General features: G+C 31.8%; 87 protein-coding genes (2 of these 87 only partly in view). 44 read left to right on the top strand and 43 right to left on the bottom strand.

From position 1 onward, the window contains the following. The 11 genes in view from D6T69_RS10985 to D6T69_RS10935 are tightly spaced (at most 19 nt apart) and all read left to right on the top strand, a layout consistent with a single transcriptional unit that may run on beyond the window. Positions 1–896 carry the 3' end of a fibronectin type III domain-containing protein gene (locus D6T69_RS10985; RefSeq protein WP_125067775.1) on the top strand. 1201 nt of this gene lie to the left of the window's left edge, so 896 of the gene's 2097 nt are visible here — the last part of the coding sequence; the start codon falls outside the window, past its left edge; it ends in the stop codon at positions 894–896. Between the two features lie 8 nt (positions 897–904). After that, positions 905–2257, top strand: a complete 1353-nt coding sequence (locus D6T69_RS10980) for a hypothetical protein (RefSeq protein ID WP_125067774.1) — start codon at positions 905–907, stop codon at positions 2255–2257. Then, positions 2239–3585: a hypothetical protein gene (locus tag D6T69_RS10975; RefSeq protein WP_125067773.1), complete on the top strand. Its 1347-nt coding sequence runs from the start codon at positions 2239–2241 to the stop codon at positions 3583–3585. Before D6T69_RS10980 ends, D6T69_RS10975 begins: the two co-directional genes overlap by 19 nt. 6 nt (positions 3586–3591) lie before the next feature. Further along, entirely contained in the window at positions 3592–8562 is a 4971-nt protein-coding gene (locus D6T69_RS10970) for a SprB repeat-containing protein (RefSeq protein WP_125067772.1), read from the top strand. Beyond that, positions 8562–9914, top strand: coding sequence for a PKD domain-containing protein (locus D6T69_RS10965; protein ID WP_125067771.1), 1353 nt, complete (start codon positions 8562–8564; stop codon positions 9912–9914). Before D6T69_RS10970 ends, D6T69_RS10965 begins: the two co-directional genes overlap by 1 nt. A gap of 10 nt (positions 9915–9924) precedes the next feature. Then, positions 9925–13122, top strand: coding sequence for a fibronectin type III domain-containing protein (locus D6T69_RS10960; protein WP_125067770.1), 3198 nt, complete (start codon positions 9925–9927; stop codon positions 13120–13122). A 1-nt stretch (position 13123) separates the two neighbouring features. Beyond that, complete coding sequence (locus D6T69_RS10955; RefSeq protein WP_125067769.1) at positions 13124–13573, top strand: hypothetical protein; 450 nt, start codon at positions 13124–13126, stop codon at positions 13571–13573. A gap of 11 nt (positions 13574–13584) precedes the next feature. Next, on the top strand, positions 13585–14799 hold the full coding sequence (locus tag D6T69_RS10950) for a hypothetical protein (protein WP_125067768.1): 1215 nt from the start codon (positions 13585–13587) through the stop codon (positions 14797–14799). Positions 14800–14813: 14 nt separating this feature from the next. Beyond that, the gene (locus D6T69_RS10945; RefSeq protein ID WP_125067767.1) at positions 14814–16193 is read left to right on the top strand and encodes a hypothetical protein; all 1380 of its coding nucleotides are present in this window, start codon (positions 14814–14816) and stop codon (positions 16191–16193) included. Between the two features lie 12 nt (positions 16194–16205). After that, positions 16206–17654, top strand: coding sequence for a hypothetical protein (locus D6T69_RS10940; protein ID WP_125067766.1), 1449 nt, complete (start codon positions 16206–16208; stop codon positions 17652–17654). A 19-nt stretch (positions 17655–17673) separates the two neighbouring features. Next, positions 17674–20052, top strand: a complete 2379-nt coding sequence (locus D6T69_RS10935) for an outer membrane beta-barrel family protein (RefSeq protein WP_240628303.1) — start codon at positions 17674–17676, stop codon at positions 20050–20052. Positions 20053–20273: 221 nt separating this feature from the next. Here D6T69_RS10935 and D6T69_RS10930 read toward each other — a convergent pair whose 3' ends face one another. From D6T69_RS10930 to D6T69_RS16005, 6 genes are all read right to left on the bottom strand, one after another. Next, complete coding sequence (locus D6T69_RS10930; RefSeq protein WP_125067765.1) at positions 20274–21170, bottom strand: leucine-rich repeat domain-containing protein; 897 nt, start codon at positions 21168–21170, stop codon at positions 20274–20276. 143 nt (positions 21171–21313) lie between these two features. Continuing rightward, a complete protein-coding gene (locus tag D6T69_RS10925) occupies positions 21314–21745 on the bottom strand; it encodes a hypothetical protein (protein ID WP_206197809.1) in 432 nt (143 codons plus the stop codon). Continuing rightward, positions 21745–22098: a hypothetical protein gene (locus D6T69_RS10920; RefSeq protein WP_125067764.1), complete on the bottom strand. Its 354-nt coding sequence runs from the start codon at positions 22096–22098 to the stop codon at positions 21745–21747. The genes D6T69_RS10925 and D6T69_RS10920 overlap by 1 nt, the downstream gene beginning before the upstream one ends. Before the next feature lie 260 nt (positions 22099–22358). After that, positions 22359–23354 carry a metal-dependent hydrolase gene (locus tag D6T69_RS10915; protein ID WP_125067763.1) on the bottom strand — a complete coding sequence of 332 codons (996 nt, stop codon included), beginning with the start codon at positions 23352–23354 and terminating at the stop codon, positions 22359–22361. Between the two features lie 24 nt (positions 23355–23378). Beyond that, the gene (locus D6T69_RS10910) at positions 23379–24176 is read right to left on the bottom strand and encodes a hypothetical protein (protein ID WP_125067762.1); all 798 of its coding nucleotides are present in this window, start codon (positions 24174–24176) and stop codon (positions 23379–23381) included. Between the two features lie 33 nt (positions 24177–24209). Continuing rightward, positions 24210–24359 (bottom strand): hypothetical protein, encoded by a 150-nt coding sequence (locus D6T69_RS16005; protein WP_164506719.1) that lies wholly within the window; start codon positions 24357–24359, stop codon positions 24210–24212. A 355-nt stretch (positions 24360–24714) separates the two neighbouring features. Between D6T69_RS16005 and D6T69_RS10905 the strand changes: the two genes are divergently transcribed. The 6 genes from D6T69_RS10905 (at position 24715) to D6T69_RS10880 (ending at position 29829) form a co-directional block, all read left to right on the top strand. Continuing rightward, a complete protein-coding gene (locus D6T69_RS10905) occupies positions 24715–26463 on the top strand; it encodes a helix-turn-helix domain-containing protein (RefSeq protein WP_125067761.1) in 1749 nt (582 codons plus the stop codon). A gap of 107 nt (positions 26464–26570) precedes the next feature. Further along, positions 26571–27353: a class I SAM-dependent methyltransferase gene (locus D6T69_RS10900; protein ID WP_125067760.1), complete on the top strand. Its 783-nt coding sequence runs from the start codon at positions 26571–26573 to the stop codon at positions 27351–27353. Positions 27354–27485: 132 nt separating this feature from the next. Next, entirely contained in the window at positions 27486–27860 is a 375-nt protein-coding gene (locus D6T69_RS10895; RefSeq protein ID WP_125067759.1) for a hypothetical protein, read from the top strand. 85 nt (positions 27861–27945) lie between these two features. After that, positions 27946–28419 carry a nuclear transport factor 2 family protein gene (locus tag D6T69_RS10890; RefSeq protein ID WP_125067758.1) on the top strand — a complete coding sequence of 158 codons (474 nt, stop codon included), beginning with the start codon at positions 27946–27948 and terminating at the stop codon, positions 28417–28419. A 42-nt stretch (positions 28420–28461) separates the two neighbouring features. Further along, positions 28462–29085 (top strand): CatB-related O-acetyltransferase, encoded by a 624-nt coding sequence (locus tag D6T69_RS10885; RefSeq protein WP_125067757.1) that lies wholly within the window; start codon positions 28462–28464, stop codon positions 29083–29085. A gap of 15 nt (positions 29086–29100) precedes the next feature. Next, the gene (locus tag D6T69_RS10880; protein WP_125067756.1) at positions 29101–29829 is read left to right on the top strand and encodes an NAD(P)-dependent oxidoreductase; all 729 of its coding nucleotides are present in this window, start codon (positions 29101–29103) and stop codon (positions 29827–29829) included. A 67-nt stretch (positions 29830–29896) separates the two neighbouring features. Here D6T69_RS10880 and mnmE read toward each other — a convergent pair whose 3' ends face one another. Further along, complete coding sequence (gene mnmE, locus D6T69_RS10875; protein ID WP_125067755.1) at positions 29897–31291, bottom strand: tRNA uridine-5-carboxymethylaminomethyl(34) synthesis GTPase MnmE; 1395 nt, start codon at positions 31289–31291, stop codon at positions 29897–29899. 386 nt (positions 31292–31677) lie between these two features. On the opposite strand from mnmE, the gene D6T69_RS10870 reads away from it, so the two are divergent. Genes D6T69_RS10870 through D6T69_RS10855 form a run of 4 tightly spaced genes read left to right on the top strand, consistent with a single transcriptional unit; the run spans position 31678 to position 43751 of the window. After that, on the top strand, positions 31678–32154 hold the full coding sequence (locus D6T69_RS10870) for a hypothetical protein (protein WP_125067754.1): 477 nt from the start codon (positions 31678–31680) through the stop codon (positions 32152–32154). Between the two features lie 41 nt (positions 32155–32195). After that, positions 32196–40913 (top strand): gliding motility-associated C-terminal domain-containing protein, encoded by an 8718-nt coding sequence (locus D6T69_RS10865; RefSeq protein ID WP_125067753.1) that lies wholly within the window; start codon positions 32196–32198, stop codon positions 40911–40913. Between the two features lie 10 nt (positions 40914–40923). Then, positions 40924–41862 (top strand): PorP/SprF family type IX secretion system membrane protein, encoded by a 939-nt coding sequence (locus tag D6T69_RS10860; RefSeq protein ID WP_125067752.1) that lies wholly within the window; start codon positions 40924–40926, stop codon positions 41860–41862. An 11-nt stretch (positions 41863–41873) separates the two neighbouring features. Next, a complete protein-coding gene (locus D6T69_RS10855) occupies positions 41874–43751 on the top strand; it encodes an OmpA family protein (RefSeq protein ID WP_125067751.1) in 1878 nt (625 codons plus the stop codon). An 84-nt stretch (positions 43752–43835) separates the two neighbouring features. Here D6T69_RS10855 and D6T69_RS10850 read toward each other — a convergent pair whose 3' ends face one another. The 3 genes from D6T69_RS10850 to miaE all read right to left on the bottom strand — a co-directional run bounded on the left by D6T69_RS10850 (position 43836) and on the right by miaE (position 45457). Beyond that, positions 43836–44327 (bottom strand): CAP domain-containing protein, encoded by a 492-nt coding sequence (locus D6T69_RS10850; RefSeq protein WP_164506718.1) that lies wholly within the window; start codon positions 44325–44327, stop codon positions 43836–43838. Positions 44328–44438: 111 nt separating this feature from the next. Next, on the bottom strand, positions 44439–44876 hold the full coding sequence (locus D6T69_RS10845) for a DUF4268 domain-containing protein (protein WP_125067750.1): 438 nt from the start codon (positions 44874–44876) through the stop codon (positions 44439–44441). Continuing rightward, positions 44876–45457 carry a tRNA-(ms[2]io[6]A)-hydroxylase gene (gene miaE / locus D6T69_RS10840; protein ID WP_125067749.1) on the bottom strand — a complete coding sequence of 194 codons (582 nt, stop codon included), beginning with the start codon at positions 45455–45457 and terminating at the stop codon, positions 44876–44878. The genes D6T69_RS10845 and miaE overlap by 1 nt, the downstream gene beginning before the upstream one ends. A 254-nt stretch (positions 45458–45711) precedes the next feature. Here miaE and D6T69_RS10835 point away from each other — a divergent pair, with 254 nt between their 5' ends. From D6T69_RS10835 to D6T69_RS10825, 4 genes are all read left to right on the top strand, one after another. Then, positions 45712–51207: an alpha-2-macroglobulin family protein gene (locus tag D6T69_RS10835; RefSeq protein ID WP_240628302.1), complete on the top strand. Its 5496-nt coding sequence runs from the start codon at positions 45712–45714 to the stop codon at positions 51205–51207. A 100-nt stretch (positions 51208–51307) separates the two neighbouring features. Further along, on the top strand, positions 51308–51484 hold the full coding sequence (locus D6T69_RS16000; RefSeq protein WP_164506717.1) for a hypothetical protein: 177 nt from the start codon (positions 51308–51310) through the stop codon (positions 51482–51484). A 6-nt stretch (positions 51485–51490) separates the two neighbouring features. Then, complete coding sequence (pbpC, locus tag D6T69_RS10830; protein WP_125067747.1) at positions 51491–53836, top strand: penicillin-binding protein 1C; 2346 nt, start codon at positions 51491–51493, stop codon at positions 53834–53836. A gap of 58 nt (positions 53837–53894) precedes the next feature. Then, positions 53895–55718: a cation:proton antiporter gene (locus D6T69_RS10825; protein ID WP_125067746.1), complete on the top strand. Its 1824-nt coding sequence runs from the start codon at positions 53895–53897 to the stop codon at positions 55716–55718. On the opposite strand, the gene dnaX is transcribed toward D6T69_RS10825, so the two are convergent. Next, entirely contained in the window at positions 55707–57410 is a 1704-nt protein-coding gene (gene dnaX / locus D6T69_RS10820) for a DNA polymerase III subunit gamma/tau (RefSeq protein WP_125067745.1), read from the bottom strand. The two genes, D6T69_RS10825 and dnaX, sit on opposite strands and share 12 nt — an antisense overlap. A 144-nt stretch (positions 57411–57554) precedes the next feature. Between dnaX and msrA the strand changes: the two genes are divergently transcribed. Then, complete coding sequence (msrA, locus tag D6T69_RS10815; RefSeq protein ID WP_125067744.1) at positions 57555–58211, top strand: peptide-methionine (S)-S-oxide reductase MsrA; 657 nt, start codon at positions 57555–57557, stop codon at positions 58209–58211. An 83-nt stretch (positions 58212–58294) separates the two neighbouring features. On the opposite strand, the gene D6T69_RS10810 is transcribed toward msrA, so the two are convergent. The 14 genes from D6T69_RS10810 to D6T69_RS10750 all read right to left on the bottom strand — a co-directional run bounded on the left by D6T69_RS10810 (position 58295) and on the right by D6T69_RS10750 (position 72935). Continuing rightward, positions 58295–58855, bottom strand: a complete 561-nt coding sequence (locus D6T69_RS10810; RefSeq protein WP_125067743.1) for a type 1 periplasmic binding fold superfamily protein — start codon at positions 58853–58855, stop codon at positions 58295–58297. A 10-nt stretch (positions 58856–58865) separates the two neighbouring features. After that, the gene (locus D6T69_RS10805) at positions 58866–61274 is read right to left on the bottom strand and encodes a TonB-dependent receptor (RefSeq protein WP_125067742.1); all 2409 of its coding nucleotides are present in this window, start codon (positions 61272–61274) and stop codon (positions 58866–58868) included. Positions 61275–61714: 440 nt separating this feature from the next. Beyond that, a complete protein-coding gene (locus tag D6T69_RS10800) occupies positions 61715–62494 on the bottom strand; it encodes a TerC family protein (RefSeq protein WP_125067741.1) in 780 nt (259 codons plus the stop codon). A 3-nt stretch (positions 62495–62497) separates the two neighbouring features. Then, positions 62498–62914 (bottom strand): hypothetical protein, encoded by a 417-nt coding sequence (locus tag D6T69_RS10795; protein ID WP_125067740.1) that lies wholly within the window; start codon positions 62912–62914, stop codon positions 62498–62500. After that, positions 62914–64257 (bottom strand): adenylosuccinate lyase, encoded by a 1344-nt coding sequence (gene purB / locus D6T69_RS10790; protein ID WP_125067739.1) that lies wholly within the window; start codon positions 64255–64257, stop codon positions 62914–62916. The genes D6T69_RS10795 and purB overlap by 1 nt, the downstream gene beginning before the upstream one ends. 288 nt (positions 64258–64545) lie before the next feature. After that, positions 64546–64926 carry an Imm8 family immunity protein gene (locus D6T69_RS10785; RefSeq protein WP_125067738.1) on the bottom strand — a complete coding sequence of 127 codons (381 nt, stop codon included), beginning with the start codon at positions 64924–64926 and terminating at the stop codon, positions 64546–64548. A gap of 11 nt (positions 64927–64937) precedes the next feature. Beyond that, positions 64938–65348, bottom strand: a complete 411-nt coding sequence (locus tag D6T69_RS10780; RefSeq protein ID WP_125067737.1) for a hypothetical protein — start codon at positions 65346–65348, stop codon at positions 64938–64940. Between the two features lie 2 nt (positions 65349–65350). Then, complete coding sequence (locus tag D6T69_RS10775; protein WP_125067736.1) at positions 65351–65785, bottom strand: hypothetical protein; 435 nt, start codon at positions 65783–65785, stop codon at positions 65351–65353. Between the two features lie 12 nt (positions 65786–65797). Beyond that, entirely contained in the window at positions 65798–67915 is a 2118-nt protein-coding gene (locus D6T69_RS10770; protein WP_125067735.1) for a hypothetical protein, read from the bottom strand. A 19-nt stretch (positions 67916–67934) separates the two neighbouring features. Then, on the bottom strand, positions 67935–69362 hold the full coding sequence (locus tag D6T69_RS10765; RefSeq protein ID WP_125067734.1) for a T9SS type A sorting domain-containing protein: 1428 nt from the start codon (positions 69360–69362) through the stop codon (positions 67935–67937). A gap of 67 nt (positions 69363–69429) precedes the next feature. Continuing rightward, a complete protein-coding gene (locus D6T69_RS15995) occupies positions 69430–69582 on the bottom strand; it encodes a hypothetical protein (RefSeq protein WP_164506716.1) in 153 nt (50 codons plus the stop codon). 825 nt (positions 69583–70407) lie between these two features. Further along, positions 70408–71151, bottom strand: a complete 744-nt coding sequence (locus tag D6T69_RS10760; protein ID WP_125067733.1) for a hypothetical protein — start codon at positions 71149–71151, stop codon at positions 70408–70410. Between the two features lie 37 nt (positions 71152–71188). Beyond that, positions 71189–72016 (bottom strand): restriction endonuclease, encoded by an 828-nt coding sequence (locus D6T69_RS10755; RefSeq protein WP_125067732.1) that lies wholly within the window; start codon positions 72014–72016, stop codon positions 71189–71191. Positions 72017–72338: 322 nt separating this feature from the next. Then, positions 72339–72935, bottom strand: a complete 597-nt coding sequence (locus tag D6T69_RS10750) for a Crp/Fnr family transcriptional regulator (protein WP_125067731.1) — start codon at positions 72933–72935, stop codon at positions 72339–72341. 71 nt (positions 72936–73006) lie between these two features. On the opposite strand from D6T69_RS10750, the gene D6T69_RS10745 reads away from it, so the two are divergent. Further along, on the top strand, positions 73007–73420 hold the full coding sequence (locus D6T69_RS10745) for a group III truncated hemoglobin (RefSeq protein ID WP_125067730.1): 414 nt from the start codon (positions 73007–73009) through the stop codon (positions 73418–73420). Here D6T69_RS10745 and D6T69_RS10740 read toward each other — a convergent pair. Then, positions 73410–73748: a hypothetical protein gene (locus tag D6T69_RS10740; protein ID WP_125067729.1), complete on the bottom strand. Its 339-nt coding sequence runs from the start codon at positions 73746–73748 to the stop codon at positions 73410–73412. The two genes, D6T69_RS10745 and D6T69_RS10740, sit on opposite strands and share 11 nt — an antisense overlap. A 129-nt stretch (positions 73749–73877) precedes the next feature. On the opposite strand from D6T69_RS10740, the gene D6T69_RS10735 reads away from it, so the two are divergent. From D6T69_RS10735 to D6T69_RS10700, 8 genes are all read left to right on the top strand, one after another. Further along, on the top strand, positions 73878–75896 hold the full coding sequence (locus D6T69_RS10735; protein ID WP_240628301.1) for a VWA domain-containing protein: 2019 nt from the start codon (positions 73878–73880) through the stop codon (positions 75894–75896). Further along, the gene (locus D6T69_RS10730) at positions 75896–76075 is read left to right on the top strand and encodes a CPXCG motif-containing cysteine-rich protein (protein WP_047790511.1); all 180 of its coding nucleotides are present in this window, start codon (positions 75896–75898) and stop codon (positions 76073–76075) included. The genes D6T69_RS10735 and D6T69_RS10730 overlap by 1 nt, the downstream gene beginning before the upstream one ends. Positions 76076–76080: 5 nt before the next feature. Next, positions 76081–76479: an acyl-CoA thioesterase gene (locus D6T69_RS10725; protein WP_099214563.1), complete on the top strand. Its 399-nt coding sequence runs from the start codon at positions 76081–76083 to the stop codon at positions 76477–76479. Positions 76480–76512: 33 nt separating this feature from the next. Beyond that, on the top strand, positions 76513–76851 hold the full coding sequence (locus D6T69_RS10720) for a hypothetical protein (protein WP_125067728.1): 339 nt from the start codon (positions 76513–76515) through the stop codon (positions 76849–76851). Positions 76852–76972: 121 nt separating this feature from the next. Then, positions 76973–81283 carry a CusA/CzcA family heavy metal efflux RND transporter gene (locus tag D6T69_RS10715; RefSeq protein ID WP_125067727.1) on the top strand — a complete coding sequence of 1437 codons (4311 nt, stop codon included), beginning with the start codon at positions 76973–76975 and terminating at the stop codon, positions 81281–81283. A 10-nt stretch (positions 81284–81293) separates the two neighbouring features. Beyond that, a complete protein-coding gene (locus D6T69_RS10710) occupies positions 81294–82487 on the top strand; it encodes an efflux RND transporter periplasmic adaptor subunit (RefSeq protein ID WP_125067726.1) in 1194 nt (397 codons plus the stop codon). 87 nt (positions 82488–82574) lie between these two features. Beyond that, positions 82575–83474: a cation diffusion facilitator family transporter gene (locus D6T69_RS10705; RefSeq protein ID WP_125067725.1), complete on the top strand. Its 900-nt coding sequence runs from the start codon at positions 82575–82577 to the stop codon at positions 83472–83474. Positions 83475–83510: 36 nt separating this feature from the next. Next, on the top strand, positions 83511–84341 hold the full coding sequence (locus D6T69_RS10700; protein WP_125067724.1) for a prohibitin family protein: 831 nt from the start codon (positions 83511–83513) through the stop codon (positions 84339–84341). Positions 84342–84405: 64 nt separating this feature from the next. Here the strand turns inward: D6T69_RS10700 and D6T69_RS10695 are convergent, their stop codons facing one another. Both D6T69_RS10695 and D6T69_RS10690 read right to left on the bottom strand, forming a co-directional pair. Continuing rightward, positions 84406–86196, bottom strand: a complete 1791-nt coding sequence (locus D6T69_RS10695) for a DEAD/DEAH box helicase (protein WP_125067723.1) — start codon at positions 86194–86196, stop codon at positions 84406–84408. A 125-nt stretch (positions 86197–86321) separates the two neighbouring features. Beyond that, the gene (locus D6T69_RS10690; RefSeq protein ID WP_125067722.1) at positions 86322–87680 is read right to left on the bottom strand and encodes a TlpA family protein disulfide reductase; all 1359 of its coding nucleotides are present in this window, start codon (positions 87678–87680) and stop codon (positions 86322–86324) included. A gap of 177 nt (positions 87681–87857) precedes the next feature. Here D6T69_RS10690 and D6T69_RS10685 point away from each other — a divergent pair, with 177 nt between their 5' ends. Next, positions 87858–89480, top strand: a complete 1623-nt coding sequence (locus D6T69_RS10685; RefSeq protein WP_125067721.1) for an ABC-F family ATP-binding cassette domain-containing protein — start codon at positions 87858–87860, stop codon at positions 89478–89480. Between the two features lie 59 nt (positions 89481–89539). Here the strand turns inward: D6T69_RS10685 and D6T69_RS10680 are convergent, their stop codons facing one another. The 4 genes from D6T69_RS10680 to D6T69_RS10665 all read right to left on the bottom strand — a co-directional run bounded on the left by D6T69_RS10680 (position 89540) and on the right by D6T69_RS10665 (position 92046). Beyond that, positions 89540–89818, bottom strand: a complete 279-nt coding sequence (locus D6T69_RS10680) for an STAS domain-containing protein (RefSeq protein ID WP_125067720.1) — start codon at positions 89816–89818, stop codon at positions 89540–89542. 134 nt (positions 89819–89952) lie between these two features. Next, positions 89953–90507 (bottom strand): RsmD family RNA methyltransferase, encoded by a 555-nt coding sequence (locus tag D6T69_RS10675; RefSeq protein ID WP_125067719.1) that lies wholly within the window; start codon positions 90505–90507, stop codon positions 89953–89955. Next, positions 90507–91337 carry a DUF3822 family protein gene (locus tag D6T69_RS10670; protein ID WP_240628300.1) on the bottom strand — a complete coding sequence of 277 codons (831 nt, stop codon included), beginning with the start codon at positions 91335–91337 and terminating at the stop codon, positions 90507–90509. The genes D6T69_RS10675 and D6T69_RS10670 overlap by 1 nt, the downstream gene beginning before the upstream one ends. Further along, positions 91312–92046 carry a hypothetical protein gene (locus D6T69_RS10665; protein WP_125067718.1) on the bottom strand — a complete coding sequence of 245 codons (735 nt, stop codon included), beginning with the start codon at positions 92044–92046 and terminating at the stop codon, positions 91312–91314. Before D6T69_RS10665 ends, D6T69_RS10670 begins: the two co-directional genes overlap by 26 nt. A 102-nt stretch (positions 92047–92148) precedes the next feature. On the opposite strand from D6T69_RS10665, the gene D6T69_RS10660 reads away from it, so the two are divergent. Next, complete coding sequence (locus tag D6T69_RS10660) at positions 92149–93576, top strand: ATP-dependent DNA helicase (protein ID WP_125067717.1); 1428 nt, start codon at positions 92149–92151, stop codon at positions 93574–93576. 127 nt (positions 93577–93703) lie between these two features. Beyond that, complete coding sequence (locus D6T69_RS10655; protein ID WP_125067716.1) at positions 93704–96202, top strand: PIG-L family deacetylase; 2499 nt, start codon at positions 93704–93706, stop codon at positions 96200–96202. Between the two features lie 55 nt (positions 96203–96257). Here the strand turns inward: D6T69_RS10655 and D6T69_RS10650 are convergent, their stop codons facing one another. From D6T69_RS10650 to D6T69_RS10625, 6 genes are all read right to left on the bottom strand, one after another. Beyond that, positions 96258–97868, bottom strand: a complete 1611-nt coding sequence (locus D6T69_RS10650) for a class I SAM-dependent methyltransferase (protein ID WP_125067715.1) — start codon at positions 97866–97868, stop codon at positions 96258–96260. Positions 97869–97947: 79 nt separating this feature from the next. Further along, a complete protein-coding gene (locus tag D6T69_RS10645) occupies positions 97948–98565 on the bottom strand; it encodes a hypothetical protein (RefSeq protein ID WP_125067714.1) in 618 nt (205 codons plus the stop codon). A gap of 18 nt (positions 98566–98583) precedes the next feature. Continuing rightward, positions 98584–99132 (bottom strand): NUDIX hydrolase, encoded by a 549-nt coding sequence (locus D6T69_RS10640; RefSeq protein WP_125067713.1) that lies wholly within the window; start codon positions 99130–99132, stop codon positions 98584–98586. Between the two features lie 57 nt (positions 99133–99189). Beyond that, positions 99190–100278, bottom strand: a complete 1089-nt coding sequence (locus D6T69_RS10635; RefSeq protein WP_125067712.1) for a M42 family metallopeptidase — start codon at positions 100276–100278, stop codon at positions 99190–99192. Between the two features lie 25 nt (positions 100279–100303). Further along, positions 100304–101140 carry a lysophospholipid acyltransferase family protein gene (locus tag D6T69_RS10630; RefSeq protein WP_047789545.1) on the bottom strand — a complete coding sequence of 279 codons (837 nt, stop codon included), beginning with the start codon at positions 101138–101140 and terminating at the stop codon, positions 100304–100306. A gap of 60 nt (positions 101141–101200) precedes the next feature. Next, a complete protein-coding gene (locus tag D6T69_RS10625; protein WP_073182874.1) occupies positions 101201–101827 on the bottom strand; it encodes an NUDIX hydrolase in 627 nt (208 codons plus the stop codon). A 103-nt stretch (positions 101828–101930) separates the two neighbouring features. Between D6T69_RS10625 and D6T69_RS10620 the strand changes: the two genes are divergently transcribed. Next, entirely contained in the window at positions 101931–102224 is a 294-nt protein-coding gene (locus D6T69_RS10620) for a hypothetical protein (protein WP_125067711.1), read from the top strand. 71 nt (positions 102225–102295) lie between these two features. On the opposite strand, the gene D6T69_RS16100 is transcribed toward D6T69_RS10620, so the two are convergent. Continuing rightward, positions 102296–104866, bottom strand: coding sequence for an endonuclease (locus D6T69_RS16100; protein WP_240628299.1), 2571 nt, complete (start codon positions 104864–104866; stop codon positions 102296–102298). 172 nt (positions 104867–105038) lie between these two features. Between D6T69_RS16100 and pheT the strand changes: the two genes are divergently transcribed. The 3 genes from pheT to D6T69_RS10590 all read left to right on the top strand — a co-directional run bounded on the left by pheT (position 105039) and on the right by D6T69_RS10590 (position 109541). After that, positions 105039–107465, top strand: a complete 2427-nt coding sequence (gene pheT, locus D6T69_RS10600) for a phenylalanine--tRNA ligase subunit beta (protein ID WP_125067710.1) — start codon at positions 105039–105041, stop codon at positions 107463–107465. A 64-nt stretch (positions 107466–107529) separates the two neighbouring features. Next, positions 107530–108582, top strand: coding sequence for a quinone-dependent dihydroorotate dehydrogenase (locus D6T69_RS10595; RefSeq protein WP_125067709.1), 1053 nt, complete (start codon positions 107530–107532; stop codon positions 108580–108582). 344 nt (positions 108583–108926) lie between these two features. Further along, positions 108927–109541: a LysE family translocator gene (locus D6T69_RS10590; RefSeq protein WP_125067708.1), complete on the top strand. Its 615-nt coding sequence runs from the start codon at positions 108927–108929 to the stop codon at positions 109539–109541. 12 nt (positions 109542–109553) lie between these two features. Here the strand turns inward: D6T69_RS10590 and D6T69_RS10585 are convergent, their stop codons facing one another. Then, positions 109554–110084 carry a YfiT family bacillithiol transferase gene (locus tag D6T69_RS10585; RefSeq protein WP_125067707.1) on the bottom strand — a complete coding sequence of 177 codons (531 nt, stop codon included), beginning with the start codon at positions 110082–110084 and terminating at the stop codon, positions 109554–109556. Continuing rightward, a complete protein-coding gene (locus D6T69_RS10580) occupies positions 110084–110770 on the bottom strand; it encodes a tetratricopeptide repeat protein (RefSeq protein ID WP_125067706.1) in 687 nt (228 codons plus the stop codon). Before D6T69_RS10580 ends, D6T69_RS10585 begins: the two co-directional genes overlap by 1 nt. Positions 110771–111000: 230 nt before the next feature. On the opposite strand from D6T69_RS10580, the gene lon reads away from it, so the two are divergent. After that, positions 111001–113457, top strand: a complete 2457-nt coding sequence (lon, locus tag D6T69_RS10575) for an endopeptidase La (RefSeq protein ID WP_125067705.1) — start codon at positions 111001–111003, stop codon at positions 113455–113457. 71 nt (positions 113458–113528) lie between these two features. On the opposite strand, the gene D6T69_RS10570 is transcribed toward lon, so the two are convergent. Continuing rightward, positions 113529–113744: a hypothetical protein gene (locus D6T69_RS10570; RefSeq protein WP_125067704.1), complete on the bottom strand. Its 216-nt coding sequence runs from the start codon at positions 113742–113744 to the stop codon at positions 113529–113531. A 480-nt stretch (positions 113745–114224) separates the two neighbouring features. On the opposite strand from D6T69_RS10570, the gene D6T69_RS10565 reads away from it, so the two are divergent. Beyond that, the gene (locus D6T69_RS10565) at positions 114225–114434 is read left to right on the top strand and encodes a hypothetical protein (protein ID WP_125067703.1); all 210 of its coding nucleotides are present in this window, start codon (positions 114225–114227) and stop codon (positions 114432–114434) included. Positions 114435–114452: 18 nt separating this feature from the next. On the opposite strand, the gene D6T69_RS10560 is transcribed toward D6T69_RS10565, so the two are convergent. Then, positions 114453–115343, bottom strand: the 3' portion of a protein-coding gene (locus D6T69_RS10560) for a helix-turn-helix domain-containing protein (RefSeq protein ID WP_164506715.1). The gene runs 696 nt beyond the window's last position; the window shows 891 of its 1587 coding nt (coding positions 697–1587); its start codon lies off the right edge, out of view — the gene reads right to left on this strand; the stop codon is at positions 114453–114455.

The following is a 115343-nucleotide window of genomic DNA, read 5'->3' as shown; positions in this document are numbered from 1 at the left end:
AACCAGTGGATTCTATTCCTCCAGTAAAACCAATAGGTTTAGAGGGAGAGGTAGATAGTTTAGGGGTGGTTACCTTAAAATGGAAAAAAAATATTGAGCCAGATATGTTGGGGTATCGAGTTTTTAAAGGAAATAATGAAAAAGAAGAATTCTCGCAAGTTACAGTTAGCCCGCATCATGCAACAACTTTTTATGATAGTGTTTCAGTAAAAAATTTGAACAATAAAGTATATTATAAAATTGTAGCAGTAGATAAGAGATATAATATGTCTAAATATTCAGATGTTTTAGTTCTGAAAAAGCCAGACTTTATTCCACCAGCACCACCAGTAATAACGTCATACAATGTTGAAAAAGAGACGGTAAATTTAACATGGGCTAATAGTCAAAGTAATGATATAGCAAAACATGAGGTATATAGACGAGTTAGAGATAGTATAAAATGGAATTTAATAGCTACACTACCTAAGGATACATTGCATATTGAATATACAAATTGGCAGGATGCTAATGTAGAAGGAAATACAACTTACCAGTATTTAATTAAAGCTGTTGATGAAAGTGATTTACAGTCTATAAACACAAAGTATATCACTATTGAAGTACCAAGGTTTACTTTATTAAAAGGATTGAAAAACTTAGGAAGTTATGTAGATAGGGATAACACTTTTATAGAATTGTTTTGGAAAACTGTAAATAAAGAAGCTATTGTAGAGGTAATGATTTACAAAGGAAAAAAAGATGAAAAAGTATCCTTGTTAAAAAATGTATTACCAAGTACGAATAGAATAGTAGATGAAAATGTAAAACCAAATAATATATACACTTATATATTACGTCCAGTATTTGTAGATGGTAGCTTAGGACAGATAAGAGAAATAGAAGTAAAATATTAAAATAGCCTATGAAAAGAAAATTACTATTACTTACTTTTTTATTTGCTTCTTGTTTTGGTTTTTCTCAATCTGAATTGTATGTGTTATTAAAAGAACCTCAAAATTTATCATCTGAGGATGGTCATTGTCCTGTAGGAGGAGGTGACTACGGCTTTACTAATATAAGCCATACTCAAAATAAGTATGATATTTCCAATAATGAGGTGAACATTATTTTAAATTATAAAGAGGCTTATAATGATGATCCAAGTGATGGTTGTGGGGGACCTTGTGGACAATATCAAGATTATTGTTCAGGAACAGAAGTAAACACAAAAATAGCTATTTATGAAAGTTTCATAAAAACTTATGAAGGTCCAGATCCTATACTATGTGGATCAGAAAATTGTTTACCTATAAGTTATCATGCCGTTTTGCTGCCTAAAATAACAGTACCTGAAGATAGAAGATGTGAACGAGATGAGTTATTTAAACAATACTCTGACGGACAAGATCATAATGTAACAGGCTTAGTATGGGAGTATTATAGTACTACAGGATGGAAAGAAATACCTAATTATAAAAATAGATTTCCATTAAATGTGAGTTTATTGGATATTTTTGGAACAGGCTGGGGAAGTAAGTTCAATGGTAATTTACAGTTACGATTTAAGTTTACAGCTCCATTTACAAATGAAGTAATTTATTCTTTTAGTACTTATACCATACAATTAACTGAATGCTCTCCAGATTTTGAATCATATTATAACTTAAGTAACACATCATGTTCTTATAAATCAGACGGTAAGATAGACGTAAAGCTAAGTAATAATATAAACTCTACAGAACAATTAGTTGCAACTTTATTTAAAGAAGATAGCAACGGAGATATATTAATAAATCAATACAGTACCAAACAATTAGATTCTACAGACCCAACAGTTTTGGTATTAGAAGATTTAGGAGGAGGTTTTTTTGGTTTTAACTGGCCGAAAGATATTGATGCAGGTAGTTATTATTTTAGGTATCAAGTATTGAATAAAGCAACTACACCGTCTAAGCCAAAAGCAACAGATCCATTTTGGTATACGTTAGTAAAAACGGAACCTTCCTTTACTATTAAAAAAGCAACAAATATCACATTTGAAGCCGAAAGTTTTAGTGATGAAAACTGTGTAAATTCAAAAGATGGGAAGATAAGAGTTTTCAATGTTAATGGAGGAACAGGGCAAGGGTATGAATATGAATTGAATGAAAATAATAATTGGATTCCTTTTAATCTTTCTAACAAAAACATAAAAGAAGTAGTTATAGGAGGATTAGGGAAAGGGACTTATAAAGTAAAAGTAAGAGACAGTAAAAAATGTTTGGCAAAAGAGTAATATTACAACTTATAATTATAGTTTTTTACACTATTACTGCTTTTGGGCAGACACCAGAGTATGCTTATTTAGTTACTACAGAAGTTATTAATAGTTATAATAATTATCCTATCACTGGAGAATTAAACATGAATTCTGATGTTGGTAGAATAGAACAAGTTAAATATCCAGCAACCTCCTCAACTATAGGTAATACTTATTTTGATTTTATAACGATACCACAGGGCTTTTCCGAAGTTTATATTGATGTTAACCAAAATAATTATATGGAATGCGATTACTCACAGCCAAGTGAAACAATACTAAAGAGCGATTTTAATTATGGGATAATTGCAGCAGGTCTTTATATGTCTAATTGTAATTATGTATATAATTTATACCCTCTTCATATCATAGGAACAAACAATGTAGATCCAATATGCCTACTAACAAAAGTAGAATTAACGGGAGGGTATGATTGGGAGTATCTTATAGGAAATAAAGATGATACTGCATTAGAATGGAAAGTTTTATCGAGTGCTACCCCTACAATAAATATTAACATAGGAGATATTTACGATAAAGAGAGCATTATTATAAATGAATTGCCTGTCGATTCGGAAAAAAGAAAAATTCACTTTAGAACAGGGCATAGAGCTAGCGGTAAATATGTAACTCCAATAACTTATACGGTTATAGGTTGTTCACCACCATTTAAAGGGTATTATAACCAAACCAAAACATCATGTTCTTATTTTAAAGATGGTAATATATCTTTAAAAATAGGTAGAGGTATAGATCCCTCAGAGCAGTTAGCAGTCACTTTATTTAAGAAAGATAGCAACAGTGATATACTAGTAAGCCAATACAGTACAAAACAACTTAGTACTACAGATTCAAAAATTATAGTATTGGAAGATTTTGGAGGAGGTGTTTTTGGATTTAAATGGCCAGTAGATATTGATGCAGGTATCTATTATTTTAGATATCAAACTTTGAATGAGGCAGATACTCCACAAAAACCAGATGCTTCAGATTCAGTTTTTTGGGATAAGCTTGTCAAGACCCCTAATTTTACTATCGAGAAAGCAACAAATGTTGATTTTACTGCTAAATGGGTAAATGATGAAAGTTGTTTTGAGGCAGGTGATGGTAAAATTCAAATAGAAGTTACTAGTGGAGAAACAGGAAGGTCATATTTTTACATAGTATATAAAGTGGAAGGAACTACTGAGACTCTAGAAAGAGACTGGACAAGTTTTTCAGGAACCACTACAGTAATAAGTGGGTTGGGAAAAGGTGAGTATAAAATAAAAGTAAAAGACAACGAAGGTTGTTTAGCAAAATAAAGTTGTATGAAAAAAAATAGTTTATTAAATATTGTGAAGGTAAAAAAGCTATTAGTACTAGCTGTGTTTTTATTGTTAGGAATAAATTCTTGGGCACAGGAACCAGATGATAAATTTTTGGAGGTTACTATCGGTGGTCCAACAGCAGAGTTTAAACTTACATTTACTAAAACAGGTGAAATAGAACATAATAACGCTACTACAGGAGTGTTAAACATTAAAGCTGAGGGAGGTACATCTCCATATAAATATTTTTTGTATAAAACAGGAAGTTTAACACCCGTAAGAACAGGAACTATAACTTCTTCAGGAGATAGTGCTGAGGAATCAAACTTGTCTTATGGAACTTATTATGTAGATGTATATGATGCTAAATATTCAGGAACTCCACCTGCATCTACATTTGATAGTGGTAATTGTAATAGTAAAAGAAGTGGAAATGAAATATTGGAAAATCCACCAGTATTAGAGGTAGATGCTTCGGTTAATTCAATAATTAATTGTAAAGGGGAAACAGGTTCTATAAAAGTAAATGTAAAAGGAGGTAAAGAACCGAGTAGTGGAAATTATACTATAGAATTGTTCAAAGATGGTAGTGCAACAGCTTTACAATCAACATTTTTAGTGTATAATGCTAATACGTTTCAAGAGTTGGTTTTTAAGGATTTATATGTAGGTGATTATACAGTTAAAGTTACAGATAAATATATAGATATATCAGAAAGCGAATTCTTATTTGAACCCTCATTAGCTTTACAATTACCTGAAGCAAATATTTCATCTACACCAGTAAAGTGTTTTGGTGGAAATGATGGTACTATTACGGTAACACCAGTTGGGGGGACACCACCATATAAGGTACGCTTAGATGGTAATTTATTAACTAGTGAATTTAATACAAGTAAAAAAATAAACAACTTATCAGCAAAAGCGTATACAATTCAAATAGAAGATAAAAATGGATGTAAAACGCTAGTAACTACCCAAAAAGTAATACAACCAGCAACAGGAATCAGCATACAAAAAGATAATGATGGTAATCCAACTTCTAATGGAGCAAGTAATGGTTTTATCAATATTTCAGTGTCAGGAGGTACTGCCCCGTATTCATATAGATGGTTTAAAGATGGAAGCACAACCGAATTTGCTACTACAAAAGATGTGTCTAATATAGGTGCTGGAACTTATAGTGTAATTGTAACCGATACCAATGGATGTGATAATCAAACACCCTTTTCGGTGATATTAACGGAACCAGCTGAACTAAAAATAGATACTGAGATAACAAACGTTCTGTGTTTTGGAGATTTAACAGGAAGCATTGACGCTAATGTTTCCGGAGGAGCTAGTTCAACATATATATACAAATGGTATAAAAAAAATGGAGCTTCATGGGTTCCAATATCAGGAACAGCTTCTATAATAAATAATTTACCAGCAGGAGAATACAGAGTATATGTAACAGTAGTTTATAGTGGTAATGTTGTGGAAGATGGGTATTCAAAAAGCATAATCATTTCACAGCCTATGGCAGCTTTATCAGTTACAGAAACAATACAAGACGTATCTTGTAAAGGAGGGAATGACGGGGCAATAACTCTAATAATTGAAGGAGGAACGCCAGGAACACAAGGTTACCAATATCACTGGTCAAACGGAGCAATTACAAGAGATTTGTCAGGATTATCAATTGGTTCATATACGGTAACTGTAACGGATGCAAATGACTGTACTTTAGAAAAAACATATGCTATAACTGAACCTTCAGAAAGTTTGAGTGTTTCTTATGTAAGTCATCAAGAGCCATTAGCTTTTGGAAGTGAGGATGGAAGTATCAATATTTCTACATCAGGAGGAACTTTACCGTACTCTTATCAATGGTTTAATGAAGCAGGAAGTGTTGTAGGAACTTTACAAAACATTTCAAATATTGGAGATGGTAATTATAGAGTAGTAGTAACAGATGCTAAAGGATGTACTGATGAGCTATATCAAACACTTACACAGCCTGATAAGCTTATAGGAACTATAAACATTCCAGATGATGGAGAGTTGTATTGTAATGGAGATACTGATGGTAAATTGGAAGTTGCTGTTACGGGAGGAATTTCTCCTTATACATATCATTGGTATGAAGTAGGTAGTAGTGGAGGAAAAGTATTTATTTCCGGCGCTACTAATAATACTATTGGAAGTTTGCCTGCAGGAGATTATGGTGTAGAAATAACAGATAGTAATGGTATAAAGTCGTATAGTGAAGGAACGGTAGTAAATCCAACTAAAGTTGAAATTAGTAATGTTATTGTAAATCACGTTGCTTGTTATGGAGATTCAACAGGAAATATAGATGTTGATGTAATTGGAGGTACAGATACTTATATTTATAAATGGTATAAAGTTGGAAATAGTACTGTAATAGGAACAGAAAAAGGCATATTAAATCTTAGTGCTGGAGAGTATAAAGTAGTAATTACAGATACCAATAACTGTCCAAATCCGCCAATTGAAAGAATAATTATAATAAATCAACCAACTGCACCTTTAACGATAGTTACAGATTCTCAAAAAAACTTAACTGGTTTTGAAACGGCAAACGGAGAAATTAATATTGAAGAAGCATCAGGAGGAACTGCACCTTATGCCTATGAATTAAGAGTAAAAGGAAATACAACAGTTATCAGTAATCTAAGCAATCCAACAGGGCTGGACGCAGCTACTTATGTCATGGCCATTCTTGATGCTAATAACTGTTCAGTAGAAAAAGAATTTACACTTATTCAACCTAACAAATTAGAGCTAAACTTAGCAATTACAAAGCCAATAGCTTGTCACGGAGGAACAGGAACGATTGGTTCAACAGTAATTGGAGGATATGTATTATCAGGTGAAGACTATAATTATCAATGGTATAATAGTAGTGATTTAACAAAAGTTATAGGTACAGAAGCTTCTTTAACAGCTTTAGCAGGAACGTATAGATTGGTAGTCACCGACTCTAACGGAAATACAACTTACAAAGAACAAGAGTTAACAGAAAATCCACCCCTTGTAATCACTTTTACAAAAACAGAAGTAACCTGTTACAATGGTAATGATGGAAGCATTGATATTTCTGTTACAGGAGGTACAGGAGTATATACTTACGAATGGAGCAATGGAGATAAAACAGAAGATGTAAATACATTAACAGAAGGAGTGTATACAGTAGCTGTAAAAGATGAAAATGGATGTGAGTTAAAAGAAACAATAAGCATAACGCAACCAGATGTATATAGGGTATTAGTAACAACTTTTGAAGAACCTTCAGGAGCAGGTTTATCAGATGGAAGTATATCAGTTCAGATTGAAGGAGGCGTAACACCGTTTACATATGAATGGAAAGATCAAGCAACTAATAGTATAAGTAATACTACATCAATAAATAATGTACCTACAGGAAAGTATTATTTAACAGTAGTAGATGCCAAGGGCTGTGAGTTAAATGAAGTTTATAATTTAGATGAACCAGATCCATTAATAGTTGCAATTGAACAAGTAGAAACGATAAAATGTAATGGAGACATATCGGCAGTATTAAAAGCGGTAGCAACAGGTGGTGTTGGAGGAAATAGTTATGTATGGTTTAATGCTGTAACAGGAAATAGTGTCGGAAACTCTCAAGTTATTTATAATTTACCTACAGGAAGATATTTTGTAAAAGTAACCGATTTAAAAGGAATTGAAGATACTAGTGAAGTTTTCACAGTAGTACAGCCTGAGGTACTAGAAGTTGCAGGTGATGTGTCAAACGTAACTTGTTCTGGTAATAATGACGGAGTAATAAGTTTAAATGTTGAAGGAGGAACATCACCATATTCTTATTCATGGAGTTCTGGACAAACAACAGCAGAAATTACTGATGTAGCAGCAGGAAGTTATTTCGTTTTAGTTACAGATGCAAATGATTGTCAAACTACAGGCAGTTTTACAGTAGAAAAAGCAAGCTCATTAACAATTACAGAAACTGTAAAAGATGTTATTTGTTATAACAGTTGTACAGGAGAAATAGACTTAAATATTGAAGGAGGTATTGCTCCATATAGTGTGACATGGAATACTGGACAAAAAGGAAGTAATGTAACTGGATTATGCGCAGGAACGTACATAGTTACAGTTACTGACCAAAAGGGTTGTCAAGCAACAAAAGAAATTTTAGTTAAAAATGCAGAAGAGTTAATATTTGATGTTGTTCCAAGTGAAGTAACCCTTTGTTATGGTGAAACTATAGAGTATGATGTAACTATGGTTGGAACATCTGAATATGAATGGACTTCAACAAATGGTTTTACAAGCAATGAAAGTGTAGTGTTATTGTCAGAAGAAGGGATTTATACATTAACAATTACTACTAAAGATGGTTGTAAAGTCTCAAAAGAAATTATAATACATAAGTCAAATGTAGAGATAGATGCACAATTAATTTTAACCTCTCAAGCATTTGTAGGAGAAGATATAGTACTAATTAACGTGTCTAATCCAATAAGTGAAAAGGTAGAGTGGAATATACCTTCAAATGTAACAATAGTCCAAAAAACGGATGAAGGTCTAGTTTTACGTTTTCCTGCTCCAGGAAATTACGATATATCTCTAATTTCAAATGAAGGAAATTGTAAAAAAGTAGCAACCAAAACAGTGAATGTTTTAAAGGCAAGAGATCTTACAGATATTGGAGAAACGAAGAATCCATTTGTAAAAGAGTTTGTAGTCTATTCAAACCCTAATAAAGGAAAGTTTACTGTTGATGTAGAACTAGAAAAGGAATCAGAAATTTCTTTACGTCTTTTTAGTTTAGGAGCAAACTCTGTAGTAGCCGACAAATTGCTAAAAGGACAAAAAAAATATGAAGTATTGTATGATATGAATGTATCAGCAGGGGTATATGTATTACTATTAGAAACTCCAAAAGCAAAAAGAATACAAAAAGTAATTGTTGAGTAATGAGAAAGAGTTTATTTTTTATAATAACGCTATTAGGTATATGTGCTTGTGTAAATGAAGTAGCCTTACCTGTAATTGTTGACTTTAATACAGAAATAGTTAATCAAGATTATACTGTGCCTGTAAAAGTAAAAATCCTCAATGATACAGAAGGAGCTGATACCTATAAATGGACATTTAAAGGAGGTGAGCCTAGTAGTTCGTCAAGTAAAAATCCTGGTATTATAACCTATAATACAGAAGGAGAATATCTTATCACCTTAGAAGCCTCTAATAGAGATGGTAGTGTAGACGTAAAAACTCAAAAAATTACAGTAAAGCCAACTGTTCTTATTGATTTTGATGTAGAGGTATTAGAAAATAATTACTCACCAGTTGAAGTAAAAATAACTAATAAAACAAAAGGGGCTACAACCTTTGAGTGGTTTTTTCAAGGGGGAATACCAGAGACATCATCAAAAGAATACCCAGAAAACATAACTTTTACAACTCCGGGAGAGCATACGATAAGATTAAAAGTAAGTAATGGAGAGGAAAGTTATACTCAAGAAAAAATAATAGAAGTTGCACCTTATCTAACAGCCGATTTTGAATATTCAGTTGCTTTTAAAGACGATGATTATCAAGTTCCAGTAAAAGTTACATTAACTAATAAAAGTATCAGTGCAACTAATTACAATTGGACGTTTGAAGGCGCTAATATAACAAGTAGCTTAGAAGAAAATCCAGAAATAGAAATTCAAACACCAGGAACTCATACATTACAGCTAAAAGCAAGTAATGGAAAACAAGAGAAAGTATTTTCAAAAACAATAACTGTATATGAAAATACCAACTTAAGAAGTTTAGAAAATGTAAAATTAGGAATTAACACAGCTCATAAAGAGAATGCTATTGGAGCTTTTTTTTCAACCAAAACAAGAAAAGTATATACGAAGAGTGAAGTTACTAATGAGACAGGAAAGGATATAGATCTTGTTTTCTTTGGTTTAAGCGAAACCTTTTCATATAACAAATTTGTGAGCCCAAATCAAGCATCAACAGTTGCTTTTTCATCGATTCCTAATGCTCAAAAGACTCAATTAATAAACAAGCAAGAATCGTGTAATTGTAGTACTCATTTGTCTGTTTCAGAGTTTGATGCAATGGTAAACGATCAGTTATTAGCAGCCTTGGCGGTAGATGAAATCAATGAAGGGTTAAAAGAATTTGATAATACAGTAACGCCAAGAATCATTCCTTTTAAAACTTCAGATAGTCGAAAAGGAGTTATAAAAATAAAGCAGTTTGTGAAAGACGGTACAAACTCATACATAGTAGTTGATATAAAAGTTCAAAAAGAAGCTAAATAAGAAAAAGTATATGAAAATCAATTCAAACGATAGTAATATATTCAAAAAGGTAATGTTGTTGTTTACTGTATTTATAAGTACAGTACTATACTCACAAACGTATCCAGTTCAAGTAACTCCACAATTAATACCACCGTATAGTTTAAAAATATCAGACTATGCTACAACGTCGAGTGAAAAACTGTATATCAATATTTTATTAACCGATGTAAATGAAGTTGGTCGTAGAATACGGTTAAAAATGTATATAGAAGGACAAGGGCTTTCTATAACCTCGCGTGATGTAATTATTGGAGAAACTCCTATATATGTTGATGGAGGGATAAACCTAAGACTGTCTAATTTAGACTTACAACCATACTTTCAGTTAGATAATTTGGTTGGAATTACACCACAACAGTACAATGCACCTTTACCAAATGGAGGATATGATTTTTGTTTTGAAGTGTACGACTATTTTACCAACAGAAAACTATCATCTAAAAGTTGTACTACCGTATACTTATTACAAAATGATCCACCAATTTTAAATTTACCATTTAAAGATAATATTGTAAATGCTACCAATCCACAAAACATATTATTTACTTGGACACCTCGCCATAGTAATGTAAGTAACGTACAATATGAATTTACATTAAAAGAATTGTGGGATCTACAAAATCCGCAAGCTAACTTTTTAGCATCAGTTCCTTTTTATCAAACAAACACCTATACTACAACACTATTAGTAGGACCAGAAGCACCACAGTTACTTTCAGGTAAAATATACGGTTGGCAGGTACGTGCTTTTGTAAGTGATGGAGTAAATGAAACCTCTGTGTTTAAAAATGACGGAAAAAGTGAGATTTTTTGGTTTAAATATTTAGAAGATTGTAAACCACCAAGCTTTGTTATTTCGCAAGCGTTAACAGCAGAATCAGTTCAAGTAAATTGGCAAAGTTCAGAACATTTACGCTATAGAATTCAGTATCGTAAAAAAGGATTTGGAGATGATGATTGGTTTGAAGTAAATAGTTATACCAATGAGAGTAAAATTCGAAATTTAGAAGCAGCTACCATATATGAATTTCGTGTAGGAGGTGAGTGTACTCAGTTATCAGGGTTTGCGTATTCAAATATTCAAGAGTTTACCACGCCAAGTAACGATGAAGCTGCGTATTACAACTGTGGATTAACTCCGCAAATAAACATTACAAACAAAGAACCACTACCAAAATTAGGAATAAACGAAACTTTTACAGCAGGTGATTTCCCAGTAACTACACGTGAGGTAAGTGGAAGTAATGGAACGTTTAGTGGTTGGGGATATATTACCCTACCATTTTTAGAAAACCTGAAAGAAATTATTGATGCAGCCAATATAGCATCTGGTGGAGATATTAATATAGGGAAATACACACGTATTAAAGTAGTATTTGACAATGTTCAAGTAAATAGTAGTTATGAGCTTATTGATGGAGTAGTAGAGACTGATTACGATCCTGAATGGGGAGGAATTATAGATGCTGATGAAGTTATTGAGGATATAAGTGATCTTGTAGATGACATTTTTGCAGAAGACGAACCAGTAGAAGATAATTCAGATACAGCTAGTGATACTACTACAGGAGAAAGCTCAACAACAGGAAATTCAGGTACTGATAATAATTCAACATCAGACACAAATAATTCTGATACGACGGATACTACTAATACTGATACAACGAATCAAGGAGACAATACAAGTACAGGAACAAGTAGTGGTACAGATACAACTAACAATACAGAAAGTGATGCAAATACTACTAATAATTCTTCAAATAATGAAAGTGAAAATGTAGTAATAGAGCATAACGGGAAAAGTTATAAGAATGGAGATACAATAGAGGTTCCTTATTCAAGAGAGCAAACAAATTTTGCTTTTTTACTAAAAAATTACCCTAAAGAAGCAAAAATTAATTGGCAAGTATTAAAGTTAGGGACTGATAACACTTCTGATTTTGCAACAAATGAAACTACCCACGATAATTTGGGTATTAACATGAAAGATATTCATGTGTTAGACATAGTTTCTAACTATAATGAAGAAAAAATAAAGGTAACAATTAAAAGAATAGTTAAAGAATTTGAGTTTTTGGAATTGGTTGCTAAAGAAGATGAAAATAAAAAAAGAGCTGCAAAATCAGGACAAATTCTTTATTTGATTAACGAACCTTCCATCACAAAAGATTCTAAAATAATAGACTATGGAATAAAAATATCACCAAATTTAAATGAAGATATTATTTCTAAAAGTGATATTAAATGGTATTTCAATGATAATTTAGAGACTGAACATCAAGGAAAGAAAACCACATTTAAATGGTTGTATGAAGATACAGAAACTACTACAACAACTGTGAACGGAGGAGTTTCAAATAAAATAGATAAAAGTGTAACCGTTAAATGGGTAAATAAAGATTTTCAAAAATGGAAGTTTAGTTTAGGGAATGAAAACTTTGGTTCAAAAACAATAAAAAAAGCTTTTGAAGCTACAAAATTGATTGAAAAGTATGGAAAAAAATTAGAAAGTCTTTCTTTTATTAAAACTACACCAACATCAAGTCCAGTAGGTATTAATTGGTTTTATGAAATTGTTCCTTTTGAAAGTATTGCTGAGAATAAAGAAGATATTGAGTCTCGTTTATATTATAGAGAAAAGAAAACCAAAGGAGGATTTAAAGTAGGTTTAAAAGGTAAGGTTACTGTATGGAAATGGGGATTACCCATAGATGAGTTGCCTATACCTGATTGGGCAATAAAAAAGGCGAAAGAATATATTACTGCTGAAGTAAAAATTGAGGCTAGTGCCGATGCTTTTGGTGAGGTGAAAGTAGTTAGTGAAGAGAGAAAGTATGTAGAGAGTGATAAGTGGATTGAGTATAAAAAATCAATAGATCCCGCAATAATAGGTTTAAACGTTGCTTTTGGAGCAAAAGGAGAGTTTAGTTTATTAAAAAATAATGATTGGTTTGCTATTAGTGGTTATGCAAGCGGTATAGCAGGAGCTGAACTTTTAAGTATAGGTTATACTAATGGAAATTTTGGAGTCTTTCCACTAAGAAAGGGAGTATATTTAGATTTAAATGCAGGTGCTTATCTAGTTTTTTTAGGTAAAAAATTAGAAACTTCACCTTATTATGAAAGAATTCAGTTAATTGATCCAATAGATTTATATAAAGAATAAGATGAAAGGTCTAAGTTTATTTTTAAGCATACTAGGTTTTTTTGCTGTATTGTCTGCCATTGTTAATGATTTTTATCAAATAAAATTATTTTATGTTGTAAATTTTGAACAATCTTGTTTTATAAAAGATGTATTGATTGTTGAAAAATATTTTAATGTAGATGGAGAACCTACAGACTTGTATCATATTGAAGGATATTTAAAAAGAAACAAAATAAAGAAAACAATAACAGGTTATATGCCTTCTTTAGATAAAGATAAAAATGGTAATTATTTGGTTTGGTATTGTAATCAAGAAGGTAGAAACTTTATATTAAAAAGAAAAAAGAATGAGAAATCTCCATCTATAGTTCTTGGAGGAGTATGGTTTAATCTTACATTAATTATATTGTTTATACCATCACTTCTTTATTATATAGGATTGAAAATATTAGAAAAAAATAAAAAATAAAAAATAAAATAATGAGAAAATTAATAACATCTTTATTATTAACTATAGTAACAATTAGTTATTCGCAATTTAAAAAAGGAGAAGGTATAGCTATTCGTTTTTCAAAAGAAGTAATAGCTACTTATAAAATATACGAAACACCTTTGCGTATAAACCAAGTAGCTTCTCAAAAAGAAATTGATTATTCTACTTATGAAGGTTTAATACAGTCTTTTTTTTCGGCTTCTAATAGAAAATGGGCATTAAGTGAATATTTAGATGGAAGAACTAAAATAGTTAGAGATAAAGAACACTTTGAAGCGGTTAAAAAAAATGATACATCCAAAAATTATATACAAATAGAAACAGTATATGAGTATAATTATAATGGAAGGAATATGGCTTTTCTAAAATACTCATTTATTATGGAGAAGATACCATTTCCTATTATAGGGGTAATTTCCATAGAAAAAGTTAAAGATAGATGGTACATAAGTGATTTATTGAATCAAGAATACATGATAAGTATTTTTTCCAATTTTGAGCCTGCTATTTTGCTAGAGTTATTAAAAGGAAAGTCCGAAGATGACTTCATAAAAGGTTTAATAAAAAAAACAAGAGGGAAAAATAAAGGATTAGATTTTGAAAAGCTAGCGAATATTTATAGAGGATGGTATAAAGTTAAGAAGACAGAAAGTTTATATAAAGTAAAAGATAAGCGACTTATTGTTGAGGGATATAATTATCCAAAAGCGAAACTGAGGCAAACACCAGAAGTTTTTAAAATTAAAACAGAACAAGATTTTATATTAGAGAAATCTTTTTTTTCAGAATATTTACTAAATGATAATAAATTGGTTTCTAATGAGAAAACAAAGAAAAAGTATGAAAGAAAACCAGAGTTTAATTTGATAGACAAAGAAATTACAACATTAATTTCAAAATTTACATTTGAAGATAATAACAATACATACAGTATAATTAAGTATAGTAGAAATAATATTAATAAAGCCATTCTATATAAGAAAGATAGTAATGGTTATGTTGAGATTAATGATAGGTTTACTAACTGGGTAAGTTTATTTGAAAATATTAAGCCACAATTACTTTATGACTTATATGAAAACAACAAACTTATTGAATTAAAAAGAGAGGTTTTAGATAAGAATAAAGTATTGAATTTAGATAAACTGGCACTAGTTATAAAGGAGAATAGATCTTCATTAGCTAAATACTTAGATGAGTAACTACTATAAGTAAAATGAAAAAGAAATTATTGTTAGTACTTCTATTAATAGTAAGTTTGAGTGTAAAAGCTCAAAAAAAATATACATTTCAATTTGTAAGGCCTGGTTCAGGGTTTACAGGGGGATTATTTTTTAATGGAAAAACTGAAACATATCGTTATAGAGTGTACAATGGTAATACCTTATTAAAAGATAGTGGTATTTTAACTAGAGTTATTCCTACTACAGGTTTAGAAGTGTTCGATGGAAATATTGCATATGAAGTATTTGATCAAAGACCAACGCGAGTTATAACTTCATGGAGTGTTTCTGGAAGTAGTACACGTTGTGATAATGACATAACTATTGGAAGTGGAGATTGTGAGGTTAATAAAACAGGAGGACTTTTTGGCCAACCATCAGTAACATGCACAACGGTTAGGGTTTCAAACAATAATGTATTGAAAGTTTCTACGAATAATACTTTTTGTAGAAAAGAGAGTATAACTTTAACTTCTAATAGCTGTATACCACAACAGACGATTTCTTGGTATTATAGTTTGGATAATATTAACTATAAACCAACTTTTTTATCAACATCTACAACTAGTGGTAATAGCGTTATATTAGATTTAAAAGATATAAATATACCTCAATCATATGAAGGTCCTTTATATTTTAAAGGTATTGTTAGTATCACTACAGGGTTATTTGAATGGATAGAATCGGATTCAAACATTATAATTTATAATATTATTCCTTGCTCACCCGAGCTAGTACAACAACCTACTTCAATTACAACAAGCTGTAATTATAGTGAAGATGGTAGTTTTGCGTTTAGTGTTGATAGAGATTTGGTAGCTAATGAGAAGTTAATTGCTACTTTATATTACGAGTATACTACAGGGTATGATTTGGCTACGAACCCACAAAGAGAAATTACGAATTTGCAAGCCATGTCAGATGGTAGTTTTGGTTATTTGTGGAGTAAAGATTTGGCACCAGGTAAATATCAGTTAAAATACCAAACCTTAAAAGGTAGTGGAGGAATTAACCCAACGGATGGATCCTGGGCAAGTATAGTTCCTTCAGATGAATTCATAATAGGTAAACCTTCGAAAGTTGGTTTTCAAGTAACAGGTTCTGCAGACCAAAACTGCTTTAAGGTGAATGATGGCTATATAGATATTAGCGCCACTGGAGAAGATGGTAGAACTTTTTTATATCAATTAACAAAGGATGGAGTCATACAGTTTTTTAATGGTACTAGTTGGGTAAAATATGAAGGGAGTGATATTGATAATGAAACATGGTTTACGTTTACCAATGCAAAGAAAACAAGAATAAGTAATTTAAATAAAGGAGCATACAGCGTAAAAGTTAGAGACTCACAAAAATGTTTAGCTAAACAGTAAGGAAGAGAAAAAATGAAAAAGAGATTATTTATACTACTATTTTTGTGTAGTTTTTTAGGGTTTGGGCAAGAGTATGAACTTTGGGTATCTGGTGATGGGAGCTTTACTAATGTATATGATTATAGCTTTTGCGTAACAAGACAGCATTTTTTTATTCATTATAATGATGTAAATAGTGTTTTATATCCCAATAAAAAAATATTTGATACAGGTATTTATACTTTATCCTCTAATAAAAGTAATATTTCAGGAAATTATAAATTATCTAAAGATGGGGTTCCAGGTTGTGGAGCTGCATGTTCAGAAGAAGGAAGTTTTATCTTCCAAAAAATGCAAATGATATTTATAGGTAGAGTAGGTAATGTTGTAACTCTTGATTATTGTTATCCACTTAAGACAACCAATATACATAATGAAGATAGATTGTTACATCAATCAGCTGTTATCTTACCTAAATATGTACAACCAGAAGGTTTAGATAGAGAAAGAGTATTGAGTGATAAAATATTTACATCTTCGGTAAATAATTTTAATATTCCTGAAGCTAAAATTCCATATGTAAAATGGCAATATCAAACAGATAAAGACTTCGGGTTTAAAGATTTTCCAGAAGAAATTAAAAATATTTTTCCTATGAAAGCTACTATAGATGAAGTTTTAAAAGATGAAGTTTGGATTGATATTAACACAATAAAAAATATTAAAATAAAAAGGGTTTTTATACCTCCTGTAGTTACTCTCACTTCTACCATTTGGCCCACTCCATATACTCATACAACTCCTACGGTGGAATCGTCGATTATAATATTAGATATATTGAGACCGTCTCCAACATTAGATAGTGTTAAAACTCAAAGCTCAAGTTGTAATTATAAGGCAGATGGAGGTTTTACTTTAAATTTTAATAGAAATTTAAACTCAGAAGAATTGGTAATGACTTTGTACGATGGAACTGATGATAGTTTAATCTATGATCAAGAATATACATCAACTTTAACCAATAATTCGGGAGTCTATAGCTATACATGGAATAAGCCTTTAGATGCTGGAAGCTATAGAGTAAAATATCAAACACATACAGGTACCGGAGGAATAGATGAGGCAGATGATACTTGGAAAAGCCTTGAGTTTTCTGATTCATTCACGATTACTCCTGCAAGGCCCGTTGATTTCCAAGTAACAGGATCAGCAGATCAAAATTGTTTCAAGGTAAATGATGGCTATATAGATATTAGTGCTACAGGAGAAAGTAGTAGAACTTTTTTATATCAATTAACAAAGGATGGGGTCATACAGTTTTTTAATGGTACCAGTTGGGTAGACTATACCGGTAGTAATGTGGAGGACGAAACTTGGTTTCCGTTTACCAATGCACAGACAACAAGAATAAATAAGTTAAATAAAGGGGCATACAGCGTAAAAGTTAGAGACTCAAAAAAGTGTTTAGCAAAACAGTTATAAAAAAGAAAAGAATATTTTAATGATTACAATGAGGGGGCAAACACTAAAAGTAGTAGTGTTTATTTTAAGCATATTTTTTGCTGAAAGTATAGTAGGACAACAATTAGATTTTGAGAATATAGGAAGAGGAAAACCATTTAAAGTTAGCGGAAATATCGCTGCTAACTCTGTGTTTTATTCATCCAATCAAAATAGTGCAAGAGCACCATTTACCTATTTTTTACAAGGAAGCTTAAATTTTAATATTTATGAATTTTCAATTCCTGTAAGCTATAGCTTTTCTAATCAAGGAGGCGATTTAGAATATCAATTACCATTTAGTTTTAATCGTTTGAGTCTGCACCCTAAATATAGATGGATACAAGCCCATATTGGAGATGTAAGTATGAGTTTTTCTCCATATACGTTGGCAGGACACCAATTTACTGGAGGTGGAGTTGATTTAACTCCTAAAGGAAGTTTTACTTTTTCAGCAATGTATGGTCGATTATTAAAAGCTACTGAAGATTCAGATGACAACAGAACACAACCTGCTTTTAAACGAATGGGATATGGAGCTAAAGTAGGGTTTAAAAAAGAAAAATATAGCTTAGAATTAATTGGTTTTTATGCAAAAGACAAGATAAACTCAATAAGTGCAGTACCAGAAGAAAAAAAGGTGTTACCAAAAGAAAACCTGGTGCTAAGCATGTCAGGAACTGTAACTGTAATAGATGGACTTCGTTTTAAAGGAGAGTACGCTTCAACGGCTATTACACAAGATCTTAGAGCAGAAAAAGTAAGTCATAGTAACGGAGTAGCAGGTTTATTATTCAACAATAGAGCTTCAACAGAACATTACAAAGCATTTAAAACAGAAATGGAATATAGCTTTGATAAATATAGATTTGGAGTAGGCTATGAGCGTATAGACCCAGGATATCAAACATTAGGAGCTTATTATTTTAATAATGATTTTGAAAATATTACACTGAATGGTAATACCACTTTATTTAATAATAAAATAAGTTTAGGGTTTAATATAGGATACCAACGAGATGATTTAGCCAATCAAAAAGAGACCAATACTAGTAGAACAGTTGGAAGTGTTAATGCAACATTTACTATGAGTAAAAAAGTAAATATAACAGGAAGCTATTCTAACTTTTCTACCTATACAAATAATAAGCTAGATCAGTTTGAGATTATAAATGATGATAATTTGTTAGATAATCAAGAAGAACGATTTAATTATAAGCAGTTATCTCAAAATGCCAACGTTAATGTAAGTTATATTTTAGAAAACAGTAAAACAAGAAGACAAAACCTAAATACAAATTATTCATTAGCGACAGTAGCTAATGCTGAAAATGGAATTGTACGTATAGGTAATGGTTCAACATTTCATAATTTTAATACTTCCTATACATTAGGATTACCACAAAGAAAAATTAATATAACATCTGCTTTAAATACTACTTATAATACTATTGGAAGAGATGAATCCTATACATGGGGACCAACAGTAGCAGTTAACAAAAAATTTCTAAAAGATAAATTAAACACAACACTGAGTACTTCTTATAATCAAAATAATAACAAAACAAATAAGGCAAGTGCAACAAACTTTAGATTGAATGCAAATTATGTATATAGAGAAAAGCATAATTTTAATTTAAGTGCTATTCAATTATTTAGAAATACTTCTTTAAAGAATACCCAAGACTTAACAGTTACTTTCGGTTACAATTATGCTTTTGACTTATCTGCAAAAAAGAAAGCAAAAGTAGAGAGAGTTCGAGGGGAGTTTAGTTTTTCTTATAAGGAACATACATTTACAGGAGAGCCTAATGAAATAACTCCAGAGGTATTAATTATAGGAAAGGCAAAAAGGTTTGAGGAGATAAAAAAAGTAAATAAAATAGCAGATAAACTTTTAGTTTTAGAACAAGAGTTAAAAGATGCTGAGCTAAAATCTAAAAATAAGTATAAGAAAAAGGCAATTGAGTATTTAAATCATTTACATAATAATCAAGACTATATAAATACATATTATGAATTAGCTTTTAAAGGACTTGAGAAGTTGTACCGTGATGCTAAAAGGGTAGAATGGTCGGTAGAGCAGAAATATAAAACAGCTTTATCCATGTATAATAAATCAAGCAGAAAAGATAGTAAAAAGATGCAATTGTTTTTAGAAAAAAGAAAGTCAGCATACAAAGCAAATAAGTATATGCTAGAGCAGTTAGAAAATTTAAAGAAGGAAGATTTGTACAAAGAAGATGGAGACTTTTATAAATTCAAGGATACACACATAAATACTATTTTAACAATGCTAGAAGAGGGTAGAACAAAAATGGAAGTTTCTATTTTTCTTGAAATAGCTTTTGCCAAAATGTTTCATACACTAAGTGAATAAAGTGTAAAATGAAAGCAATTTAGATTAAAAGTATTGATTTGAGAATATACTTTTGATCACCAATAAAAAAAGATAATGATAGAAGGCTAATTAATAGGTGTTCTAATTTTTTTAAAGGAGAAATAGTAGTTTTTTATGACTATTAGACCTCTATCATTATATCTTTAAGGCAAAAATTAAAAAAAGGGAAAAGGTTATGACATTATTATCATAAAATTTTATTAATCACAGCTAGTGTTAAATTCTTGGTAGTCAGATTTAGAAAACATAGGGATATTTTGACCATTATGAATCTTAATGCAGAATAAGTTAGGATTAGCATTAACAGTTAAGCGATCCAAATTCAACAACCCGCTTATATCGAGTGATGTAAGTAAATTACTAGAACAATACAATACTTCAATATTATTGTTAGATTTTAAGTCGATATTTTGAAGCTTGTTATCAGATAAAGCTAAAACTTCTAAAGCTTTATTAGTGGTAAAATCTACTTCTAAAATCTTATTATTTTGCGCCAAAATGGTTTTTAAGTTTACTGCTTTTTTTACATCTAAAGACACTAGGGAGTTATCTCTAACATTTAAAGTTTCTAAATTGGGATTATCAATACTTAACGTTTCTAATAAATTATAGTATAGACTTAACGATTTTAGATTCGTGGCATTTTTTAATCCAGTAATACTACCCAATTCATTTACATCTAGGTCCAACTTGATTAACTCTGTATTGTTACTCAAGTCAATATTTTTAAGCAAATTCCCAGCAAGTACCAATGTATCTAACCGTTTATTAAACCTCAAGTCTACAGTGGTTAAATTGTTTCCTGTGGCATATAATCTTTTCAGATTAGTAAATCCTTCAATACCTGTTAGGTTTGTAATTATACCATCATTAGATGAGTTTAAATCAAGGCTGATAATTCCTAATGCGTCACTTTTTAATAGTTGTTGATTGACAATACCATCTGAATCTATCCCCAGATTGATTAGTTTGGTCTCAAATTGTGCATCGGGAATGTTTAAATATTTTTGCTCTTCAATATTATCATCACTAGAACATGAAATAAAAAGGCAATATGATATAAGAATAAAACTTAAAGGTTTTAAATAACGTTTCATAGATAAGATTTTAATTTTTTTGAGATAACAAAATTCGGGAATAAACTGTTTACAAAACTTAATTTAACTTAATTTTTTGAGCTTTATTAATTATAAAATCAAATACAAGTGTAAGTGTTTGTTTTTTAGTAGTAAAGCTGTGTTTAAGAAGAAGTTTTAGATATTTTTTGAAGTAAAATCTTTTTCTTTTTTGAAATTTTTGAATGTCTAATAAGGTTATTTAGTCCAATAATAACTAAAATAGATATACAAGCAGCCGTTCCTAATGCGCCTCCATAACCATTGAAAAAAGTAGGGCTAACTGTATAAATAAAACCAAAAATAATTCCAGCGAAAACAATTGAAGTATAGTTACGAGTAAGTTTGCTAGATGTCATACCAACAAAAGAGGCACCAAAAAACACCCAAGGAATTTGATTGGCTATATCTTCAGAAAAAAGAGAACATGTACTTGCAACAAAAAGAGTGAGTAGGGCAGAAGCTCTAACAGGGCCTTGTTTATATTTAGTACTGACTAAAAAAGTTAGAAAAGCCCCAAGAACACTTGTTAAGTAGATTGGTAAAATAGTAAGCATTATGAGATAATTAAAAGTAATAAAGAGGAAATAACAACACTACCAAAAGCAAGAGTACCTAGTTTACCACCGACCCCATGAAACAGATTTTTTGAAAACATATAAAAAATACCAGCTATTATACCTGCAATAATTATAAAGCTATAATCAATAGCAACGTGTTTTTGCGACATTCCTACAAAACAACTACAATACATAGCATTGGGAATATTTTGTAAAACCTGTGACTTTTTGTTTACATTAGGTAAAAAAGAAGCAATTGTTCCAATAAGTGCTGCCGCCAAAACAGAATTCAAGCTAGTAAATAGGTGCAGGTAATTTGTAAGCAGAGCACCAGCTATAACAAAAATCATTACATAGAAAGGTTCAAAATCTACTTCTTTAATTCTAAAGAATTTTATGTAGGTGTAAATTATGAGAGTAGTAATAAGTGTTGTTAAAAATATTACCGTAAAAATATTTTTGTGCTCTAGCAATAACGCAGTAATAAATGCGAATTGAGTAAGAACTAAAAAAATGATTGAAAAAAAATGAAAATATTTATGTCTCAAACCTGAGTAGCGCTACTTTATAATAGAACTACAAATTTACTACATATATAGTGATTTTTCAATTAATTTCCCTGAATTCTTACCCAAAGATCTTTTAATAATTGCTTAGCTTTTTCACGATTCCTAGGAACTTCATTTATAATAGTTTTATCATGTTTTTTAACTATTTCAAAGCTAAATGCAAACTGTTGAAAGTTAGGTGCTACACTTAGTAGTCCGAAACGCAAATCATTTAAGTAAAGAGCATTGTTTTTTTCTGAAATAGTATACCAACCTTTGGTAATTTTAATAAGCCGTTTTACTGTGATATCGTCTTTGTAAGCTTCTAATAAATGATGGTTTTTAGGGTAGGAATAAAACTCGATAGGTTTGGTATCAAAAAAAGAATAGTATCCAATTAGGTAAGCATTATCTGTTTCAACATTAGCAGACCATAAAATGGTGTTAAAAGGTGTAGGTTTGGTTTCTATTTCTTTATAAGCTATTCCTTGTTCTTTTAAAGCATGTGTAAATTTAGCATAAGTAACCCCCTTGATAATAATGGTAATTACCATATAAGAACTACTTACTATAAGTCCGAGGTTGTTATACTTTCTTCTTTTTTTAGACTCTTTAGGTTGAAACATTGTCATTAATAAAAACACTAAAAAAGGTATTGTATATAGTGGATCGATAACAAAAATATTTTTGAAGGCTAACCGTATGTCCAAAGGCCAAAAAAGTTGGGTACCCCAAGTAGTATGAGCATCGAGAATAGGATGTGTTAAGAATCCCCAAAACATAAGCTTTGCCCATTCTTTAGTGGAGGCATTTTTTTCATACAACGAAATTAGCCACCCAAAAATCCATCCAAAAACAATTGCAAAAAAAACAGAGTGTGTAAAACCTCTGTGTATTTCAAGCGCTGTAACAGTGTCGAAAAACTTACCAATATACACATCCAAATCAGGTATAGTACCAGCGATAGCACCATAAAGCATTACTTTATTACCAACTTTTTTCCCTAATACAGCCTCTCCAACTGCAGCACCAAGAACAATTTGTGTAAGTGAATCCATAAAACAAAAATACTTATAAAACTATTAGAAAATAGAATTGTAATATTCATCAACCCATTCTAATGGGTATTTATCATATAAGTCGTTAAGAAGTAACTTGTTTGCTTTTGATGTTTTAAAATCTTTATAAAAACTGCCAAGAATCCAAACTGTTTCTCTAGGCAAGTTTGTGTTATGAAATCCTAAAAGAACTTGTTTAGAGGTTTCAGAAGAGTCAACCAATAGTAGAACCAACGCTCCAGCTGTTTCAAAATTGAATTGATTAAAGAAAGGAGTCATTTTTTGAGCTCTTCTTAAGAGTATAGGATTCTCCAAGAAAAGCGAAGCTTTTAATTTTCTTCGTAAACTAGGATAACTGGTATAAGAGTTAATTTTGGTAACAAATTTTAAAGTTTCTAAAAACTCATTATATTTTGTGTTATAGAGATTTTCTATGTTATTAGGAGAATTAACGCCAAAAAGAAAAAATACTTTACTAGGTTTTAAAACATTAATATTATGTCCTTTTCCAATTGAAGATAGTGCTTTCTCAACTCCCTTTAAGAAGAGAGGGTAGTTGTTTTCTTTTACTTTTATAATAGTACCTAACCTAGCTGAGTGAAAATAGGCATCAACTATTTTTTGTTTATCAATTCCTTTCAAAGCTTTTGTTAAAGTAGCATTAATATCATAATGACGATAGGGATAGAATTTACCTTGAAATTCATATTGTAAAGCTTCATTTTCACTTTCTATAAATAGATCAATAATTTTACTAGTTGTAAGTTTTCCTGTAGTTTGATATTTTTTTTCTTGTGACTGTATTATTGTATCTTTTTCCATCTATGAGCTGTTTTTTATTAATTGTTGAAGTTTTTAATGAAAAATAATAGCGGCTTTATTACTAATAAGATGCTTAGTAACTTTAAATAATTCGCCCCAAACTAACTTTTCTCTCCAGAAGCTGTTTTCTTCATTCATTTTCTTAAAGCTAGCAAGAACTCCGCTAGTAATGTATACTCCCATCTTCAGTTACAGTTTATAATTAATTGTAAAATTATAAATTTAAGTAAGTGGATAGAAATCTGTTTTATAAGCGTAGGGAATCGTTATAAATTTGAAAAATTAAGTTTACTTCCCCGGTGCAAAAAGTAATTTGTTTGAAAAAATCAATATGTTCAGGTGATTTAGATGGAGCAATGGTATAAGATTTTGCTTTCTTTTGTTTGTTTATTTCTATTGAAATAGTTAGCTATTAATCTTAAGAAGTTTATATTACACCATGGATGATTGGGGTACAAAGTACCAAAACAAATAATATTAAGAGTTGAAGTATACAGGTATAAATAATAAAAGTATTGCAGTTCTTCCATTTGAGAATATGAGCTCAAGTATAGAGAACGAATATTTTTGTGATGGTTTAACAGAAGAAATAATTAATGCTCTTGCCAAAATAAAAGAGTTATCTGTAATCAGTAGGGCATCTTCGTTCTATTTTAAGAATAAGAAAACAACTACAAAAGAAATTATAGAAAAGTTAGGGGTTGCAACATTTATTGGAGGAAGTGTAAGATTGTCTAAAAAGAAAATGAGGATTACCGTTCATATGATCGACACGGTTAATGATTTTCTTTTTTGGTCTGAAACTTTTGATAGAGATTTAGAGGATATTTTTAAAGTACAAGATGAAATAAGTTTATTTATTGCAGAGAAATTACGAGAGTATATTGGACATATTGAAATTGAAGACAAACTAGTTGAACCATTAAATCTTTCTATAAATACGTATAGAGAATATTTAAAAGGACGTTATTATTTGATGAAGTTTGATTATGAGAGCACTTTGAAATCAATCAAGATATTTGAAGAAATCATTAATGAAAAACCAAATTTTCCTAATCCTTATTTGGATATAAATCAAGGATATGCTTATCTAGGGACTATGGGGTTGTTACCGGCTGACGAAGCATTTCAAATAGCGCAGCCTTATTTGAAGAGAGCTTTAGAATTAGATTTAAGTTCACCAAGATCTCAATTAAATTTATCATGGATAGAATGCTGGCAAAATTGGGATTTGCAAAAAGCATATGAACATGCTAATAATGCTTTAGAAATACAATCTACAGATGAAGTTTATCTAACTATCTCTAGCTATTTAACAGTTGAAGGAAAATTAGGTCCTGCACAAAACTATATCAATAAAGCGTTAGAGCTAGACCCTTTTTCTGCAATAAATCATCATTATAAAGGATATATATATTATTTACAGCAAGATTATAAAAAAGCAATACAATTTTTGCAAAAATCTTTAACCTTTAATTCAGTTTTACCTTTTCCTCCTATTTATATTGGTCAAAGCCTATTGTTATCTGGTAAATTTAATGAGGCTTTAGAGTATTTTGACGGTCTTAAGGGAGTGTCTTTAAAAGATCTTACTAAATTGGGAGGAAAGACAATGTCTTATGCTTTTTTAGGTGATGTCTCAAAATGTCACATTGGCATAAGAGAGTTGGAAACTTATTTAAACACTGAATTAATGGGGAAAGCATTGACATTTTTGGTGTTGACAAATGTGTTGTTAGGTAATTATGAAGAAGCTATTGATTATGTAGAATTAGCTTATAAGAATAAATTGCCTATAATTTTATTATTTAACACAGAACCTATATTAAAACCGATAAAAAATCATAAAAGGTTTAAAAAGATAATGATTCAAGCAATTAGCGATAATAGTAATTATACCCCGATAAAACGTTATAGGCACTCTTTGCTTCATACTGAAGACATCTCTAAATATGTAAAGGAAATGGAACAGGTAATGATGGAAAATAAGTTATATTTAAATCCGAATTTATCATTAAAGGATCTGGCTTCATACATTGAACTTCCTACTAACTATGTTTCTCAATTATTAAACCAAGGGGTTAATAAAAATTTTTCTGAATATGTGAATACCTTTAGGTTAAATGAGTTTAAAGAACGAGTAATTTTTGACGAGAATAAAAATGTAACTATTATGAGTATAGCTTATGATAGTGGGTTTAACTCTAAAACTGTTTTTAACACATTCTTCAAGAAAAAAGAAGGAATTACACCAAATACTTATTTAAAGATTAAAAGAAGAAATTAGTTCTGATTTTAAAATCAGAACTTTTATCATATATCCTTAAAGTAATTTTGATTAACGAAAAAAGCTTATTTATTCAAAAATCAATAAAGACTTTATAAATCGATAGTATGATTAAATACGATAAAATAGGAAACAATTATAACAGCACAAGAAAAGCGGATAAGAAGCTAACAGAAAACCTAATTCGTCTTTTAAGTCCTTCCAGAGAAGGTGTTTATCTAGATATAGGTTGCGGTACAGGTAATTATACCCATGAAATCCAAAAAAGAGGGTTTCAATTCATAGGAATGGATCCTTCTGAAACGATGCTTAAAGAAGCAAAAGAGAAAAATAAAAATATAACTTGGAAAATAGGTACAGCAGAAAAAACAAGTTTGCTTAAGAACTCTGTCAATGGAATTATTGGTACACTAACTATTCACCATTGGAACAATTTAAATCTAGGGTTTCAAGAGTTGTATTCAGTTTTAAGAAACAAAGGTAAAGTTGTTATTTTTACCTCTACACCTATACAAATGAAAGGTTATTGGTTGAATCATTATTTCCCAAAAATGTTAGCCGATTCAATAACGCAAATGCCATCACTAGAAAGTATAAAGCGTGCAATGAGTAATGCAGGTTTTACTAATATTAAGACTGAAAATTATTTTATTGAACCGAATATTGAAGATAAGTTTCTTTATTGTGGAAAGCATAATCCAGAACTTTACTTTGACGAACAAATAAGGCATGGTATTTCTTCTTTTTCTTCTCTAGCTAATAAAGAAGAGGTTGTCATGGGTTTATCTAAACTAAGAGAGGATATTGATTCGGGTAAGATAAAAGATGTAATGAAATCTTATGAGAATAATCTGGGAGATTATCTGTATGTAGTTGCTGAAAAACAATAAGCTTAGCTAAAAATGAAAGTAACCAATGTTCATCACAGAACTTATAGCATTCCTATTGAAAAAATAACCGAATTATTTGACACTCTTTCAGGTAAAAATGATAAAGTTTGGCCTGTAGAAAAATAGCCTCGAATGATTTTTAAAGAAGGAATTAAGGGAGGAGCTTCAGGAGATCATGGCCCTATTCGTTACACAGTTGAGAAATACAACCCAAAAGAACTCATTCAATTTCGTTTTACGAAGCCTTCTGGTTTTATAGGAACTCACAGATTCGAAATCAAAGAAATTCAAAATAATCAAACCCAAGTCACTCATATAATTGAAATGAATACTAAGGGTACTGGTACTATAATTTGGTTATTTGCTATTCGTTCTTTACATAATGCATTATTAGAAGATTGTTTAGATAAAATTGAAAATAATTTCAATAAAATTAAAGTACATACGAAATGGAACTGGTATGTGAAATTTATAAGAAATACCTTTAAATTAAGTTCTAGAAAATGAAAGACATAAAAGTTATTAGAGATTCTAGTAGTTTCGACAGATCTGAATAAACTTGGTTTACCGATAACAAAAAATCAATGTAAAAATGAAAAAAAGTATATTCCTTTTTTTAAGCTTACTAATTTTAAATCAATCATGTAAAGTGGAAACATTAAATCCCGTAAAAAAAGAAGAAATTATAAATTCTTCTTATAAAGTCATAGAACAAGTGTTTGAATACTCTAACAACTTAGATTTCAAATCTGGGTTAAATCATTACTCAGATGATCCTAATGCCTTTTACATTAACGATGGAATAAAAAGTTCTTTAAATGATTTAAAAAAATCATATAGCGAAATAGGTCCTTATGTGGAAGAGTTACAAAACACCATTGAAAGTTGGAATGCTTATGTTTTATCTCAAGATGTAGTGGTGTTTACACTTCAAGTTAAACTAAAATTTAAACTAAAGGAAAAGCCCGAAATGAAAAAACGCTTCTTTTGGACGGCAACCGTGCAAAAACAAAATGAAAGTTGGGTAATCGTGCAAAGCCATGATTCTAACATGAGTTCTGAATAAAAGTCGCTTACCTTTTTAATTATTTCAAAATAAAAGCTAAGTATGAAAGTACCTGATAAGAATAATAAATTCCCTTTAAAGAACTATAATAAACTCTGTTTCTTAAAGAATGTTATTAAGAATCCCAATATTATTGTTGGTGATTATACATATTATGATGACTTTGAAACCGTTGAGAATTTTGAAAAGAACGTTAAATATCTTTTTGACTTTACAGGAGACAAGTTAATCATAGGTAAATTTTGTATGATAGCGTCAGATGTTACATTTATTATGAATGGAGCTAATCACCTTAGTAAGTCTATATCAAGTTATCCTTTCGCTATTTTTGGTGAAGATTGGTCTTCAGCTATGGAGGGTAAAGAATATCCTTACAAAGGAAATACTGTTGTTGGTAATGATGTTTGGGTAGGATATGGAGCAACCATAATGCCTGGAGTTACTATTGGAGATGGAGCGATTATTGCAAGTAGAGCAGTGGTTACAAAAAATATTGAGCCTTATACCATTGTAGGCGGGAATCCTGCTAAAACAATTAGAAAAAGATTTTCAGAAGAGGAAATAAAAAAGTTATTAAAGTTAGAATGGTGGAATTGGGAAGTTGAAAAAATAACCCAGAATATTCAACATTTAACTGATAATAAAATAGACAATCTACAATTATAACCATACCAATAAAGCATGACTACTTTAGTATTGGGTGCTAGCGGCGCTACAGGAAAACAACTGGTTGAACAACTTCTAATAAAAAAATCTAATATTAAAATTATTGTAAGAGATATCAATAAAATCCCTAACTCATGGAAAAGCAATAACAATATAGTAGTCATAGAAGCAAGTGTTTTACAGTTAAACAATGAAGAAATAAATAAAATTGTTTCAGGTTGTAATGCTGTTGCCTCTTGCATAGGTCACAATTTAAGCTGGAAAGGCGTATATGGTCAACCAAGAAAACTGGTAACAGATGCTGTGCGTTTAATTTGCAATGCTATTAAGGAAAACGCTCCCAATAACTCCATTAAGTTTGTACTTATGAACACAGCAGGTAATCGTAATAGAGACCTGAAAGAACCTCTTTCGTTTAAACATAGACTAGTTGTTTCTCTACTTCGCTTGTTATTGCCTCCTCATGTCGATAATGAAGCTGCGGCTGATTATTTAAGAACAGAAATTGGTCAAAACAATAGTTTTATTGAATGGGTGGCAGTTAGACCTGATAACTTAACCAATAGTGATAATGTTTCTAAATATGAAATCTATCCTTCACCTATTAGAGATGCCATTTTTGATGCAGGTAAAACAAGTCGGATTAATGTAGCTCATTTTATGGCAAATCTAATTACAGATGATAAAGCTTGGGCTAAATGGAAAGGACAAATGCCAGTGATTTATAATTCTTTATCAGAGTAGTATAAAATAATAATATTTAGATTGTTATACTACTTTTAGATAAAATAAAATCCTACTAAAGGAAAATCTATTTCCCGATACAGAAGTTCCCGAAAATGTGACCTAAAATATCCTTATCTACATCATATTCACCAGTAATATTTCCTAAATGACGTAAGCACTCACGAATATCTATGGCAAATAAATCAGAAGAAATATCTAACTCAATACCATTTTTAACAGAATTGATACTTTCCAAAGCTAAAGTCAACGCTTCAAAATGACGAGAGTTGGTAACAATGGTTTCATTATTACTCAAAGCTCCAGTATTGACTAATGAAATAAGTTCTTGTTTTAACTCGTCAACTCCAATATTTTGTTTTGCAGAAAGTAAAATTAAATTTTCAATTTCTGATTGTAAAATAGATGAATCGTGACATGACAAGGTGTCTATTTTATTGGCGATTACCAATAAACGTTTGTTTGGAAAACGTTGGTGTATAGTCTCAATTTCCTCTAAAAATAAGTCTTTAGAATGTATATACTTATTGGAGTCAATTAAAAATATAATTAATTGTGCGTTTTCTGCTTTTTCATATGCTTTTTTGATACCGATGTTTTCAACAACATCTTCAGTTTCTCTAATTCCTGCAGTATCTATAAAACGGAAAACAACACCATCAATAATTAATTCGTCTTCAATCGCATCACGAGTAGTACCAGCAATATCAGATACAATAGCTTTTTCTTCGTTTAGTAAGGCGTTTAATAAAGTAGATTTACCAACGTTTGGTTCTCCTATAATAGCTACAGGAATACCATTTTTCATAGCATTTCCAAAAGCAAAAGAATCAATCAATCGTTTTAGAACAGCAGAAATTTTAGCTACTAATTCTTTAAACTTGGTTCTATCAGCAAACTCTACATCTTCACCAGAAAAATCGAGTTCTAACTCAATTAAAGCTGCAAAATCTAGTAGTTGAGCTCTTAATTCTTTTAGTTCATTGGTAATACCCCCACGCATTTGTTGAATAGCCATTTGATGAGAAGCAGCAGAGTTAGAAGCAATCACATCAGCCACAGCTTCCGCTTGCGATAAATCCATTTTACCATTTAAAAAGGCACGCATGGTAAATTCACCATTATCGGCCATTCTACAACCATTTTGTAAAAAAAGCTGAATAATTTCTTGTTGAATGAAACTAGAACCATGACATGATATTTCTACGACGTCTTCACCTGTATAAGAATGTGGGTTTTTAAAAATAGACACTAGAACTTGATCAATAACCACTCCATTATTTACAATATGCCCTAAATGTAGGGTATGGGATTTCTGATTTAATAATGACTTATTTTTCTTTACAGAAGTGAAAAATGAATCTACAATTTTTATTGATTTTTCTCCTGAAAGTCTAATAACGGCGATAGCACCAACCCCTGCTGGTGTTGCTAAAGCAATAATTGTATCGTTTTGTATCATACTGCAAAATTACCTAATTAAAAAGGAAGTATAATGAAATACAATGAACATATTTTTTTACCTGTAAGAGTATAAGGGAAAAACCCCTTTTTTAACATTTCATTTTTTTTACCTAAAAATAAGTACTACTTTTGATATAACAGTTTTTAGAACTTAAAAAACGTTAATCCCTATAGAATAATACTACTATACCCATTCAGTATTATTTTAGTTTCCTCAAAAAATTTTTATTGTAGATTCTTGTGTGTTTATAGTATTACATTCTAGTAATGCTCAAAATGCATAACCCTTAATTACCCTACCCCATTTTATACCACCCCACCTAAGGTTAGATATACAATCTTTGATTGTTTGTATTAGTAGTATAATAATTAAAAACAAGTGATATGAAAAAAAATACTATTCAAAAATTATTGTATTTATTCTTTTTATTCAGTGGTTTAACTCTATGGTCACAAGGTTTAACTGAACTTTCAGTAATTTCTCATAGTGAAAAACCAGACTATGAAAGAGTACACATACATAAATTAAAAATTAAGAATAATAGCTCAGTAGAAAAAAGGTATCGTTTTTCTATAAATAACATACCTTGTAATAATCAAAAGAATATAGAAACTGTATTAGAGTACTCATTACTGGATGAAAAAAAGAAACCTATTACAGGAGCATTTAAAGTACTACCTAAAAGAAGTAAAGCACTTTATTTAAAAATTACTAAACCTTACAATATCAACTTAGGAAGTTGGAATTGTGTAGAGTTTCTAGTAAATGACCTTCAAGAGCAAATGTCAATGCAAAAAGCAGCAGTCTCTAGTAAGATTACTATAAAAACATACATACCCAATCAAAGTAATGACAATTAGACTATTTAGATAAGATTGTTATTATTAAAAACTTAGAGAACATGAAAAAAATTACTAGTTTTATTTTACTTTTTATAGTGGTTTTTCTCGTTGCTGGAGGAAGATTAGAAGCTCAAATAAAAAAAGGGTTTCAACCAAGATTTTCAGAAGCAGTTAAAGGAAATGTAACATTAATAGCGAATAACGTTTTATCAAGAAATAAAACAACAAGCTATACAGGAAATGATGGAAACCATGACTTTAGTAATAACGTTTTTGTTGATATAGATAACGATGCAAGTACATTCAATTCAAGTAGTGCAAATTTATCTAATCCAGAGCCAACAGTTAGTTGTTTAAGTATAAAAAAAGCATATTTATACTGGGCAGCAGCTGATAAAGAAGAGGACGACCCTTCTGATGAACCAAACTGGGATTACAATAAAATAAAATTGCAATTACCAGGAAGTTTAGGTTATACAACTATAACAGCCGATGATGTTATTTATAGAGGAAGAGACGAGGTAGGTCACTTTGTTAATGACCCATATATTTGTTTTAAAGACATCACAAATGAAGTAAAAGCTTTGGCAACACCCTATGGGACTTATCAAGTAGCTAATGTTAGGGCAAAGGAAGGAAGTTTGACTTCACATGGTGGAGGAAATACAGGAACTTCTGGAGGTTGGCAAATAGTATTTGTATATGAAAGCCCCACTTTACCAGCAAAAAATATATCGCTTTTTGATGGTTACGCCCATGTTACAAGTAGTGTTAATAATTTTGAAATTGGATTTAGTGGCTTTCAAACAGTACCAACAGGAGATGTAGATGTAGATGTAGTAATAGGTGCTTTAGAAGGAGATAGAGATTTATCAGGAGACAGGTTACAAATAAAAAATACCAGTAACAATTGGGTAGATTTATCATATAGTTTAAGGAGTGCAAGCAATTTTTTTAATAGTAGAATAGCTAAAAATGGAAGTAACTTTATAGATAGAAATCCAGCTAGTACTAATACTTTGGGATTTGATGCAGATGTATTTGCTCTTAGTAATCCAGGAAACAGTATAATAGCTAACAATCAAACTTCTGCGACAATAAGATTAACATCAAACCAAGAAACATACGGACTCTTTTTAATAGGTTTATCTGTTGATGTTTGGAAACCAGATTTAGCACCATTAATATTATCAAGCTCAACAAATACTAGTAGTGTAGAAGACACTGTTAGTTTTTCAGTCAATATAGAAAACAATGGTAATGACAATGTAAAAGACTTAAAAATAGAAACAACAATACCTCAAGAAGTAGATTTAATAGAACCAATAACAGGGTTACCTTTTGGAGTTACTTATAGCTATAATACGACAACTAGATTATTAACCTTTAATGCTATTGATGGAATTACAGATGTAGGAGATACACCATATAGTTTAAGTTTTCAGGTGAAAGTAAAAGAACAATGTTATTTTCTAGAAGAAATGTGTTCCGATAAATTTCAAATGCAATTAGTAGCAACTTATGCAGGAGAAGAAAATAATAGTACACAAACTACTTTAAGTTCTAAATCAGTTGATTCTTGTGGTATAGGAGATAATTTACCTAATGAGATAAGTATTAACCAACCTGACGAGGCTAATTGGACAACTACAGTCGGTTCATTAGATAGAACAGTGTTTTGTGACGATGGTGCTGCCCTAGCTGCAGCACAATTACTTAAGCCAGAGGCTAGTTGTGATTTAACAATAACCAAAATACCTGGAAGTTTTGAGGCTTCAACAACTAATTGTCCTGTTATAGGAACATATACTAATACTTGGACATTTACAGATAGTTGTGGAAGAACAAGTGGACAATTTACCCAAACCATTACAGTAACCGATACCACTGCACCCGTATTATCAGCAACACCAGCCGATGTAAGTGTCGACTGTGAAGCCATCCCATCAGTACCAACCATTACCGCAACCGATAACTGTGATAGCGTAGTAGATGTAGTATTCACTGAAGTAAGCAATACAGTAGTAGACGGCTGTGGAGAAATCGTACGCCAATGGGAATCAACCGATAACTGTGGTAACACGGTAAGTCATACCCAAACCATCACAGTAACCGATACTACAGCACCCGTATTATCAGCAGAACCAGCCGATGTAAGTGTCGACTGTGAAGCCATACCAGCAGTACCAACCATCACCGCAACCGATAACTGTGATAGCGTAGTAGATGTAGTATTCACTGAAGTAAGCAATACGGTAGTAGACGGTTGTGGAGAGATTGTACGCCAATGGGAATCAACCGATAACTGTGGTAACACGGTAAGTCATACCCAAACCATCACAGTAACCGATACCACTGCACCCGTATTATCAGCAGAACCAGCCGATGTAAGTGTCGACTGTGAAGCCATACCAGCAGTACCAACCATCACCGCAACCGATAACTGTGATAGCGTAGTAGATGTAGTATTCACTGAAGTAAGCAATACGGTAGTAGACGGTTGTGGAGAGATTGTACGTCAATGGGAATCAACCGACAACTGTGGTAACACGGTAAGTCATTCCCAAACCATCACAGTAACCGATACCACTGCACCCGTATTATCAGCAACACCAGCCGATGTAAGTGTCGACTGTGAAGCCATACCAGCAGTACCAACCATCACAGCAGCCGATAACTGTGATAGCGTAGTAGATGTAGTATTCACTGAAGTAAGCAATACAGTAGTAGACGGCTGTGGAGAAATTGTACGTCAATGGGAATCAACCGATAATTGTGGTAACACGGTAAGTCATACCCAAACCATTACAGTAACCGATACCACTGCACCCGTACTATCAGCAACACCAGCCGATGTAAGTGTCGACTGTGAAGCCATACCAGCAGTACCAACCATCACCGCAACCGATAACTGTGATAGCGCAGTAGATGTAGTCTTTACCGAAGTAAACAATACGGTAGTAGACGGCTGTGGAGAGATTGTACGTCAATGGGAATCAACCGACAACTGTGGTAACACGGTAAGTCATACCCAAACCATCACAGTAACCGATACTACAGCACCCGTATTATCAGCAGAACCAGCCGATGTAAGTGTCGACTGTGAAGCCATACCAGCAGTACCAACCATCACCGCAACCGATAACTGTGATAGCGTAGTAGATGTAGTATTCACTGAAGTAAGCAATACGGTAGTAGACGGTTGTGGAGAGATTGTACGCCAATGGGAATCAACCGATAACTGTGGTAACACGGTAAGTCATACCCAAACCATCACAGTAACCGATACCACTGCACCCGTATTATCAGCAGAACCAGCCGATGTAAGTGTCGACTGTGAAGCCATACCAGCAGTACCAACCATCACCGCAACCGATAACTGTGATAGCGTAGTAGATGTAGTATTCACTGAAGTAAGCAATACGGTAGTAGACGGTTGTGGAGAGATTGTACGTCAATGGGAATCAACCGACAACTGTGGTAACACGGTAAGTCATTCCCAAACCATCACAGTAACCGATACCACTGCACCCGTATTATCAGCAACACCAGCCGATGTAAGTGTCGACTGTGAAGCCATACCAGCAGTACCAACCATCACAGCAGCCGATAACTGTGATAGCGTAGTAGATGTAGTATTCACTGAAGTAAGCAATACAGTAGTAGACGGCTGTGGAGAAATTGTACGTCAATGGGAATCAACCGATAATTGTGGTAACACGGTAAGTCATACCCAAACCATTACAGTAACCGATACCACTGCACCCGTACTATCAGCAACACCAGCCGATGTAAGTGTCGACTGTGAAGCCATACCAGCAGTACCAACCATCACCGCAACCGATAACTGTGATAGCGCAGTAGATGTAGTCTTTACCGAAGTAAACAATACGGTAGTAGACGGCTGTGGAGAGATTGTACGTCAATGGGAATCAACCGACAACTGTGGTAACACCGTAAGTCATACCCAAACCATTACAGTAACCGATACCACTGCACCTGTATTATCAGCAACACCAGCCGATGTAAGTGTCGACTGTGAAGCCATCCCATCAGTACAAACCATTACCGCAACCGATAACTGTGATAGCGTAGTAGATGTAGTCTTTACTGAAGTAAGCAATACGGTAGTAGACGGCTGTGGAGAGATTGTACGTCAATGGGAATCAACCGACAACTGTGGTAACACGGTAAGTCATACCCAAACCATTACAGTAACTGATACCACTGCACCCGTACTATCAGCAGAACCAGCCGATGTAAGTGTTGACTGTGAAGCCATACCAGCAGTACCAACCATCACAGCAACCGATAACTGTGATAGCGCAGTAGATGTAGTCTTTACCGAAGTAAGCAATACGGTAGTAGACGGCTGTGGAGAGATTGTACGTCAATGGGAATCAACCGACAACTGTGGTAACACGGTAAGTCATACCCAAACCATTACAGTAACCGATACTACTAACCCAGATTTTACAGTACCAGTAGATATTACAATTTATAAAGATGATAATTGTACTTATGATGCTAGTATTGGAATCACTGGCGATGTTACCAATGAATCTGATAATTGTGATACAACTTTAGATGCTAGTTATAGTGATGTAGAATCGGCAGGAACCTGTGAAGGAGAAGTAATAATTACTCGTACATGGAGTCTTACTGATAACTGCGGGAATACAACTGAAAAAGTTCAAACAATAACAGTTAAAGACAATACAGCACCAATTATAGACGAAACAAACAAAAATAATATAGATATAGAATGTGGAGTAGGAGATACAGAAACTACGTTACAAGATTGGTTAAATAGCAATGCAGGAGCTACAGCAACCGATAACTGTAGTACTGTAACATGGACCAATAATTATGGAGATGATACCTCTGTAAAATGTGATGGAAGTTATATCACAGTAACTTTTACTGCAACAGATGCTTGTGGAAACTTTAGTACTACAATAGCAGGATATTTAATTAAAGATGAGACAGCACCCACAATAACTCAGCAACCATCAGATAAAACTGTAGAGTGTGATGGAGCAGGAAACATAGCAGAGTTAAATAATTGGTTAGCAACTAATGGAGGAGCGACAGCGACAGATGATTGTAGTATTGTAACATGGAGTAATAATTATACAGCTTTAACATACACCTGTAGTTTTACAGGAGAAGTAGAGGTAGTTTTTACAGCAAAAGATGCTTGTGGAAACACTGTAAATACAACTAGTGCTAAGTTCACCATAGAAGACACAGTAGCACCAGAGTTTGTAGAGACTTTACCAGCGGCAGAAATTACTGTAAGTTGTGATAACATTCCAGTAATGGAAACTTTAACAGCGACAGATAATTGTGATGCATCAGTAACGGTAATTCCAAGCGAAGTAACCAGTGGAGATGACGATGCTTGTGGATCAGAATATTTGATTACAAGAAAATGGACCGTATCAGATTGTTCAGGAAACACAACAACACATATTCAGGTAATTACAGTAGAAGATACTACAGCGCCAGAGTTTGTAGAGATTTTACCAGCGGCAGAAATCACCGTAAGTTGTGATAACATTCCAGCAATGGAAACCTTAACAGCGACCGATAATTGTGATGCTTCTGTAACAGTAATTTCAAGTGAAGTAACCAGTGGAGATGACGATGCTTGTGGATCAGAATATTTGATTACAAGAAAATGGACAGTATCAGATTGTTCAGGAAACACAACAACACATATCCAAGTAATCACAGTAGAAGATACAGTAGCGCCAGAATTTGTAGAGACTTTACCAGCGGCAGAAATTACTGTAAGTTGTGATAACATTCCAGTGATGGAAACCTTAACAGCGACAGATAATTGTGATGCTTCAGTAACGGTAATTCTAAGTGAAGTAACCAGTGGTGATGACGATGCTTGTGGATCAGAATACTTGATAACAAGAAAGTGGACCGTATCAGATTGTTCAGGAAACACGACTACCCACATTCAGGTAATTACTGTAGAAGATACAGTAGCACCAGAATTTGTAGAGACTTTACCAGCGGCAGAAATTACGGTAAGTTGTGATAACATTCCAGTGATGGAAACCTTAACAGCGACAGATAATTGTGATGCTTCAGTAACGGTAATTCCAAGTGAAGTAACCAGTGGAGATGACGATGCTTGTGGATCAGAATACTTGATAACAAGAAAGTGGACCGTATCAGATTGTTCAGGAAACACGACTACCCACATTCAGGTAATTACTGTAGAAGATACAGTAGCACCAGAATTTGTAGAGACTTTACCAGCGGCAGAAATTACGGTAAGTTGTGATAACATTCCAGTGATGGAAACTTTAACAGCAACCGATAATTGTGATGCTTCAGTAACGGTAATTCCAAGTGAAGTAACCAGTGGAGATGACGATGCTTGTGGATCAGAATATTTGATTACAAGAAAATGGACAGTATCAGATTGTTCAGGAAACACGACTACCCACATTCAGGTAATTACTATAGAAGATACTACAGCGCCAGAGTTTGTAGAGACTTTACCAGCGGAAGAAATTACGGTAAGCTGTGATAACATTCCAGTAATGGAAACCTTAACAGCAACCGATAATTGTGATGCTTCTGTGACAGTAATTCCAAGTGAAGTAACCAGTGGAGATGACGATGCTTGTGGATCAGAATATTTGATTACAAGAAAATGGACAGTATCAGATTGTTCAGGAAACACGACTACTCATATCCAAGTAATCACAGTAGAAGACACAGTAGCACCAGAATTTGTAGAAGAATTACCAGCAGATACAACGGTAAGTTGTGATGCAGTTCCAGCAGCGGTAATTTTAACAGCAACCGATAACTGTGATGCATCCGTAACTGTAAATTACTCAGAAGAGTTTACAGGACAAGATGATGAATGTGCATCAGTATATACAATTACAAGAACTTGGGCAGTTCAAGATTGTGCAGGTAATAGTACATTACATACTCAAGTAGTAACAGTTGAAGACACAGTAGCACCAGAATTTGTAGAGGAATTACCAGCAGATACAACAGTAAGTTGTGACGCAATTCCAGTAGCAGTAATTTTAATCGCAACCGATAACTGTGATGCATCCGTAACTGTAAATTATTCAGAAGAGTTAGCAGGACAAGACGATGAATGTGCATCAGAGTATACAATTACAAGAACTTGGGCAGTTCAAGATTGTGCAGGTAACAGTACATCACATACTCAAGTAGTAACAGTTGAAGATACTACCGCACCAGAGTTTGTAGAGACTTTGCCAACAGATACAACAGTAAGTTGTGACTCAATTCCAGCGGCAGTAGTTTTAACAGCAACCGATAATTGTGATACTTCTGTAACTGTAAATTACTCAGAAGAATTTTCAGGACAAGACGATGAATGTACATCAGAGTATACGATTACAAGAACATGGGAAGTACAAGATTGTGCAGGTAATACCACATCACATACTCAAGTAGTAACGGTTGAAGATATTACGGCACCAGAATTTGTAGAGACTTTGCCAACAGATACAACAGTAAGTTGTGACGCAATTCCAGCAGCAGTAGTTTTAACCGCAACCGACAATTGTGATGCCTCTGTAACTGTAAACTATACAGAAGAGTTTTCAGGACAAGATGATGCCTGTGCATCAGAGTATACGATTACAAGAACTTGGACAGTACAAGATTGTGCAGGTAATACCACATCACACACTCAAGTAGTAACAGTTGAAGATACTACCGCACCAGAATTTGTAGAGACTTTACCAACGAATGTAACAGTAAGTTGTGATGCAATTCCAGAAGCTGTAACATTAACAGGTACAGATAATTGTGATTCTGAAGTAACAGTTGTATATTTAGAAGAGCTTTCTGGACAAGAAGAAGGATGTGCATCAAAATATACAATTACAAGAACTTGGACAGTAGAAGATTGTGCAGGAAATAGCACATCACATACTCAAGTTATAACAATAGAAGATAATGAAGCGCCGACCTTGGTGTCAACATTAGAAGATATAACTATAGAGTGTGATAATGTACCTGAAGTTCCAACTTTAGAGTTCACAGACAATTGTTCTTCAAATGTAACACAAACAAACTTTGAAGAGACAAGCACATTTGATGGAAGTGATAGTGATTATACAATCACAAGAACATGGACAGTAGCAGATGATTGTGGTAATACAGCTGAATTTGTACAAAATATTACTGTAACGGTAAAGACCTCGGTAACTGAAGTTGCAGATTCTAAATGTACCGAAGATGGAATAATTGACTTGAATGACTATTTAGCAAATCAAAGCGAAGATGGAACTTGGGAAGTAACTCAAGGAAGTGTAACAGTATCTGATGATGGAAGTTTTGATCCGTCAGGATTAAACTTAGGAGATTACATATTTACATATACATCACCAAATAATGGATGTTTAATAGCAACAAAAGTTACCATTAATATAAACGACGATTGTATAGTATTACCATGTGGACAAGAAGATGTGGTAATCTCAAAAGCAGTAACCCCTAATGGAGATTCATGGAATGAATTTTTTGAAGTTACAGGAGTAGAATCCTGTGGATTCATAGCCAATGTACAAATATTTAACCGTTGGGGAGCCAAAGTATTTGAATCTAGCAATTATGCAAATAATTGGAACGGAACTTCAGACGGATCTACGTTTGGAGGAGCTGAAAGACTACCAGCCGGTACATATTACTACATTGTAATATTAGAAAATAGTGGGTTAAAACCATTTACAGGAGCAATTTACTTAGGAACCAAATAATATTATAGCTATGAACCATAATTACAAACTATTACAAGCAGTTATTGTACTGTTTTTCACAACAGTTTTAACAGTTCAATCACAACAGCTACCACAATTCACACAGTATATGTACAATACAATTTCTATTAATCCAGCCTATGCAGGAAGTAGACAAGTGTTGAGTATTGTTGGATTGCATAGAAGTCAGTGGGCGGGATTAGATAGAGCACCAGAAACACAAACACTATCTATTCACACACCACTTAGAAATGATAAAATAGGATTAGGATTATCATTTATAAATGATCAATTAGGATATGAAAACTTTACCTATTTATATGGAGACTTTTCATATACCATTCAACTTAATGACGACGTTAAATTAGCCTTTGGACTTAAAGCAGGGTTTACTCAATACAATATTGATGATGCTTTGATAGCAGCCGAAGGATCAGATCCAGGAATTTCAGGAATTCAAAATAGATGGGAACCAAACATAGGTAGTGGATTGCTACTACATACCAACAAATGGTATGTAGGGCTTTCTGCCCCAAGGTTATTAAATATAGACCATAATGATTTAGAAATTAATGGAATTAATTACGGAGTTGTAGACAGAGTAAGTTATTACTTAACAGGAGGATATGTTTTTGATTTGAGTGATAATGTAAAATTTAAGCCAGCTACATTAATAAAAGCAACTAATGGAGCTCCGGTATCATATGATATCACAGCAAACTTTTTATTCAATGAAAAATTTTGGTTAGGAGGCTCATACAGGATAAATAAAGATACAGGAGCTTTAGGAGCTTTGGTAGATTTTCAAGTATCTCGTCAGTTTCGAATAGGTTACGCTTATGAGCACCCATTATCAGACATTAATCAGTATTCAAATGGAACACATGAAATATTGTTAATGTTTGAATTGCATAAAGTAAATAGAGTTAAATCTCCTAGATATTTTTAAAAAGCATAGTTATGAAGACAAAAATTACACTTTTAATCTTAATTTTTTCATTCTCTTATTCATTTTCTCAGAAAAGAGTAGCTGATAAGTTCTTTAGAGATTATGCTTATGTAAAAGCAGCTGAGTTTTATGAAAGTGCAGTGAAAAAAGGAGATAGTACCGCATATACATTAGCAAGACTTGGAGATTGTTATTATAATAACTCAGATTCAAAAAAAGCAGCCCATTGGTATCAATTAGCTGCAGAAAGTGAAGAAGGGTTAAGTAATGAAAATATTCATAGATACGTACAATCATTACGAAGTATTGGTGAATATGAAAAAGCAGATGAATGGCTACAAAAATTACCTGATGCTAAAGGAAGTTTATCGAAAGAAGATTATGAGAAACTCATGACTTTAAACAACGATACTATTAATATTTACAATCTAGAAGTTAATACCAAAAACTCTGATTTTGGACCTTATGTAACAGGAAATAAATTTGTTTTTTCATCAGCAAAAAATAATAATGGTAAAATTTATGAATGGAATAATGAGCCTTATTTAGATTTATATGAAGCAAAAATAAATGTAGAAAATGGAATAAAAACGATAGAAGATGTTGTACCGATTACATCTTCAAAAATTAACACAAGTTTTCATGAATCAAGTGTAGCTATTACAAAAGATGGAACTACCATGTACTTTACCAGAAATAACTTAAACAAAAGAGATAAGTTAGATTATGATAAAGAAGGGACTTCACATTTAAAAATATATAAAGCTACACTAGTAAATGGTCAGTGGGATAATATAGAAGAACCTTCGTTTAATGATGATATCTATTCAAGCGGACATCCAGCCTTGAGTCCAGATGAAAAAACACTATATTTTACGTCAGATAGACCTGGAGGTTATGGTTTTACGGATATTTATAAGGTAGCCATTTTACCTGATGGAACTTATGGAGACCCTGTAAATATGGGAGATAAGATTAATACCATTGGTAGAGAAATGTTTCCTTATGTAGCAAAAGATTATACGCTATATTTTTCTTCAGATGGATATGCAAATTTAGGATTGTTAGATATTTATAAGTCAAGTTTATTAAATAACAATTCATCAGAAGTAAAAAACTTAGGAGCACCTTTTAATAGTGGTTATGATGATTTTGCCTTCTTTTTAAATGAAGATAATAAAACTGGGTATTTTTCATCAAATAGGCCAGGAGGAAAGGGGCATGATGACATATATAGTTTCGAAAAATGTAAGCAGTTTATTTCAGGAAAAGTATTTGATAAAAGAACAAATGAACTGTTATCAGATGCGCTAGTAGAATTAGTTGATACTACAGGAAAAGTAGTAGAAACAATTACTACAAAAGAGGATGGTTCATACTTTTTTGAAGTTAACTGTGGGAAGAAATACGTTCTTAGAGGTTCAAAAAATGATTATAAAGATGATTTAAAAGATGTATTAACGACAAATGAAGATAATAAAAATATAAAGATAGACTTGTATTTGACACCATTAATTATAGGTAACGAAATAGTGATAGACCCTATATTTTTTGATTTTGATAAGTGGAATATTCGACCAGACGCAGCCTATGAGCTAGAACATATAGTACGTGTGTTAAAAAATCATCCGAAAATGATTATTAAAATTGAAGCTCACACCGATAGTAGGGGAAGTGATAGTTATAATGAAACTTTATCAGATAAGAGAGCTAAATCTACTAGAGATTATATTTTCTCAAGAGGTATAGATACCAATAGGATAGAAAGCGCTATTGGTTACGGAGAAAAGCAATTAGTAAACAAATGTTCTAATGGTGTTCCTTGTACAGAAGAGGAACATCAAGAAAACCGACGATCAAAATTTATAATTACGAATGATTATAAATAGTAAAATAAGTAATTAGTCTCCCGTAGAGTAGTTTTCTTTAGCCCCGATTCAATGCGCATATTGGATTGGGGTTATTTAATTTCACTATTTCTTTACAAAAATATTAGTGTAATACCACTTACCGTTAGCACTTTTTTCAGCAGTAACTTCAAAGTGAGTATAATCACCTTCAATATTTTCTCTGTGCCCATCGCTTTTAATCCAAGCATTAACTACAGCTTCTGCGGTAGAATAACCATAAGCTACATTTTCACCTACTTTAACAGCATCAGCATTTTCAGCTAAATACTCTTTACGTTGGTAAAAAAAGTCGTGTGAAACCTCGTCTTTCTCAATCATATAGTTAGTATGATTGCTTGTTTGTGACTTAATAGTTTGTAACTTGCTTAGTGAAGAAAAGCCATTATTAACTCTATAAGTGTTAATTAGGTCTAAGATGTCTGCTTCTATCGGTTTTTCATTGATGCTAGCTGACATTTCTGGGGTACTGTCAATTATCTCGGCTTCGTTAGAAGAGCAAGATGTTATTATTAGTGCACAAAACAGCACCAATAACTTGAGGGGGTAGTTATTCATGATTATAGGGGTTAAGGGGTTAATCAAAAACGTTGTAAAGATATAACGAAAACTTAATATAAAACAAGTTAATAATGTGTGTTTTATATAAAAAGGGGCTTTTTCCTGTGACTAGATAGCCTGTTTTATAAAGTCTTCATACTCATAAAAAAACAATTCAAACTGTGTCATAGCTTCAACATAAAACTCATAACAATCTCGCCAAGTATCTTTATTATGAATACTGAATTTTTTATCAAAAGGGACGTAAATTCTACGAATAATCTTGTGATTATCTAGCTCAAAGTTATCGTCAAATATAACTTCAGGTAAATATTCACTTTCCAGTATTTTTTTTAAAGAAAGTAGCTGATCATAAAGTAGTTCATTGGCTATTTCTTCAGGATGTTCAAAATCTAAACAAACGGAAGCTTTTTTTCTATCCGCTTGAAACTTAAAAGCAAACCCTTTTATTTTGGTATTGTATAACAACCATTTTCTTGGAAAAGACTTACCAAAACTTGTCCAAAACTCTTTGCGTAAACGAGCAGATTCTTCTTTGCTAAACACTATCCGTGAACTTTTGCAGTTTTACCTCTTTCTCGCATCATTTCGGCTTCGAAAGCCAATAAATCTTCCCATTTTTTATCAACGATTTCACGATCCATATACTTACGGGCATACCCTAAAAATAAGGTGTAATGATTTGCTTCAGAAACCATTAAATCCAAATAAAATTTAGATAATTGTTCATCTTCCATATTATCAGCAAAAACCTTAAAACGCTCACAACTACGTGCCTCTATCAAAGCAGCAACTAAAAGTCGATGAATTAAAGCTTCAGTTCTATTTCCGGTATGTGGGAAGAATTTTTGCAATTTTAAAGCATAGTCATTTTTAGTAGCTTGTCCTAAAACCATACCCCGCTCTATCATTATGTTATGTACCATTCTAAAATGTTCCATTTCTTCAATGGCAATATCACTCATATCTTTAACAAGTTCAGTTTCTTCAGAGTAATTGATAATAATTGACACAGCATTTGAAGCAGCTTTTTGTTCAGCAAAAGCATGATCTGTTAATAGTTGTTCTAATCCATTTTTAGCAACTTCAACCCATGAAGTTTCTGTGTCAAATTGTAATCCAAGCATAATGTGTAATTGAGGTTGTAAAAGTAAAAAATATAAGCGCTAATTGCATAATAAATACCCTAAAAATGGTAAATTTGCTACCAAAAAAATCTCTTAAGAAAATTGCTTAAAAAATATTGATTCGAGTTACGAATACTAAATGAATTGCTACAAATTCTAAATAGATAATCTTTTAAAAATATTTTTCAGTAGTTTTAGATACAATAGAGAAAGATAAAACTTCTAAGGAAATGAAATTACAGTTACTAAAAAAAATGAGAAAAATTATTGGCGTTTTTGCACTAATCTTTTTAATGGTTATTGCTAATTCGTGTAAAAAAGCAGTTACTACAGAAAGTAATGTAAATGAGTTTGGAGAGTATATTAGTGTTTTTCCTGATAAACTAATATCGGTAACCCCAAATTTAAAGTTTGTATTAAAAAAGAAAATAACAACAAACTTTGAGGCAACTGAAGTTATTACTACCAAACCTGCTATAAAAGGAGAAGTAGTTTTAAATGATAATGAGTTAGTTTTTGTACCTGCAGAAAAATTAAAAAGTAATCAAGAATACTTAATAACGCTTCACTTATCAAAATTATACGAAGATATTGATGAAAATTTAGAGAATTTTACAGTAAATGTAAAAACTAAAGAGTTACTATTTAACGTTTCCTTACAATCTCCGACGGTATATAATAAAAACTTATATGCAGTTGAGGGAGAGTTGACAGCTAGTGATATTATTGAAACAGACAAAATACCATCTTTAGTAAAAGCGACTTATAATGGAAAGACAAAGCCTATAAAGTTTAGTACTGTAGGAAAAGTAAGTTCTAAAGTCTATTTTAAAATAGATAGTATACAACGTTTTGAAGATGATAAACAATTAAAAGTAGAGTGGACAGGAGCTCCAGTACAATCAGAATCTAAAGGGAGTAGAGAAGTAACGATAACAGGGAAAAACAACTTTAAAGTATTAAGTGTAGAAGTTGTTGATACAGATAAGCAACATATTGAAATAAACTTTTCAGACCCATTACAAAAATCACAAAACTTAAAAGGATTAATTCAGTTTTTAAACACTCAAAAAAGAGCTTTCACTTATAAGATAAAAAGCAATAAAGTAACTGTATATCCTAAATCATCATTTACACAAAAAGTAGATATAGAAATATTCAAAGGAATAAAGAGTGCAGATGGTTATACTTTAAAAGAAAATACAATTAAAACAGTGTATTTTGAAGAATTAAAACCTGCTGTAAAGTTTATAAAAAGCGGATCAATACTTCCAAATTCTAATAACTTAAAAATAAACTTTAGTGCTGTAAATTTAAAAGCCGTAGATGCAACTGTTTATAAAATTTATAAAGAGAATGTACTACAGTTTTTACAGTATAATGATTTAAGTAACCAAGGAAACTTACGTTACGTAGGTCGTCCAGTAGCAAAATACACGGTAAACCTAGGCAATCAAGGATTAGATTTAAGTAAAGAAAATGCTTTTGCTATTGATTTGGCAGATATAGTAAAAGTGGAGAATGGAGCAATGTATAGAGTTGAGTTTTCATTCAATAAAGACTATTCAAATTATAAATGTGCTGAAGGTGTTTCAACCAAAACTATAGTTTTTGGGAAAAAAGAAATAGATACTAAAAGTTATGATAATCCTAATTATTATGATGACTATTATTATGATTATAGTTGGAGAGATAGAGAAAATCCTTGTACAACATCATACTACTACAATAAAAATATTAGCACAAACATTTTAGCTACAAATATTGGTGTTATAGTTAAAAAGGGAAACAATAATAAAATAGTAGTAGCAGTTACGGATATACTTACCACTGACGTTATTGAAGGCGCTAAAGTAACTTTATACAATTTACAAAAACAACCAGTTACATCAGCAGCTACAAATAAAGAAGGAATTGTTTCTTTTTCTGATATTACTAATGCCTTTTTTGCAGTAGTTACTAAAAACAACAATACAACTTATGTGAAATTGAAAGACGGTGAAGCGCTTTCAATGAGTAAGTTTGATGTTTCTGGAGTGAAATTACAAGAAGGAATTAAAGGATATATTTATGGAGAGCGTGGAGTGTGGCGACCAGGAGACCAACTATTTTTAACTTTTGTTTTAAATGATAATGCGAATCCAATTCCAGAGGAACACCCAATAAAATTTGAATTAATAAATCCGCAAGGAAAAATAATCGATAGAAAAGTACTTCCAAAAAAATCAAACAATGTATACACATACGCTCCTACAACAAACCCAGAAGCTATTACTGGGAATTGGAAGTTACGTGTAAGTGTTGGTGGAGCTGTTTTCAACAAAACATTAAAAGTTGAAACTATCAAACCGAATCGATTAAAGATTAAACTAGCTACAGATGCAGAGTTTATCAAAGCAAATTCAACTATTACAGGAAATGTAGAAGTAAAATGGTTACATGGAGCAATAGCAAGAGGATTAAAGTTAGATATCAACGGAAAATTCTCACAAACCAATACGGAGTTTTCAAAATTCAAAAACTATAATTTTGATGATGTAACTCGTCGATTTGGAACAGAAGAGTTTAAAGTACTAAAAGGAAGTTTAAGTAGCGAAGGAACTACTAAGTTCTCGGTAAAACCTAAATTAGATAGTAAAGCTCCAGGAATGTTAAGAGCGAGTTTTATTACAAAAGTGTATGAAAATGGAGGAGACTTTAGTACAGATGTATTTTCTAATAAAGTGTCACCGTATACTTCGTATGCAGGGTTACAAGATGCTGAAGAACCACAATCTAAAAACTATTTATTTACAGATGAAAACTATACATTTAATGTAGCTTCAGTAAACGAAGAAGGAGTAGGAATAGCAAATACTTTAGAAGTAAATGTATATAAATTATCATGGCGTTGGTGGTGGAGTACTTCTGATAATGGATTGTCTAGTTATGATGGTACACGTTACCATGAGCCGTATAAAAAACTGAAAGTAACAACAAATGCAAGTGGTAAAGGAACTTTTAAATTAAAGGTTGATGAAAACGATTGGGGACGTTACTTGATAAAAGTAAAAGACTCAAAAAGTAAGCACGTTACCTCAAATGTAGTGTATTTTGATTGGCCTTCTTGGTATGCTAAGAAAAAAGGAAATCAAGATAAGAGTAACGCTACGATGCTGATATTTACAACCGATAAAGAATCGTATGAAGTAGATGAAAAAGCAACTGTGAAGTTTCCGTCTTCAGAAGGAGGAAAAGCGTTTATTACCATAGAAAACGGAACAGAAGTATTAGATCATTTCTGGATACCAACACAAGCACAACAAACATCGTTTAGTTTCCCAGTAAAAGCGAGTTATACACCAAATGTATTTGTAAACATTTCATTGTTACAAAAACATAGTCAAACAGTAAACGATTTACCAATTCGTATGTACGGTTCAATACCAATGTTGGTACATAATCCTGCAACCAAATTAGAACCAAAAATTCAGTTAGCGGACGAGTTAAGACCAGAATCAACAGCTACCATTCGAGTAAAAGAAGAAAAAGGTAGGGCGATGACTTATACCATTGCACTGGTAGATGAAGGTTTGTTAGATTTAACACGTTTTAAGACACCAAACCCTTGGGGAGTGTTCTATGCACGTCAGTCTTTAGGAGTAAAAACATGGGATATTTTTGATGACGTTATTGGTGCTTACGGTGGAAAAGTAAATCAAATATTAAGTATTGGAGGAGATGAAGCAGAGGCAGGAAGTAAAAACCGAAAAGCGAATCGATTCAAACCAATGGTTGCGTATTTAGGCCCTTTCGATTTAGAAAAAGGAGACAGTAAGGAACATAAAATAAAAATACCTAAATATGTAGGATCTGTTCGAGCTATGGTGGTGGCTACTGATACTAAAAAAGATGCGTACGGTAGCGATGAAAAAACAGCTTTTGTACGAAAACCAGTAATGATTTTAGCATCATTGCCTCGTAAAATAACACCACAAGAAACTGTTACCTTACCAGTTACTGTTTTTGCAATGAAACCAAACATTAAAAATGTAAAAGTTACAGTACAACCAAACGAAGCATATACTATTGTAGGAGATAAAACGCAAACCGTTTCATTTAGTCAGCCAGATGAAAAAATGGCGTATTTCACCTTGAAAGTAAATGATTTTAAAGGAATTGGCAAAGTAAAAATAGACGCAAGTTCAGGAAGAGAAAAAGCATCTTACGAAGTAGAAATAGATGTGTTAAATCCAAATCCAGTAACTACTGAAGTAAAAGATGTCGTATTGAAATCTAATGAAGTAGGGGAGATTAACTTTACAAGTTTTGGTACTAAAGGAACGAACGCAGCTACGTTAGAGTTATCAACCTTACCACCAATGAACTTTACCAAGCGTTTGGGATACTTAATTCGTTATCCACATGGTTGTGTAGAGCAAACTACGTCAAGTGCCTTTCCACAATTATTTTTACCAGAATTATTTGAATTATCAAAAGAAAAGATAGCTTCAACAGAAAGAAATATAAAAGCAGCAATTCAACGTTTATCAGATTTCCAATTATCTAATGGAGGATTGTCGTACTGGCAAGGAAATAGTACCGCGGATAGTTGGGGAACGTCTTATGCAGGTCATTTTATGATAGTAGCAGAGAAGAAAGGATATGTGTTACCTATTGGATTCAAATCAAAATGGATAGGATATCAAAAGCAACAAGCACGTAATTGGAGAAATAACTCACGTTATTACAACAACTCTTTATCACAAGCATATAGGTTATACACGTTAAGCTTAGCAAATAGTCCTGATTTAGCATCAATGAACCGTTTACGAGAATCAATGGGAGTTTCAGATGAAGCAAAAATGAGATTAGCAAGTGCGTATGCTTTAATAGGTAAAAAGGCTATTGCAAAATCTATTTTAAAAGGAATAACCGGTTATACCCATACAAAACGATATTATTCAAACTATGGTTCTGAAACTAGAAACAAAGCAATGTCGTTAGAAACCTATATGTTGTTGGACGATGAAACAAAATCAATAAAATTAGCAAAAGAAATTGCTGAAAATCTATCAAGCGAGCGTTGGATGAGTACACAAACTACAGCCTATAGTTTGTTGGCAATGAGCCAATATGCTATGAAAAATGGAGGTAGTGACGGAATTAACGCAAGTTATATCTTAAATAAGGCTTCAGGAAAAGCAAATACTTCAAAATCGCTGTTAGCAAAAGATTTAATAGCTATTCAAAAAGAAAATTCATTAAAAATAACCAACAAAAACAATGGTGTTTTATATGTACGTATACTAAACAAAGGAATTTTGCCAGTAGGTGAAGAAAAAGTATTCCAAAAGAATTTAGAAACCACTATTACATACAAAACAAAAGATGGGGCTCGTATTACTCCAGATAACTTGTCACAAGGAACCAACTTTGTAGCTGAAGTTACAGTAAAGAATCCAACAAGTGAAACGATTGAAAATGTAGCATTAACGCAATACATTCCTTCAGGGTGGGAAATCGTGAATACACGTTTTACTGATTTTGGAAACAATACAACATCTTCAAAAGTAGATTATACTGATATACGAGATGCAAGTATCAGTAACTACTTTACCTTGAAGAAGTACGAAACCAAAACATTTAGAGTATTAGTGAATGCTTCGTATTTAGGTGAATATTATTTACCAGGAGTACAGGTAGAAGCAATGTATGACAACGATTATATAGCTCGTACTAAAGGACAGTGGATTAAAGTAATAAAATAAATAATTCAATAACAATATTCTTTCGCGAAGAATGGACACAAACCTTGAGTGTCTCTAAAAGTTCAAGGATTTAATTACAGTTTTAAATCTTAGTAGTATCATGAAAAAAGAGTTTTTAAAAACAGGAAAATTTTTAAATAGAAAAGAACAAAAATCTATTGTAGGTGGTGGTTACGAATGTGGCTTAGTTTTTGATGAAACACAGTGTGAGGAATTTTGGGCATTACCTCCAGAATATCAGGCTTGTAGTGATGTTCATGCTGATTGTGTTTCATAAAAAGAAATGTTACCACTGATAAAGAAAAATAAAATTAAAGCAATCATCACAGTTTTTGTGGTGATTGCTTATTATTTCAGCCTACCTAAAAAATTATTTGAAACACCTACGTCAACAGTTGTTACTGCAAAAAACAACGAATTATTAGGAGCTGTAATAGCTAGCGATGGTCAGTGGAGATTTCCTGAGTTAGACTCTGTGCCTAGAAAATTCGAACATTGTATTTTACAATTTGAAGACGCTTATTTCTATAAGCATTTCGGGTTCAATCCTATCTCTATAGGAAAAGCAATGATAGAAAATATCAAAGCGAAAAGAGTTGTACGAGGAGGAAGCACATTGACACAGCAAGTAATTCGCTTATCAAGAAAGAATAAAAAACGCTCATATTTTGAAAAGCTACAAGAATTAATACTAGCGACTCGATTAGAATTTCGTCACTCAAAAAAAGAAATTTTAAACCTCTATGCATCTCATGCTCCCTATGGAGGAAATGTTGTTGGATTAGAAATGGCTTCGTGGCGTTATTTTGGTTTAAAGCCGCATCAATTGTCATGGGCAGAAACAGCAACTCTAGCTGTATTGCCCAATGCTCCTTCATTGATTTATCCGGGAAAAAATCAACAAAAACTAAAAAACAAGAGAAATAGATTATTACAAAAATTACATGAAGAAGGAGTTATAGATCAAATAACGTATGATTTAGCGATTGAAGAAGAGTTACCACAAAAACCATATCCGTTACCTACAGTAGCACCACATTTTGTGCAAGAAGTAACTAAACAGTATAGAGAACAACGTGTAAAAAGTTCTATTGATATTCATTTACAAAGGCAAGTAAATAATTTAGTAAAGCAGCATTATTTCCGTCAGAAACAAAATGAAGTCTACAATATGGCGGTATTGGTGTTAGATGTTAAAACAAGAAAAGTACTGTCTTATGTAGGGAATTCTCCAACCGATAAAGCACATCAAAAAGATGTGAACAATATTATTGCTCCAAGGAGTACAGGAAGTACTCTAAAGCCTTTTTTATATGCGCAAATGCTGCAATCGGGAGATTTACTACCCAATCAATTAGTCGCAGATGTACCAACAGAAATTGCAGGATATTCACCAAAAAACTTCAATTTAACTTTTGATGGAGCAGTTCCTGCGAACGAAGCATTAACACGTTCACTGAACATTCCTTCAGTACGCATGTTACAGCGATACGGATTGGAAAAATTTAGAGAAGATTTAAAAGCATATCATATTAAAGATATTAATAAATCAGCAGATTATTATGGACTTTCATTAATTTTAGGAGGAGCAGAAGCCAGTTTATGGGATTTATGTAAAACCTTTGCTGGATATGCAGGAATTGTAAATCACTATGAAGAACTAAAACATAAGTATTACCAAAATGAGTTCATAGAACCTAGTTTTTTGTTTGAAGGAACTCCAAATTTTGGTAAGATTCAAAAAGATTACACAATTTTAGATGCTGGTGCTACATTCTTAACACTAAACACTTTGATTGAGGTAAATAGACCTTATACAGATCAGGCTTGGAAATATTATGATTCGTCTCAAAAAATAGCGTGGAAAACAGGAACCAGTTTTGGAAATAAAGATGCTTGGGCAGTTGGAGTAACCCCAAATTATGTAGTAGGAGTATGGATAGGAAATTCTGATGGAGAGGGACGTCCAGATCTTACAGGAGTTGGAAGTGCAGCTCCATTAATGTTTAATGTTTTTGATGTGTTACCAAAATCTAATTGGTTTTTAGAACCTTATGAAGATTTAATAGAAGCTGCTATTTGTGAGAAAAGTGGATTTTTAGCCAAAACAATTTGTCCTTCAGTAGTAACCAAAAGAGTTCAAAAAAGTGCAATGAAGGCTAAATCATGTCCATATCATCAAGAAATAACGGTAGATATATCTGAAAAATTTAGAGTAAACTCAAATTGCGAATCAATTTCGAACATGGTAACAAAACCATGGTTTGTATTACCCCCTCTAATGGCTTATTATTATCAGCAGAATAATGCAGATTACAGGTCACTTCCAAAGTATAGAACAGATTGTAACCAGTTGGAAAGCAATACAATGGATTTTGTTTTTCCTGCTAAATACACCTCAAAAATATCGTTAACAAGAGGAGAAAATAATAAGTTAAACCCTATAATTTTAAAGCTTACACATGCTAATGCAGAAGCAAAAGTATATTGGTATTTAAATAAACAATTTATAGGTATAACAGAGCAATATCACGAACAAGCTGTTATGCCAAAAAAAGGAGTTCATACAATAACTGTTATAGATGATTTTGGTAATGAGCTAAAGAGAATTATTGAGGTAAAAAATTAAATAAATATAAATACGGTTTAATTAAAAGCTGTATTTTTAGTCTTTTTAAAAATAAAATATGTTAGAACTAGCAGGGATAATTATACTTGGAATTTTAGCACAATGGGTAGCTTGGAGGTTTAAAATTCCAGCAATTTTACCTTTAATCTTAATAGGATTACTTGTAGGACCTATTGCAGCAGAATTTTTTAATGATGATGGAAGTAAATGGATAGAACCTATTTGGGATGGTGAAAAAGGACTATTTCCTGGAGATGGACTGTACTATTTTGTGTCATTATCTATTAGTATTATTCTTTTTGAAGGAGGTTTAACCTTACGACGCGGAGAAATAAAAAATATAGGTCCTGTTATTACCAAATTAATAACTTTAGGATCAGCAGTTACCTTTTTTGGAGGAGCTATAATTGCTCATTATGTGTTTGGATTAGGATGGGAGTTATCATTCTTGTTTTCTGGATTAATAATCGTTACAGGACCTACAGTAATAACACCAATTCTTAGAAATATACCGCTTAAAAAAGATGTCTCAGCAGTTTTAAAATGGGAGGGAATATTAATAGATCCTATTGGAGCATTAGTAGCCGTACTTGTTTTTGAATTTATAAGTGTAGGTGGAGGTGCTGGGTTTACAGGAACCGCTTTGTTAGAATTCTTAAAAATTATCCTTTTTGGAACCACTTTCGGGTTCACTTTCGCGCATGCTTTAATATTTGTAATCAATAAAAAATGGGTGCCACATTACTTATTAAATGTAGTTTCTTTATCTACTGTTTTATTAGTGTTTGTAGAATCTGAATTATTTGCTCATGAATCAGGATTATTAGCTGTTGTGGTTATGGGAATGGTACTAGGAAATAGTAAACTGAAGAACTTAAAAGAAATTCTATATTTTAAAGAGTCATTAAGTGTTTTATTAATCTCTATTCTATTTATTTTATTATCAGCAAATATTGATTATAAAGAATTAACGCTATTATATGAGTGGAAAACATTGCTTTTATTTGCTTTAATTGTGTTTGTGATACGTCCATTAGCAGTATTCTTAAGTACCTCAAAATCTAATTTAAAAACTAACGAAAAACTATTTATTAGTTGGGTAGGACCAAGAGGTATTGTAGCAGCAGGTATTGCTTCGTTATTTGGAAGTAAACTGCTAAAGCAAGGAATTGAAGGAGCAGAATATATTACTCCTTTAGTATTTATGGTAGTGTTAGGAACTGTTTTGTTAAATGCAACCACAGCAAGATTGTTTTCTAAGCTGGTAGGAGTGTTTTTAGAGCGTTCTAATGCAATTATGATCGTTGGAGCTTCTGACTTAGCAAGAATGATTGCGAAGTACTTAAAAGAGAACAAAAGGAGGGTAGTATTAATAGATTCTAATATTGAAAATGTAGAAAAAGCCAAAGAAGAAGGGTTAGAATCAATTGAAGTAAATATTTATGATGATGAGTTAACTGATAATATTGAATTAAATGATGTAGGGTACTTAATTGCAATGACAGGAAGTGATTCAATAAACAAGTTTGTAATCTCTAATTTCTCCTCAATTTTTGGAGAGCAAGGAGCTTATCGTTTAGCAACTTCACAAGAAGTTATTACGAAGGATTATGAAGATGAAGATCACTTGTTTACAATAGAAGACGATTATATTAACTTGATGGAAGCTGTAAGAGAGTTCCCTGAAATTCACGAGACAGTAGTCAATTCCATTGATGATTATAAGAAAAAGATTGAAGAAATTAATAGAGATCAAAAATCGATTCCAATTTTTGTTAAGAGCCAAAAGAATGAAATTCTATTAATTTCAGAATTTGAGAAAAACGTCAAGAAAATAGAAGATTGGAAGTTAGTTTATGTAGGGAAGAATTTAAACATCTAACCCAAAAGTATTTTTTAACTTTTCAATTAACGGATTTTTTTCTTTCAGTTTGTCATACTTCTCTTGAGGAGTATAGGCAAACTTTTTTTCTACAGTTTCATTTACAATAACATTAATTTGGATACCATAGTTATTTAATTTTTCTCGTAAAAAACGTAATAACTTAGGTTTTCCTTTTTCAAGTTGAGACTTCATTAAGTCATTAGGCAACGAAAAAACAATAGTAAAATCTTCCTGTAATTTAGGTTCATCAGAAGCTAAAATGGCAGCGATACTTCGCTCTCCAAAACCTTGTAATTGGAAATAATATTTTTTCCAAGCATCTTTTAACTCATCTTGAGTAAAAGGAGTCCTTGGGTGATTGTCGTAGTTTTCCTCTACATCAATAGTACTTTTTACTTCTTTCTTTTGTTGTAAACTCTTTAGAGATAAAGCAGAAGTACGTCGTTTAATATTTTTTAAAACTGGTTTAGCAGGAACCTCTTCTTTTATAGCTGTAGTAGTTACTGGGACAGGTTCAGCTTTTTTAGGAGTTTTTGCAAAAACAGGTTTCACTTCAGTCTTTTTAACAGAAGGAGATAAAGAGGTAAAAAAAGTAGCAGGAATTATGTAGTTGCTAGATTTTTTTTTTGCTCCATCAAAAGTGATAGAGGCAATTTGCATTAAAGTAAGTTCTACCAATAAGCGTTGGTTTTTACTTCCTCGATATTTCAAGTCGCAATCATTAGCCTTGTCTATAGCAGGGAGTAAAAATTGCATACTAGCTTTTGATGCCTGTTCTAAGTATTTTTTCTTAGTGTTATCACCAACCTCTAGTAAAGCTATAGTAGCTTGATCTTTTGCAACTAACAAATCTCTAAAGTGAGAAGCTAGACCGTTTATAAAATGATGTCCCTCAAAACCTTTTCCTAACACATCATTAAAAGCTATTAATACTTCTGGAATTTTATTCTGAAGTAATAAATCGGTAATGTTAAAATACACATCGTAGTCTAACACATTTAAGTTTTGAGTAACAGCCTCACGTGTTAAGTTATTTCCTGAGAAACTTACAACTCTATCAAAAATAGAAAGCGCATCACGCATTGCACCGTCAGCTTTTTGGGCAATTACATGTAATGCATCATCTTCAGCAGTAATATTTTCCTTAGCACAAATTGTTTTTAAATACTCTTTAGCATCTAAAACACCTATACGTTTAAAATCAAAAATTTGACAACGAGATAATATCGTTGGTATAATTTTATGTTTTTCAGTAGTTGCTAAAATAAAAATAGCGTGTGCAGGTGGTTCTTCTAAGGTTTTTAAAAAGGCATTAAAAGCAGCTTGTGAAAGCATGTGCACCTCATCAATAATATACACTTTGTACTTTCCTGTTTGAGGTGGAATACGAACTTGATCTGTTAAATTACGAATATCATCAACCGAGTTGTTAGAAGCCGCATCTAATTCAAAAATATTAAAAGCAAAATCTTCATCATCTGTAGTTGCATCTTCTTGGTTAATACGCTTAGCCAAGATACGAGCACACGATGTTTTACCAACTCCACGAGGTCCTGTAAACAATAAAGCCTGAGCTAAATGGTTGTTTTGTATAGCATTTTCTAACGTATTGGTAATGGCTTGTTGCCCTACCACATCTTCAAAATTTTGAGGACGATATTTACGTGCCGATACTATAAAATGTTCCATTAAAATCTACTGTTTACTTGAACAAAAATAGAAAACACAGTGGCAACACGCAAACAAAATTCTTAAGGAAATATTAAAGTTGTAAACAATTGTAAAAATTGTATTCTTTGTACGACCAACTAACATATAAATAATAGGAATTATATGAAGATATTCAAGGGAGTAACAGTATTTACAGCTGTTGTTTTAGCGGTAACGTTATTAAGTTTCTCACAAAAAAAAGAAGAAAAACTAAAAGAGGTATCAGTAGAAACAAGCTCAGAAACAAAAGTAGCTTACTTTGCAAGTGGTTGTTTTTGGTGTGTTGAAGCAATTTTTGAAAGTGTGAATGGAGTAGAGGAAGCTGTATCAGGATATGCAGGAGGACATACTAAAAACCCGACCTATAAAACGATTGGAACTGGTAGAACAGGACATGCTGAATCGGTAGCAGTGTATTATAATCCGAAAAAAGTTAGTTTCCAAACATTAGTAACGGTGTTTTTTGGTTCACACGATCCAACCACTAAAAACGGACAACATCCCGACTATGGTTCGCAGTATCGTTCAATAGCGTTCTATAAAACACAAGAAGAAAAACAGATAATAGAAAATACTATTAAAAAGTTAAACGAAGATATGTATCATGGGAAAATAGTTACAGAGGTTAAAAAGATGGAGAAGTTTTATCCTGCGGAAGAGTATCATCAAAACTATGAGCGTTTGCACCCAGAGAATCCGTATGTGCAAAAAGTATCAATTCCTCGATTAAACCGGTTTAAACGTAAGTTTCCGGAATTGCTAAAAAAGGAAAAGCATTAAAAACTTTATTAAGTTAAAGTTTGTTTATATAAAAAGGAAACTCCCCAAACAGGGGAGTTTCTTATATTTTAGTTTCAATTTTATTACTCAACAGTAATAGGGAAGCTCACCTGAATATCTGTTTCTCCACCAGCATTTGTAATATCTCCTTCTTTTACTCCAGAAGCTCCTTTATTTGGTTCATGTCTTAAAGTAACGATATAAGTACCAGTTCCAGCACTTCCTGTAGCAATGGTAAAGTTAATACCTACAGGATTTCCATTTGAGTCATTTGCTCCAGCATAAGTAAAAGTACTTGTTAAACCTGTTTGGCTATAAAAAAACTGGTGCTCATCTGCTTCTTCAGCAACTTCTTCAGTAATATTTTCAGCAGGGCTTTCCAATTCATTTAACAACGTTATTACAGCATTGTAAGTTGTGTTAGCAGCTAAAGTACCACCAGTAACAACAGGAGCTGTAGGACCATCTCCGTCAGCATCTTTACTTTGTAAAGTTACTTTATCACCACCACCATTTGGGGTTAATTCAATAGTCATTGTTGTAATAACTTCGTCTTCATTAATAACTACTGGATCATCATCTGAACAAGAGGTAATAGTGATTGCAGAAATAAATAATACGGCTAATAATTTAATATGTTTCATTTTTTGTTTTTTAATAATTAATTTTTAATTGAATTTTAAAATTCCTTCCTAGGTCATCAGCAAAGTACCTTAACCTATTTAAATAATTTCTATAGCTCTCATTTAAAATATTATCTACTGAAAAGTTTAAATTAAGTTTTGTTTTTGATAATTTAAAATCTAATCCTGTAGAAAAGTTTAATAAATGATATGCTGATGGGGGAGTGCTAACATCTACGGTTACGAAACGATCTTCAAGCGGTAAATAAGCTTGAAAGTTATTATTCGGAAACTCGTTTTGTTCTGCATTAAATTCGCTTTCTATAGAAGCATAAAAATTTTTCCAGTTTTCTTTCTTGAAAACTAGTGAAGTAACTGTTTTAAAAGGAGGAATATCTATCAGCGGTCTATTACCTGATAAATCCTTACCTTTTAAAAGAGAACTTTTATTTGTTAACACAATATTATTTGTAGGTTGAAAAGATATATTTGTATCAACTCCAAATAATTGTGCATTAACTTGTTTATAAGACCATACTGGAAAAGCACCTCTGTTGGTTGTTTCCTCTCCTGTAGGTTCTATATAAATGAAATCTTTTATATGATTATAAAACCCTTCAACAGTAATATTCAACTTATCGCTATTATACATATACGAAGCAGAAAATCTATTTGATGTCTCTGTTTGCATACGTAAATCTCCTATTTCTATTCTTGCTGCAGAGTGATGTAAACCGTCACTAAACAATTCAGAAGGGTTAGGAGCTCTGTTGGCTAGTCCATAGTTTACAATGAATGAATTCTTAGCATCAAGATTATAAGTTAAACCAAGAGATGTAGAAACATTGTGGTATGTAAACTTTGGATTTGTTAAAAGTTGAGAACCTGGTGCATTAGGATCTATAATTATATGACTAAAATCATTTTGATAATTCAAATTGTCCCATCTAGTTTGCAGATAAAACTTTTTTGCGTCAATGTGCTCTAAATCATATCTAATTCCAGCGGAAAATACTAAATCATCAAATTTAAAGTCAGCAATTGCATAGCTTCCAAAGCTAAACCTCTTATAATCTGGTATTAATCGTCTAACTTTTGTAATTGGATCAGGGAAATTATCTTGATATAATGCACTTAATCCAAATTTATAAAGATGATTAGGGTTTGAGTCTAACTGAAAATCAGATTTAAAATTATGAGTTGTTAAGTCTAAATCAACAGCTTGTAAATTTTTATTATCACCAATTCTTCTGTCAAACTCTAGTCTGTTATTAAACTGGAAATCGTATTGTAATGAAAGTTTACCCAGTCCTTTAAACCTTTTGTAATAAGCAGCTTTTAATAAATGATGTGTAACATCTTGCTTTGGGTTATCAATATCATAACTAAAGTCATTTATAAAAAGAGGAATTGGACTTTCAATAGCATCAACTAAATCGGCAACATTACCAAAATGAGATGCTCTTAAAATACCTATTTCATTACTTAGGTAACTGTAAAAAAGTTCAAAACCTTTTTCAAACTGCTTTTTCCCTATGTTAAAAGTAAAAGCTTTTGAGTTAATCCCAGTATTAGATAAATTATAGTTTGCAGCTTCAAAATCACCTGCTCTTTTAAACGATGCTTGACCATTAACAAACCAACCACTTTTATAGCTTTTATTCAAACTTGTAGTAACGGAAAATAAACGTCCATTAGTTTGTTGAGAAATTATACTTTTACCATATAAAGTATCTTTGTCAATAACACTTTTAACAGGGTTTATTATAACAACACCTCCAATAGCATCACCTCCATATTGTAATGCATTTGCTCCTTTAACAACTGAAATAGTTTTAGCAGCATTAACATCTATATTTGGTGCGTGTTCAATTCCCCATTCTTGATCTTGAAGTCTAACATTGTTAAAAGAAACAAGAACTCTACTTCCGTTTAAACCATTAATTACTGGTTTAACAATACTATTACCAGTATTAATAGAGGAAACTCCTGTAATGTTTTTTAAAGCATCACCTAAAGAAGCACCACTAAATTTTTCTAATGTTTGTGTTTTAATTAGAGTTTCTTGGGCTGTTTTAGTTTTTAAACCAATGGCTCCTTTTACATTAACTTCATTTAGTTCTTCTTCGTGATGTTCTAAATCAATAATTTTATATATGTCTGCAGAAATATTTAATTCAAGAGTTTGTGGATCACAAGCTACATGAGATATTTCAACTATAATTTTACCAGAACATACCTTTGGAATTGAAAATTTTCCTTGAAAATCAGTAACGACGTATTTGTTTTGGTTTTTAATAAAAACTGTAGCACCTACTATAGGAGATTTATCGTGAAAATCCTCAACAAGACCAGAGAATGTATGTTTACAATTTTGACCTTTTACATTACTATAACTTAGTAATAGCAAAAGAATCAAAATGATACGTTTTGATTTCATTTAAGATTTATTTTTAATTTAATTTATGTGATAACTAAATTAAATTAAAAGGAGGCCCTCTTGGTAGGGTTTTTACAACATGATGAACCGGAATAAATTGCGGTTGTAAGTTTTGTCTAGTTTTAAAATAAGCAACTGGAATTAAATCATAACTTGAGTTAAAATCAAGCGAAAAAACTTGGAAGTTAAAATTAAATAAAGAACAATTTAATTCTTGCTCATGAAAGTGTTGTTCATTAGTAGAAGAACAAACTGGATGTTTATGATTTTCAAAGGAATGTACTAGCAGTATAACTGAAGGTAACAGTAATACAAGTATACTTACAAGTGCAATATGTCTTTTTAATCTAAACATGCGTAGTGTTGCAAATGTATAAAAAAAACAAAGACCTAACAGATAAATGTTTGCTAGGTCTTTTGCTTATAATATTAATATTTTCTTAATGCTTTTTTGAGTTCCCTCGCATTTTCATGTTTAACATTTCTACAAGTAGAGAAAATGTAATGGCAAAATATAAATATCCTTTAGGAATAGCACCAACTGATTGTCCAAAAACTATTGTATGAGACAAATGTGCACTCTCTGTAATTAGCATAAACCCAATTAGAATTAAAAAGGATAAAGCTAACATTTGAATTGTAGGATGTTTGTTTACAAAATTACTAATAGGAGTAGCAAACATTAACATAATTAAGATTGAGACAATAACGGCGATAATCATTATGATTAATGCTCCTTGTATACCATTTGTCATACCTACAGCAGTTAAAACAGAATCAAAAGAGAAAACAATATCAATTAATACTATTTGAGTTATAACATTTAGTAAAGTAGCTCTCTTTTTAGGATTACCTGAAGCGTGTGCTTCATCTCTTCCTTCAACTTTATGGTGAATCTCACTAGTACTTTTGTATAGTAGAAATATACCTCCAACAAATAAAATCAAAGCTTGACCTGTAACACCTACTTTTAACCAAGACAAATCAATATTCCAGATAGGGTCTTTCATACTAATTAAATAAGAAACTCCTAATAAAAGAAGAATTCTAAAAATCATAGCTAATAGAAGACCTATTCGAGTAGCTTTTTTTTGCTGATTTTCAGGTAACTTGTTAGAAGCAATAGAGATAAAGATAATGTTATCAATACCCAATACAACTTCTAAAAAAGTTAGGGTTAGCAAGGCAACCCAGGTATCAGCTTGTAAGAAAATTTCCATAGTTTATTTTACTTTATATACAGTTCCTTTTTGCTTAAAGTTAGAATAGCCAATTTTTGCGGTAAAACTATAAGAGCTGTCAGTTACTTTAGTTATTTGAACAAAAATAGGATCTTTATCTAAATCAGTTTTAGGGCTTTTCATTTGCAAAGTGTATGCAAAATTATTTTTCCATTTGATGTAGAGTGTATCTATATGTTTTACTTCTTTTTCAGTAACCAAGCTGTCAGTTGAAATACTTACTTTTTTAGTATATTCTTCTATTTGTAAGCTATCTTTTCTTACAATAGTTGTTTTTCCGTAGTTATCTCCAGCAGGAATTTCAAACGTTCCGTGGACAAAACGTGTAGGATCTCCTTTTTTCTCTGGAGTACATGAAATAGCTAAAAATAAAACTAAAAAAGTAAGTAAATATCTCATTATATACCTGTGTAATTAGATGGTGTAATTTGTTTTAATTCGTTTTTAATCGCATCAGAAACTTCTAGAGTATCAATAAAATTAGCGATAGAATCTTTGTTGATTTTTTCGTTAGTACGTGTTAATCCTTTTAAAGCTTCGTATGGATTAGGGTACGCTTCACGACGTAAAATTGTTTGAATAGCCTCAGCAACTACCGCCCAGTTATTTTCTAAATCTTCAGCGAACTTAGCTTCGTTTAATAATAACTTGTTTAATCCTTTTAAGGTAGAAGCAAAACCAATTAACGTATGTCCAAAAGGAACTCCAACGTTACGTAATACCGTACTATCCGTTAAATCACGTTGTAATCTAGAAACTGGTAACTTAGCTGCTAAATGCTCAAAAATAGCGTTTGCAATCCCTAAGTTTCCTTCAGAGTTTTCAAAATCGATAGGATTTACTTTGTGTGGCATTGCAGATGAGCCTACTTCACCTTTTTTAATTTTTTGTTTGAAGTAGTCGTTAGAAACATACGTCCAAACATCGCGATCTAAATCGATTAAAATTGTATTTACACGCTTTAATCCGTCGTATAAAGCTGCCATGTGGTCGTAGTGCTCAATTTGTGTAGTAGGGAAGGAGTGGTGCAATCCTAAAACCTCCTCAACGAAATGAGTTCCGAAGTTTTTCCAGTCGATATCTGGGTACGCTACTTTGTGTGCATTGTAGTTACCTGTAGCTCCACCAAACTTCGCAGCATGTGGTGTATGTTGTATGTGAATAACCTGATTGTTAATACGCTCTACAAATACAAAAAACTCTTTTCCTAAACGGGTAGGAGAGGCTGGTTGCCCGTGAGTTCTTGCTAACATTGGTACGTTTTCCCATTCTTCTGATAAATCAGCTAATTTGCAAACTAAAGTATCTAAAGTTGGGTAGTATACTTCATCCATCGCATCTTTAATAGATAATGGAATAGCAGTATTGTTAATATCTTGAGACGTTAATCCGAAATGGATAAACTCTTTATATTTCTGCAAGTTTAAGGCGTCAAATTTTTCCTTAATAAAATACTCAACAGCTTTTACATCGTGATTGGTAACGCTTTCAATTTCTTTAATTTTTTGTGCGTCTTCTGCAGAAAAATCTTCATAAATTTTACGTAAATCAGCATATAAATCTTTATTGAAATCGGCTAACTGAGGTAATGGAATTTCACATAAAGCAATGAAATATTCAATTTCTACCTTTACACGATATTTTATTAAAGCTTCTTCTGAAAAATAGTTTGCTAAGCTTGCTACTTTGTTACGGTATCTACCATCAATAGGAGAGATGGCGTTTAATTCTGTTAACTTCATGTTTTGTTGTTGTGTTGAAAGGCACAAAAATAGAAAATACTTCCCTTTTTTTAGAGATAAACTACAGGAATTTTAGTACTAACAAAAAGCAATCTTATTTAGGGACAAAGAAGTATAAAACCTTTAAGAAGAAATAGAACGCTATTGAATAAAAACGAAGCCACTTCTAAAAGTGGCTTCGTTATATTGTAAAATTACAACTCCATCTTACTTATCCAATTCTATTTAATTCTTTAAATATAGATTTAAGTTTTAACGTTAGAGTTGTAAATATCTTTAACAAAGATATTATTCTTGATAGTCTTCAAATTCCCAACGGCCTATTCTACCAATTTTAGTTGCTAAAATGTCCCAGTTTGGTTCGTCTAATTTTTTTATATATTCATTTACAAGCGTGTATAATTCATTAAAATCATATTCAAACATAATTATGATATGTCTTCCAAAAACAGCTTTTTTGCCTTTTTGATGATAATAACGCTCCGTTAAAAACTTGGGAGAAGCCACTAAAAAATTAAAAATTTCCTGTCCTCTTTCATTTAAGGGTCCTACTTCTATAGAAAAGTCAAATCCAAAAAAATCTTTTTCTATAGGTTCATATTCTTCAAAATCTTTTCCAAGTATTACATTCAAATCTGCACTATGCATGGTTTTTATTACTGCTTTCATATAATAAAGATTTATTCAATGACAGCAATATCATCCCCTCCTTGCAAACAAATATACTGTTTGTTTTTAATAGTTATTTCCCAGTTTTCAAAAGCCATGGATGTAATATATACTTCAATTTTTTTAGTAGAAGAAAAGTATAATATTAAATCGTTATTGTTTGTTATTTCAATTTTTAATAAATAATCATTTTTAAATTCTTTATTTAAAAAACTAATTAAATCTATTTTAGGTTCTTGAAAGCTATATTTTAAATTATGGTCTTTTGAAATGAGTTCTATCTTATTATTCTTAAAAAACCTCCAAAAATCTGTCGGAATTAAATGAATTTCTTCAAAAGAGAAATAAAATAAATTACTATTATTATCGTAAACTATTTCTCTAATTTTAGATTTTCCTTCAAAAATTATTTTTTCTTTCATGATTAGTTATTTTTTTCTTCTTCAATTTCTAAATCATGAAAAATAAAACTTATATTACAACTGTTTACACTAAAAACTAATTTGTATAGTTTGAAGTTATAATCTTTTTGTAGTTCAATGAGATCAGGATCGCTATCTTTTATTTCCCAATTGTTTATTATAAAGCTTTTTATTCCCCAATAAAATCCATTCAATGGGTTAGGTTGTGCACTTTCTATATATTCATTATCCATAATAAAATCATCTTGTTTTACCTTAGATAAATAATTTACTGAAATGACACCCTTAAGTGTAACTTTTAGTTTAATTTCTCCAAAATCAGAATAGATAAAAACTTCAAAATCTCTATGTGTGTTTTTTTGACAAAATGATGCAAAGGCACCATCAAGAATATAATATTTGGATAATTTACTTTTTAAAAAATTGATTGTACTCATCTTAGAAAATTATTAAAATTCGAAATGCCAATTACCCTTACTTAAAGTTTGTCCATTTAAAGGATTCATTGGTTGACCAAAATTATTGTGAAATACTACATAACCTTTTGGTTTAGGATATGTTCCTGTCGTTGTTGGTTTCATTATTCTTATCGCGTTAGCATCAGAGTTTAAAGGAGTTCCTTGAGGTACAAATTTAATACCTTTACCATTATCAACAATTCTAGGAACATAACTATCTGGAATATTAATGGTTACCTTTACTCCTTGAGGATTTTTCACAACTTTGCCTTGAAATGATTTGTTAGTCATCCTATTTAAAGGCACTTTCCATTTAGTAACTGTTTTGGTTGAACTAACTGTTGAATTAGTAGGTAAGTTAGTAATAGCATGTCCAAAACTAGTAATTACGTATGCCCACCATTCTGGTGAATGAACAGCATCTTTCCACATTTTTCCTAATCCGTTCCAATAATCACCAGCAGCCAAAGCAATTTGTCCTTCTGAAGGTACTCCTTGTAAATAAAATAAGTTAGCACCAGAAGTATATAAACTTATATTTTCTTTAAAATCTTTTAAACCACTTGCTTTTATAAGCATTTCTATACCAAACAAAGATCTTCCAGAACTATCAGTTCTATATGCAGTATAAAAAACAAGCTTTTTAGCTTTATCATAATGAGGTTTAAGGTAGTAGTCTCCGACTTTTATTTCTCTAGAAGTACTATAAGATGATAGGTATAGTAAAATATTTCGTTTGTGTTTTGCTATTAAATACAACTCAACAGGGTTTCCTGTTATTGGATTTTGAATATTGTTTATAACCTCTGTTACTTTAGTTTGCTCAAAAACTACATCAATATTTTTCATATAAGCCTCAATGGCATTATTTACAAACTTCTTAGCGTAAAGATTAACAAAACCTCTATATCTATTATCATTTGCAAATTTTACAAGTTTGTTGGCTTCTGATTTGTGTTTATATAACCATTCTTTTTGTTTAGTATTAGTAATCTTTAACTCTTCTATAAAATTAGTTATCGCAAAATCCGCTGTACTCGTAGAGTTTAATAATTTGTCTAATGCTTGATTTTTTAATCTTTCCCATTCCATTTTTGCCATATACTCATCTTCTGAAGTAGGAGGTGGCATATTAGTTTCTAACAACTTGTAATAGGTTCTTATATCGAAGACTGAATATCCTCCTGTTCTGTTTTTTATAGATAAGCTTTCTATTAACTTAGGAGTAGCTTTATCTATATTATTAAATTTTTTAAACATATTATTAATATGTTCAGGTACAAGGTATGGAGGAGAGCTTAGTTTTTTGTACTCTTCATAATGAACTAAAAATTGTAGTAAACTTAATTTATCCCACATATTTAAACTATTGTAATGTTGGTTTTTAAGTTTTATTACTTCTGGTTCAACCCCTCTACCAATACTTTTAAACATATGGTTATTTATATGAGTTTCAGCCATGTTCTTACTAAAATCAATAAATAAAGGAGTCCATTTTGACTTTAAAGAGCTTAAACTCTTTATATCTTTCAAGTATACTCCTTGTACTTTAATATAACCGAAGGAAGAGTTATTTATGTTTCCTGATTTAATTTCTGCTTCTCTTAGTTTTAATAACTTTAACTCTTTTAAATGCTTTTCTTTGGTTTTAAACCCTTGTGTTCTTAAACGAGAATATTTACGTTGAATTGGTCTTGAAAGAATAGCTATGTTTTTTCTTTCAGAATCTATTAAAAGTTCATTTTTAGCTTTTTCGAAATTAGAAAATTTTCTACCAAATTTTCTGTCTATGGCTGGTTTAACTATATTGTTTATTTGGTTACTATACCATTTTCTTAAAGCTCTTTTTCTCGCTAGCCTAATCAAGTTCTCGTTAACTATTGCATCATTAAAAGAGCCACTCCAGTTAAAACTTAAATCAGAAATTTCACATCCATTACATCTTCCTGATAAATAAGGCTTTAATTCACTATATGTACCGTCTGGAGCAATTAAGAATTCATCTCCAATAGTTGATTTTTCAGGTATATTTAATCTTTGAGCTTGTAAATCAATACTAAATGTACTTACTAAAAGTAGTAGTAAAAACTGTATATATATTCTTTTCATTTGTGTGTTTTTCTAGTAATTATTTTTTGATGATAATTCTTGTTTTTCTTTCTTTTCCTACCAGTATGGTTACTACATATATTCCTTTTGGTAAATCCATTCCCTCAACATAATATTGGTAGCTACCTATTTCCTGACTAGCTAAAGGTTTTATTACCTTTTCTTGTAATCCATTCATGTTGGTGATGGTAACCTTTGTATTTGCTGGCTGTACTAATGAATAGGATACAATTACATCATTTTCAAAAGGGTTTGGATATAGCTTTATAAAACTATCTTCTTGCTTTGAAAGGGCTGCCAAAGCTTCTTCTGAAAGCTCTTCTTCTGAGTTTTCTAATTTCTTTTTCTTTTTTAACACAAAACGAATAGGAACCCCTGATTCTTTCCAAGCACTCACATAAGTCTCTAAGTTTCCTGTTAAGTAGGTTTCTAAATTAAATTGTTTGATAGAAACATCAGAAGAAAGTAATTGATGTTCTAAAACAGAAGGAATGTTTTGACTAAATGAACTATGAGGTAACTCAACAGTAACATCATTAAAATAAAGACTGTTATCTAGTTTAGTAAAGTCTACATTTTGTTTTTTATCAGCAATGGTCGTAGTGATATGTAATACATCACTTTCTGCATCATATTTCGCTGTAATTTTAAAAGGAATTTTGTTTTCTATATGAGTTGCTGACCAATCAAAAAATAATAAATCGCCTTCCCACACTCCGTTAAGTTGTTGTTTGGTAACTTCTGCTGATGTAGCTGTCTCTTCTTCATTTATAACTTGCTTAATTTCCTCTACGTTTATTACTTCAGAGTTTTTAGAAACTTCATTTACGTCAGTCTCTTTTACTGTATCAAAGTTGGTTTTTAATAACTCATTTGCTTTGGCTACATTTTTCTCTACTCCATAGCCATAATAGTAACAAACCCCTAACCAATACTTCGCCATTGGGTAATCGCTCTTTTCAAACCAACTAACCGCTTTGGTATAGTCTTGTTGTATGTTTCCAAAACCTTTTAAATATAGGTAGCCTAATAAATAAGCTGCTTTGGTGTTCCCTAACTCAAATCCTTTTTCAAACCATTTTCTCGCTTTGTTGTAATTGAGTTTACATCCTCTACCATACTTATACAGTATTCCTAAATCAGTAGCGGCAATAGCATTGTCTTGTTTAGCAGCTGCTTTAATTAACTTAAAAGCTTTTGTGTAACTTTCTTCTGTGGCTTCCTCTAGTAAAACACGTCCCATCATGAGTTGTGCCACTGGATTTTCAGTCTCTACACAAGGGGTTAGGTATTCAATAGCTTTTTGTTTGTCTTTTTTAAAAAACTCATTTCCTTCCAAATGGTAATAAGCTCTGTTAATGTTGAAATCGCAATCAACTTCTTTTTCTTGTGCATTGAGTGCTGATGTAAATAAAGCAATCAATACAATAATCCTAGTAATTTTCATTTTTATGTATTAATAATTAAGTTAAAATTCTTAGCAATAATATTTTTCTCATACCTAAGGGGGATGATTAAGATTCTACGTGTAGAGGTGTGTAATTATGAAGCGTTGGAAATAAATTACATAGCTTTTTTCTGTGATCTTCATTTTTTTGTTCTTGTGCTTGTACATGAATACAAGCAAAGCAAAGAACAACTAATAAATAGTTGAATTTTGTTTTCATATCGATTTAATTATTCGGGTTGCAATTTTTTTAAGAGAACAATTTTTTTCGCTAATGAAACAAGTAGATAATAATTTACCCTACCCAAAAAATAAAATAGTATTACAGATTTATTTTAAGATATAATTATGGAAGAACTATGCCGTAATATCAGCGACCCGTGCCGTGGTGTTAGCGGAGCATGCCGTGATATCAGTGACCCGTGCCGTGATGTTAACGGAGCGTGTCATAATATCAGCGACCCATGCCGTGATGTTAACGGAGCACGCCGTAATATCAGCGACCCGTGCCGTGGAGTTAACAGGGCATGCCGTAGTATCAGCGACCCGTGCCGTGGAGTTAACGGAGCGTGCCGTGATGTTAACGGAGCATGCCGTGGTGTCAACGGAGCGTGCCTTGATATCAGCGACCCATGCCGTGGAGTTAACGGAGTATGCCGTAGTATCAGCGACCCGTGCCGTGATGTCAACGGAGCGTGCCGTGATATCAGCGACCCATGCCGTGATGTTAACGGAGCATGCCGTAGTATCAGCGACCCATGCCGTGGTGTTAACGGAGCATGCCGTGATATCAGCGACCCATGCGTCATGTTAACGGAGCACGCCGTAACATCAGTGACCCGTGCCGTGGTGTTAACGGAGTATGCCGTAGTATCAGCGAGTTTTGTTGGTCTTTCCTCACTGATATGTAGGGAGTATTCAATAAAGTGTATAGAGAATTTTATAAATGAATTGTAGCTAAGGGTAAGAGTAAAAAGTGGTTTACCGTATGATATGAAATATAAAACTTGTTTTTTACCTCAGCTCTTTGTTGTGCATAGCACTTTTATTCTTTCCACTTTTTAATATGGTGTTGTAATCCTGTTTTATCTCCACCTTGAAAATAACCACCAGAATTAACTTTATCAATTAATTTAATTACGTCATTAGCGTCATCATAATCCCAATTAAGGTTTTTAGTTAAAAAGGCATATATCTTTTTTGAATCTAATTTGTAATTGTATTTTTTCAAAGCTCTAATATATGTTTTACACAACGCATTGTCAGATGAATTAACAATTCCAGTTGACATATTTATGCTACTTGTTAAGTCTTTAAAAGCATTTTGAACCACCAAATCAGGTAATTCTACACTTTCGATTGCTAGTCCAGTATCAATATTAATCGCTCCCCATTTTTCTGCCCAATCTTTTAAATCAGGTTCAACCCATTGATGTGCTATTAGAGCATAGATACTTTGAAAATCATCATATTTATATAATTCACTTGAACGTAGTCCAAAAGCAACGACTATTTTTTTAGATGGATAGTCAGAATTGAATGTCTTAACTGTTTCTATTCTGAATGGTGGGAATTTTGGGTGAATTATAGTATTCGAAAATAGTTTTTTTACATTACTCATTTCAAATACTCGTTCTATATAAGTTGTCTGCCTTTTGGTGTGAATTAATAAAATTATTTCCTCAATGTCCCCAACTTCATTACAAATTTCCAATGCTTTTCTTACAGCTGAAGTTTCATTTTCTTTAATTGGTCCTTTATTATTATTGTAATATCTTATTTCTGTCATTCTGTTTCAGTATTATACACGTTGTTGCCAACAGTATTTATTTTTTATCTTCTCTTATTATTCCTTTTTCTGATATTGTAAATGTTCTTTCTTCGAATAGCGATTTCATAATCAGCCAAATCTGGTCGACAGGATGAAATTTTAGATTTGAGTTCAATTTTGTAAGAACTCCAGTAAAAATAATTCCCTTAATTTTTATTTTAGAATTAGTTTTCTCGTTAATCAAGTTTGCTCCGTCAAGTCTATAGCCTTTTGTGAACAATGTCCAAAATTCAATATTATGTAATTCTTTTTTAAAGGTTGTCATATAATCAGAAAACGGAATTTTATTTCCATCTAATAATTCAATTTTCACTTTATCAATTTCAATGACTTCTCTGTCAAGCTCTGTTTTGTCAACAGCATCTATAACCGTTCCTAGAATTTCAGGTCTATGAATCCAAGTTTTGATATCGAATATTCTTCCACGACTTTCCCAGTCTTTTTCTTCGATTTCTCTTAATTCAACTAATCCAATATTTCGATGTTTGGCAAATGAGATTCCATCAGGTGTAAATCCACTTTTTGAGACAATCACTCCTTTATTAATTCCAGCATCTTCAATTATTTCAGATACTTTCATTACGATGTCTTTGTTTATTTTGTCTTTCCAATATTTACATTCAATAGCAGTTTTGTAATTATGAATTCCGTCAGAATGATTGATCAAAACATCAATTTGATGATTTACACCAGACTTTCCTTTTACTTTGCAATTATTTCCGTAACCTTCTATTTTAACTCCAGATTCTTTTCCTAAAGTTTCATAAATATATTTTGTAATGGATTCATATTTTTTCCAATCCAAATTTGTTTTTTCTGACATTTATAATTGAATTGTAAATATTGATTGAAGTTCGTAATTCATATTGCTGGTAACTTGTTTATATACGTAATAAAATTACTGTTATATTCTCTTAACGATAGGATAAGCGGAACTTTTAGCAATTTTAACACATTGTCAAATATATTAAAACCAATAGGTTACCTAAAATAAAGTTATTAACGAGTTATTGTTATTTGTTAATTAATTATACAATTCCAACGAACTTACTACAAGGTGTGTACAAAATCTTACGGAATTCCATAAATCAATTAATTTTTATGATTTATGACACACTTTATTGAATGGTCTCTTAAGGAAAGCTTTAACGATATACCTTTCGTTTGCTAATTTTTACGTCTCCCTTTTTTTCTAAAGATTTTATTACTCGAATAACCGTTTCTACGCGTAAACCTAAAATATCGGCCATTTGCTGACGTGTATAGGCTACTTTAAACGAGTATTTTCCTTCAACTTTGTATACATCGTCTTTTAAATAATCAATAAATCGAAGCACTCTATGTGCAGGCTCTTGACTCGATATTTCGGAAGCAATAATAGCTTTGTAATACAAACGTTTTGCTAAACTTTGGGTGATTTTTAAGTGAGTTTCAGGATTATCTTGCAATAATTTAAACAGGTTGCTTTTAGATAAGGCTAGAACCGTACTATCAGAAATAGCCACCGCATTGGCAGGATATTTTACATCGATAAATAAGGGTGGTTCACCAAAACTTTGGTTTTTATAAAATACCCCTTGAATAAACTCTTTACCATCATCATTAAAATTATTCATTTTAACTACTCCGCTTACTATTTGGTAGTAGTAGTGTGCGGTTTGTTTTTCAGAGAAAATAATTTCGTCTTTTTGAAAACGTTTCGTTTCAGCGGTATATTTTAATAAGAGTTCTTCTGGAATCATTATGATTTAAGTCATAAATTGCAATTGCATAAAGATATACTTTTGTAGCGTATTTCAACAACGATTTGTAAATGGATAAAAGAGACATAGAAAATAGGGAAGATGTGTATAAGTTGGTATCAACCTTTTATAATGATAAAATTAGAAAGGATGATTTTATAGGGCCTATATTTTTGAAAACAATTCCAGAAGAAACCTGGGAACCTCATTTACAAAAACTCACCGATTTTTGGGAAACGAATTTGTTTTTTGTTAGAAAGTTTAAAGGAAACCCGATGAAAGCACACAAAGATGTAGATAGGGATTTTGAGTATTCTATTTATCAGGAACACTTTGGACGCTGGTTGCAATTGTGGTTTGAGACGGTTGATGAACTTTTTGACGGAACAAAAGCACATGAAGCTAAAGAAAGAGCACGAAACATAGCTTCTATGCTCTTTTTTAGAATGTTTGAAGCTAAGCCGAAGCCTACAACTACGACATAAGTAGGTAAAAAATCAACGAAATATTACCGAGTATATTGATAATAAATGCCCATGCAATTATTTTAAAAGGGCGTTGACTTATAGCGGCAGCATTAGCTCCCATAGCCGTTACACAAGCAAAAATTAGGGCAAATAAATTAACATCACCGTTTACGGCTAAAGCAGCTGTTATGGAGGCAATCATAGAGCCTACGGTAATTAATATAATAGATACACCAATGCTATTTCGTTCTCCTTCAGCAATTTTTTTATTGATGTAAGCCTTAATTCCCATGCTATTTGTTTTTTGAAGTGTTTTTTCAGTGGTTAAGTTTTCAGTAGTTACCATACATAATAGTTTTTGATAAAATTATGTAACTGATAATTAGTTTTTTATGATTCAAGTCATAAATGAAAAAGAAGAAAAGGCCTTTTTATTTGTTAGATATTTTTATCTTCACATACTAAAATAAGCTGAGTGGAGTCAATAACTATAATTTACATTGTATTAGCCGTATTAATAAGCGTAGCTATTGCTTTTTTTCAATATTACTATAAGGTAAATAGAACTCCGAAAGTACACATCTTACTTTTTAGCTTAAAGGCACTAAGTCTCTTTTTAATTGGGTTGCTATTGATTAATCCGAAGATAACAACTCTTGAAACAGAAAACATAAAACCTGTGTTATCTGTATTGGCAGACAATTCGTTATCCACTCAATTTTTTAAAGAAGAAAAAAAGGTACAAGAATTAATATCAAAAGTAGAAAGCAACGAAGAACTTCAAGATAAGTTTGACGTACAGTATTTTTCGTTTGGGAATGATATTAAGGTGTTGGATAGTTTATCGTTTGCTGAAACACAAACCAATATTTCAAAAGCAGTTGAAGCTGTTAATGAGTTGAATAAAGATAAAAATGCAGCTACCATTTTAATAACCGATGGAAATCAAACCCAAGGAAATGATTATGAGTTTTCATCAACAAAGCATAAAGTATTTTCTGTAGTTATTGGTGATACTATTAAGTATCAAGATATTCAAATTTCGCAGTTAAATGTGAATAAGTACAGCTATGTAAAGAACAAGTTTCCAGTTGAAGCATTGTTGTATTATGAAGGAAAAGAAACGGTGAATACTACTTTTTCAATCGTAAAAAACGGGAGCAGAGTTTTCTCAAAAAGAGTGCGTTTCTCACCAGAAAACCCTGTGCAAACTGTTACAGCCAATTTAGTGTCTAATACCAAAGGAGTACACTATTACACAGCGTCGATAAGTAGTATAGCGAATGAAAAAAACACGAAGAACAATTATAAAAGCTTTTCAGTAGAAGTTTTAGATGAGCAAACCAAAGTTTTATTACTAAGTTCTTTTTTACACCCAGATTTAGGGGCACTAAAAAAAGCGATAGAGAGCAATAAACAACGTAAAGTAGATATTGCTTTGATACAGGATAAGAATATAAACTTAGATGCGTTTCAGTTTTTTGTTTTGTATCAACCTAATAGCTACTTTAAATCAACTTTAGAAAAAATACAATCTAACTTTTTACTGGTTTCAGGTACAAAAACAGATTGGAACTTTTTGAATAGTCAAGATTTTGGGGTTCAAAAAAGAGTAATCAATCAAAAAGAAGAATACACAGCTATTTACAATGCAGATTTTCTAACTTTTTATCAAGAGGATATAGGTTTTGGTCAATTTCCGCCACTAAAAGACAAGTTTGGAGAAGTACAGACTAAAAAAGAATCTCAAAGCTTGTTGTATCAGAAGTATGCAGGGGTAGAAACTACTCAACCGTTATTATCAACCTTTGAAGAGAATGATAAAAAGTATGCCGTACTATTTGGTGAGGGTATTTGGAAATGGAGAGCTGCCAGTTATTTAAAAGAGAAAAACTTTGAAAGTTTTGATACGTTTGTAGGAAACTTAGTTCAGTATTTAGCATCCACTGAAAAGAGAAGACGTTTAGATGTAAAAGCACAACGTTTGTACGCAGCTAATGAACCTATAACCATAAGTGCATTTTATGTTGATAAAAACTATCAATTTGATAGCAGAGCGTCTTTAGAGTTAACAGTAACTAATTTAGAAACAAAGGCTAAAAAGAGTATTCCGTTTTCGCTATTTAATAACTCATATCAAGTTGCTGTTGAAGGATTAGCTTCAGGAGAATATTCATATACCGTAACTGTAAAGAATCAAAATATAAGCAGCTCAGGGAGGTTTAAAATTGAAGATTATCAGATAGAAGAGCAGTTTACCAATGCTAATTTTAAAAAATTAGAACAGCTGGCGTTAAAAACAGACGGAGCTATAGTTTATGCAGATAAAGTTGACGATTTATTAAAAAAGATACAAGAAGATGCATCTTTTTACACCACTCAAAAGTCTATTACCAAAAAACAAAGTTTAGTTGATTGGAAATGGTTGTTATTATTGATTATAGTTTTATTGTCAATAGAGTGGTTTGTTAGAAAATACTATGGTAAAATATGATGTATGAGCACTTTTTTCAATGTCCACATTGTTGGGAAGAAATTTCCATGTTGCTGGATGCAAGTACATCTGAAACCTATGTAGAAGATTGTGAGGTATGTTGCAATCCTATACAAATAACGTTTACCTTTGTAAATAACGATTTAGTAGCTTTTGAAGCTAAAAACATAGAACAATAAATACGATGAGATTTCACACACGTAAATGGGTAAAACCAGAAGATTTAAATCCTAACGGAACACTTTTCGGAGGACGATTATTACAATGGATTGATGAAGAAGTAGCGTTATATGCTATTATTCAGTTAGAAATTCCAAAAACAGTAACCAAGTTTATGTCTGAAATAAATTTTGTTAGTTCAGCAAAACAAGGAGATATTGTTGAAATAGGAATTGATGTAGTAAAGTTTGGAACAACGTCTATTACCTTAAGTTGTGAGGTTCGTAACAAAATAACCCGTAAAACAATTATTGCAATTGATAAAATTATCATGGTGAGTTTAGATGAAGAAGGAAAGCCTTTTGCACATGGTAAAACAAAAATTGAATACGTTAAAGATAGGTTAGATAACGAAGATTCATAAAATTTTATAATTTTGTAACTCTAAATTAGATTAGTGAAAAAAAGCATCATCATATTATTAACCTTACTGTTAATAGTGCCTCCTTTACAGGCACATACTGATGCTGTGGTTTTTGTAGCTGAATCAGAGGTGTATCATGATGAGTTAAACGAAGAGCATCAAGATGAACATCATCAACATGATACTGAAGAAGAAAAAAACAAAGAACATCACCATCATTGTAACGTAATTACAGTTACAGCAGATTTTATTCCGATTGATTATAGTTTTGATATTATTCCTTTTTTTGAAATAAGAAACAGGATTAACTTCTATCAAAATACATACTACAACTCATACTTGTCGGCTATTTTCCAGCCACCCAAGTCTTAATTCTATTTTATTATTAAAAACAGCGGTAGCTCTTGTGTAAGCAAGAACTACAAACTGTTGTACCGATTATTTAATAATAACCGGTAAAAATTATGTTACAATAGAATTAAATCAATACAAAATGTTAGATAACATTATCAAATTTTCAATTAAAAATAAATTGATTATTGGAGCATTGGTTGTCGCATTAATAGGCTGGGGAATCTACTCTCTAAAACAATTACCTATTGATGCAGTACCAGATATTACCAATAATCAGGTGCAAATAATAACATCTGCACCCTCACAATCAGCCCAAGATATTGAACGTTTAGTTACGTTTCCTATAGAAATCACCATGTCAAACATTCCAGATATCGAAGAGATTCGTTCCTTCTCTCGATTTGGATTAAGCGTCGTTACAATCGTTTTTAAAGAGAGTACCGATATTTATTGGGCACGTCAACAAATTAGTGAACGATTGATAGAAGCCAAAAATCAAATTCCTGAAGGAGTAGGAACACCTGAAATGGCGCCTGTAACCACAGGATTGGGTGAAATTTATCAATACACACTATACGCTAAAAAAGGATATGAAAAGCAGTATGATGCAATGGAGTTACGCTCTATTCAAGACTGGATTGTACGTCGTCAACTTTTAGGAATTGAAGGAGTTGCAGATGTAAGTAGCTTTGGAGGCTTTTTAAAGCAATACGAAGTAGCTATTGAACCAGAACGCTTACAATCGTTAAATGTTAGTATAAATGAGGTTTTTGAGGCACTATCTAAAAACAATCAAAATACAGGAGGGGCATATATAGATAAAAACCCGAAAGCGTACTTTATTAGAAGTGAAGGATTGATAAAAACTCCAGAAGACATCCAGAATATTGTCATAAAAAACAATGTAAATGGAACACCTATTTTAATGAAAGATATAGGTAAGGTTCAGCTAGGACATGCGGTAAGATATGGTGCAATGACAAGAAATACCGATGGAGAAGTGGTAGGTGCTATTGTTATGATGTTAAAAGGAGCCAATTCTTCAAAAGTGATTGAGAATGTAAAAGAAAGAATAGCACAAATAGAAAAAAGTTTGCCAGAAGGAGTTGCTATAAAACCCTTTTTAGATAGAACTAAATTGGTAGATAAAGCCATAAAAACGGTATCAACCAACCTTGTTGAAGGGGCTTTAATTGTCATCTTTATTTTGGTGTTGCTGTTAGGAAACTTACGAGCGGGGTTAATCGTAGCATCGGTTATCCCGTTAGCAATGTTGTTTGCTATTAGTTTAATGAAAGTGTTTGGGGTTTCTGGAAACTTAATGAGTTTAGGAGCTATCGATTTTGGTATTATCGTAGATGGTTCGGTAATTATAGTAGAGGCAACACTGCATCATTTGGGGTTAAAAAAATCAGGAACGCAGTTAACCCAAGATCAAATGGATGATGAAGTGTACGAATCGGCTTCAAAAATAAGAACAAGCGCTGCTTTTGGAGAAATTATTATTCTTATAGTGTACTTACCAATTCTTGCTTTAGTTGGTATTGAAGGGAAAATGTTTAAACCTATGGCATTAACCGTAAGTTTTGCAATTTTAGGAGCCTTTTTGTTATCACTTACCTATGTACCTATGATGAGTTCGTTGTTTTTAAAGAAAACAATCAATAACAAGAAGAATATTTCAGATAAAATCATCACAGCATTACAAAATGTATATACTCCAATACTCAACTTTGTGTTAACTCATAAAATAAAAGTAGTAATAGGCTCAGTCGCTATTTTTATACTCAGTTTAGTCACTTTTTCTAAAATGGGATCAGAGTTTATACCTTCTTTAGATGAAGGAGATTTGGCTGTGCAAGCTATTGTATCAACAGGAAGTTCACTTTCATATACCATAGATGTTTCCAACCAAGCATCAGCACTGTTAATGAAAGAGTTTCCAGGTGAAATAGAGCAAATTGTAAGTAGAATTGGTTCTTCTGAAATTCCTACAGACCCAATGCCCATAGAGGCTTCAGACATCATCATTATTTTAAAAGAAAAAGAAGAATGGACAAAAGCTAGCACAAAGAATGAACTGACAGAAAAGATGCAGCAATTGTTAGATGAAAACATGCTAGGTGTTTCTTTCGGTTTTCAACAGCCTATTCAAATGCGATTTAATGAGTTGATGACAGGAGCTAGGCAAGATGTTGTACTTAAGATTTATGGAGAAGATCTAGACAAATTGGTAAAATATGCCAATCAATTAAGTAGAATAATTCCAGATGTAGAAGGAGCAGAGGGTGTGTATGTTGAAAAAATGACTGGATTGCAACAAATTGTAATTGAGTATAACAGAAGTCAGCTAGCGTATTACGGACTCAACATTGAAGACGTAAACACTACCGTAAATGCAGCTTTTGCAGGCCAAAGTGCAGGATCAGTATATGAAGGTGAAAAACGTTACGATTTGGTAGTGCGTTTAGCAAAAAATAGAAGAGCTAGTATTGAAGATATTCGTAAACTATACATAACAACTGCAACGGGGGCACAAATTCCGTTAACAGCAGTAGCGTCTGTAGATTTTAAAACGGGACCAAACCAAATTCAAAGAGATGATGCTAAGCGTAGAATAACAGTTGGTTTTAATGTAAGAGGACGTGATGTAGCTAGTATTGTAAACGAATTAAAAAGCAAAGTTTCAGATAAAATAACATTCGATCCAGGGTACTATATTACCTATGGAGGAACTTTTAAAAATTTAGAAGAGGCTCGTGCCAGATTAGGCGTTGCAGTACCAGTAGCGTTATTACTCATCTTTTTGTTACTGTATTTTACGTTTAAATCGATTAAACAAAGTGTATTGATATTTACTGCCATACCGATGTCTGCTATTGGTGGAATTTTCGCCTTATGGTTACGTGGAATGCCTTTTTCAATTTCAGCAGGAGTAGGTTTTATAGCCTTATTTGGTGTAGCGGTGTTAAACGGAATTGTTTTAATTGCTGAATTTAATCGTTTAAAGGCCACTGGAGTATCAGACCTTACAGAAATTGTGAAAAAAGGAACTTCGGTGCGTTTACGTCCTGTAATTATGACAGCAGCTGTGGCTTCGTTAGGGTTTTTACCTATGGCATTATCATCATCAGCAGGAGCGGAGGTGCAAAAACCTTTGGCTACCGTAGTGATAGGAGGATTGGTGTCTGCAACTTTATTAACCTTACTTATTTTACCTGTGTTGTATATGCTTTTTGAAAAGAAAGTCAACTTAAAAGCGAAAAAGAGTATAGTAACTATTGTAGTATTTGCAATAGGAGTTTTTGGAGTTCGAGCACAAGAAGTGCCTCAAAAGTTAACAGAACAACAAGTTATTGAATTGGCTTTGCAAAAATCAGTATTGATGAAAAAGTCAGCTTTATCTCTTGAAAAATCGAAAGCAGGTATAAGTAAAGCGATTGAATTGAACCCAACAACGGTTCAATACCAAGATGTCGGTGTAGCTAATGGTATAGCGGAAAAAGAATGGTCTGTTAATCAAAACTTCGGTTCTATTTTAACTCATATTCAAAAAAAGAAGTTGGCTAAAGAGAAAAATAATTTAGCAAGCATCAATAACAACATAGCAAAGAAAGAAACAGTAAGAAAGGCTAGAAGTTTATACCAGCAATGGAATTATTTGTATGGATTGTTATCGCTAATAGAAGAGCAACAGCTTAGTACCAATCAAATAAAAGAAATAGCTGGTAAGTTGCATGCATCTGGAGAAATAGGAGGATTAGAAAATGATTTAACCTCTTTACAATCGCTAGGAGTACAGTCACAAAAGAACAAAACATATAAGGATTTCATTCAAGTAGAAAATGAACTAAAGCAATTATTACAAATTGATTATTTGATACAACCGCTTGAAAAACTACCTCAAAAAAAGGACTTTTTAATTCAAAAAGACTCGTTGTCAAAAGAATTTATCAAAAGTTTAGAGCAACAAAATAAGGTAGCAGCTAAAGGTGTGTCTGTAGCAAAATCAACATATTTCCCTGCATTAACAGCTGGTGTAATTAATAGAAAAACAGGAAATGAGAACAGTTATACAGGTTTTAATGTAGGAGTAAATATTCCACTTTCTTTTTGGTCTAATAATGCAAAAATTAAAGAGCAAAAAATTATACAAGAAGAAATAGCTTATGAGAATAATAACAAAGCTATGGTAATTCAGAATAATTATAAAAGCTTACAAGAACAGCTTATTTATTTAAATGAAGAGTTGGTAAGTATTCATTCAACAGTTACACAAGCGCAAAAGTTTATAAAAAAACTAGCATTAGCTTATAAGGTAGGAGAGATTGATGCATATCAATATAACCAGAGTTTTACCGCTTATTTTCAAGTAATGCAAAACTATTTATCACTGGTTAATAATTTTAACCAAACTGTAATAGCCTACGAGTTTTATATAAAAGAATAAAAATATACACATGAAAAAATTAGTAATAATATTAGTAACTATCATTATTGTTGTTAGTTGTAATTCAACAAAAGAAGATCATTCTGATCACGATCATGCAACAGCAGAAAAAACAACACAAAATGTAACGAACGATGAAGATCATAATGAAAATGGAATTCATTTAACCCAACAACAAATTGTTACAGCCAAAATAGAGACAGCTGCAATCAAAAAAAGAAAGATTAGAGAAAAAGTAGCAGTAACTGGAACGATAGAGGTGCCACCACAAAGCAAAGCCACTATATATGCGCCTTTAGAAGCGTTTGTTTATAAAACAGATTTGTTACCTGGTGATAAGGTGAAAAAAGGACAAATAGTAGCGGTATTACAGCATCCTAACTTTATAGAGTTACAGTATGTTTACCTTGAAGCGGTAAATAAACTAAAAGTAGCTAAGGCAGATTATGAGAGAAAGAAAATGTTGTTAGAAAATGATATTACTTCCAAAAAATCATTTCAAATAGCAGAAGGAAGTTATCGATCTGCAAAAAGTTTAGCGAATAGCTATGCATCACAGTTAAAAATGGCAGGATTATCGCCTACTACAGTGGCAGCCAATGGAATTCAGCAATATGTGTATGTAAAGGCTCCAATTTCTGGTTATGTTGTAGAGAACAATTTGAATAAAGGAATGTTTTTAGCAGCTAACTCAGAGATGATGGAAATAATAGATAATGATCATATGCATGCAGAATTAAATGTTTTTGGAACGGATATAACAAAAATAAAAAAGGGAGATGAGTTCGAGTTTCAACCATCTGGAATAGATGTAGCTTATAGAGGGTATATAAAATTGATTAGTCAGAAAGTAAATGACCAAACGAAAACGGTAAATGTACATGGACATTTTGAAGACGAGCAAAATCGATTAAAAGCAGGCATGTTTATCAATGCTCAAATTTTGTTAGGAGGAAAGGAAGTGTACGCAGTTCCTGAAGAAGCAGTCATAGAAAATGAAGGAGAGAACTTTGTTTTTGTTAAAAAGTCAGCAGATGAATTTATACCTGTTGAGGTAACTGTTGGAGGTTCGGATAATGGATTTGTAGCAATAAAAACAATTCAAGAAGATAACTACAACGTAACTATTGTAACTAAAGGAGCACACTTTTTAAAAGGAAAGTTATTACAAATGGCAGGCGGAATGGAAGGTCATGCCCATTAACAAAACAACAAGCGATTATTTAATCCATAATCGCTTGTTTAGTTGTAATGCATCTTTTTTATACATTTAAAGTCAATTTATAAAAACATGGGACACAACCATAATCATTCACATGGAAACTCTACAGGGAATATAGCTGTAGCTTTTTTTCTTAATCTCGCTTTTACAATTATTGAATTTATTGGAGGCTTCTATACCAATAGTTTGGCTATTATGTCTGATGCACTGCATGATTTAGGCGATAGCTTAAGTTTAGGACTATCCTGGTATTTTCAAAAAAAATCGACAAAAAAGGCAACCAAGAAGTATTCTTACGGGTATAAACGGTTTTCTCTTTTAGGAGCTATTATTAATTCGATAGTATTAGTGATAGGTTCAGTATTTATTATTAAAGAAGCAATTCCTCGAATTATCAATCCAGAAAATGCAGATGCCAAAGGTATGATGTGGTTAGCTGTTTTAGGAATTATAGTTAATGGAGCAGCTGTATTAAAATTAAAAAAAGGAACTTCAATTAACGAACGAGTAGTTTCATTACATTTATTAGAAGATGTGTTAGGCTGGGGAGTAGTATTGATTGCAAGTATTGTAATGCAGTTTTGGGATGTACCAGTATTAGATCCTGTTTTATCTATCGCTATTGCTGGTTTTGTACTGTATAATGTGTATAAAAACATAAAAGAGAGTCTTAGAGTTATATTACAAGGAACTCCTGAAAATGTTTCTGTAGAAGAAATTCAACAAAGAATAGTTTCTATGAAAGGTGTAAAGAGCATTCATGATTGTCATTTATGGACTATGGATGGGGAATACAACGTGTTTACAGCCCATTTAGTACTAGAAGAAAAAGAAATGTCTTGGGAAAAAAGCCATGAAATAAAACAAGAAATTAAACAGGTTTTACATGATGATTTCCATTTAGAACATATTACTCTTGAACTTGAATTTACATCACAAGAATGCGATTATGAAAACTGTGGTTCATAAATTTAATTGTACATTTGAGTATAAAACAAATAAAAAATGACAAGAAATCAAGTAGAGTTAAAGTTTCCGAAATTTGGATTGTTAATTCCTGTAGCCATAGTTTTGATAATTTTTATAGCAAAATCTACGGTAACAATAAATTCAGGAGAGGCAGGAGTATTGTATAAAACGTTTGGAGGAGGAGTTGTAACAGATGAGCCACCATTAGGAGAAGGTTTTCATGTAGTTGCTCCATGGAATAAAGTGCATGTATATGAAGTAAGACAGCAAGAGCTTTTTGAAAAAATGAAAGTGTTGTCATCTAACGGATTAGAAATTCAAATAGACGCCTCGGCTTGGTATCAACCAGTTTATAAAGATTTAGGAAACTTACATCAAACGCTAGGTGAAAATTATTTACAACGAGTAATTCAGCCAGCAATTCGTTCAGCAGCGCGTAGTGTAGTTGGTCGTTATACACCAGAGCAATTATACTCTAGTAAAAGAGATGCTATTCAAGACGAAATTTTTGTAGAAACAAAGAAAATTTTAGAAAAGCAATATGTTCAATTAAATGAGGTTTTGGTTAGAGATGTAACTTTGCCTCCTACAATTAAAGAAGCAATTGAACGAAAATTAAAACAAGAGCAAGAATCTCTAGAGTATGAGTTTAGATTAGTTACAGCTCAAAAAGAAGCAGAAAAGCAAATAATTGAAGCCAAAGGTAAAGCTGATGCCAATAGAATTTTAAGTGCATCATTAACCGATAAAATTTTACAAGACAAAGGTATTGAAGCGACCAATAGATTGGCTAACTCAAATAATAGCAAAGTGGTTATTATAGGTTCTGGGAAAAGTGGAATGCCAATTATTTTAGGAAATCAATAAAATAAGTTTAGTGTATAAAAAAAGCAACTCATTTGAGTTGCTTTTTTATTTGATTGCTTTTAAATTAATCTCTTCTACGCTTTCTACCAAATCCTGCAGCAGGCTTGTTATCACTTCTTCTTGAAGAGTTATTTTCGTTACGTCTTCTACCAAAACTTTTTCTGCTATCAGTAGGCTTATCACTTCTACGTTTTTTACCATTAAATCCACCACCACTTCTACGTGATTTTCTTCCACCACCACTACGGTCGTTTTTAGTAATTTCGATATTCACTGATCGTCCATTAAAATCTGGATCATTAGCAGTAAAAGCGTCTAAGGTTTCTTTTTCAAAGTTCTTATCGATTTCAAAGAAAGAAAAAGTATCTAAGATATCTATAGCACCAATTTCAATCTTATCACCAATGTTCTGATCGTTGATTAAACCAATTAACTTGGCTGGGTTTAAACGATCTTTTCTTCCTAAATTGATAAAGAAACGGGTCATGTTTTCACTAGAAGAACGTCCTCTTGAATTTTCTCTTGAAGATAAGTTGTTTAAATCAGGAGCATTTTCGTAGTAAGATAAGAAGGTGTTGAACTCTAAAGAAACAAACTTTTGAATTAACTCTTCACGACTTAAATCTTCTAATTTTTCGTAAATACTTGGTAAAAAACCTTCAATTTGTTCTGTGTTTACCTCAGTATTATGAACCTTATCAATTAAATGAAACAATTGATTTTGACATATTTCCTTGCCAGATGGAATAGGAGTGTGAACAAATTGTTTTTTTATAATACGTTCAATAGGACGTAACCTACCTTGTTCTTTTTTGCTTACTAAAGCAATAGAAATTCCCTTATTACCAGCTCTACCAGTTCTACCACTACGGTGGTTGTAGTTTTCAATTTGATCTGGTAATTTATGATTGATAACGTGCGTTAAATTATTAACATCTAATCCACGAGCAGCCACGTCAGTAGCTACTAATATTTGAATATTCTTTTTACGAAACTTCTCCATTACAGAGTCACGTTGAGCTTGTGATAAATCACCATGTAAAGAATCAGCATTATAACCATCTCTAATAAGATTATTAGCTACTTCTTGTGTTTCTCTACGTGTTCTACAGAAAACAATTCCGTAAATATCAGGGTTTAAATCAGCTACTCTCTTTAAAGCAGGGTAACGAGTTTTTTCGTTTACTAAATAATACTCATGACTAACGTTATCGGAACCTTGGTTTTTTTGCCCTGATGTAACCTCTACAGGATTGGTCATGTAGTTTTTAGCTATATCTTCTACTTCTCTAGGAAAAGTAGCAGAAAACAATAATGTTTGTTTGGTATTTGGTGTAGCTTCTAAAACTTGGTCTAATTCATCTTTAAACCCCATGTTAAGCATTTCATCAGCTTCGTCAAGTACTAACCATTGTACATTACCAAGCTTTAAAGCTCTTCTTTTAATTAAGTCTACTGTTCTACCAGGAGTACCAACAACTATTTGAACACCTTTTTTAAGTTTTCTTATTTGCTCTTCAATATTAGCCCCACCATAAACAGTAGCTACTTTCAAATTAGGTAAATACTTTGAAAAATCTTCAATGTTTTTTCCTATTTGTACTGCTAGTTCACGAGTAGGAGATAATATAATTGCTTGTGTGTGTGTGCTTGTTTGATCAGCAAGTTCAATAATAGGTAAACTAAAGGCAGCAGTTTTACCTGTACCTGTTTGTGCAAATGCTTTTAAATCTTCAGTTGAAGAAATTATCTGCGGAATTGCTTTTTCTTGAATTACTGTTGGCTTTTCATAACCTAAATCGGTTAATGCCTTATTGATAGGTTCTTGCAAACCTAAATCTAAAAATGTTGACATACTGTGTTTTTAGAGAACCCACAGATGCCCCTCCGCGAATTCTATAATTAATATTAATTAAATCGTTTAGTACGATTTTTTTTGGACGGTGCAAAAGTACACTAAATAAAATGAATAGAGGTTAACTATTTTATTTTTTGTAAGTTATTGATTTCTATACTTATATCTTTAGCTGATAAACTAGTGTAACCATTTTGAATAATTCCGTTTTTATCAACTAAAATCATACGAGGAAATTTACTGGTGGTGAAATCGCATACAGCACTCTCACTAGGTATGGTGTATTGGTATTTTACATCTACATTTTTAGTAAATCTTTTAGAAGAGTCACATAAATTAACTAGTATAAAGTTAACATCAGGATTTTTCTTAACTAAGTAATTAAAACGAGAAGAAACCCAATCGTCTGAGGCATACTGATAGTTCTTTAGTAAAACAACAGTATTTTTACCTTTAGATATACTCTTAAAGTCTTTTAATTCACCATCAGCAGCAATTAGTTTAAAGGAAGGTAAACGCTCTCCTTTAGTTAATATTTTTAAATCATTAATTAAACGTTGAACATTTTTTTTATGCTCGTTATTGGTATTTAACTTGAAGAAAGTAAAAAATGCTTCGCTTTTCATTTCACTACTTGGTTCTTCATAAAAGTTACGAATAACAGCATTATATAGCATTTTATTTTTAACAGTTTCAAGAACTACATTTTCATCAATAGAGTGTAATAAGTCTTGTATAAAATTTTCTGATTTTGCTCCATTATTCTTTAAGTAAGCATCATTTTGTATTTTCTTAATAATGAATCTGTAATATGGGCCATAAAACATTAAAGAGTCTTTATCAGTTGGAGCATTCCTGCGATACTCAAAATAAGAGCTATCTATTTTTTCAGATGTTTTTTCTTTTAAGTTTTGTATGGCATACTCTTCTAGTTTAGCATACAAAGGAAAGTTTAAAGAAATATTAAATATATCTATAAAACCTGAAGCATCATTACTACGAGTTTTGTAGTTTTCAAAAATAGCGTTCTTGATAGATTTCATCGAGTCTATTTTTGCTAAAAATTCATTTTTAGGCAAAGAAAGATACTTAGAAGTATTTTTGTAATCTTGCTCGTACTGTAAAAAAGACTCAATTAATAAGTTGTTTCGCTCAGCATTAACACCACTAAAAACCAAAGATTCGTCAAAATCCCAAGTATTTAACCTAATAAGTAAACTATCAGAAGGTTGCATATATACATATTGAAGTTCATTACCGTGATGAAATATGTATAACCCTTCTTTAAAATTATTATAGCTTTCTATAAACGTATTGTTCTTATTAAGTGGAATGGTGTCGTTAAAATCATAATTATCAGACAATACAACGAAGTCACATTTAGGATTGATGATTTTACCCCCAAAATAGGTAGGCTTATTTTTATTGGACTCGTTACATCCAATAAATACAATTAATATGAGAGGTATAAAATACTTAATCATGATTTAAATTACCCTAAATATTAGAGTTCAAAAATAGATAACTCTTTAATATTAGGCTGTTAATTCGTTGTTAAAAAGAATTAAAACGAGCCAAAAGTAATATGTTAAAAACTTTCATGCAAATTCTTTTATAGTCTTTAGTTTTTATACTTTTGCACGGAATTAAAAAAAATATACATGTTATCAGTTTCTAATTTATCAGTTCAGTTTGGAAAACGTGTTTTGTTTGATGAAGTAAATACTAAGTTTACACAAGGAAATTGCTACGGAATTATCGGAGCAAATGGAGCGGGAAAATCTACATTCTTAAAGATTTTATCAGGAAAACAAGAACCTACTTCAGGCCAAGTTCATTTAGAACCAGGAAAAAGAATGTCTGTACTAACACAGGATCATTATGCTTTTGATGAGTATACTGCCTTAGAAACTGTGTTGATGGGAAATAAAGAGCTACACAAAATAAAATCAGAGATAGATGCTTTGTATGCTGATTATTCTGATGAAAATGCAGAGAAAATAGGAGAGTTGCAAGTTCGTTTTGAAGAAATGGATGGTTGGAATGCTGATGCTTCTGCTGCAAGTTTGTTATCTAACTTAGGTATTAAAGAAGAAGATCATTATACATTATTATCAGAACTAGATTCGAAGAAAAAAGTACGTGTATTATTGGCACAAGCGTTATTTGGTAATCCTGATGTGTTAATTATGGATGAGCCTACAAACGACTTGGACTTCGAAACGATTGCATGGTTAGAGAATTTCTTAGCAAATTATGATAACACAGTAATTGTAGTATCTCACGACCGTCACTTTTTAGATGCCGTTTGTACACATATTTCTGATATTGATTTTGGAAAGATTAATCACTACTCAGGAAATTATACATTCTGGTATGAATCTTCTCAATTAGCAGCTAAACAAAGAGCGCAACAAAATAAAAAGGCAGAAGATAAGAAGAAAGAATTGGAAGAATTTATTCGTCGTTTCTCTGCAAACGTTGCAAAATCTAAACAAGCAACTTCTCGTAAGAAAATGATAGAGAAATTAAATGTTGATGAAATTAAACCTTCTTCACGTCGTTATCCAGCGATTATTTTTGAAAGAGATAGAGAGGCGGGAGATCAGATTTTAAATATTGAAGGATTATCAAAAAAGGACGCAGAAGGAGAGTTATTATTTTCGAACGTAGATATTAACTTGAATAGAGGAGATAAAGTAGCTGTTATTTCTAAAAATTCAAAAGCAACTACAGCTTTTTATCAAGTAATTTCAGGTAATGAAGAAGCCGATTCAGGTAAATATAGTTGGGGTGTAACAACTACTCAATCATATTTACCAGCAGATAACTCTGCTTATTTTCAAAATGGAGAGTTAAATCTAGTAGATTGGTTACGTCAATACGCACAAACTGAAGAGGAGAGAGAGGAAGTATTTTTAAGAGGTTTCTTAGGAAAAATGATTTTTTCAGGTGAAGAGGCTTTAAAGAAAAGTAATGTATTGTCTGGAGGAGAGAAAGTACGTTGTATGTTATCTCGTATGATGATGACTAGAGCTAATATTTTAATGCTTGATGAGCCAACCAACCACTTAGACTTAGAGTCTATTCAAGCGTTGAATAACTCATTAATAAATTTTAAAGGAACTGTCTTGTTTACTACGCATGACCACGAGTTTGCGCAAACAGTAGCTAATAGAGTTATAGAAATTACACCTAAAGGTATTATTGATAAGTACGCTACTTTTGATGAGTATTTAGATGATCCTAAAGTAAAAGAATTAAGAGAGAAGATGTATTCTTAAGCTATTATAAACTACTTTAAAAATACAAAACAGCCGCAATTAATATTGCGGCTGTTTTGTTACGCCACATCTCTATAATATAATTCATCTATAATATCTTTTGAACCCTTGCCACAAAAAAGTAAATTCTTTTCTTTTTTTATTGAAAATTGATACGCTTCGACTATTGAGTTAACTCCAAGAGTATCAATATTGGTAATATTACCTATATCAACAATAATGTTTTTATATTTCTTTATAAAAGAATAAATCATTATTTCAAAAAGCTTCACATTAGAAATGGTTAAATCACCTGATATTCTTAAATAGTTGTCAGAACTTTTAATTTTGAACTCCATAATACATAGTTTTAAATTTATACGATAAAACTACAGGATGTTTTAAGTGTGGGTTATGTTAATTCGTTAACAATTAGATTTTTGTCGTTGGTTGGTTAATTTAGAAAGATAAATAGGTGAGTGCGTAGATTGAATTATTCTTCATCACTTTCCGTAATTTCAAAAAAGCTAAAAACATTACCTCCGTAACGTTTCTCATAGCTATAAAAAGGATGTTGAGATAAGTCTGTATGTTTAGAATGCTCAATTATTAAAAGACCATCTTCATTTAATAAATCACGATCAAAAACAATATCAGCTATTTTTAAAAACTGACTTTCCTCAAAGTCATACGGAGGATCAGCAAAAATAACATCTGTTTTAAGAGGTGTTTTTTCTAAAAATTTATATACATCACTTTTATAACTGTTAATAGACATGTTTAAATCTTTAGCTGTCTGATTAATGAATTTTATACAAGCATAATGAGCATCAACAGCATAAATGGTTTCAGTACCTCGAGAAGCAAATTCGTAACTTATATTTCCTGTTCCAGCAAATAAATCTAGTACTGAAATGTTTTCAAAGTAATAGAAGTTATTTAAAATATTAAATAAAGACTCCTTTGCCATATCGGTTGTAGGACGCACAGGTAGGTTTTTAGGAGCTGCAATTCTTTTACTTTTATATTTTCCAGAAATAATTCGCATTAGGCTATAAGTATAAAATTAGAATGATTCGAAAAGTCTTCACTATCAGTAAAAAAACTATTTATAGGGTTCATAAAGTGAATATTTCGAATGTACGTGTAAGTAATAGAGTATATATCAGATTCTTTCTCAATATCACCGATAAATGTCAATTGGAAGGAATTTGGATCCATTTGTAATTGTTCAGCAGTGAAAAGAACATAATATATAAAATCTTCTTTTGTATTATATGAAAATGAGTTATAAAATAATAGCTTTCCTTCCTTACAAACAACAATATCTAAATGAGAAGGGGAAACATGTACAAAAAATTGCTCCTCAGAATCATTTTCAGAGTAATTGAGTAGTTTATCAATTAAAACTGTTGAATGATGTTTGTATTCAAATTCTCCAAAGTTTTGAAAAAGATAGTTGTTAATGTTTACATAAGGTATGTAAACTGTATTAGCAGCTATTATAGTATGTAAATCGTAAGTTATAAAGTCTGTTTTTAATGTTTTTACATCATACTTTAAATAAGGAGCTAAGTTGTTTCTATCAAAAAGCTTGTTAGGAACTAACGTAGCCAAATTGTTTTGGTGGATAGCAAAAACGGATGTAAAATCTTGTTGTAAGTCTTTGTCAGTATCAAAAACACGGATGATTTTATCTAGTAATAGTTCTGGAGAAGCGATAGAACTAGAGAATGTATACTCAGTAAAAAGAAGAATTTCTTTTGTTTCTGAGTTTGATATACAAAAAGAAAATCCATCCAAACTAAATTGGATGGATAGACTTTTATGCTGCGCAAAAGCGCTATTTTTTTTACTCTTTTTTTGCAATTGCTTCACCTTTATCGTAATAAGGAGGCCAGTTACCACCTACAGTTACTTCAGTTAAAGAACCAACAGAAACAAATTCACCTTTAATTTGATCTGTTTCAATAGCTTCTAATTCTTGTTTTATTAAAGAAGGATTCATTCCTTTTAAGATAGGCTTCTTAGAAACTTTAGCTTCAAAAACAGGAACTTCTAAACCAGCAACTTTTTCAACTCTACCTGTAGCTAATTCAAATTGTTCTTCTGTACCAGGAACATCAAACATAGTAGCGTACTCTTTACCTTCAAAATATTTTAAAACAGGCTCGTATCCTACAGTATCAACAACTTTAACAGATATATCTTTAGTAATACCACCACCTAATTCAATTGTTTTTTCAACGTTTTTAGTTTCAGTAATAGCTAATTGACCGTTTTTAATAAAGGTAAGTAAAGTATCTTTATTGTCAGTATATGTTCCGTAAACTTCTTTATATTTTACTTCAGCGTCTCGAATCAACTTTAAATTCTTAATAACTTTAGCATAACGTACTCTCTTGTCTTTGTTAAAATTGATAGGCTCCATAACACCATTATAAATTTTATATACTAAAAAGACAGTTGCTCCTAATAATAATATAGAGACTAACCATCTCATTTTTAGAGGAACAAACTTAACAACAAGTAATGCTAAAAGAACTGCAACTACAACAGCTGCTAAAATCATTAATAATAAACTCATTTTTTTAATTTTTAATGTATGATATTCGCAAATCTACAATTTTTTTTCAATGATGAAAATAATTATTTATAAATAGACTTATCTTTGAATATTATTTGAAATATGATACAAACTGCTTCGAAATTTTATAAAGAAATACTACAAAAGTTCCCATACACTCCTACAGAAAAACAAAATGAGTTGTTAGATGTCTTAACAGACTTTATTTTTTCAGATGATAATCGTGCTTTATTTTTACTAAAAGGGTATGCGGGAACAGGAAAAACAACGATAATAAGTACTGTTGTACATAATTTATGGAAAATAGGACAAAAAGCAGTTTTATTAGCACCTACAGGACGTGCAGCAAAAGTAATTTCAGGATATTCTAACCGACAGGCATTTACGATTCATAAAAAAATATACTTTCCTAAAAAGCAAAGTAGTGGAGCTGTAAATTTTGTAATGCAACCTAATAAGCATACTGATACTCTTTTCATTGTAGATGAAGCTTCTATGATTTCTGATGAAAAGCAAAACGCAAAACTATTTGAAAATGGCTCTTTATTGGATGATTTAATCTCATATGTATACTCTGGAAAAAATTGTAAAATTATTTTTATTGGAGATACGGCACAGTTACCACCCGTAAAATTAACTATGAGTCCAGCTTTAGAAGCAGACAAGCTTTCGTTTGAATTTAATAAAGAAGTTACCGAAATTGAGTTAGACGAAGTGGTTAGACAAGAAGAAGGGTCAGGAATTTTAGCTAATGCAACCGATTTACGCTTATTAATTCAGAACGATTCAATACATTTTCAGTTTGATTTAAATTATCCCGACATTATTCGTCTACAAGATGGCTATGATATTCAAGATGCTATAACAATGGCTTATGATGGAGATATAGGCGTGGAAGATACCGCTATTATTGTACGTTCAAATAAGAGAGCTAATCAATACAATCAACAGATTAGAACTAAAATTCGTGGACAAGAAAACGAAATTTCTACGGGAGATTACGTGATGGTGGTGAAAAATAACTACTACTGGTTAAAAGATTCTTCTTCCGCAGGATTTATTGCGAATGGTGATATTTGTGAAGTAATGCGTATCAATTCAATTAAAGAGCTTTATGGATTTAAGTTTGCAGAAGTGGAAGTTCGTATGATTGATTATCCTGATATGAAACCTTTTGAAACAGTGTTGTTGCTAGATACACTTACAAGTGAAAGTCCGTCATTAACGTATGAAGAATCTAACCGATTATATGAAGCTGTAAAGGAGGATTTTGCACATGAAAAATCGAAATACAAGCAATTTATGGGAGTAAAGAAGAATAAGTATTTCAACGCACTTCAGGTAAAATTCTCGTACGCAATGACCTGTCATAAATCTCAAGGAGGACAATGGAAAACTGTTTTTATAGAGCAACCATACTTACCAGATGGGGCTTCGGTTGAATATTTACGTTGGTTATATACAGCTGTTACCCGTGCACAAGAAAAATTGTATTTAATAGGGTTTAAAGACGAGTATTTTTTAGATTAGAAAAATACTTGTTTTTTTTTCTCTGGAGAAACAGTTATTGTCTACAATGGAAATGTTAGCATTTTGTTAATGTACTTCATACTTTGGTTAAAAAAGTTACATTTGTGTAGTATTCAAACTATTAAAAATGCACAAAAAAGTACTTTTATTACTATCTTTTTTATTGATTTCACTAACAATAAGCGCACAAAAACCACAAAAACTTACTTCAAATCAGATTTACGAGAAAGTTCAAAAATTAAACTTTTTAGGCTCTGCATTATACATCGCTGCGCATCCAGATGATGAAAATACTCGTTTGATAGCATATTTATCTAATCATGAAAAGGTAAGGACAGGATATTTATCGTTAACACGCGGAGATGGAGGACAAAATTTAATAGGTCCTGAAATGCGAGAACTATTAGGAGTTATTCGTACTCAAGAGCTGTTAGCTGCAAGAGGAGTAGATGGAGGAGAACAACGTTTTTCTAGAGCTAATGATTTTGGGTATTCAAAGCATCCAGATGAAACGTTGAAAATTTGGGATAAAGATAAAGTATTAGCCGATGTAGTTTGGGCAATTCGTACTTTCAAACCCGATGTAATCATTAATCGTTTTAATCATAGAACTCCAGGAACAACACATGGCCACCATACTTCATCAGCGATGTTAAGTGTGGAAGCTTTTGATTTGGCTAATGATAAAACAAAATACCCAGAACAATTACAATATACCAATACATGGAAACCAAACAGGCTATTTTTTAATACCTCTTGGTGGTTTTATGGTAGTCAGGAAAAATTTGCAAAAGCAGACAAAAGTAAAATGTTAAGCTTTGATATAGGAACGTACTATCCTTTAAAAGGATTATCTAATAATGAATTAGCAGCAATAGCAAGCAGTCAACATTTATGCCAAGGATTTGGTAGATTAACTACTAGAGGGACTCAAACAGAATATGTAGAGTTTTTAAAAGGAGATTTTCCTAAAGACAAAAAAGATATTTTTTCAGGAATCAATACTACATGGAATAGAGTAGTAGGTGGGGGAGAAATAGGAGATATTTTATATGATGTTGAGCAAAATTTTGATTTTGTAAACCCGTCTAAACACCTTCCAGATTTGTTAAAAGCATATCAAAAAGTTCAAAAGTTAAAAGATGAGCACTGGAAGAAAATTAAAACTAAAGAATTAAAAGAAATTATAGAAGCTTGTGCTGGATTGTATTTAGAAGCCTCGGCAGTAAATTCAAGTGCAACACCAAACAGTACGATTGATGTAAATTTTGAAGTTTTGAACAGAAGTGGAATTTCAATGGAGCTATCTTCCATAAAAATACTTCCAGAGAATAAAAAAATAACAAAAGACATAGATTTAGCAAATAATGCGAAAAAAACGTTTATAGAAACTATTTCTATACCTGAAATATCGTATTCATCACCTTATTGGTTGCAGAAGCCTTGGAGTTTGGGAATGTACACAGTAGAAGATCAGCAATTGAGAGGAAAGCCAGAAACACCAAGACCAATTAAAGTACAATTTGATTTAATGATTGAAAATGTATCAATTTCTTTTGTAAAACCAGTGGTACATCGATATTCAAAAAGAGATAAAGGAGAAATTTATGAGCCTTTTGAAGTGTTACCGAAAGTAACAACAAAGCTATTGAATAAGGTACTTGTTTTTTCTTCAGAAAAATCTCAAAAAGTAACTGTAGAAGTACGTTCAGGTGCAAAAAACACAAGCGGAACAATTGCTTTAAAAGCACCAAAAGGTTGGAAAGTTATTCCAAACGAAGCAAAATTTTCTATCGCTCAAAAGGGAGATATTCAATTGATTGACTTTATGATTACTCCAACACAAAATGAATCTGAAGGAGTTTTAAAAGCTATAGCAAAAGTTGAAGGCAAAAATTATGATAAAGAATTAATAGAAATCAATTACAATCACATCCCTAAACAGTCAGTATTATTACCATCACAAGCTAAAGTTGTACGTATGAATATTAAAAAGAACGGTACAAGAATAGGGTATATACAAGGTTCTGGAGATGCTATTCCAGAAAGTTTACAACAAATTGGCTACGAGGTAACAGAATTGAATGTAAATGAGATTAATGGCAATTTAGAGCAATTTGATGCAGTTGTTGTTGGTATTAGAGCATATAACACTATAAAAGAGTTACAGTTTAAGCAAAAGTATTTGTTAGAGTATGTAAAAAAAGGAGGAAATGTAATTGTACAATATAATACCAATAGGAGGGTAGATGTAAAGGCTCCATATAGTTTACAATTATCTCGTGATAGAGTTACGGATGAAAATGCAAACGTAACATTCTTAGCTAAAGAACATTCTATTTTAAATTATCCGAATAAAATCACGGAAGCTGATTTTGATGGTTGGGTACAAGAACGCGGACTATATTTTCCAAACAAATGGAGTAAAGAATACACTCCGATATTATCTATGCATGATAAAGGAGAATCAGCTAAAAAAGGAAGTTTGTTAGTTGCTAAATACGGTAAAGGAAACTATATATATACAGGATTAAGCTTCTTTAGAGAGCTTCCAGCAGGAGTTTCTGGAGCTTATAAGTTGTTTGCGAATTTATTATCGGTAAAAGAAAATACCGTGGAGAAATAGAAAAGTGAAAAGAGTTATATAAATTATAGAAAAGCGAGGTTTAAACCTCGCTTTTTTACTTAAAAAGATTTATAGAAACCGTTGCTAATTCCGAGTTTGGAAATTTTCTAAACGTATTTTTATCGTAAGTTAACCCAATAGCTTCCATAGCATTCATGTATTCATCAAGCTCAATAATATATTGATCAGAATATCCATGTGTAGCATCGTAGGCAGTAGCCGCTGTTTTTCCTAAATTTTTAGAAACCAACTCAGGTTTTGATGTGTGTAATTCAATTAGTAATAAGCCAAATTTACTGATAAACGGTTTCCACTTGGTGAAATGTTGTTTTAAAGACTCTACCACTAAGTTGTTATTCAAACGTTTTCCTCTATATGCATAAGCTCCTGTAGAGTTTGTAGTAATCATATTGTCGGTAGGAGCAGGCTCTTGCCAAATTCTGTTATGATCTAAAAAGGTACGAACGTTTAATAAATCAGAAAGATTAATACCATATTTATCTTGTAAATCTTCCGAGAGAGCTTTCGGGTTTCCAATATCTCCCCAAATTACTTTCGCCCAAATATCTGCTTGTACTAAGTTTTTTCGAGTGATTTTTAATGCAGCTTCGTTATAATCGACACCAATAAGTAATAGAGGGTAATCCTCTAACATAGTACCTCTTTTGGTTTGGTTTTCAATCACATTAAATAAATGTTTTAAAAACGCGCCATTACCACAGCCAACATCTAAAATACCTTTAGGTTGCTCGTTAATAGGTTTATTAAATAGGTTAATAATAATCTCATCGATTACTTTAAAATAGGTTGAATGCGCACCACCGCTTCCCCAAACATTCATTTCTCTATCTACATGAATTTCGTCATTACCTATGTCAGAAGTTCTAAAAATGTCTGGGTCTCCAAATATAAGTTTGTCTAATTTTCTAAGAGTAGGGATGTAGGAAACTGTAACTCCGTAAGCACTTGCTCTTCGAGCAAAAAACAAGCCTTCATCAGAAAATTCATAAGAGTCTTTAGTTTTGGAGAACCAACCTAAATTGGTTAATAAATCAAGTAATCGACCAAAATTTTCAGCATCTTTATGAAATTCATCGGCACTAAATTTAGTTTGCATAAAATATTTATGAAACATACCACTCATGCCTAATAAAACAGTTGTCGGACAGACGATAATACCTTCGATATGTGTTAGAATCTGAGCTACAATTTCTTTTTCTTCAGAAGTTGATGGAGTTTTAATTCCGAAGTTGTTTGTAAAGTTTTTATAAAGCTTTTCAAGCTTTTCAAAAGGTTCAATTTCAAATTTTCGAGCGCTATAATTTTCTGAAAATTTCAACAATAAAAAAGCTTCTTTATATAAATGAAAATAAGAAAAAGCTATAGCTGAAGCTTCATTGATTTCGAACTGAACAGTGTTATGTGTATTATCTACATGTTGTGTTAACCAGCCTTGAGAACACAATGTTCTTAAAGCCACATTTAAATAACCGTCATTAGCGTTAAACTCGGAAGTAATTTCATTTAAACTAACAGATTTCTTCTTTAATAAGTAGTTAGTAATTCCTTTTTCATGTAAAGTGTAAGCTGCTGGACAAGTAACAATTCCGTCTAAGTGACGAAACAACCTACTCCTTAACGCAGATTTTTCTTGTTTTGTTAACATATAGAGAGATTATTTGTCTTAAATATAGCTATTTAAGTTTAAAAGTACTCCATCTGATTTTAGGTTTTTAATAGTTGTTTTAATAAGTGAACGTAAAAAATGTAATGTAAATAGAATCAGAATTTGTAGATTCTTTCTTCTGCTCAAGACAGTTTCCTTTGTTGTCTTTAGAGAGACATTCAACTTTGATTGTACTTACAAGATTACTGTCTTTATCCGTAACAACTATTTTGGTGAGTTCACTATTAGTATATTGATATTGATGTGTGTAAAATGTTGAAAAATTATCTACTATTTTATCAATCAACCCGTTTTTGGTGTAATGTGCAAAAACTTCATTTTGCTTATACTGTTTTTGAGTATAACAGCTAATGCGTTCTCGTTGTTTTGGTTTCCAACGTGTTTTACAATAATAAGGAAGCTTGTTAGGATAAGAACGTTTTTCAAACCAAAGACGTTTTTCGGTTTTTTCTATAAAATTACCAAGGCTATCAAGAGTTTTGGATGTTTTTACTCGTCCATTTTTAGTAAAGTTTAAGGTTTTAGTATAAAGTAATTTTTTTTGATTGTTTTCTATTACATATGTTTTTTCAATAATTCTCGTAATTTCCCCAGAGAAACCATGTTTTTTTAAATATTGTTTAGAAGCACAAGACTGAAGTAGATAAATAAGAAAACAGAATAGTAACTTTTTCATTTTTAATGAAATTAGGTACTATAATATACTAAGTTTTTTTAGAATTTGACTATGCACAAAAGAATAATAGTCTTGATATTGATGAAGTAATAAGTTTTCGTAGTTTTTAGTATGCAGTATTGTTTCTAAGCTAAATAGCTTTAAGTCTGCTACTTCCTCTTCTTGAAGTTTTAATTCTTGGACAGGAACTGTTAATTCAGCAATAAACACATGATGAAATTCATTATCAATAATTCCATTCGAGTGATTTACCATGTGTTTTCGAGTACCTATTTTATGTAAGTTTTTAGGAAGAATATCAAAACCTATTTCTTCTTTAACTTCTCTAATAGCAGCAATTTTAATGTTTTCACCGGCAGCTATGTGACCTGCAACTGAAATATCCCATAAACCAGGAAATACTTTTTTGGTGAGTGCTCTTTTTTGAAGAAGTATTTGTTTATTAGAAGTGTACAACCAAACATGGATAGTAGGGTGAAAGTAGCCATGTTTATGAGCCTCAGATTTTAAACAAGTTTTTCCTGTATAGTTTCCATTTTCATCGACAATATCTATAAGTTCATCCATAAAAAGCTGGTAAAAAAAACGTCATTACTTATTTGTAATGACGTTTGATTATCTATATTATTTGAAATAAGAGAAATTTTCTCCGTCTTCAATTTTTAATAAACTTTCGTAAATCATTTTAATTACGTTCTCAACATCTTCACGGTGTACCATTTCAACGGTAGTGTGCATATAACGTAATGGTAAAGAGATTAAAGCAGAAGCAACTCCACCATTGCTGTATGCAAATGCATCGGTGTCAGTTCCTGTAGCTCTTGATAGGGCAGAGCGTTGGAAAGGAATTTTGTTAGCTTCGGCAGTATCAATAATTAAATCTCTTAATTTTTGTTGTACAGCAGGAGCATAAGCTACTACAGGACCTTTACCTAACTCTAAATGACCTTCTTTTTTCTTGTCGATCATAGGAGTTGTAGTATCGTGTGTTACGTCGGTAACAATAGCTACGTTAGGTTTTATGGTTTCAGTAATCATTTGTGCACCACGTAAACCAATTTCTTCTTGAACTGAGTTTGTAATGTATAATCCGAAAGGTAATTTTTTCTTGTTTTCGTGTAACAAACGAGCAACTTCAGCAATCATAAACCCACCCATACGGTTGTCTAAAGCACGACACACAAATTTGTTCTCGTTTAAAATATGGAATTCGTCTGGATAGGTAATAACACAACCAACATGTACACCTAATTTTTCAACCTCTTCTCTAGTGCTACAACCACAATCAATAAAAATATTATCTGGTTTTGGGGCTTCTTCTTTGGCTTTATTACGTGTATGAATTGCTGGCCATCCGAAAACACCTTTAACAATACCATTTTTAGTATGAATGTTTACAATTTTACTAGGAGCTATTTGATGATCACTCCCTCCATTACGAATTACATAAATTAATCCGTCATCAGAAATATAGTTTACATACCAAGAAATTTCATCAGCATGCCCTTCAATAACCACTTTATATTTAGCATCAGGATTTATAACTCCTACAGCAGAACCATAAGTATCTGTAATGAACTCATCAACATAAGGTTTTAAATAGTCCATCCATATTTTTTGCCCTTCCCACTCGTATCCAGTAGGAGCAGCATTATTTAAATATTTTTCTAAGAAGTCTATCGACTTTTTATTTAAAATAGATTTATCAGCCATAACTTAAACGTTAATTTTAATGTTATTAATCTTTCTTTTCTTTTTCTTTAGGTTTATCAGCTCCCCAAAAACGTCTTTTTTCAATAAACTCTTCTTGTTCTTGAAGTTGTTTAGGTGTTAACACCTTTAAAAAAGATGGATGTTGCTCTATTGCATATTCAATTTTTTCAACAATGCTAGCCACATCTTCATTTTCATAATCAATTTCTAAAGGCTCTTTAATAACCATAGATTGTAGTACATTACGTTTTTTTATCATCAACCCTTTTTTATCAAAAGAACGTCTAAATCCGTCAATTACTATAGGAACTACAATAGGTTTATAGGTTTTGATAATATGAGCGGTACCACGACGAATAGGTTTAAAAGGGGTAGTTGTACCTTGTGGAAAGGTAATTACCCAACCATCATCTAATGCTTTACCTATATTAGAAATGTCAGACATTTTTACTTGTCTGTTTACATCTTTTCCTGCGCTTCTCCAAGTTCTTTCAACAGAAACAGAACCTACATAAGCAAAAATTTTAGGAAGTAAACCAGAACGCATGGTTTCACCTGCAGCAACATAATAAATGTTTAGTTTAGGTTTCCATAAATACCCTACGTTTCTAATATTGTCATCTCTACCTTTTAAGGCCGCGTTAAATACATGAAACATAGCTGCTACATCGGCAAAATACGTTTGGTGATTGGAGATAAATAGTACTTTTTGGTCGGGGAGACTTCTTAAAACATCCATTCCCTCTATTTGCAGGTCATTAAACTTACGGTAGCGTCCGTGAGAAATAACTCCGAGAACTTGTATTAAAAATCTTTTAATGAACAATATATGTCCAAAAGGATTCCTTTTAAATAAAGGCATTTTTATAATCAGGTTTTATTAGTGTAAATGCTAAATTACAAAAGAAAACCATAAAAAAAACTATTTAAATAAATCTTTAATTTCTGAAAGCATCATGGCAGTTGCACCCCATACAATGTAATCGTTTAATTTAAAGCATGGTACCTCAATATTTTTCATGTATGAGGTTTCCATTTCTACTGAAGTTAAGTTTGAATCGTCTAATAAATCAGCTAATAAAACTTCAATAATTTCAGCAACTTCTTCGTTTGGTGTGAAATGAGGTGTTTTTTCTGAAACACCTATAAAAGGAGCAACTAAAAAATTACTAGGAGGAATATATGCGTCTGAAGTTTGTCGTATTATTTCAATAGATTTATAGTGTACACCAACTTCTTCATAAGTTTCCCGTAAAGCAGTTGTTTGTAGGTTACTATCCTCTTTGTCAAATTTTCCACCAGGAAAGCTAATTTGAGATGAATGTGCTCCATTATAACTCGCTCTTTCAGTAAGTAAAAAGCGTGTTTGGTTATCATTGTCAGGGTAAAATAATGCTAAAACAGCTGCTTTTCTTGGATTTTTACTTAGTATTAATTCTTCTGAAAACCGTGTTCTTAACTTTGGAGCTAACTTAAATTGAGAAGTTAAACCACCCAGTTGCTTTTGCTGTAATCTTTCTATTTGATTGATAAAATCAGAAAAAGTCATTCGTTTTTAGTATTTTAGAACAAACTTATCAATTTACAAGATAAAAGTTATAAGTTTTGGCTTGAATTTTGATTTGTTGAGTGTAGAATTAATTTAATATTAAATGAATAAAGAAAAAAAGTACCAAAAACTAGCATTAAGTTTATTGTTTGACGCTATAGGGTATGTATCTTATTTAATACCTGGGTTTGGAGAGTTGTCAGATATTGTTTGGGCACCAGCATCAGCGTATATAATGACAAAAATGTATAAAGGAAATAAAGGTAAAGTAGCAGGAGCCATTGCTTTTATTGAAGAAGCGATGCCTGGGTTAGATGTTGTGCCAACATTTACTCTTATGTGGCTATATACTTATGTTTTTTCTTCGAAAGAGTCAAAAACTACGATCGAAGTTTAGTCTTTTAAATCGTATAAAAAATAAAGAGCTTCCAATTTTGGAAGCTCTTTTTAGTATTCTATAACTATAAACTATTTCTTGATGATTTTTTTTGTAAATGATTTTTGACCGTCGTTTACTTCAAGAATATAGATTCCGTTATGTAGGTTTGAAACATCAAGATTATTATGAGTAACTTTTCCTGTTAAAACTTGTTGTCCTGTTAAGGTTGTAACTTTAAAAGTAGCATTTCTGTCATCAGCTAATTTAATTTTTACGAAGTCTACACTAGGGTTTGGTGAAACACTAGCATCAAAAATAGAAGCTTCATTTCCCAACTTTCCATCAATAGTGATGTTGTTGTATCCTAAACCTTTAGAACTACTACCTATGTTAACAGTATAATCTTCAACTTCACCATAAGAAAATGTTTCACAAGCTGATGGAGCTGCATTCCATTTCATTGATACACGCATTCTTGTAGTACCTGCTAAAGCAGAGGTAGGAACAGAAAAGTTATAGGATAAATTGCCAGAGCTAGATGAAGAACCACTAACAACTTCTTCAGAAGATTCAAAAGTTCCATTTTTATTAAAATCAATCCAAACTTTCCAGTATTCTGTGTATGAAGAACTAGCAAATCCAGCGCTTACTACAATAGTATTACTTCCGTAAGGTAAGTTTCCAGTTAAAGAAGTAAAGTCAGTATATCCACCGTTGGCACTAGTAGCGTTTGAAATTCCACCAATAACAACATTGTCAATCCATTCATAATTTACATTATTCCCTTTAGTACTACAATAAGAAATTGTGTTTGCTAGAGTTGTTACGTTTACCGTATTACTTGAAGAAGAAATATTGTTTGCAGCATCTTTGGCTTTTACAGAAAAAGTATAGCTTGTAGAGGCTGTTAATCCACTTACAGAATAACTTGTAGTAGTAACAGTGGCTATTTTTGAACTTCCTTGATATATGTCATATCCTGTAACACCAATATTGTCAGTTGAAGCAGTCCAGCTTAAATTAACAGAAGTTTGTGTAATATTTGAAGCAGCAACATTAGTTGGCGCAGATGGAGCAGTTGTGTCTGGTGTAGAAGTTCCACCATCAATGTTGTGGTTTCCCAAGCCGCTAAATGTATCTTTCGTTAAAATATCCCATTCAGAAGTTGTATATGCACTGTTAGGAGATGTAACAGAAGATTTTCTTTGCATTGTTTTGTCTTGTGCAAAAGTTGAAGAGCTATTAGGATCTCCAATCAAATCGATAAGAGTACTTCCTTTGAATAAACCAACAGCATCGTTTCCGTTAAAAGAAATTACACCAGTATCTGTTCTGTCAGCTTTATTTAATATCGTACTAGAAGCACTGCTATTAGCTATGACATACACATCACCATTTGTTAATTGACCACTTAAAGTTAATGTATTGGTCCATCCACCACCATTGGCAGCTTTCTTTAATGAATACCCTGATAAGTTTACACTGGCTCCAGTGAAATTAGCAATTTCAATAGCTTTATTATTTGAAGAACCTTCTACATATTCAGAAATTAATAAATCCGTAGCTGTTCCATTTCCTCCACCTGAACCTGTGTTAGTTGTAACAGAAACAGAATTACTAGAAGTAGATTGATTACCTGCAGCATCTTTAGCTTTTACAGAAAAAGTATAATTAGTTGCTGCTGTTAAGCCTGTAACGTTGTATGAAGTTGTTGTTACGGTAGCGATTTTCGTAGCTCCATTGTACACATCGTATCCAGTTACACTAACATTATCAGTAGAAGCAGACCAAGTTAAGTCAACTGTTGTTTCTGTAATGTTTGAAGCAGTTAAGTTAGATGGAGCAGTAGGAGCTTGGGTATCAGATCCACTACCGCCTCCAAATAAATCTTCAGCTTGTGGTCCACCCCAAATTTTAGTAGCAAATGCAGGATTGTCAATAAATGGATTACGATTTCCTTGAATTCCTTCTAAAATAGGGTTACGTTGCTTTTCAAAATCTGATACTGGATCGTCTACATTCCATTGAATAAATAAAGCAAGCATATTAGCATCTGAAGCCATAGTTGATCCTGTTCCTACACCAGTTGGTAAACATTGGTTTCCATAGCGTAAATACATGTACATCATCATACGTGCAACATCACCTTTCCATTCATCTCCAGGATACCAACCACCTGAAACACTACCTGCATTACCAGAACCATCAGCAAACTTTTTACTACTTCTTTGTGAGTTGAAAGAAATATCAGCAGCTCTTAAATGATGCGCATCTGCACCAGGACCAGAAGTACCTAAATTAGGATTTCCTAATGACTTAGGGTACACATGCTCTCTGTTCCATTGAGTACCTGCTGTACCACCATTAGCATCTTTATCTCTAGTTCTATCGGTTACATAATTACCGTCAGTATCACTATAACCATAAATTAATAAAACCTTACTAGAATCGTTAGGGTCTAAATCAGTTTGTTTAAGTGCATTCCACACACCAGGAGTGTACGATAAGTTTGTAGTGTGTGTATTGATAATTTTAGTAGCCAGCTCATTTTTTAATGCTGAACCAGACAAATTCAAATTTACATCATTGTAATATGAAGGGATTTGTGAAAAAACGGATAGCGAAGCTACCAAAAAGAAGAAGAGTAGTTTATGTTTCATAATATTTTTCTAAAATGTTAAAATTTTGTTAACTCGCTACAAATCAATAAAAAATATAATTTTTTAATGTTACCAAAAGGTTAATAATCAATTCTGTATCTTTTGTAGATAACTAGTTTATAGTTTTTCCTTTATTTTGCGTAAATTTGCACGCTAAAATTAGAGATTGATTATGAAGATATCATACAATTGGTTACAACAATTTTTACAGACAGACTGGGAGGCAGAGAAAACAGGCGAGTTATTAACTGATTTAGGTCTTGAAGTTGAAGGAATAGAAACTGTAGAGAGTATTAAAGGAAGCCTAAAAGGGGTAGTTGTAGGTGAAGTTTTAACTTGTGAAAAACATGCTAATGCAGACAAGTTAAAAGTTACTACTGTTGATTTAGGAAATGGTACCCCTGTACAAATTGTATGTGGAGCACCAAATGTCGCGGTAGGACAAAAAGTTCCTGTGGCTACTGTTGGTACCATGTTGTATGATGAAAAAGGAGAAGGTTTTAAAATTAAAAAAGGAAAGATAAGAGGAGAAGAGAGTCACGGAATGATTTGTGCCGAAGACGAATTAGGTTTAGGACAAAGTCATGATGGTATTATGGTCTTAGACGAGAGTTTAGTTCCAGGTACTCCTTGTTCAGAAGTTTTTAACATTGAAACAGACTATGTTTTTGAAATTGGGTTAACACCAAACCGTGCCGACGCTATGAGTCATTATGGTGTTGCACGCGATTTAAGAGCTGGATTAATTCAGCAAGGAACTAGTATAGAATTGATTTCTCCATCTGTTTCAGATTTCCATGTTGACGAGCGTACTCACAAAATTGATATCGAAGTAGAAGATAAAGATTTAGCACCTCGTTATTGTGGTATAACTATTACTGATGTGGAAGTAAAAGAATCACCAGAATGGATTCAAAATAGATTAAAGGCAATTGGATTAACTCCTAAAAATAATATTGTAGATATAACAAACTATGTACTACATGAATTAGGACAACCTTTACACGCTTTTGATGCTTCTAAAATTAGAGGAGGTAAAGTGGTGGTTAAAACTTTAGAAGAAGGCACAAAGTTTACTACGTTAGATGATGTAGAAAGAGAGCTATCTTCTGAAGATATTATGATTTGTGATGCTGATGATAATCCATTATGTATTGGAGGTGTGTTTGGAGGAGCAAAATCAGGAGTTACAGAGCATACAACATCTATTTTCTTAGAGAGTGCTTATTTTAATCCTGTATCTGTTCGAAAAACTGCAAAACGTCATGGGTTAAATACAGATGCTTCTTTCCGTTTTGAGAGAGGTATTGACATCAACACTACAAAATATGCCTTAAAGCGCGCTGCTTTATTAATTGAAGAGTATGCTGGTGGAAAAATGTCTTCTGATATTTTAGATTTTTACCCTGTAAAGCTTGAAGATTTTGAAGTGTTTTTATCGTTTGAAAATGCGTATAAATTAATAGGTCAAGAAATACCTAAAGAAACGATTAAAAAGATTTTAGCTTCATTAGATATTAAAATTAATAGTGTTACTGAAGCTGGTTTAGGATTGGTAGTACCATCGTATCGTGTAGATGTACAACGTGAAGCAGATATTATAGAGGAAATCTTACGTGTTTACGGATATAATAATGTAGAGTTTTCTCATAAATTAAATACGTCTATTTCTTTTGATAGTGATAAAGAAGTTAAAATAGAGAATATTGTTGCTGACCAGTTAACATCGTTAGGGTTTAATGAAACTATGGCAAATTCGTTAACAAAGGCAGATTATATTGAGTTATCTGAGAACTTAAACGCTGATTTTAACGTTGAAATGTTGAATCCGTTAAGCAACGACTTAAAAGTAATGCGTCAATCGTTACTATTTAGTGGTTTAGAATCTGTAGCGTACAATATTAACAGAAAGAACAATTCATTAAAGTTTTACGAGTTTGGTAAGACGTATCATAAGTATGAAAGCGGATACCAAGAAGACAAGCATTTAACGTTATTTGTTACTGGTAATAGAACACAAGATAGCTGGAAGGTAGCTACACAGATATCAGATTTCTTTTATGTTAAAGGGATTGTAACAGCTTTATTAAGTCGTTTAGGAATTGATAAATTAAAAACCACTCCAACAAAATCAGATGTGTTTTCTGAAGGAATTACGTTAAGTTTAGGGAAAACTAAGTTAGTAGAGTTAGGAGTTGTTAAAAGAGCGATTTTAAAAGAGTTTTCAATAAAACAAGAGGTTTTATTTGCAGACTTTAACTGGCAGAATATTTTAGATTTAGTAGGTAAGAAAAAAATAAAAGTAGCCGATTTACCTAAGTTTCCATCTGTAAAGCGTGATTTAGCATTGTTATTGGATAATAAAGTTGAATTCAAAGAAATTTATAACTTAGCATTCCAATCAGAAAGAAAGCTTTTAAAAGAAGTGGATTTATTTGATGTGTATGAAGGAGACAAATTACCAGAAGGTAAAAAGTCGTATGCAGTAAGTTTTGTATTACAAGATGAAAACAAAACGTTGGCAGATAAACAAATAGATAAAATAATGCAGAAACTACAGCAAACATTCGAAAAGAATTTAGATGCTGTATTACGATAATTCAGAAGCTCCATTTTTGGAGCTTTTTTTATATTTAACAAAGAACAATACTTAAAATAAACTAATGTATAAATTACTGATCCGCCCAATTTTTTTCCTTTTTGATCCTGAAAAGATTCACCACTTTACATTTTCACTCGTAAAGTTTTTATCGAAAATACCAGGAATGTCTTCAATTTTTAGAGGAATGTATCAAGTAAATGATAAAAAGTTAGAACGCAATTTATTCGGGTTAACCTTTAAAAACCCTGTAGGGCTAGCTGCAGGATTTGATAAAAATGCAGTATTGTACAATGAGCTAGCTAATTTTGGATTTGGTTTTGTTGAAATTGGGACAGTTACACCAAAGGGGCAAGTAGGAAATCCGAAAAAACGTTTATTTCGTTTAAAAGATGATAAAGGAATCATCAACCGAATGGGGTTTAATAACGAAGGGTTGGCTGCAGCTGTTGAGCAATTGAAAAAGAACAAAGGAAAAATTATTATTGGAGGAAACATTGGAAAAAATACCAATACAGCTCCTGAAAATTATACTGAAGACTATGTAGCGTGTTTTAAAGGATTGCATCCGTATGTAGATTATTTTGTGTTGAATGTAAGCTGTCCGAATGTATCTAGCCATGCTAAACTTGAAGATGCTGATTATTTGAAGGAATTAATAACTGAGGTACAAAAGATTGATAAAGAATTATCGGTTGCTGAGCGTAGTCGAAGCAAACCAATCTTATTAAAAATTGCTCCCGACTTAAACAACCAACAATTAGATGAAATTATTGAATTGGTTGCTGAAACTAAAATTGATGGAGTGATAGCGTCGAATACTTCAGTAAATAGAGATAATTTAAAAGCTTCTAAAGAGCGTTTACAAGAAATAGGTAATGGAGGTGTAAGTGGGCAACCAGTTAAAGATAGAAGCACAAGAGTAATTAAGTATCTAACGGATAACTCTAATAAAGCGTTTCCAATTATTGGAGTAGGAGGTATCCATTCTGAAAAAGATGCTTTAGAAAAGCTAAAAGCAGGTGCAGATTTGGTGCAAATTTATACAGGATTCATTTACGAAGGGCCAAGCTTGGTAAAAAGAATCAATAAGGCTATTTTAGCTGAGAAGAAATAGTATTATTGTTGTTACAACTTTGGTGAATGAAGAGATTTTTATTATCCTACAAAATAGTATTGTTTCTTATTTTTTTATTTCTTGCTCAATATTTAATATTAAAAGGAGAGTTTGAAATCTATCGCTTTTCAGATAATAAGTATTTATATGAAAATGGAAAGCAATTTTCGAAAGGATTAGTTTATATAGGACTTATTCTATCCGCTTTGTTTCCATTAATAGTATGGTTTCAGAGAAAAAAAGATTTTAAAAAAAACATAGTTTGGGTTATCATAGGTTTTTTTCCCGCTCTATATTACATTTTACTTTTTATATTATCTTATTCAATCTAATTAAGTAAAAAAATGCTAGAAACCCTCATATCTTTTGTATTTGCTACGGCTACTTTAGCTATTTCACCAGGTCCTGATAATATTTTTGTCTTAACACAAAGTATTGTTAATGGAAGAAAATATGGATTAGCTACGGTTGCTGGTTTAATGACAGGATGTATAATTCATACAACTTTGGTGGCTTTTGGAATATCGGAAATCATCAAACAGAATCCGAATTTATTTTTTATCATCAAGCTATTTGGAGCAGGATATTTACTGTATTTAGCCTATCAGGTGTATAAAAGTGATGCTAAAATTGCCTTTTCAACAGAGAATGTTCAGAAAAAATCAACATTACAGTTATTCAAAACAGGTTTTTGGATGAATGTATTAAACCCGAAGGTTACAATTTTCTTTTTGGCATTCTTCCCACAGTTTTTGTTTTCTGACAGCTTGTCAAACGTATTCCAATTTTATGTATTAGGGGGATTATTCATTTTAACATCTTTCTTAATATTTTCTTCCATAGCTATCTTAGCAGGAAAGATATCAGAGTATTTAAAGCAACACAAAAAGGTAGGAACATACCTAAAATGGGCACAAATAGTGGTTTTTATAGGTATAGCTATGCTAATTTTACTTTAAAAGAATGAATCTTTAATTCCAATTTTTCCTGATTAATAATTGTTCAATATGAGCATAATGGTGGTTGCAATGCCATGCATAAATACCAATGTTTTCTTTTAAGTTCACTTTTTCATTACCATCAGGGTGGATAAAATACTTATTTAAATCTTCTTCAGTTAAACCTTTCAAGAAGTAAACCCATTTAGCATGTAATGCCTTTAGAGCATCTAACGAAAGTTGAATTGGAGCAGTTTTAGAATCAAACAATTCAGCCCAACGATCTTCAAAATATGCTTTAATAACGGGGTTATCTTCCGTAAGCGTCCATTTAAACCGCGTGTAAGAGTTATGGTGACTGTCTGCACAATGATGAATCACTTGTCTAATTGTCCAACCGTCTTTTCTATATGGTGTATTTAATTGTTCTTCAGATAGACTGCTAACAAGGCACTTTAATTTTTCAGGAAAAAGCTCTAGAGTAGTAATCCACTCTGTAAGTAGTTCAGAAGATATTTCAGTAGGGATGTTAGGTTTTCCAATTGGGTATTTTAATTTATCCATTATTCATCATCTTTAGAAGTAAGTTTTTCCAAAGCACGTTTAGAGCTTCTATTTTCAGGGTTAATAGCTAAAGCTTTTTTATAGTATTCAATGGCGTTCACTGTATCTTTCATTCTAGTATAAGCATCAGCGGTACTATCATAAGTATTTGAGCTGTTAGGGTACAATTCAATATTAATTTTAAAAACATTAAGGGCATTTTCAAACTCATCTTTTCTAAGATATTGATATCCTAACCTATTCATATTTCGTTCTCTGATTACAGGATTTAAACTGTCTTTTTCTTTTATAGTTTTGTAACCTTTTAAAGCAGCTTCAAAGTTACCTTCTGCCAAATGTTCACTGGGAGTTTTTTCTCCTTTCTTTAGTTTTTTAAAGACATACTTTTCACCTTCATGCTCACGTTTTTCAGCTAACTCTATTTTATCTTCAGAAGTATTAAAAATTAGTTTTTCATTTAACTCTCTAACGTAAAAAGAAGAATCATTCACTTTTAAAGGCTCTAAATTTTGATTACGCCATTTTATAAGTAATTTATTGTCTTCATTAAAAGTAACTTCTATAATCTCATCAGCATTAAAATAATAGCGCCCTGCTGCTTTTTCAATAAACTCAGAAGAGTTTGTTTTAGAAGTACAGCTAATTAGTAGTGAGATAAGTGAAAGAATTAAAAATTTAAATTTCATTTTTGGTTAGTTTTATGTTGAAATAAGATGTTAATAAGACGACTTAGAACTAAATAAGTTACAAATTAAGTTATTTATAGGTTTTGTTGGCATAAGAATTGAATTAAAGATAGTACTATAGATATTAGATTGTATTTATTCTTTTGTCTATCAGTAATTTATGATTTTAAAAAAGTGGTTTTCTTTCAATAAAAAGATGAAAAGTGCCACTATGACAGAATAAATAAGATATGAGTAAATCAAAAATATTACATTTAGACAATTTGTCGCTTCAAGATGTTTTTAATGAAGATTCAGAATTAATCCCATTATTAACACCAGAAGATGAAGAGTTAATAAATAGAGAGAGTATTCCTGAAGAGTTACCAATTCTTCCATTGCGTAATACAGTTTTATTTCCTGGAGTTGTAATTCCAATTACAGCTGGTAGAGATAAGTCAATTCAGTTAATTAAAGATGCTAACAAAGGAGATAAAGTTGTAGGTGTAGTAGCACAAAAGGATAGTGAAGTTGAAGATCCAGGAATTGATGATATTTATCAAACAGGTGTAGTAGCACAAATATTACGTGTGTTAAAAATGCCTGATGGTAATACAACTGTTATTATTCAAGGTAAAAAGCGTTTTGAAATAGAAGAAGTTACGCAAGAAGAACCTTATTTAAAAGCTAAGGTAAAAGAAGCAGTTGATGAGCGAGAAATTGATGATCAAAAAGAGTTTGATGCAATTATCGATTCGATTAAAGACTTAGCATTAGAGGTAATTAAAGAAAACCCTATGCTGCCTTCAGAAGCATCTTTTGCGATAAAAAATATTCAATCAAGTTCATTTTTGGTGAATTTTATTTCGTCAAACATGGAATTAAGTGTATCGCAAAAGCAGGTATTACTTGAGAAAGACAATTTAAAAGAACGTGCGTTATTAACGTTAAAGAATTTAGATAAAGAGCTTCAAAAGTTACAATTACGTAATGATATTCAATCTAAAACACGTTCTGACTTAGATAAACAACAACGTGAATATTATTTAAATCAACAATTAAAAACCATTCAAGATGAATTAGGTGGTGTTTCTCATGAGCAAGAGCTAGATGAAATGCGTACTAAAGCTAAGTCTAAGAAATGGAATAAAGAAGTTGGAGAAACTTTTGAGAAAGAATTAAGTCGTTTAAGACGTATGAATCCTCAAATGGCAGAATATGGTGTGCAGCGTAACTACTTAGAGTTAATGTTGGAGTTACCTTGGGGCGAGTATTCAAAAGATAAGTTTGACTTAAAAAGAGCTCAAAAAATTTTAGATAGAGATCATTTTGGATTAGAGAAAGTTAAAGAGCGTATTTTAGAGCATTTAGCGGTTTTAAAATTACGTGGTGATATGAAGTCGCCAATTATTTGTTTATACGGACCTCCAGGAGTAGGTAAAACATCGTTAGGTAAATCGGTAGCTGAAGCATTAGGACGTAAGTACGTACGTATGTCTTTAGGTGGTTTACGTGATGAAGCTGAAATTAGAGGACACCGTAAAACCTATATTGGGGCAATGCCTGGTCGTTTGATCCAAAATATTAAAAAGGCAGGAACTTCAAATCCTGTATTTGTGTTAGACGAAATAGACAAGTTAAGTCAAAGCCATCAAGGAGATCCTTCTTCAGCAATGTTAGAAGTATTAGATCCAGAACAAAACACAGCTTTTTATGATAATTATTTAGAAGTAGGGTATGATCTTTCTAAAGTATTATTTATAGCAACAGCTAATAACATTAATCAAATTCCATGGGCATTACGTGATCGTATGGAAATTATTAACGTAACAGGATATACTATTGAAGAGAAGGTAGAAATAGCTAAAAAATACTTGTTCCCAAAACAATTAAAAGAGCACGGATTATCAAAAGAGCATTTAACTGTAGGTAAAAAGCAGATAGAGAAAATAGTTGAAGGATACACTAGAGAGTCTGGAGTCCGTGGTTTAGAAAAACAAGTAGCAAAAGTAGTTCGCTTTGCCGCTAAGTCTATTGCGATGGAAGAGGAGTACAATGTTGTTTTGACAAATGAAGATATAGAAACTATTTTAGGACCTGCACGTTTAGAACGTGATAAGTACGAGAATAACGATGTTGCAGGAGTTGTTACTGGGCTAGCTTGGACAAGCGTTGGAGGAGATATTTTATTTATAGAATCTATTATTTCTAAAGGAAAAGGAAATCTTTCAATTACAGGTAATTTAGGTACAGTAATGAAAGAGTCGTCAACAATTGCAATGAAATATATAAAATCTAATGCTGAGGAATTTGGAATTAATCCTGAAGTATTAGATAAATATGATGTACACATTCACGTGCCTGAAGGAGCTACCCCTAAAGACGGTCCAAGTGCAGGTATTACTATGTTAACTTCTTTAGTTTCTGTATTTACACAGCGTAAAGTGAAAAATAAATTAGCTATGACAGGAGAGATTACGCTACGTGGAAAGGTACTTCCAGTTGGTGGAATTAAAGAAAAAATATTGGCAGCAAAACGAGCAAATATTAAAGAAATTATTTTGTGTGCTGATAATAAAAAGGATATAGAAGAAATAAAAGAGAGCTACTTAAAAGGGTTAAAATTTCATTATGTAACCGACATGAGTGAAGTAATTGATATAGCACTTACCAAGCAAAAAGTTAAGAATGCTAAGAAGCTTCTATAGGGTATAAAAATAAAACTTCCATTATAATCAATTATAATGGAAGTTTAAAAATATGTGTTTTTTATACATCTTTACAAAGCAAGTTCATAAACTACTTTATCTTTACAAACGCAGTAACCAACAGAAGGGTCATAAACACGTTCTTGACCTTTATAACAAGCAGTAGGCTGTGGTCCCCAGTTATCTGGGTTATTACACCAGTAAGGAGAACCAGGTCCACCTCCGTTAATGTTTTTCTGTTCTGGTTTATTCAAAATGTTTCCTAATTTAGAAATTGATTTTAACATAATTAATTAGTTTTAGTTATTAGTTTTTAATGATCAAAGTCCTTAGGAAGTTCTTCAGCATATTCTGCTTCACACCAACATCCCAACCAGTTGCATCTAAGTACTTGACCTTTAGGACAAGAAATTTGCCCACCATTAATAGTTCTTTGTTCCGATTTATTCAGAACGTTTCCTAAGCTTGAAATTGATTTTAACATGGTTAATTAATTTTAGTTTCCCTTACTCTATATTATATGCTTTTCAGGATCCGCATTTTAGAATTATGTATCTCAAATATTGAAAAATAGATAGAGCAAAAGAAAAGTACTAAGTGACTATTTAAGAAAAAAGTAGGTACTATTTAAAAAAAATAGCACTATTAATTGGTTTTTAAGTATTTGTTTTTCAGTTTGTTGGTGTGTTTGTTTGTGTGTGGAGGTTTGTAATGGGAAAACAAGAGATAAAAAAATTAACTTTACCTAAACAGAAAAATTAAAATTTATGAAACGTTTATCTATTGAATTATTAACAAAGTACGAATTAACATCAGAAGAAAAGATTAAAGTATTTGCAGGAGATCCAATTGAGGCACCTGCTAATAAAATAGATTTCGGGGGACCAGATACAGATGGAGAAGAAGATTGTTTTACTTTACCTCCAGGTAGCACAAGAGATAAATGCTACGATGATAAAGATAAATTCAGGATTTAAAATAATTACAAGAAAGTATTATAACTCCTTATTGATTTTCTCTATAAATTGATAAGGAGTTATACCTATATGTTTTTTAAAAATTCGTGTAAAGGACTTAGCATTTTTATATCCAGCTATTTCTCCAATAGCTTGTGTTGTATAAGATCTTACTTTCTTGTCGTTGCTCAATACTCCAATAATGTAATTAATACGTAATTCATTTGTATAATCATTAAAACTCATTTTTTTATAATCTTTAATGATTTTTGATAAGTAAGTAGTATTAGTTCCTATTTTTTTAGCTGCATTATATAAATTAAACTCTTCTTTTAAAAAGTATTTCTTTTCCTCTATTTTTAATAAGCCACTAATAATTTGTTGATGTTGTTCATCTTTTATTTTTAATGGATTAGATGAGGAAAAGGATTTGTCAGTTAAATCTTCTTTTTTTGAAATTTTACCTAACAGTTCATTTAATTTTTTCTTTGTTTTCTTTTTTTCTTTGGCGTTTTTAAATACTAAAAAAGAGATAACTATTACTGTAGTTATTAGTCCTATAACTATAATTTCGTAATAAAAATTCTTTTTACTACTATCTTCTTTTAAATCTTTTATTTTTTGATCAAAATCAATTTTAATTGCTTCTTTAAATTGCTTTCTATCTCTCGATGAAACTTTTGAATGATTACGTATATATGTGTTTAAGTAATAATTGGCGGAGTCTACTTTATTTTGATAAGTATAAATTTGTGAAAGATATCCATGCATTTTTATATAATTGTCATCTAGAATGGTATCTTTTTTTATGCTGAGGGCTGTTAAGAAGTTTTGTTTAGCTTTCTCTAATTTATTTAAATTATAATAATTTAAACCATTATTGTAATAACCTTTATATAAATAAGATTGAGATTTACTTTTTTCAAATAA

Origin of the sequence: Tenacibaculum singaporense (genome assembly GCF_003867015.1) — a bacterium.
Lineage (GTDB): Bacteria > Bacteroidota > Bacteroidia > Flavobacteriales > Flavobacteriaceae > Polaribacter > Polaribacter singaporensis.
The sequence above is the reverse complement of the archived record's forward strand: the minus strand, read 5'-3'. Positions and strand labels throughout refer to the sequence as shown.

What these genes read in the sequence shown, in the direction of transcription:
- D6T69_RS10785 (WP_125067738.1), bottom strand. Translation starts at nt 64,926, where the DNA reads ATGAAAGCAGTAATAAAAACCATGCATAGTGCAGATTTGAATGTAATA.
- D6T69_RS10675 (WP_125067719.1), bottom strand. Translation starts at nt 90,507, where the DNA reads ATGCGAATTATTTCTGGAAAATATAAAAGTAAAAGAATTGCAGCTCCT.
- D6T69_RS10855 (WP_125067751.1), top strand. Translation starts at nt 41,874, where the DNA reads ATGAAGACAAAAATTACACTTTTAATCTTAATTTTTTCATTCTCTTAT.
- D6T69_RS10595 (WP_125067709.1), top strand. Translation starts at nt 107,530, where the DNA reads ATGTATAAATTACTGATCCGCCCAATTTTTTTCCTTTTTGATCCTGAA.
- D6T69_RS10730 (WP_047790511.1), top strand. Translation starts at nt 75,896, where the DNA reads ATGTATGAGCACTTTTTTCAATGTCCACATTGTTGGGAAGAAATTTCC.
- D6T69_RS10890 (WP_125067758.1), top strand. Translation starts at nt 27,946, where the DNA reads ATGAAAAAAAGTATATTCCTTTTTTTAAGCTTACTAATTTTAAATCAA.
- D6T69_RS10970 (WP_125067772.1), top strand. Translation starts at nt 3,592, where the DNA reads ATGAAAAAAAATAGTTTATTAAATATTGTGAAGGTAAAAAAGCTATTA.
- D6T69_RS10690 (WP_125067722.1), bottom strand. Translation starts at nt 87,680, where the DNA reads ATGATTAAGTATTTTATACCTCTCATATTAATTGTATTTATTGGATGT.
- D6T69_RS10620 (WP_125067711.1), top strand. Translation starts at nt 101,931, where the DNA reads ATGAATAAAGAAAAAAAGTACCAAAAACTAGCATTAAGTTTATTGTTT.
- D6T69_RS10850 (WP_164506718.1), bottom strand. Translation starts at nt 44,327, where the DNA reads ATGAATAACTACCCCCTCAAGTTATTGGTGCTGTTTTGTGCACTAATA.
- D6T69_RS10635 (WP_125067712.1), bottom strand. Translation starts at nt 100,278, where the DNA reads ATGGCTGATAAATCTATTTTAAATAAAAAGTCGATAGACTTCTTAGAA.
- lon (WP_125067705.1), top strand. Translation starts at nt 111,001, where the DNA reads ATGAGTAAATCAAAAATATTACATTTAGACAATTTGTCGCTTCAAGAT.
- D6T69_RS10655 (WP_125067716.1), top strand. Translation starts at nt 93,704, where the DNA reads ATGCACAAAAAAGTACTTTTATTACTATCTTTTTTATTGATTTCACTA.
- D6T69_RS10715 (WP_125067727.1), top strand. Translation starts at nt 76,973, where the DNA reads ATGTTAGATAACATTATCAAATTTTCAATTAAAAATAAATTGATTATT.
- D6T69_RS10565 (WP_125067703.1), top strand. Translation starts at nt 114,225, where the DNA reads ATGAAACGTTTATCTATTGAATTATTAACAAAGTACGAATTAACATCA.
- D6T69_RS10740 (WP_125067729.1), bottom strand. Translation starts at nt 73,748, where the DNA reads ATGGTAACTACTGAAAACTTAACCACTGAAAAAACACTTCAAAAAACA.
- D6T69_RS10885 (WP_125067757.1), top strand. Translation starts at nt 28,462, where the DNA reads ATGAAAGTACCTGATAAGAATAATAAATTCCCTTTAAAGAACTATAAT.
- D6T69_RS10900 (WP_125067760.1), top strand. Translation starts at nt 26,571, where the DNA reads ATGATTAAATACGATAAAATAGGAAACAATTATAACAGCACAAGAAAA.
- D6T69_RS10700 (WP_125067724.1), top strand. Translation starts at nt 83,511, where the DNA reads ATGACAAGAAATCAAGTAGAGTTAAAGTTTCCGAAATTTGGATTGTTA.
- D6T69_RS10780 (WP_125067737.1), bottom strand. Translation starts at nt 65,348, where the DNA reads ATGAAAGAAAAAATAATTTTTGAAGGAAAATCTAAAATTAGAGAAATA.
- D6T69_RS16000 (WP_164506717.1), top strand. Translation starts at nt 51,308, where the DNA reads ATGAAAAAAGAGTTTTTAAAAACAGGAAAATTTTTAAATAGAAAAGAA.
- D6T69_RS10760 (WP_125067733.1), bottom strand. Translation starts at nt 71,151, where the DNA reads ATGACAGAAATAAGATATTACAATAATAATAAAGGACCAATTAAAGAA.
- D6T69_RS10705 (WP_125067725.1), top strand. Translation starts at nt 82,575, where the DNA reads ATGGGACACAACCATAATCATTCACATGGAAACTCTACAGGGAATATA.
- D6T69_RS10925 (WP_206197809.1), bottom strand. Translation starts at nt 21,745, where the DNA reads ATGCTTACTATTTTACCAATCTACTTAACAAGTGTTCTTGGGGCTTTT.
- D6T69_RS10650 (WP_125067715.1), bottom strand. Translation starts at nt 97,868, where the DNA reads ATGTTAACAAAACAAGAAAAATCTGCGTTAAGGAGTAGGTTGTTTCGT.
- D6T69_RS10870 (WP_125067754.1), top strand. Translation starts at nt 31,678, where the DNA reads ATGAAAAAAAATACTATTCAAAAATTATTGTATTTATTCTTTTTATTC.
- D6T69_RS10625 (WP_073182874.1), bottom strand. Translation starts at nt 101,827, where the DNA reads ATGACTTTTTCTGATTTTATCAATCAAATAGAAAGATTACAGCAAAAG.
- D6T69_RS16005 (WP_164506719.1), bottom strand. Translation starts at nt 24,359, where the DNA reads ATGGGAGTATACATTACTAGCGGAGTTCTTGCTAGCTTTAAGAAAATG.
- D6T69_RS10795 (WP_125067740.1), bottom strand. Translation starts at nt 62,914, where the DNA reads ATGAGATATTTACTTACTTTTTTAGTTTTATTTTTAGCTATTTCATGT.
- D6T69_RS15995 (WP_164506716.1), bottom strand. Translation starts at nt 69,582, where the DNA reads ATGAAAACAAAATTCAACTATTTATTAGTTGTTCTTTGCTTTGCTTGT.
- D6T69_RS10945 (WP_125067767.1), top strand. Translation starts at nt 14,814, where the DNA reads ATGAAAAAGAAATTATTGTTAGTACTTCTATTAATAGTAAGTTTGAGT.
- D6T69_RS10920 (WP_125067764.1), bottom strand. Translation starts at nt 22,098, where the DNA reads ATGATTTTTGTTATAGCTGGTGCTCTGCTTACAAATTACCTGCACCTA.
- D6T69_RS10775 (WP_125067736.1), bottom strand. Translation starts at nt 65,785, where the DNA reads ATGAGTACAATCAATTTTTTAAAAAGTAAATTATCCAAATATTATATT.
- D6T69_RS10680 (WP_125067720.1), bottom strand. Translation starts at nt 89,818, where the DNA reads ATGGAGTTCAAAATTAAAAGTTCTGACAACTATTTAAGAATATCAGGT.
- D6T69_RS10630 (WP_047789545.1), bottom strand. Translation starts at nt 101,140, where the DNA reads ATGCCTTTATTTAAAAGGAATCCTTTTGGACATATATTGTTCATTAAA.
- D6T69_RS10975 (WP_125067773.1), top strand. Translation starts at nt 2,239, where the DNA reads ATGTTTGGCAAAAGAGTAATATTACAACTTATAATTATAGTTTTTTAC.
- D6T69_RS10905 (WP_125067761.1), top strand. Translation starts at nt 24,715, where the DNA reads ATGAGCTCAAGTATAGAGAACGAATATTTTTGTGATGGTTTAACAGAA.
- D6T69_RS10640 (WP_125067713.1), bottom strand. Translation starts at nt 99,132, where the DNA reads ATGGATGAACTTATAGATATTGTCGATGAAAATGGAAACTATACAGGA.
- D6T69_RS10960 (WP_125067770.1), top strand. Translation starts at nt 9,925, where the DNA reads ATGAAAATCAATTCAAACGATAGTAATATATTCAAAAAGGTAATGTTG.
- D6T69_RS10765 (WP_125067734.1), bottom strand. Translation starts at nt 69,362, where the DNA reads ATGAAAATTACTAGGATTATTGTATTGATTGCTTTATTTACATCAGCA.
- D6T69_RS10580 (WP_125067706.1), bottom strand. Translation starts at nt 110,770, where the DNA reads ATGAAATTTAAATTTTTAATTCTTTCACTTATCTCACTACTAATTAGC.
- D6T69_RS10915 (WP_125067763.1), bottom strand. Translation starts at nt 23,354, where the DNA reads ATGGATTCACTTACACAAATTGTTCTTGGTGCTGCAGTTGGAGAGGCT.
- D6T69_RS10570 (WP_125067704.1), bottom strand. Translation starts at nt 113,744, where the DNA reads ATGTTAAAATCAATTTCTAAATTAGGAAACATTTTGAATAAACCAGAA.
- D6T69_RS10590 (WP_125067708.1), top strand. Translation starts at nt 108,927, where the DNA reads ATGCTAGAAACCCTCATATCTTTTGTATTTGCTACGGCTACTTTAGCT.
- purB (WP_125067739.1), bottom strand. Translation starts at nt 64,257, where the DNA reads ATGAAGTTAACAGAATTAAACGCCATCTCTCCTATTGATGGTAGATAC.
- D6T69_RS10800 (WP_125067741.1), bottom strand. Translation starts at nt 62,494, where the DNA reads ATGGAAATTTTCTTACAAGCTGATACCTGGGTTGCCTTGCTAACCCTA.
- D6T69_RS10725 (WP_099214563.1), top strand. Translation starts at nt 76,081, where the DNA reads ATGAGATTTCACACACGTAAATGGGTAAAACCAGAAGATTTAAATCCT.
- pbpC (WP_125067747.1), top strand. Translation starts at nt 51,491, where the DNA reads ATGTTACCACTGATAAAGAAAAATAAAATTAAAGCAATCATCACAGTT.
- D6T69_RS10805 (WP_125067742.1), bottom strand. Translation starts at nt 61,274, where the DNA reads ATGAAATCAAAACGTATCATTTTGATTCTTTTGCTATTACTAAGTTAT.
- D6T69_RS10660 (WP_125067717.1), top strand. Translation starts at nt 92,149, where the DNA reads ATGATACAAACTGCTTCGAAATTTTATAAAGAAATACTACAAAAGTTC.
- D6T69_RS16100 (WP_240628299.1), bottom strand. Translation starts at nt 104,866, where the DNA reads ATGAAACATAAACTACTCTTCTTCTTTTTGGTAGCTTCGCTATCCGTT.
- pheT (WP_125067710.1), top strand. Translation starts at nt 105,039, where the DNA reads ATGAAGATATCATACAATTGGTTACAACAATTTTTACAGACAGACTGG.
- D6T69_RS10770 (WP_125067735.1), bottom strand. Translation starts at nt 67,915, where the DNA reads ATGAAAAGAATATATATACAGTTTTTACTACTACTTTTAGTAAGTACA.
- D6T69_RS10935 (WP_240628303.1), top strand. Translation starts at nt 17,674, where the DNA reads ATGATTACAATGAGGGGGCAAACACTAAAAGTAGTAGTGTTTATTTTA.
- D6T69_RS10865 (WP_125067753.1), top strand. Translation starts at nt 32,196, where the DNA reads ATGAAAAAAATTACTAGTTTTATTTTACTTTTTATAGTGGTTTTTCTC.
- D6T69_RS10965 (WP_125067771.1), top strand. Translation starts at nt 8,562, where the DNA reads ATGAGAAAGAGTTTATTTTTTATAATAACGCTATTAGGTATATGTGCT.
- D6T69_RS10665 (WP_125067718.1), bottom strand. Translation starts at nt 92,046, where the DNA reads ATGAGTTTATTATTAATGATTTTAGCAGCTGTTGTAGTTGCAGTTCTT.
- D6T69_RS10980 (WP_125067774.1), top strand. Translation starts at nt 905, where the DNA reads ATGAAAAGAAAATTACTATTACTTACTTTTTTATTTGCTTCTTGTTTT.
- D6T69_RS10695 (WP_125067723.1), bottom strand. Translation starts at nt 86,196, where the DNA reads ATGTCAACATTTTTAGATTTAGGTTTGCAAGAACCTATCAATAAGGCA.
- mnmE (WP_125067755.1), bottom strand. Translation starts at nt 31,291, where the DNA reads ATGATACAAAACGATACAATTATTGCTTTAGCAACACCAGCAGGGGTT.
- D6T69_RS10860 (WP_125067752.1), top strand. Translation starts at nt 40,924, where the DNA reads ATGAACCATAATTACAAACTATTACAAGCAGTTATTGTACTGTTTTTC.
- D6T69_RS10950 (WP_125067768.1), top strand. Translation starts at nt 13,585, where the DNA reads ATGAGAAAATTAATAACATCTTTATTATTAACTATAGTAACAATTAGT.
- miaE (WP_125067749.1), bottom strand. Translation starts at nt 45,457, where the DNA reads ATGCTTGGATTACAATTTGACACAGAAACTTCATGGGTTGAAGTTGCT.
- D6T69_RS10910 (WP_125067762.1), bottom strand. Translation starts at nt 24,176, where the DNA reads ATGGAAAAAGATACAATAATACAGTCACAAGAAAAAAAATATCAAACT.
- D6T69_RS10710 (WP_125067726.1), top strand. Translation starts at nt 81,294, where the DNA reads ATGAAAAAATTAGTAATAATATTAGTAACTATCATTATTGTTGTTAGT.
- D6T69_RS10835 (WP_240628302.1), top strand. Translation starts at nt 45,712, where the DNA reads ATGAGAAAAATTATTGGCGTTTTTGCACTAATCTTTTTAATGGTTATT.
- D6T69_RS10895 (WP_125067759.1), top strand. Translation starts at nt 27,486, where the DNA reads ATGATTTTTAAAGAAGGAATTAAGGGAGGAGCTTCAGGAGATCATGGC.
- D6T69_RS10940 (WP_125067766.1), top strand. Translation starts at nt 16,206, where the DNA reads ATGAAAAAGAGATTATTTATACTACTATTTTTGTGTAGTTTTTTAGGG.
- D6T69_RS10745 (WP_125067730.1), top strand. Translation starts at nt 73,007, where the DNA reads ATGGATAAAAGAGACATAGAAAATAGGGAAGATGTGTATAAGTTGGTA.
- dnaX (WP_125067745.1), bottom strand. Translation starts at nt 57,410, where the DNA reads ATGGAACATTTTATAGTATCGGCACGTAAATATCGTCCTCAAAATTTT.
- D6T69_RS10645 (WP_125067714.1), bottom strand. Translation starts at nt 98,565, where the DNA reads ATGAAAAAGTTACTATTCTGTTTTCTTATTTATCTACTTCAGTCTTGT.
- D6T69_RS10880 (WP_125067756.1), top strand. Translation starts at nt 29,101, where the DNA reads ATGACTACTTTAGTATTGGGTGCTAGCGGCGCTACAGGAAAACAACTG.
- D6T69_RS10825 (WP_125067746.1), top strand. Translation starts at nt 53,895, where the DNA reads ATGTTAGAACTAGCAGGGATAATTATACTTGGAATTTTAGCACAATGG.
- D6T69_RS10930 (WP_125067765.1), bottom strand. Translation starts at nt 21,170, where the DNA reads ATGAAACGTTATTTAAAACCTTTAAGTTTTATTCTTATATCATATTGC.
- D6T69_RS10750 (WP_125067731.1), bottom strand. Translation starts at nt 72,935, where the DNA reads ATGATTCCAGAAGAACTCTTATTAAAATATACCGCTGAAACGAAACGT.
- D6T69_RS10955 (WP_125067769.1), top strand. Translation starts at nt 13,124, where the DNA reads ATGAAAGGTCTAAGTTTATTTTTAAGCATACTAGGTTTTTTTGCTGTA.
- D6T69_RS10685 (WP_125067721.1), top strand. Translation starts at nt 87,858, where the DNA reads ATGTTATCAGTTTCTAATTTATCAGTTCAGTTTGGAAAACGTGTTTTG.
- D6T69_RS10810 (WP_125067743.1), bottom strand. Translation starts at nt 58,855, where the DNA reads ATGAAACATATTAAATTATTAGCCGTATTATTTATTTCTGCAATCACT.
- msrA (WP_125067744.1), top strand. Translation starts at nt 57,555, where the DNA reads ATGAAGATATTCAAGGGAGTAACAGTATTTACAGCTGTTGTTTTAGCG.
- D6T69_RS10585 (WP_125067707.1), bottom strand. Translation starts at nt 110,084, where the DNA reads ATGGATAAATTAAAATACCCAATTGGAAAACCTAACATCCCTACTGAA.
- D6T69_RS10755 (WP_125067732.1), bottom strand. Translation starts at nt 72,016, where the DNA reads ATGTCAGAAAAAACAAATTTGGATTGGAAAAAATATGAATCCATTACA.